Origin of the sequence: Tenacibaculum halocynthiae (assembly GCF_964512825.1) — a bacterium.
GTDB lineage: Bacteria > Bacteroidota > Bacteroidia > Flavobacteriales > Flavobacteriaceae > Polaribacter > Polaribacter halocynthiae.
Genome location: NZ_CAZELG010000021.1, coordinates 359,303 through 474,645 on the forward strand (window position 1 = coordinate 359,303; position 115,343 = coordinate 474,645).

At 28.8% G+C, this 115,343-nt stretch carries 116 protein-coding genes (2 of these 116 running past the window's edge); 50 read left to right on the forward strand and 66 right to left on the reverse strand.

From position 1 onward, the window contains the following. The 22 genes from ACKTTQ_RS08600 to lhpI form a co-directional block, all read right to left on the reverse strand. Positions 1-657: the 5' portion of a helix-turn-helix domain-containing protein gene (locus ACKTTQ_RS08600; RefSeq protein WP_408048961.1), read on the reverse strand. 174 nt of this gene lie to the left of the window's left edge; 657 of the gene's 831 nt are visible here — the first part of the coding sequence; the start codon lies at positions 655-657; its stop codon lies off the left edge, out of view. A 30-nt stretch (positions 658-687) separates the two neighbouring features. After that, positions 688-1,083: an ACT domain-containing protein gene (locus tag ACKTTQ_RS08605; RefSeq protein WP_093871661.1), complete on the reverse strand. Its 396-nt coding sequence runs from the start codon at positions 1,081-1,083 to the stop codon at positions 688-690. Between the two features lie 3 nt (positions 1,084-1,086). Next, positions 1,087-1,341 (reverse strand): DUF3781 domain-containing protein, encoded by a 255-nt coding sequence (locus tag ACKTTQ_RS08610; protein WP_093871662.1) that lies wholly within the window; start codon positions 1,339-1,341, stop codon positions 1,087-1,089. A 32-nt stretch (positions 1,342-1,373) separates the two neighbouring features. After that, positions 1,374-1,877, reverse strand: a complete 504-nt coding sequence (locus ACKTTQ_RS08615; protein ID WP_113787395.1) for a GNAT family N-acetyltransferase — start codon at positions 1,875-1,877, stop codon at positions 1,374-1,376. A gap of 109 nt (positions 1,878-1,986) precedes the next feature. Further along, positions 1,987-2,988 (reverse strand): NAD-dependent epimerase/dehydratase family protein, encoded by a 1,002-nt coding sequence (locus tag ACKTTQ_RS08620; RefSeq protein ID WP_408048962.1) that lies wholly within the window; start codon positions 2,986-2,988, stop codon positions 1,987-1,989. Positions 2,989-3,050: 62 nt separating this feature from the next. Next, complete coding sequence (locus ACKTTQ_RS08625) at positions 3,051-3,620, reverse strand: Crp/Fnr family transcriptional regulator (RefSeq protein WP_299134992.1); 570 nt, start codon at positions 3,618-3,620, stop codon at positions 3,051-3,053. 20 nt (positions 3,621-3,640) lie between these two features. Beyond that, a complete protein-coding gene (locus ACKTTQ_RS08630) occupies positions 3,641-4,039 on the reverse strand; it encodes an NUDIX hydrolase (protein WP_093871666.1) in 399 nt (132 codons plus the stop codon). Positions 4,040-4,181: 142 nt separating this feature from the next. Continuing rightward, positions 4,182-4,598: a hypothetical protein gene (locus tag ACKTTQ_RS08635; protein ID WP_093871667.1), complete on the reverse strand. Its 417-nt coding sequence runs from the start codon at positions 4,596-4,598 to the stop codon at positions 4,182-4,184. Continuing rightward, positions 4,591-4,983, reverse strand: a complete 393-nt coding sequence (locus ACKTTQ_RS08640; protein ID WP_408048963.1) for a hypothetical protein — start codon at positions 4,981-4,983, stop codon at positions 4,591-4,593. The genes ACKTTQ_RS08635 and ACKTTQ_RS08640 overlap by 8 nt, the downstream gene beginning before the upstream one ends. Before the next feature lie 4 nt (positions 4,984-4,987). Further along, positions 4,988-5,539, reverse strand: coding sequence for a TetR/AcrR family transcriptional regulator (locus ACKTTQ_RS08645; RefSeq protein ID WP_408048964.1), 552 nt, complete (start codon positions 5,537-5,539; stop codon positions 4,988-4,990). 240 nt (positions 5,540-5,779) lie between these two features. Then, positions 5,780-6,442: an acyloxyacyl hydrolase gene (locus tag ACKTTQ_RS08650; RefSeq protein ID WP_113787400.1), complete on the reverse strand. Its 663-nt coding sequence runs from the start codon at positions 6,440-6,442 to the stop codon at positions 5,780-5,782. A gap of 119 nt (positions 6,443-6,561) precedes the next feature. Beyond that, entirely contained in the window at positions 6,562-7,584 is a 1,023-nt protein-coding gene (locus ACKTTQ_RS08655) for a UDP-glucose--hexose-1-phosphate uridylyltransferase (protein WP_408048965.1), read from the reverse strand. Between the two features lie 9 nt (positions 7,585-7,593). Next, positions 7,594-8,037: a YybH family protein gene (locus ACKTTQ_RS08660; protein ID WP_408048966.1), complete on the reverse strand. Its 444-nt coding sequence runs from the start codon at positions 8,035-8,037 to the stop codon at positions 7,594-7,596. Positions 8,038-8,047: 10 nt separating this feature from the next. Then, complete coding sequence (gene galK / locus ACKTTQ_RS08665) at positions 8,048-9,193, reverse strand: galactokinase (protein WP_408048967.1); 1,146 nt, start codon at positions 9,191-9,193, stop codon at positions 8,048-8,050. A gap of 1 nt (position 9,194) precedes the next feature. Beyond that, the gene (locus ACKTTQ_RS08670) at positions 9,195-10,778 is read right to left on the reverse strand and encodes a solute:sodium symporter family transporter (protein ID WP_408048968.1); all 1,584 of its coding nucleotides are present in this window, start codon (positions 10,776-10,778) and stop codon (positions 9,195-9,197) included. Between the two features lie 2 nt (positions 10,779-10,780). After that, the gene (locus ACKTTQ_RS08675) at positions 10,781-13,933 is read right to left on the reverse strand and encodes a glycoside hydrolase family 2 TIM barrel-domain containing protein (RefSeq protein ID WP_408048969.1); all 3,153 of its coding nucleotides are present in this window, start codon (positions 13,931-13,933) and stop codon (positions 10,781-10,783) included. Next, entirely contained in the window at positions 13,930-16,968 is a 3,039-nt protein-coding gene (locus ACKTTQ_RS08680; RefSeq protein WP_408048970.1) for an aminotransferase class III-fold pyridoxal phosphate-dependent enzyme, read from the reverse strand. Before ACKTTQ_RS08680 ends, ACKTTQ_RS08675 begins: the two co-directional genes overlap by 4 nt. Position 16,969: 1 nt before the next feature. After that, positions 16,970-18,970, reverse strand: a complete 2,001-nt coding sequence (locus ACKTTQ_RS08685) for an MGH1-like glycoside hydrolase domain-containing protein (protein WP_408048971.1) — start codon at positions 18,968-18,970, stop codon at positions 16,970-16,972. Then, positions 18,963-19,832, reverse strand: a complete 870-nt coding sequence (locus tag ACKTTQ_RS08690) for an aldose 1-epimerase (RefSeq protein ID WP_408048972.1) — start codon at positions 19,830-19,832, stop codon at positions 18,963-18,965. The genes ACKTTQ_RS08685 and ACKTTQ_RS08690 overlap by 8 nt, the downstream gene beginning before the upstream one ends. Positions 19,833-19,841: 9 nt before the next feature. After that, positions 19,842-20,837: a GntR family transcriptional regulator gene (locus ACKTTQ_RS08695; RefSeq protein ID WP_093871679.1), complete on the reverse strand. Its 996-nt coding sequence runs from the start codon at positions 20,835-20,837 to the stop codon at positions 19,842-19,844. Between the two features lie 78 nt (positions 20,838-20,915). Next, on the reverse strand, positions 20,916-21,983 hold the full coding sequence (locus ACKTTQ_RS08700) for a proline racemase family protein (protein ID WP_408048973.1): 1,068 nt from the start codon (positions 21,981-21,983) through the stop codon (positions 20,916-20,918). Next, complete coding sequence (gene lhpI, locus ACKTTQ_RS08705) at positions 21,976-22,935, reverse strand: bifunctional Delta(1)-pyrroline-2-carboxylate/Delta(1)-piperideine-2-carboxylate reductase (protein WP_408048974.1); 960 nt, start codon at positions 22,933-22,935, stop codon at positions 21,976-21,978. Before lhpI ends, ACKTTQ_RS08700 begins: the two co-directional genes overlap by 8 nt. Before the next feature lie 137 nt (positions 22,936-23,072). Here lhpI and ACKTTQ_RS08710 point away from each other — a divergent pair, with 137 nt between their 5' ends. Continuing rightward, on the forward strand, positions 23,073-24,398 hold the full coding sequence (locus tag ACKTTQ_RS08710) for a S28 family serine protease (protein WP_113787410.1): 1,326 nt from the start codon (positions 23,073-23,075) through the stop codon (positions 24,396-24,398). Positions 24,399-24,410: 12 nt separating this feature from the next. Beyond that, entirely contained in the window at positions 24,411-25,619 is a 1,209-nt protein-coding gene (locus ACKTTQ_RS08715; protein WP_408048975.1) for a M24 family metallopeptidase, read from the forward strand. A 70-nt stretch (positions 25,620-25,689) separates the two neighbouring features. Here the strand turns inward: ACKTTQ_RS08715 and ACKTTQ_RS08720 are convergent, their stop codons facing one another. Together ACKTTQ_RS08720 and ACKTTQ_RS08725 are read right to left on the reverse strand one after the other, a co-directional pair. Continuing rightward, on the reverse strand, positions 25,690-27,336 hold the full coding sequence (locus ACKTTQ_RS08720) for a DUF6029 family protein (protein WP_408048976.1): 1,647 nt from the start codon (positions 27,334-27,336) through the stop codon (positions 25,690-25,692). Positions 27,337-27,340: 4 nt separating this feature from the next. Next, positions 27,341-27,823, reverse strand: coding sequence for a TlpA family protein disulfide reductase (locus ACKTTQ_RS08725; RefSeq protein ID WP_093872073.1), 483 nt, complete (start codon positions 27,821-27,823; stop codon positions 27,341-27,343). A gap of 238 nt (positions 27,824-28,061) precedes the next feature. On the opposite strand from ACKTTQ_RS08725, the gene ACKTTQ_RS08730 reads away from it, so the two are divergent. After that, the gene (locus ACKTTQ_RS08730) at positions 28,062-29,123 is read left to right on the forward strand and encodes an Omp28-related outer membrane protein (RefSeq protein WP_093871685.1); all 1,062 of its coding nucleotides are present in this window, start codon (positions 28,062-28,064) and stop codon (positions 29,121-29,123) included. 84 nt (positions 29,124-29,207) lie between these two features. Here the strand turns inward: ACKTTQ_RS08730 and ACKTTQ_RS08735 are convergent, their stop codons facing one another. Genes ACKTTQ_RS08735 through ACKTTQ_RS08745 form a run of 3 tightly spaced genes read right to left on the reverse strand, consistent with a single transcriptional unit; the run spans position 29,208 to position 30,341 of the window. Further along, positions 29,208-29,654, reverse strand: a complete 447-nt coding sequence (locus ACKTTQ_RS08735; protein WP_093871686.1) for a GNAT family N-acetyltransferase — start codon at positions 29,652-29,654, stop codon at positions 29,208-29,210. An 11-nt stretch (positions 29,655-29,665) separates the two neighbouring features. Continuing rightward, positions 29,666-30,067 carry a rhodanese-like domain-containing protein gene (locus ACKTTQ_RS08740; RefSeq protein ID WP_299135031.1) on the reverse strand — a complete coding sequence of 134 codons (402 nt, stop codon included), beginning with the start codon at positions 30,065-30,067 and terminating at the stop codon, positions 29,666-29,668. Continuing rightward, positions 30,042-30,341: an NIPSNAP family protein gene (locus ACKTTQ_RS08745; RefSeq protein ID WP_255405256.1), complete on the reverse strand. Its 300-nt coding sequence runs from the start codon at positions 30,339-30,341 to the stop codon at positions 30,042-30,044. Before ACKTTQ_RS08745 ends, ACKTTQ_RS08740 begins: the two co-directional genes overlap by 26 nt. Positions 30,342-30,498: 157 nt before the next feature. On the opposite strand from ACKTTQ_RS08745, the gene ACKTTQ_RS08750 reads away from it, so the two are divergent. Beyond that, the gene (locus ACKTTQ_RS08750; protein WP_408048977.1) at positions 30,499-31,389 is read left to right on the forward strand and encodes a LysR family transcriptional regulator; all 891 of its coding nucleotides are present in this window, start codon (positions 30,499-30,501) and stop codon (positions 31,387-31,389) included. 56 nt (positions 31,390-31,445) lie between these two features. On the opposite strand, the gene ACKTTQ_RS08755 is transcribed toward ACKTTQ_RS08750, so the two are convergent. The 10 genes from ACKTTQ_RS08755 to ACKTTQ_RS08800 all read right to left on the reverse strand — a co-directional run bounded on the left by ACKTTQ_RS08755 (position 31,446) and on the right by ACKTTQ_RS08800 (position 39,762). After that, complete coding sequence (locus tag ACKTTQ_RS08755) at positions 31,446-32,264, reverse strand: alpha/beta fold hydrolase (RefSeq protein WP_408048978.1); 819 nt, start codon at positions 32,262-32,264, stop codon at positions 31,446-31,448. A 39-nt stretch (positions 32,265-32,303) separates the two neighbouring features. Next, positions 32,304-32,942 (reverse strand): Crp/Fnr family transcriptional regulator, encoded by a 639-nt coding sequence (locus tag ACKTTQ_RS08760; RefSeq protein ID WP_408048979.1) that lies wholly within the window; start codon positions 32,940-32,942, stop codon positions 32,304-32,306. Positions 32,943-32,974: 32 nt separating this feature from the next. Next, the gene (locus ACKTTQ_RS08765; RefSeq protein WP_408048980.1) at positions 32,975-33,376 is read right to left on the reverse strand and encodes a DUF4345 domain-containing protein; all 402 of its coding nucleotides are present in this window, start codon (positions 33,374-33,376) and stop codon (positions 32,975-32,977) included. 36 nt (positions 33,377-33,412) lie between these two features. Further along, entirely contained in the window at positions 33,413-33,826 is a 414-nt protein-coding gene (locus tag ACKTTQ_RS08770) for a GNAT family N-acetyltransferase (RefSeq protein ID WP_176974429.1), read from the reverse strand. Positions 33,827-33,853: 27 nt separating this feature from the next. Beyond that, on the reverse strand, positions 33,854-34,441 hold the full coding sequence (locus tag ACKTTQ_RS08775) for a 2OG-Fe(II) oxygenase (protein ID WP_093871689.1): 588 nt from the start codon (positions 34,439-34,441) through the stop codon (positions 33,854-33,856). A 155-nt stretch (positions 34,442-34,596) separates the two neighbouring features. Continuing rightward, entirely contained in the window at positions 34,597-35,550 is a 954-nt protein-coding gene (locus ACKTTQ_RS08780; RefSeq protein ID WP_093871690.1) for an AAA family ATPase, read from the reverse strand. An 85-nt stretch (positions 35,551-35,635) separates the two neighbouring features. Further along, the gene (locus tag ACKTTQ_RS08785; RefSeq protein WP_408048981.1) at positions 35,636-37,012 is read right to left on the reverse strand and encodes a peptidylprolyl isomerase; all 1,377 of its coding nucleotides are present in this window, start codon (positions 37,010-37,012) and stop codon (positions 35,636-35,638) included. Beyond that, on the reverse strand, positions 36,975-37,781 hold the full coding sequence (locus ACKTTQ_RS08790) for a hypothetical protein (RefSeq protein WP_233487170.1): 807 nt from the start codon (positions 37,779-37,781) through the stop codon (positions 36,975-36,977). The genes ACKTTQ_RS08785 and ACKTTQ_RS08790 overlap by 38 nt, the downstream gene beginning before the upstream one ends. Before the next feature lie 60 nt (positions 37,782-37,841). Continuing rightward, entirely contained in the window at positions 37,842-39,452 is a 1,611-nt protein-coding gene (locus ACKTTQ_RS08795) for a peptidylprolyl isomerase (RefSeq protein WP_408048982.1), read from the reverse strand. A gap of 10 nt (positions 39,453-39,462) precedes the next feature. Further along, the gene (locus tag ACKTTQ_RS08800; RefSeq protein WP_233487171.1) at positions 39,463-39,762 is read right to left on the reverse strand and encodes a DUF493 family protein; all 300 of its coding nucleotides are present in this window, start codon (positions 39,760-39,762) and stop codon (positions 39,463-39,465) included. An 89-nt stretch (positions 39,763-39,851) separates the two neighbouring features. Here ACKTTQ_RS08800 and ACKTTQ_RS08805 point away from each other — a divergent pair, with 89 nt between their 5' ends. The 5 genes from ACKTTQ_RS08805 to ACKTTQ_RS08825 all read left to right on the forward strand — a co-directional run bounded on the left by ACKTTQ_RS08805 (position 39,852) and on the right by ACKTTQ_RS08825 (position 44,582). Next, on the forward strand, positions 39,852-40,394 hold the full coding sequence (locus ACKTTQ_RS08805; protein ID WP_093871693.1) for an AAA family ATPase: 543 nt from the start codon (positions 39,852-39,854) through the stop codon (positions 40,392-40,394). Next, positions 40,387-42,279, forward strand: coding sequence for a RecQ family ATP-dependent DNA helicase (locus tag ACKTTQ_RS08810; RefSeq protein WP_408048983.1), 1,893 nt, complete (start codon positions 40,387-40,389; stop codon positions 42,277-42,279). The genes ACKTTQ_RS08805 and ACKTTQ_RS08810 overlap by 8 nt, the downstream gene beginning before the upstream one ends. Further along, positions 42,279-43,223: a methionyl-tRNA formyltransferase gene (gene fmt, locus ACKTTQ_RS08815; protein ID WP_176974430.1), complete on the forward strand. Its 945-nt coding sequence runs from the start codon at positions 42,279-42,281 to the stop codon at positions 43,221-43,223. Before ACKTTQ_RS08810 ends, fmt begins: the two co-directional genes overlap by 1 nt. Before the next feature lie 187 nt (positions 43,224-43,410). Continuing rightward, positions 43,411-43,683: an HU family DNA-binding protein gene (locus ACKTTQ_RS08820; RefSeq protein ID WP_093871695.1), complete on the forward strand. Its 273-nt coding sequence runs from the start codon at positions 43,411-43,413 to the stop codon at positions 43,681-43,683. Between the two features lie 122 nt (positions 43,684-43,805). Further along, positions 43,806-44,582 (forward strand): pentapeptide repeat-containing protein, encoded by a 777-nt coding sequence (locus tag ACKTTQ_RS08825; RefSeq protein WP_408048984.1) that lies wholly within the window; start codon positions 43,806-43,808, stop codon positions 44,580-44,582. A gap of 58 nt (positions 44,583-44,640) precedes the next feature. On the opposite strand, the gene ACKTTQ_RS08830 is transcribed toward ACKTTQ_RS08825, so the two are convergent. Next, positions 44,641-45,816, reverse strand: a complete 1,176-nt coding sequence (locus ACKTTQ_RS08830) for a THUMP domain-containing class I SAM-dependent RNA methyltransferase (protein WP_408048985.1) — start codon at positions 45,814-45,816, stop codon at positions 44,641-44,643. Between the two features lie 113 nt (positions 45,817-45,929). Here ACKTTQ_RS08830 and ACKTTQ_RS08835 point away from each other — a divergent pair, with 113 nt between their 5' ends. The 9 genes from ACKTTQ_RS08835 to ACKTTQ_RS08875 all read left to right on the forward strand — a co-directional run bounded on the left by ACKTTQ_RS08835 (position 45,930) and on the right by ACKTTQ_RS08875 (position 52,788). Continuing rightward, on the forward strand, positions 45,930-46,658 hold the full coding sequence (locus tag ACKTTQ_RS08835; protein ID WP_408048986.1) for a class I SAM-dependent methyltransferase: 729 nt from the start codon (positions 45,930-45,932) through the stop codon (positions 46,656-46,658). Further along, the gene (locus ACKTTQ_RS08840) at positions 46,655-47,341 is read left to right on the forward strand and encodes a ZIP family metal transporter (RefSeq protein ID WP_408048987.1); all 687 of its coding nucleotides are present in this window, start codon (positions 46,655-46,657) and stop codon (positions 47,339-47,341) included. The genes ACKTTQ_RS08835 and ACKTTQ_RS08840 overlap by 4 nt, the downstream gene beginning before the upstream one ends. Before the next feature lie 103 nt (positions 47,342-47,444). Further along, positions 47,445-47,969 (forward strand): hypothetical protein, encoded by a 525-nt coding sequence (locus tag ACKTTQ_RS08845; protein ID WP_408048988.1) that lies wholly within the window; start codon positions 47,445-47,447, stop codon positions 47,967-47,969. 5 nt (positions 47,970-47,974) lie between these two features. Continuing rightward, positions 47,975-49,684, forward strand: a complete 1,710-nt coding sequence (locus tag ACKTTQ_RS08850) for a tetratricopeptide repeat-containing sensor histidine kinase (protein ID WP_408048989.1) — start codon at positions 47,975-47,977, stop codon at positions 49,682-49,684. Positions 49,685-49,745: 61 nt separating this feature from the next. After that, a complete protein-coding gene (locus ACKTTQ_RS08855; protein ID WP_408048990.1) occupies positions 49,746-50,339 on the forward strand; it encodes a hypothetical protein in 594 nt (197 codons plus the stop codon). 51 nt (positions 50,340-50,390) lie between these two features. Beyond that, positions 50,391-51,032 carry a response regulator gene (locus ACKTTQ_RS08860; RefSeq protein ID WP_408048991.1) on the forward strand — a complete coding sequence of 214 codons (642 nt, stop codon included), beginning with the start codon at positions 50,391-50,393 and terminating at the stop codon, positions 51,030-51,032. Between the two features lie 73 nt (positions 51,033-51,105). Next, complete coding sequence (locus ACKTTQ_RS08865) at positions 51,106-51,504, forward strand: hypothetical protein (RefSeq protein WP_299135061.1); 399 nt, start codon at positions 51,106-51,108, stop codon at positions 51,502-51,504. Between the two features lie 4 nt (positions 51,505-51,508). Next, a complete protein-coding gene (locus tag ACKTTQ_RS08870) occupies positions 51,509-51,883 on the forward strand; it encodes a hypothetical protein (RefSeq protein ID WP_093871704.1) in 375 nt (124 codons plus the stop codon). After that, a complete protein-coding gene (locus ACKTTQ_RS08875) occupies positions 51,880-52,788 on the forward strand; it encodes a hypothetical protein (RefSeq protein WP_408048992.1) in 909 nt (302 codons plus the stop codon). Before ACKTTQ_RS08870 ends, ACKTTQ_RS08875 begins: the two co-directional genes overlap by 4 nt. A gap of 29 nt (positions 52,789-52,817) precedes the next feature. Here the strand turns inward: ACKTTQ_RS08875 and ACKTTQ_RS08880 are convergent, their stop codons facing one another. The 3 genes from ACKTTQ_RS08880 to ACKTTQ_RS08890 are packed head-to-tail and all read right to left on the reverse strand — an operon-like array spanning position 52,818 to position 55,356. Continuing rightward, a complete protein-coding gene (locus tag ACKTTQ_RS08880; RefSeq protein WP_408048993.1) occupies positions 52,818-53,186 on the reverse strand; it encodes a cupin domain-containing protein in 369 nt (122 codons plus the stop codon). Positions 53,187-53,229: 43 nt separating this feature from the next. Further along, complete coding sequence (locus ACKTTQ_RS08885) at positions 53,230-53,790, reverse strand: hypothetical protein (RefSeq protein WP_093871707.1); 561 nt, start codon at positions 53,788-53,790, stop codon at positions 53,230-53,232. 48 nt (positions 53,791-53,838) lie between these two features. Beyond that, the gene (locus ACKTTQ_RS08890; RefSeq protein ID WP_408048994.1) at positions 53,839-55,356 is read right to left on the reverse strand and encodes a helicase HerA-like domain-containing protein; all 1,518 of its coding nucleotides are present in this window, start codon (positions 55,354-55,356) and stop codon (positions 53,839-53,841) included. An 86-nt stretch (positions 55,357-55,442) separates the two neighbouring features. Here ACKTTQ_RS08890 and ACKTTQ_RS08895 point away from each other — a divergent pair, with 86 nt between their 5' ends. The 5 genes from ACKTTQ_RS08895 to ACKTTQ_RS08915 all read left to right on the forward strand — a co-directional run bounded on the left by ACKTTQ_RS08895 (position 55,443) and on the right by ACKTTQ_RS08915 (position 61,065). Further along, the gene (locus ACKTTQ_RS08895; protein ID WP_093871709.1) at positions 55,443-56,075 is read left to right on the forward strand and encodes a 7-carboxy-7-deazaguanine synthase QueE; all 633 of its coding nucleotides are present in this window, start codon (positions 55,443-55,445) and stop codon (positions 56,073-56,075) included. A 185-nt stretch (positions 56,076-56,260) separates the two neighbouring features. Beyond that, positions 56,261-56,941: a carboxypeptidase-like regulatory domain-containing protein gene (locus ACKTTQ_RS08900; protein ID WP_408048995.1), complete on the forward strand. Its 681-nt coding sequence runs from the start codon at positions 56,261-56,263 to the stop codon at positions 56,939-56,941. Positions 56,942-56,953: 12 nt separating this feature from the next. After that, positions 56,954-57,958 (forward strand): transglutaminase domain-containing protein, encoded by a 1,005-nt coding sequence (locus ACKTTQ_RS08905; RefSeq protein WP_408048996.1) that lies wholly within the window; start codon positions 56,954-56,956, stop codon positions 57,956-57,958. A 49-nt stretch (positions 57,959-58,007) separates the two neighbouring features. After that, complete coding sequence (locus ACKTTQ_RS08910) at positions 58,008-59,807, forward strand: DUF885 domain-containing protein (protein WP_408048997.1); 1,800 nt, start codon at positions 58,008-58,010, stop codon at positions 59,805-59,807. Between the two features lie 85 nt (positions 59,808-59,892). After that, positions 59,893-61,065 carry a nuclear transport factor 2 family protein gene (locus tag ACKTTQ_RS08915; RefSeq protein WP_408048998.1) on the forward strand — a complete coding sequence of 391 codons (1,173 nt, stop codon included), beginning with the start codon at positions 59,893-59,895 and terminating at the stop codon, positions 61,063-61,065. On the opposite strand, the gene ACKTTQ_RS08920 is transcribed toward ACKTTQ_RS08915, so the two are convergent. Together ACKTTQ_RS08920 and ACKTTQ_RS08925 are read right to left on the reverse strand one after the other, a co-directional pair. Next, complete coding sequence (locus ACKTTQ_RS08920; RefSeq protein WP_093871713.1) at positions 61,066-61,479, reverse strand: hypothetical protein; 414 nt, start codon at positions 61,477-61,479, stop codon at positions 61,066-61,068. Continuing rightward, a complete protein-coding gene (locus ACKTTQ_RS08925; RefSeq protein ID WP_093871714.1) occupies positions 61,466-62,050 on the reverse strand; it encodes an RNA polymerase sigma factor in 585 nt (194 codons plus the stop codon). Before ACKTTQ_RS08925 ends, ACKTTQ_RS08920 begins: the two co-directional genes overlap by 14 nt. Positions 62,051-62,193: 143 nt before the next feature. On the opposite strand from ACKTTQ_RS08925, the gene ACKTTQ_RS08930 reads away from it, so the two are divergent. The 5 genes from ACKTTQ_RS08930 to ACKTTQ_RS08950 all read left to right on the forward strand — a co-directional run bounded on the left by ACKTTQ_RS08930 (position 62,194) and on the right by ACKTTQ_RS08950 (position 66,776). Beyond that, positions 62,194-62,577 carry a DUF6249 domain-containing protein gene (locus ACKTTQ_RS08930; RefSeq protein WP_113787432.1) on the forward strand — a complete coding sequence of 128 codons (384 nt, stop codon included), beginning with the start codon at positions 62,194-62,196 and terminating at the stop codon, positions 62,575-62,577. Between the two features lie 94 nt (positions 62,578-62,671). Continuing rightward, on the forward strand, positions 62,672-63,997 hold the full coding sequence (locus tag ACKTTQ_RS08935) for a hypothetical protein (protein WP_093871716.1): 1,326 nt from the start codon (positions 62,672-62,674) through the stop codon (positions 63,995-63,997). A gap of 3 nt (positions 63,998-64,000) precedes the next feature. Further along, the gene (locus ACKTTQ_RS08940; protein WP_408048999.1) at positions 64,001-65,335 is read left to right on the forward strand and encodes a M28 family peptidase; all 1,335 of its coding nucleotides are present in this window, start codon (positions 64,001-64,003) and stop codon (positions 65,333-65,335) included. Further along, a complete protein-coding gene (locus ACKTTQ_RS08945; protein ID WP_408049000.1) occupies positions 65,329-65,895 on the forward strand; it encodes a YdeI/OmpD-associated family protein in 567 nt (188 codons plus the stop codon). The genes ACKTTQ_RS08940 and ACKTTQ_RS08945 overlap by 7 nt, the downstream gene beginning before the upstream one ends. Next, positions 65,895-66,776 (forward strand): TIGR01777 family oxidoreductase, encoded by an 882-nt coding sequence (locus tag ACKTTQ_RS08950; RefSeq protein ID WP_408049001.1) that lies wholly within the window; start codon positions 65,895-65,897, stop codon positions 66,774-66,776. Before ACKTTQ_RS08945 ends, ACKTTQ_RS08950 begins: the two co-directional genes overlap by 1 nt. A 12-nt stretch (positions 66,777-66,788) precedes the next feature. Here ACKTTQ_RS08950 and ACKTTQ_RS08955 read toward each other — a convergent pair whose 3' ends face one another. From ACKTTQ_RS08955 to ACKTTQ_RS08990, 8 genes are all read right to left on the reverse strand, one after another. Next, on the reverse strand, positions 66,789-66,992 hold the full coding sequence (locus tag ACKTTQ_RS08955) for a YwbE family protein (RefSeq protein WP_093871720.1): 204 nt from the start codon (positions 66,990-66,992) through the stop codon (positions 66,789-66,791). 55 nt (positions 66,993-67,047) lie between these two features. Beyond that, positions 67,048-67,497, reverse strand: coding sequence for a YybH family protein (locus ACKTTQ_RS08960; RefSeq protein ID WP_093871721.1), 450 nt, complete (start codon positions 67,495-67,497; stop codon positions 67,048-67,050). A gap of 5 nt (positions 67,498-67,502) precedes the next feature. Next, positions 67,503-67,931, reverse strand: coding sequence for a nuclear transport factor 2 family protein (locus tag ACKTTQ_RS08965; protein ID WP_093871722.1), 429 nt, complete (start codon positions 67,929-67,931; stop codon positions 67,503-67,505). Positions 67,932-67,963: 32 nt separating this feature from the next. Beyond that, a complete protein-coding gene (locus ACKTTQ_RS08970; protein WP_408049002.1) occupies positions 67,964-68,710 on the reverse strand; it encodes a type 1 glutamine amidotransferase domain-containing protein in 747 nt (248 codons plus the stop codon). A 90-nt stretch (positions 68,711-68,800) separates the two neighbouring features. Beyond that, a complete protein-coding gene (locus tag ACKTTQ_RS08975) occupies positions 68,801-69,841 on the reverse strand; it encodes a helix-turn-helix domain-containing protein (protein ID WP_408049003.1) in 1,041 nt (346 codons plus the stop codon). A gap of 136 nt (positions 69,842-69,977) precedes the next feature. Continuing rightward, complete coding sequence (locus ACKTTQ_RS08980; protein ID WP_408049004.1) at positions 69,978-71,096, reverse strand: nuclear transport factor 2 family protein; 1,119 nt, start codon at positions 71,094-71,096, stop codon at positions 69,978-69,980. Positions 71,097-71,197: 101 nt separating this feature from the next. After that, complete coding sequence (locus ACKTTQ_RS08985; protein ID WP_408049005.1) at positions 71,198-72,238, reverse strand: helix-turn-helix domain-containing protein; 1,041 nt, start codon at positions 72,236-72,238, stop codon at positions 71,198-71,200. Between the two features lie 79 nt (positions 72,239-72,317). Continuing rightward, positions 72,318-74,477: a DUF5916 domain-containing protein gene (locus ACKTTQ_RS08990; RefSeq protein WP_113787438.1), complete on the reverse strand. Its 2,160-nt coding sequence runs from the start codon at positions 74,475-74,477 to the stop codon at positions 72,318-72,320. A gap of 503 nt (positions 74,478-74,980) precedes the next feature. Between ACKTTQ_RS08990 and ACKTTQ_RS08995 the strand changes: the two genes are divergently transcribed. Next, positions 74,981-75,757: a sensor histidine kinase gene (locus ACKTTQ_RS08995; RefSeq protein ID WP_299135087.1), complete on the forward strand. Its 777-nt coding sequence runs from the start codon at positions 74,981-74,983 to the stop codon at positions 75,755-75,757. Continuing rightward, the gene (locus tag ACKTTQ_RS09000; RefSeq protein ID WP_093871729.1) at positions 75,757-76,458 is read left to right on the forward strand and encodes a LytR/AlgR family response regulator transcription factor; all 702 of its coding nucleotides are present in this window, start codon (positions 75,757-75,759) and stop codon (positions 76,456-76,458) included. The genes ACKTTQ_RS08995 and ACKTTQ_RS09000 overlap by 1 nt, the downstream gene beginning before the upstream one ends. A 51-nt stretch (positions 76,459-76,509) precedes the next feature. On the opposite strand, the gene ACKTTQ_RS09005 is transcribed toward ACKTTQ_RS09000, so the two are convergent. Continuing rightward, entirely contained in the window at positions 76,510-77,244 is a 735-nt protein-coding gene (locus ACKTTQ_RS09005; protein WP_093871730.1) for a DUF6263 family protein, read from the reverse strand. 208 nt (positions 77,245-77,452) lie between these two features. Here ACKTTQ_RS09005 and ACKTTQ_RS09010 point away from each other — a divergent pair, with 208 nt between their 5' ends. Further along, a complete protein-coding gene (locus tag ACKTTQ_RS09010) occupies positions 77,453-79,453 on the forward strand; it encodes an alpha-ketoacid dehydrogenase subunit alpha/beta (RefSeq protein ID WP_299135088.1) in 2,001 nt (666 codons plus the stop codon). A gap of 76 nt (positions 79,454-79,529) precedes the next feature. Here ACKTTQ_RS09010 and ACKTTQ_RS09015 read toward each other — a convergent pair whose 3' ends face one another. From ACKTTQ_RS09015 to ACKTTQ_RS09030, 4 genes are all read right to left on the reverse strand, one after another. Next, positions 79,530-80,831 (reverse strand): dihydrolipoamide acetyltransferase family protein, encoded by a 1,302-nt coding sequence (locus ACKTTQ_RS09015; RefSeq protein ID WP_408049006.1) that lies wholly within the window; start codon positions 80,829-80,831, stop codon positions 79,530-79,532. Between the two features lie 295 nt (positions 80,832-81,126). Continuing rightward, positions 81,127-81,684 carry a hypothetical protein gene (locus ACKTTQ_RS09020; RefSeq protein ID WP_408049007.1) on the reverse strand — a complete coding sequence of 186 codons (558 nt, stop codon included), beginning with the start codon at positions 81,682-81,684 and terminating at the stop codon, positions 81,127-81,129. Positions 81,685-81,790: 106 nt separating this feature from the next. Continuing rightward, positions 81,791-82,492: a response regulator transcription factor gene (locus ACKTTQ_RS09025; protein WP_408049008.1), complete on the reverse strand. Its 702-nt coding sequence runs from the start codon at positions 82,490-82,492 to the stop codon at positions 81,791-81,793. Positions 82,493-82,494: 2 nt separating this feature from the next. Further along, a complete protein-coding gene (locus tag ACKTTQ_RS09030) occupies positions 82,495-83,883 on the reverse strand; it encodes a sensor histidine kinase (protein WP_408049009.1) in 1,389 nt (462 codons plus the stop codon). Between the two features lie 294 nt (positions 83,884-84,177). Between ACKTTQ_RS09030 and ACKTTQ_RS09035 the strand changes: the two genes are divergently transcribed. Continuing rightward, positions 84,178-86,577 carry a DUF5916 domain-containing protein gene (locus ACKTTQ_RS09035; RefSeq protein ID WP_408049010.1) on the forward strand — a complete coding sequence of 800 codons (2,400 nt, stop codon included), beginning with the start codon at positions 84,178-84,180 and terminating at the stop codon, positions 86,575-86,577. 38 nt (positions 86,578-86,615) lie between these two features. Here ACKTTQ_RS09035 and hemF read toward each other — a convergent pair whose 3' ends face one another. The 8 genes from hemF to hemA all read right to left on the reverse strand — a co-directional run bounded on the left by hemF (position 86,616) and on the right by hemA (position 95,399). Beyond that, positions 86,616-87,521, reverse strand: coding sequence for an oxygen-dependent coproporphyrinogen oxidase (gene hemF, locus ACKTTQ_RS09040; RefSeq protein ID WP_113787444.1), 906 nt, complete (start codon positions 87,519-87,521; stop codon positions 86,616-86,618). A 27-nt stretch (positions 87,522-87,548) separates the two neighbouring features. Continuing rightward, positions 87,549-88,295 carry an EI24 domain-containing protein gene (locus tag ACKTTQ_RS09045; protein ID WP_408049011.1) on the reverse strand — a complete coding sequence of 249 codons (747 nt, stop codon included), beginning with the start codon at positions 88,293-88,295 and terminating at the stop codon, positions 87,549-87,551. 83 nt (positions 88,296-88,378) lie between these two features. Beyond that, complete coding sequence (locus ACKTTQ_RS09050) at positions 88,379-88,996, reverse strand: TlpA family protein disulfide reductase (RefSeq protein WP_093871739.1); 618 nt, start codon at positions 88,994-88,996, stop codon at positions 88,379-88,381. A gap of 39 nt (positions 88,997-89,035) precedes the next feature. Continuing rightward, positions 89,036-90,061: a uroporphyrinogen decarboxylase gene (hemE, locus tag ACKTTQ_RS09055; RefSeq protein WP_093871740.1), complete on the reverse strand. Its 1,026-nt coding sequence runs from the start codon at positions 90,059-90,061 to the stop codon at positions 89,036-89,038. A gap of 91 nt (positions 90,062-90,152) precedes the next feature. Then, positions 90,153-91,442 (reverse strand): glutamate-1-semialdehyde 2,1-aminomutase, encoded by a 1,290-nt coding sequence (gene hemL / locus ACKTTQ_RS09060; protein WP_408049012.1) that lies wholly within the window; start codon positions 91,440-91,442, stop codon positions 90,153-90,155. A gap of 81 nt (positions 91,443-91,523) precedes the next feature. Next, positions 91,524-92,489, reverse strand: a complete 966-nt coding sequence (hemB, locus tag ACKTTQ_RS09065) for a porphobilinogen synthase (RefSeq protein WP_093871742.1) — start codon at positions 92,487-92,489, stop codon at positions 91,524-91,526. 74 nt (positions 92,490-92,563) lie between these two features. Continuing rightward, entirely contained in the window at positions 92,564-94,150 is a 1,587-nt protein-coding gene (gene hemC / locus ACKTTQ_RS09070; RefSeq protein ID WP_113787448.1) for a hydroxymethylbilane synthase, read from the reverse strand. After that, positions 94,134-95,399: a glutamyl-tRNA reductase gene (hemA, locus tag ACKTTQ_RS09075; RefSeq protein WP_093871744.1), complete on the reverse strand. Its 1,266-nt coding sequence runs from the start codon at positions 95,397-95,399 to the stop codon at positions 94,134-94,136. Before hemA ends, hemC begins: the two co-directional genes overlap by 17 nt. A 210-nt stretch (positions 95,400-95,609) precedes the next feature. On the opposite strand from hemA, the gene ACKTTQ_RS09080 reads away from it, so the two are divergent. From ACKTTQ_RS09080 to ACKTTQ_RS09100, 5 genes are read left to right on the forward strand one after another with little or no spacing between them, the layout of a single operon-like run. After that, positions 95,610-96,500 carry a helix-turn-helix domain-containing protein gene (locus ACKTTQ_RS09080; protein WP_113787449.1) on the forward strand — a complete coding sequence of 297 codons (891 nt, stop codon included), beginning with the start codon at positions 95,610-95,612 and terminating at the stop codon, positions 96,498-96,500. Positions 96,501-96,510: 10 nt separating this feature from the next. Continuing rightward, positions 96,511-97,359 (forward strand): alpha/beta hydrolase family protein, encoded by an 849-nt coding sequence (locus tag ACKTTQ_RS09085; RefSeq protein ID WP_408049013.1) that lies wholly within the window; start codon positions 96,511-96,513, stop codon positions 97,357-97,359. After that, positions 97,360-97,875 carry a TrmH family RNA methyltransferase gene (locus tag ACKTTQ_RS09090; protein ID WP_093871747.1) on the forward strand — a complete coding sequence of 172 codons (516 nt, stop codon included), beginning with the start codon at positions 97,360-97,362 and terminating at the stop codon, positions 97,873-97,875. Positions 97,876-97,881: 6 nt separating this feature from the next. Next, the gene (hemH, locus tag ACKTTQ_RS09095) at positions 97,882-98,904 is read left to right on the forward strand and encodes a ferrochelatase (protein ID WP_408049031.1); all 1,023 of its coding nucleotides are present in this window, start codon (positions 97,882-97,884) and stop codon (positions 98,902-98,904) included. 2 nt (positions 98,905-98,906) lie between these two features. Next, positions 98,907-99,503: a CopD family protein gene (locus ACKTTQ_RS09100; protein WP_408049014.1), complete on the forward strand. Its 597-nt coding sequence runs from the start codon at positions 98,907-98,909 to the stop codon at positions 99,501-99,503. A 3-nt stretch (positions 99,504-99,506) separates the two neighbouring features. Here the strand turns inward: ACKTTQ_RS09100 and ACKTTQ_RS09105 are convergent, their stop codons facing one another. Together ACKTTQ_RS09105 and ACKTTQ_RS09110 are read right to left on the reverse strand one after the other, a co-directional pair. Beyond that, entirely contained in the window at positions 99,507-100,172 is a 666-nt protein-coding gene (locus ACKTTQ_RS09105; RefSeq protein ID WP_408049015.1) for a class I SAM-dependent methyltransferase, read from the reverse strand. A 396-nt stretch (positions 100,173-100,568) separates the two neighbouring features. Continuing rightward, entirely contained in the window at positions 100,569-100,841 is a 273-nt protein-coding gene (locus ACKTTQ_RS09110) for a hypothetical protein (protein WP_408049016.1), read from the reverse strand. 70 nt (positions 100,842-100,911) lie between these two features. Between ACKTTQ_RS09110 and ACKTTQ_RS09115 the strand changes: the two genes are divergently transcribed. The 13 genes from ACKTTQ_RS09115 to ACKTTQ_RS09175 all read left to right on the forward strand — a co-directional run. After that, positions 100,912-101,130: a helix-turn-helix domain-containing protein gene (locus ACKTTQ_RS09115; protein WP_408049017.1), complete on the forward strand. Its 219-nt coding sequence runs from the start codon at positions 100,912-100,914 to the stop codon at positions 101,128-101,130. Between the two features lie 2 nt (positions 101,131-101,132). Continuing rightward, positions 101,133-103,928 carry a type I restriction endonuclease subunit R gene (locus tag ACKTTQ_RS09120; RefSeq protein ID WP_408049018.1) on the forward strand — a complete coding sequence of 932 codons (2,796 nt, stop codon included), beginning with the start codon at positions 101,133-101,135 and terminating at the stop codon, positions 103,926-103,928. 1 nt (position 103,929) lies between these two features. Continuing rightward, on the forward strand, positions 103,930-105,534 hold the full coding sequence (locus ACKTTQ_RS09125) for a type I restriction-modification system subunit M (RefSeq protein ID WP_408049019.1): 1,605 nt from the start codon (positions 103,930-103,932) through the stop codon (positions 105,532-105,534). A gap of 1 nt (position 105,535) precedes the next feature. Next, complete coding sequence (locus tag ACKTTQ_RS09130; RefSeq protein WP_408049020.1) at positions 105,536-106,801, forward strand: restriction endonuclease subunit S; 1,266 nt, start codon at positions 105,536-105,538, stop codon at positions 106,799-106,801. Further along, the gene (locus tag ACKTTQ_RS09135) at positions 106,801-108,615 is read left to right on the forward strand and encodes a restriction system-associated AAA family ATPase (RefSeq protein ID WP_408049021.1); all 1,815 of its coding nucleotides are present in this window, start codon (positions 106,801-106,803) and stop codon (positions 108,613-108,615) included. The genes ACKTTQ_RS09130 and ACKTTQ_RS09135 overlap by 1 nt, the downstream gene beginning before the upstream one ends. Further along, complete coding sequence (locus ACKTTQ_RS09140; RefSeq protein WP_408049022.1) at positions 108,612-109,463, forward strand: hypothetical protein; 852 nt, start codon at positions 108,612-108,614, stop codon at positions 109,461-109,463. The genes ACKTTQ_RS09135 and ACKTTQ_RS09140 overlap by 4 nt, the downstream gene beginning before the upstream one ends. A 228-nt stretch (positions 109,464-109,691) precedes the next feature. Further along, on the forward strand, positions 109,692-110,900 hold the full coding sequence (locus ACKTTQ_RS09145) for a DUF4297 family anti-phage-associated protein (RefSeq protein WP_408049023.1): 1,209 nt from the start codon (positions 109,692-109,694) through the stop codon (positions 110,898-110,900). Beyond that, positions 110,900-112,570: an ATP-binding protein gene (locus tag ACKTTQ_RS09150; RefSeq protein ID WP_408049024.1), complete on the forward strand. Its 1,671-nt coding sequence runs from the start codon at positions 110,900-110,902 to the stop codon at positions 112,568-112,570. Before ACKTTQ_RS09145 ends, ACKTTQ_RS09150 begins: the two co-directional genes overlap by 1 nt. Positions 112,571-112,790: 220 nt before the next feature. Then, complete coding sequence (locus tag ACKTTQ_RS09155; protein WP_408049025.1) at positions 112,791-113,540, forward strand: hypothetical protein; 750 nt, start codon at positions 112,791-112,793, stop codon at positions 113,538-113,540. A 181-nt stretch (positions 113,541-113,721) separates the two neighbouring features. After that, positions 113,722-114,105, forward strand: a complete 384-nt coding sequence (locus ACKTTQ_RS09160; RefSeq protein ID WP_299137176.1) for a hypothetical protein — start codon at positions 113,722-113,724, stop codon at positions 114,103-114,105. A gap of 176 nt (positions 114,106-114,281) precedes the next feature. After that, positions 114,282-114,470, forward strand: a complete 189-nt coding sequence (locus ACKTTQ_RS09165) for a hypothetical protein (protein ID WP_408049026.1) — start codon at positions 114,282-114,284, stop codon at positions 114,468-114,470. 11 nt (positions 114,471-114,481) lie between these two features. Further along, entirely contained in the window at positions 114,482-114,952 is a 471-nt protein-coding gene (locus tag ACKTTQ_RS09170) for a hypothetical protein (protein ID WP_408049027.1), read from the forward strand. A gap of 244 nt (positions 114,953-115,196) precedes the next feature. Then, positions 115,197-115,343 carry the 5' portion of a hypothetical protein gene (locus ACKTTQ_RS09175; RefSeq protein WP_408049028.1) on the forward strand. The gene runs 336 nt beyond the window's last position, so only the first 147 of its 483 coding nucleotides appear in the window; the start codon lies at positions 115,197-115,199; its stop codon lies beyond the right edge, outside the window.

Genomic DNA, 115,343 nt, shown 5'->3' on the forward strand with positions numbered 1-115,343 from the left:
AAAGTATTTTTCAAATTCTCTTTTAAAAGTTGAAACACTCATATTTGTTAAAAAAGAAAGCTCTTTAATAGTTAGTTTATTTAACTTATTCATTTCAACTGTTTGAATGAATTTTTCATGTTGACTATCAACTTCATTTACTAATGAATGTAAAAAACTCACTCCCTTGATTTCTACAAGGTAAAGAAGTACTTCTTCAAACTTCACCTCTAACATCTTTTTTTGCAGAGATATTGATAGTTTAGATATTTCTAATAGACTATCAACAAACCTATTTAAAAAAGAATCATAATCAAATGAATTTGTAGAGTACCTAGTAGTTTTCTTTGTTAAATTAAACTCAAATTTTCTAATAAATTTTAATACATCTTCATTAGAAAAAAACAACAATATACTTCTATAAGATTCAGAAACATTAGAAAGTTTTTCTGTCATCAAACAGTTTCCTGATTTCATTAATAGAAATTGCGAATTATTTATAGTACAAGAAGAATCATCAAAGAAAACTTCCTTTGTTCCCTCTTGAAGAAAGCTAAAAGTATTTTTATTCAATACTATTTGTTGTTTAGAGACCTCCTTGTTACTATTATAGTCATAAATACTGACAGACATAGAAGAATTCAAATTTAGCTCATCAGGTAAAATGATTGTATTCATTCTAGTTTATATAAAGGTTTGGAATCATTTTTACTTTTTCGATATTTTCTTTAAAACATCAATTGCTTTATCTGCATCATTTTTATCTACAAAAATATGATCGTGATAATACCCAGCTATTACATTACAACTAATGTTATTTTTTGCTAATTCTGTTGAAAAGATTGCTGTTAAACCAACTGCATCAAGCGATGAGTGAATTGTAAGAGTTATCCATGAAGCTATATAATCATACTTCAATTTTAACTCATCAGCTTTTTTCTTTTCTATAACAATAGTTGTTCCTTCTTTTTCTTTAAATTCACAAATAGTATCCTTTCTTTTAATAAAACTTTCATCTTTTATTGTTGAAAAAACATAATCTCCTTTATTTAATTCTGGAGTCATTCCTTGTATTAATTTAGATAAATCTTTCTCTCCTGACATTTCTTATTTTACTATTCTATTAACTGTAATTACACTAAATGTATTTGAATTCACTGTTATTCTAATATTTCCTTCACTATTTGTTACGTAATAATTTTTTCCTTTTTTTTCAAAAAACATTAAGTCTGTCTTTTTTAAAGTTTTAAGAATATAAGATTCAATTTCTTTTTTTGACAGCTTACTGTTTAACTTTTTATTTATTCTATTGTAAACAAGTTCAGTATAACAAATGTTCTTTATAATTTTCTCTTTAATCATTATAATATAGCACTAAAATTTACTTACCACAACTATTTCAAAAGATTAAGTACCATTAAATAATCTTCTGAACTCTCTTTAAGTATTTCAAATCCTAATTTAGCATACATTTTAAATGCATAATTTTTCTTTTGAACACTCAAAGATGCTTGCTTATACCCTTTATTTACCAAACAAGAAATCATTTCCTTCATTAATAATGTTCCTATTCCTTTCTTTCTATATTCCTTGAACAAGGAAATAGCAAATTCAGGGGTCTTATCATTAATATTGCCAAACCCTTTAATTTTATCAGCCAATATTCTAACCCAAACTGCTCCTATAATTTTACTATCAATAATAGCTACTAAACAAAAGTCATCTTCTTTTTCTTTAAAATTATCAATGTAAACACTAACTTCAGGAAGTTTAATTACCTCTCTTGGTATAAGATTAAGTTCATCAGGCTGATAAATAGACTCATATAGCATGTTTTCAAGAATTGCTATTTCCTCAGGTTTTATTTCTCTTATAACTAATTTACTTTTCCCTATCATTCACTATTTATTTATTAAAATCTAACGTTGTTTTCACTAAACATTATCAATAGAAATAATGACTATTTAGTAAATATAACAAACGTTAGTTTTTCTTGTTATTCTATACTTACTTTTCCCAATCATTTTTTAAATACTCTAGCGCATTTTCAAATACTATTTTTGGTGGCTTAGGGTTAAAGTCCAACTCTTTCCTTGACTTACTAATATCATAGTCTTGCTTTAACCCATAAAACATATCTAAATAATGTCTCTGTAGTAGAGGTTCTTTCTTAGTAATTTTACTGCTAAACTCCATTAGGCTTGCTATGATGTATAATAACCATTTTGGAAGTTTATGAGGAACTTTTAAGTTTAATTCTGGATATAAATTAGATGCTATTTTTACACTTTCTTGCAAAGTAGTATGTTTTTCATTTGACAGTATATATCGTTCACCATTTCTACCTTTTAACATTGCATTATAAAGTCCTTGTGCAACATCTTTTACATCTACCCAATTTAAAGTTATACCAGTATCAACCGGTACCTTTCCTTTTAAAACTTGTAATACAAGATTATTGGAATAACTTAATTTAAATGCCTCTGAACCAATCATTGCAGATGGCAAAACTAAAACTGTTCTTATACCATATTTTTCCCCTAATTCTAATGCTAGTTTGTCTGAGTCATTTTTAGAATTATAATACCAATTTCTACGATCTTTATTATACCCATTATTTACATTCGCGGGTAAAATAGTAAAGTCTAAAGAAGCTACCGAACTAACATAAACAATGTTTTGAACTCCGCTTTCTTTTGCTATATCAAATACATTTTGAGTTCCTTCTAGGTTAGTGTCATAAATTTCAACTTTCGGGTTTATAGCCCACATATTAAAATTTGCAGCTACAGCATATACATTTGTAACTCCTACAAACGCTTTTTTTAATGAACTTTTATCTGTAATATCAGCTTCTACAATTTCACAATCTAAACCTTTAAACGGTTCCTTTTTATGAATATCTCTAACTGTCGTTCTTACTTTTTTATTTTCTGAAAGTAACAGCCTTATTAAGTTATTTCCTAAATGTCCGTTTCCACCTGTTACTAATGAAATTTCATTACTCATTTTCTATACTTTTATATTTAGGTAAATTTCCCAAGCTTTTGAATAAGAAAAAATAACATTTGTTAGAAAGTGATTTGTTTTCGAATACGGCTTAAAGATTGTGGTTGTACTCCGAGAAAAGATGCAATATTATCAACAGACACTTGCAATGCTAATCTTGGATAGTTCTTAACAAATTTTATGTAGCGTTCTTTAGCTGTTAACATTTGAAAATCTTTAACTCGTTCAAGCTTGCATTTTAAATGTTCATTAGTAATATCTTTCACTAAAGGAATCCAAAAACTAGCTTCTTTTTCTAAAACGTCATAATGCACTTTAGATATTTTAACTAATTTACAACTTGTTATAGTTTCATAATAATCATTAGAAGGTGTTTGGGTTATAAAACTATCTAAAGATGTAAAAAAGTCAAACTCAGAAACCAAATGTTGTACAACTACTTTTCCATCAATATTTTGATATCCTTTTACAATTCCTTCACTTAAAAAATAAATATAATTCTCTACTTTACCTTCTTTTAAAAGAATGGTTTCTCCAGAAACTTCTTCATAAATGAAATACTTTTTAACTAAATCAATATCTTTTTTAGTCAAAGTTGTTTTTGATTGTAAAAATTCTAATAAGTTTTCCATTTTATATATCAATGAAATTTTTATTTCAATTCTCCATTTTTTTTAAGAAAAGAAAATATTTTTTTATCAACTTCAGAAATAATTTCAAAATCATTATAACTTAGCCATCTAATTTCTTCAATTTCGTTACTTGCTTTTAATGTACCTGAATATTTAGCTTTATAACATCTCATTACGACATTTACACCTTTTTTTGCTCCATCAGATTGAGCTGAAAAAGCACCTATATATTCTGCTGTATCAGGTAATACAATGACACTTAATTCTTCAAATACCTCCCTGCTTAAAGTTTCTAGATCACTTTCACCAATTTCTCTTTTTCCTCCAGGAATGTAATACTTAGTTTTTCCTTTTGATTTTGTGCTTAAGATTTTTCCTTCTTGAATTTCAATAAAAGCTATTTTGTCTATTTCTTTCATACATCATAAAGCTTATTTAAATTTATTGCAACAGTGCCACATATAAATACTACAGTTTTGTACGCGAATATTTTTCAAAAAAACTACACAGCCTATATATCAAGAACGAATTTAGTGTTATTCCTATACATTTTTGTTATGTCTAATTTTCTTTTTTTAGTTTCCATTTTTGGAGTCCTCCAAACAAGAATAGAAGCCCTATAATTAATGCTATAATAGATTGAATGGTTTCAAGCTGTGTTGTAGTTCCTTTAATAATGTTATATGATTGTTCTCCAATTCCTCGAAATAGATATATCAATGCAATAGTAAACACACCTAATTTTAAATATGGCAGCTTTCTAATTTTACCACTTGCAGAAAGTCCATAAGTCCCAAAAACAAAAAAGATGATGGCTACAAAGAATGTCAGTAAATATGGGTAAGAAAAATGAATTTGAGTAAGCTTAGCCATTTCTTTAGTTACGCCTGTTCTCTCAAACATTTGCTCTGCCCAAAATAGCCCTATCAAATGCCCAAAAGCAATTACTATATTTATGTATCCTCCAATTTTAAGCATTTTTTTTTATTTTTTTAAATCCAATAATTCCTAATACTCCTATTGGGAAAAGTAAGATCCATTGTGGTGCAAGCGTTGATAGTATTATACTCGAAAAAATAAATGCAAATGAAAAGGCTATATATAAAAAGCTAATGAAACGAATCAACTCAACATTGAACGCTTCTTTTTTATTGAAACCTCTTTTTAAAAAAATAATAGAAGAAGCAAATAAAATAATTGTAACCATATGCCAAACACCTAACATCTCAGTCTGCACTTGAGTTTCTATATTACTTTTTAGTAATGGATTTATGAGATCAACTTGACCACCAATTAAATGTAAAAATGTGGTAAACAGGTTTAATATTCCTGCAATAATCCAATATGTATTTTTTGTTTTCATTTTTTTAAAACTTTATAAATTGATTCAGTTCTATTTTTACTTTATATACATAATCATTACACTGTTTTTTGTAGCGAATCATTTCGTGATACCCTATTAGATATTTATAGAATAATATAGCTTTTACAGAGGCATCATTTATAGAAAATCCTATTTCAATAAGTATGTTTTTGACATAATCAATCCTTTGGTTATCTATTTCATCAACTAGTAATTGAATTTTCTTGTCTTTAAGTCCATATCTTTTTAGAAAGAAAATAAAATCTAAGTATGGTTCTTTCTTAAACACTATCTCTATTAATTTTTCAAATTTCTCTTTACCTGACTCTTCGCTTTCTATAGATGATATAATTTTATTAGTATCTGTAGTAATCCAGAATGAAATTATTTCATTTATAAAATCTTTTTTCGTTTTGAAATGCCAGTAAAAACTTGATTTGTTTACTTTTAATTTTAAAGCCATTTTTTCAACGACAATACCCGATACTCCCTGTTCTGAAAACAATTTGTACCCTAAAAATATCCAATCGTGCTTTTTTGCTATTATTTTAGGCATTTATTTAGACGTTTACGTTTAATTAAACAAATATAGGAATGTTTTTTAATAAACGCTATCGTTTATTAAAGCTTTAAAAATGTAATTTGTTTTGAGTAAAGTTTGATATTATTTAATATCCTAACCAATAAAACTATGGTTTTGTGATTAAAATCATTAAATTTTCAGTTCAAATAAAGGATGAATATATTAAGAATTTTGCTTCCTTTCTTATTTCAACTTATTCTTTAGATACAGTTTTTATTTTATTTCAAATGAAACCCCCGATTCAAAACCAATACTATTGTGTCCTTTATTAGGGAAATATAAATTTGCATTAGAATTGTGTCTAAGCGTTAAACGAAAATCAAATAATAGTTCTTTTTGTTTATATGAAAATCCAACCCCTAAAACATCAGAAAAAGCAAAACCTTTTTTTAACCTTTCTGTATCTACTGCTGAAATCATTGGACCAATACTTCCTAAAAAATAAGTACTAAAATTATTTAAAAGTCTATATCTTACAACAATCCCCACATTAATTGCATATTCTTTAAATAATTTTCTTTTTGTAAACCGTTCTCTTTTTTCAATATAATTCGGCCCAGGAGTTACGAAGTATTTATTTAATAGTTGATGTTCAGAAAAATACAAACTAGGTTCAACAAGTAATTCATAACTAAAATTTCTATTTTGCTTTAAGAGATAATTGATTTGAATTTTTAAAAATTGATTTTTATATAGATAATCAGGATCATTAAAAGGAAATATGTCTTGAAAAGATTTCCCATAATTTAAACCTATTAATATAGTAGCATCTTTTTTTTCTTCATCTTGAGATCTTACTTTTAAAATCAAAAAAACACTAAAAAAGAAAAAGAAATATAATTTCATAGTTAGTTTAATTGTTCTGTTAATTCTCATTTATAAACTTAATATGCTTATAAAAATCCACAACAGAACATGTGTTTCTTATTCGTATAATAAGGTTGCTAAAAATAAGAAAAAGATTTGTGTTTAAACATAAAAAATGAAAGCTACTATTAGTATAATACATTTTTTAATCTCTCAAAAGCCTCTTCAGCAGTAATATCACGTTGAGGCATTCCAAACATTTCATACCCAACCATAAATTTTTTAATTGAAGCACTTCTTAATAAAGGAGGATAAAAACTCATGTGCCATTGCCAATATTCATTAGTATCGGCACTAATTGGAGCTTGATGTATACCACTAGAATAAGGGAACGAACATTGAAATAGTTTATCATATCCTTTTGTTATTTTTAATAACACCTCTGCAAAATCTGTTTGCTCTAAATTTGTTAAATCAGCTATGGTAGATTGATGCTTTTTAGGTATAATCATAGTTTCAAATGGCCATACTGCCCAAAAAGGTACGAGTAACACAAAACTTTGATTTTCATATAAAATACGTTTATTTTCTTTTAACTCTTGGTTTAAATAATTTACCAATAATATTCTGTTGTTTTCTTTGAAATACTTAAACTGTTCTCTATTTTTTTTAACTACTTCGTTAGGTATTGTAGCTTGACCCCATATTTGACCATGAGGATGAGAATTACTACAGCCCATTACTTCACCTTTGTTTTCAAATATTTGAATATAATTTATTCCTTTCTTTTTACTTAAATTGACAAATTCTTCTTGCCATAATCTTATAACCCTAACAATTTCTTCAATCTCCATATTAGCCAAGGTCTTGGAATGATCAGGACTAAAACAAATTACTTTACAAATTCCTTGTTCTAACTCAGCTTTTAAAAGTCCCTTAGATATTAGTTTTTTAGGTGTTGAACTTTGTAAAGCTCCAAAATCATTAGTAAACACAAATACATCCTTATAGTCTGGATTTTTTTCACCATTAATCCTCGTATTTCCAGCGCATAAATAACAATTAGAATCATGTATTATCTTTTCTTTCTCAACAATAGTCTCTTCCTTTCCTTGCCATGGACGTTTTGCTCGGTGAGGTGAAACCAACACCCATTCACCAGTTAGAATATTATAACGTTTATGTGAATACTTTTCTAAATCTGACTCCATTTTTATCTTTTAACAAGATGTATCAGCTATTATTTTCCATTCACCATCTATCTTTTTAAAGATGATCATAAAAACTCCATTAGCATTACCTACTTTTCTAATTAAATAATACTCACCCATTACAAAATATGCTTCCTCTTTTATTTTTGAAATATCATTTATTTTGAATTTTAATGTTCCAGAATGATCTTTTGTTGGATATCCTTTCTTATAATTTTCTAATGTTTTTTTCCACCCATATGTCAGTCCATTACTTCCATAAAATTTTAAAGAATCATTTTTCCAATACCCATTCATAAAACCTTCTAAATCATGTTTAGACCATGATTTTTCTTGTTCTTTAATTATAGCTAAAATTTCATTTCTATCTGTTTCTTCAGACACATTTTCTGCTTGAGGTACATTACAAGCTACTAGACCTACAGCGAAAATAAAATAAAATATTTTTCTCATTTTTATCTCTTTATATTAATCTTGTTCCATTTTCTAAAGTTACTTCATAAACACTACAATTATGGTTAAATTGCTCTTGATATGCTCTTGTAATTTCTTCTACACATTGTTCTTTTTTATTTTTTTCAATTATATTAATTGTACAACCTCCAAATCCTCCTCCCATCATTCTAGCACCTATTATTGCCTTAAATTTTTTCGCTTCCTTTACTAAAAAATCTAACTCATCACAACTAACCTTGTATTGTTCAGACAACCCTTTATGGGATTCATATAATAAAGCACCTATACTTTCTACATCCTCATCTAAAAGCGCTTTAGTAAACTGAACAGTTCTTTCATTTTCTTCTAAAACATATAATCCTTTTTGATACTCTTCTTCAGTAATTTTACTTTTTAAAACATCTAAATCTTTTTTACAAACATCTCTTAGCGATTTAGTATTTAATAGTTTTGCTATTTTCTCGCATACAGAACGTCTTTCATTATAAGCGCTATTTACCAATGAATGCTTAACATTACTATTGATTAATAATAACTGAAATTCTTTTAAATTAATAGTATAAAAAACAGACTCCATACTTTTACAATCAAGGTGAAAAGCCATTCCTAGCTTTCCAAACATAGAAGCATATTGGTCCATAATACCACATTTCACTCCTACATAATTATGTTCTGCTTGTTGAGAAATTAATATTAATTCCTCTTTTGTAAATTTTAAATTAAAAACTTCATTTAATCCAAAAGCAACCCCATTTTCTAATGCTGCAGATGATGATAATCCAGCTCCAATTGGGATATCTCCAGAAAAAATTAAATTAAACTCAGGAATTATTATGTTTCTTTTTTTTAACTCTGCTATTACCCCTAATACATAATTCTCCCATTTACTATCTTTAAGTGGTTTTATATTTTCAATACTAAACTCATAAGTTTCTTCTCTATCTATAGCTGTAATACTACTTTTAGCTAACGAAGACTCTTGAATAGCAATGTAAATTCCTTTGTTTATAGCTGCTGGAAAAACAAATCCCTCGTTATAATCAGTATGTTCACCTATTAGATTAATTCTTCCCGGTGAAAAAACGAGTAATGGTTCTTTTTTAAACCCCTCTATAAATTTTTCTTTTATTTTCTTAATCAATTCCAAATTCATTTTAAGAAAAGTAGATATATGAATAAACAACTATTACACTAATAACTAAACCAGCTATAGTTACATATTTCCATGGAGTTATATTAACATGTTTTGTGTACACTAAATTAAAAGAGTTTTTCCTTGGCTGTAGCTTTCCTATAACCAACATGATTATTATATTAAGAACAAATAAAATGGCCATTACATGTAAAAAATGGGGATAATTCTCTTTCCCAAAAACATATGGTTTAAGTACAAACTGGCTAATAATATATAATAATGAACCAGAAATAATTCCAATTTTTGCAGCTTTAGCTGGTACATGCTTTGTAAAATATCCAACAACAACAATTGTTAAAATAGGAATTGAATAAATTCCATTAGCTTCTTGTAAATAACTAAATATACCACCTGCATACAGAAGTAAAGGGGCTACACACATTGCTATAATAGTTAATATAATCCCAAAACTTTTCCCAGCTTTTATAAGATCTATCTCAGAAGCATCAGTTTTAATGTGCGATTTATAAATATCAACACTATATAAAGTTATTGAAGAATTCAACGTCGAATTAAACGATGATAAAATAGCTCCGAATAATACGGCAGCAAAAAAACCCACTAATTCATTTGGCAATACTTTTTTTACCAACTCTGGATAAGCCTCATCTGGACTCTCAAGAGTATTTCCAAAAATGTAAAAGGCAATAATTCCAGGTAATACAACAATTAAAGGTCCTAAAATTTTTATAAAAGCAGCATATATTAATCCTTTTTGGCCTTCTTTTAAATTTTTTGCTCCTAGTGCTCTTTGAATTATGGCTTGATTTGTTCCCCAGTAAAATAGCTGCACTAACATCATTCCTGTGAAAATAGTTCCAAAAGGAATCGAAGATCTTTCATTTCCAATAACTTTGAATTTTTCAGGTGCCTTTTCAGTTAAAATAATAACTCCATCAATAATACTATCATTTCCTATTAAAAGCAATCCAAAATAAGGAATTAACAACCCTCCTATTAATAATCCAACTGCATTAATTGTATCAGATATTGCTACTGCTTTCAAACCACCTAAAACTGCATACATAGCACCTATTAATCCTATACCCCAAATTGTTATCCATAAAGCAACTGTTTTATTTACTCCTAATAATTGAGGTATATCAAACATACTGTTCAAGGCAAGAGCTCCTGTATATAAAACAATAGGTAATAATACAATAACATAGCCTGATAAAAACAGCCCAGATGCTATTGTTTTTGTCATTTTATCATATCGTGTTTCTAAAAATTGAGGCACGGTTGTTATACCTTCTTTTAAATATTTAGGTAATAATACAATTGCTGTAACTACCATGGCTATTGCTGCTAGTGTTTCCCAAGCCATTACTAATATCCCCTCTTTAAAAGCTGCTCCGTTTAATCCAACAATTTGCTCTGTCGATAAATTGGTTAATAAAAGTGATCCAGCAATTACCCAACCTGTTAAACTTCTTCCTCCTAAAAAATACCCATCAGATGTTATTTTTTTTGTTTGTTTACTTTTATAATAAGATATTACAGCAACTATCGCTGTGAAAGTTAGAAACGTAACAAATTGCATAACTATAATTTTTTAGGTTGTATTATAAATGAATATTTATAAGGTAATTTTGCTGGTATGGTATATTCTGGATGTACTAATCTTCCCCAAGAAGTGTCTCCTCCTACTCCCATTTGTAAAAAATCAATATTCCATTGAATTGTATTTCCTATTTGAATATCGGCTCCATGTTTTTTAGTTACTGGCACCAATCCAGAGGCTGAAACACTAGCTTCTTCGCTAGAAAAATCTATTTCTTTCATACGAAAGGGCCATATACTTGTATTTAATAGGTTCTGATTTAACCCAGTAACTTTCAAAGACAACTTTTTTGATACTACTTTTACCCAACGAACATCTGTTTTATTTCCTGTTTCTTGAGGTCTTGAATATCTATGAAATTGTTTTAAAATTTCACCTGAATATACACCAGTTTTTTGACCAGTTTTTCTATCCCAATAAGTTTCTTCTGGTCCTTTACCATACCATGAAATTACTTCGAAATCATTAGGTAATGTAACATACATCCCTATTTTTGGGATATTTGGTAATTCTTTTTTTAATGGATTAAATCTATATTGAATACTTAAACTACCGTTGTTATTTAAACTATAAAATACTTTTACTATTGCTATGTTATCAGGTAAATAATATTCTACTTCATAAAAGACTCCTTCATCAGTTACTATTGGTTTTTTCACTAATTTAGAAGTATAATCATAAGTAGCATTTTGCCAAATCTTAGCCCATTTATCCATTCCATTCCCAAGGTCATTATCGGTGGGTGGTCTCCAAAAGTTAGGACGAATCGCTTCTTTTGTTATTTCTTCTCCTTCAAAAACCCACGAATTTATTTCTCCAGAAATAGCATTAATTTTTAAAATTACTTTATCATTTTTAACTTCTAAAGTATTTTCTCCTGAATTAATCGTTAGCCTATTTCCTTTATTTTCATTTTCGTCTAAGAGATTTCTTTTTTGAAGCACAAATTCATCCCAAGCCACTTCATGATTAGCTGGAATTAAATTCATTTTATTTTTTTGACACAAACTAACTTGGAAAATATACTCTTTTAATGAATGAAACTTAGGTAAACTTCCAATATTTAAAACTACACTCTCTTGAGGTTTTATATCAATATTTTCTTCCTTCATTTTTAAAATTTCTTTTCCATTTTCTAATAATTTCCAAGAAATAATTTTATCAGATAAATCAGTAAAAGAATTCTTGTTTGTTACCTTTATTTTACCATTTCCTATATACTCAAAATGTACTGGCTCGTATACTTTTTTAACTTCTGAAAGATGTGGATGAGGATTTCTATAGGGGTCTACTAATCCATTATTTAAAAAATTACCATCTGTTGGTAAATCAGGATGATAATCGTGTCCATAAGCCAAATAAGGTTTTCCTTTTTCATCTTTATATTCTAGGCTTTGATCTACCCAATCCCATATATAACCTCCTTGCAAATTAGGATACTTTTCTATAATATTCCAATAGTCTTGTAAATTCCCTACTGAATTCCCCATTGCATGTGCATATTCAATCATTACAGATGGTTTCTTAGATTTTGATTCCCCGTGCTTAATTAAGTATTCAGGCTTAGGGTACATTGGACAATACACATCTGTATAATCTTCTTTCCCTGCTGGCTCATATTGTACTATTCTATTTTTATCATGGTCTTTTAACCATTTATAAGTGGCTTTGAAAATCTTTCCTTCTCCTGCTTCATTTCCTAATGACCATGAATAAATAGACACATGATTTCTATCTCTATAATACATTCGTTTTGTACGCATTAAATGTGCAGGTAACCAACTCATTTCATTACCTATTTGTGTTTTTTCACTTATTGCCAACGGATGACTTTCAATATTTGCTTCATCAATTACATATAATCCATAAGTATCACACAAATCTAACCAATATGGAGAATTAGGGTAATGAGAGCTACGTACTGCATTAATATTATTTTGTTTCATCAAAGTAATATCTTTTAACATTGATTCCTTAGAAATTACGTGACCTGTATATGGGTCGGTTTCGTGTCTATCTACCCCTTTAAAATAAATTGCTTTGCCATTAATTAATACCTGTGCATTTTTAATTTCAACTCTTTTAAATCCTATCTTTTTAGTTACGTATTGATTTTCTTCTTTCCTATTTTCATCTTCTAATAAAATTTTTAAAGTATAAAGATTTGGTTCTTCAGCAGACCATGATTTTACAGCTTTCAAATTATTATGGGCAACAACTTTAATTGTTGTATTTGCAGGGATACTTATTTCTTTTTTTTCTAAAATAACTACAGAATCATTATCAATTACTTGTGTAGTTATTTTTTTACTTTTTAAACTATTTGTTGAATTAGTTATTAAAATTGTTCCTTCAAATACTCCATTTTTATAAGAGTCATCCAAATTAGTTTTAATATTAAAATCTTCTATAAAAACCTTGGGCCTAGTATACAAATAAACATCTCTTTCAATTCCGCTCATTCTAAGCATATCTTGACTTTCTAAATAACTTGCGTCTGACCAACGAAACATTTGAAGAGCTATTATATTGGAACCTTTAGTTAGATAAGAAGAAATATTGAACTCAGCAGGTGTCTTACTTCCTTGTGAATATCCAACATAGTTTCCATTCACATATACGTACATTGCAGATTTAGCTCCAGAGAAGTGTAAAATAACATCCTCTAATAAAAAATCACTTCTTAGGTCTATTTTTTTTCTATAGGTTCCTACTGGATTATAATCTTCTGGAGCATTCGGCCACTTAGTAGTAAAAGGAAAACGTTCATCTAAATATATTGGATACCCATAGCCTTCCACTTCCCAATTTGCTGGAACAGGAATTGTTTTCCAATCAGTATCATCAAAATTGATGTTTTGAAATGTTTTTGGTCTTTTTTTAGGATCTTTTGTCCAATGAAACTTCCATTTCCCGTTCAGGTTTATAAATCTTTTAGATTCTTCTTTTTTTTGAAGGTTAGAAGTTTCATAACCAAAAAAAGAAGCTCTTGGTGCTAGCTTATTTTCTTCAAAAACTTTATGGTTATAATGATTTACTTGTTTAGAAACTTCAATTAATGATTTGGTTTTACAACTATTAATTAATAATAATACACTAATACTAAAAGTAACTATGTTCAGTTTCCTTTTCATTCTATATTACTTTTTTGCATTAAATCTTCTTTAAATATTTTCTTTAAATAGAATAATAGCTCATTCGCATTATCTTTAGAAAACACCATAGGAGGCTTTATTTTTAAAACATTATTGTCTACACCATCAGTACTCATTAAAATTTTATGATCCTTCATTCTGTTTGCTAAATACGAAGCTTCTTCTGCTAAGGGATTCATATTCTTAGTAACTAATTCTATTCCTAGAAATAAGCCTTGGCCACGAATATCACCTATAATAGGGTAATCTCTTGCAAGCTTCTTTAACTCGTCCTTTAAATAATTACCTACTTCTAGCGCATTTTTCTGTAGTCCATCATTTTTTACAGTTTCCAAAACTGCTTTACCAACTGCACATGATACAGGGTTTCCTCCAAACGTATTAAAATACTCCATTCCGTTTGCAAACCTATCAGCTACTTTTTGAGTACAAGCAACAGCAGCTAATGGATGTCCATTTCCTAAAGGTTTACCTATTGTTACAATATCTGGAACTACATTATGTAATTGAAATCCCCAAAATGTTTTTCCCATTCGTCCACAACCAGTTTGTACTTCATCAGATATACATAAGCCTCCTTCATTACGTACATATTCATATACCTTAGTTAGAAAACCTTCTGGTAATTCTACTTGTCCACCACAAGAAATAATAGGTTCAATTATAAAAGCCCCTACGTTTCTACCTTTCTCTTTTATTTTGACTATCTGTTTTAATACTTCTTTTGCATATTTATTATTAGCATCCTTATCTGAATATTTCCCTCTAAAAGTATCTGGTAATGGTATAATATGTGTATGTTCAGGTGCACCTGATCCTCCTTTACCATCAAATTTATACGAAGAAATATCTATGCACATATTTGCATTTCCATGATACCCAACTTCAGAAGCAATTATATCACGTTGCCCTGTATTTGCTTTTACCATTCTAATTGCCAACTCATTGGCTTCAGAACCTGAATTAACAAAATGCAAAACATTTAATTCTTCTGGTAATGTTTCTATTAATTCTTTTGCTAGTTGATTTATATTTTCATGTAAATACCTAGAGTTCGTATTTAGCAATGCCATTTGTTGTTGTCCAGCTTTTACAACCTGCTTATGTTCATGACCTACATGTGCTACATTATTTACTGTATCTATGTATTTATTTCCAAACTGATCAATTAAATATATTCCTTGACCACGTACCATTTTAACAGGCACTTTATATTGTAAACTAAGACTCTTACCTAAGTGTTGTTTTCTATACTTAATTATTTCTTGGTTGCTCTTCGTTTGTAGATTATTTAATACTTCAGACTTAAATAATAAATTTGGATCAGGGCAAATACTTTTCCATACTTCAACTTCTGAATGTAAAGCTACTCCCGGAAAATCATTTTCAAAGTGTAGCATTGATAATAATACTTGAAAATGTAAATGTGAAGCCCAACTTCCGTTTTCCTCTGAATTTCCTAAAAACCCTATACAGTCTCCTTTTTTAACTGGATTACCAACTTTAGCACCTTCTAAACTATCCATTGATAAATGACCATACAGGGTATAGAATTCAATATTATTTTCTTTATGTTTTACAATAATTAAACCTCCATATTCTTTAAACTTATTATTGTTTGTTACAGTAACAATTACACCGTTAATAGGAACATGTACTGGTGTTTTTGAAGGCAACCAAAAATCAATTCCTAAATGAATTGTTCTCTCTTCTCTTCCGCTATTTCCAATAACACTAAAATCTTCTGAAGTATATAATGACCTAGCTTCTAAATATCCTCCTGCTATTAACTTTTCTTGTTGGCTTTTTTGTAATTGATTAATTTTAAATTGAAACAGTTCTAAATCATTAAATTCTGAACTATGACCTAACCATAAACTTTCAACACTTAAATCTAATGGATAAATGATTTCCTTTTTTATTGTAGGAAATACATCGGTGAATGTTATTTCTTCTTCTTCTACCCACTTTTCAAATACTTCTTGATTAGGGTGTGCTTTATATCCACAAGCTTCTCTAAATGAATATTCTGAAAACTCTGCTGAAATGTTTCTCCATTTTTTTAAAACCTCCCAAGCTGGTTTTTCTGAGATTAGCAAGTACGTGTTGTCAGGTTCCTTTTCCTTATTAATAGCCGATTTAGTAACTGAAATTACTAATCGCATAGCAATAGCGTTGTATAAGTGTTTTAATTCTATTTCTTCTAAAGGAAATTCAAAATGATATCCTTTTATTATTGGTAAAGAAGCATCTAAAGGATTATTATGATGCATAATAGCATATGCACAGGTAATAGCTAAATCATTTATAACCTGAGTATAAATAGCATCACCATAGTCAATTGCAGCCTTTACTTTTGGAGCAATCAAACTTTCCGAAACAATTACATTATTATCATTTGCATCATTATGAACTACAGCTTTTCTAAGCATATCATACGACTCTTTACTGAATTCAAATCGTTCTTGAAAAAAAGATAAAATTTTCTTTTCTTCAGAAGAAAATAAATTGAGATACTCTTTTGTCCATAAAGACTGAGCAACGTCCCATTCAAAATAACGATAGGCTTCCGTATGATCAAACCCTTGTAAAGCTTTAGTTAATATACCACACTGTTTTCCTAAACTAAAGCGTAAATCATTTAACTGAGGATTTACACTACTCCATACTCTACCTGAAATCCATGTTAACAAGCGTACTTTTCTTATGTTTCCGTTTTCATCAATAATTTCAGAAACAACTCTTCCTTTTTTATCTGTTATAACTTTAGGTGCTTCAAAATCACTTCCTTTTTTTTCTATAAAGCGTAATAATGATTGCTGAAAATCTAAATAACCAGCGTCTTCATTTAAACGAGAGATCTTTAAAATATACCCTTCTTCATTTTTAATTTTTATCCTAAAATTAAAATCAACTTCCCCTGGTAACTCTGAAACTTCCCCTTTTATATTAAAGAGGTCAAATAAAATTTCTTCAGCTTCTTTTTTATTAATTTTTATTTCTGTGTAATTCATTTTAATCTTTTTGTAATAACATTATAATATGTGCAGCACTCCAACTAAAATTTTGAGCATTTAATCCTTTTCCAGTAATTGGATGATAGTTTTCTCTTATGGATTTACCTTTTTCTAAAACACCATTTGCTCCTACTAAAATTTGCTTTGTTGCCTTATTAGCTTCGTTTATAAAACCATAATTATGAAGCCCTTTTACTCCAAAATATGCTTGATCTAACCAATTCGGACCTCTCCAATATCCTTTTAAAGGATTAAATTTTTCATGGTCTGCACTCATAGTTTGAAATGGTACTTTTGTATAAAATTTTGCAGGATTCATCATTTTATTTTTTATCTTTTCTGCTTGTTTTTGCGATGCTACTTTAGCCCAAAGCGGAGTCCACCCTTCACTTCCTTCACCTTTTATAAACTTTTCACCATCAATACTAGTATCATAAAACCATCCTTCTTTTTCATCATAAAATTGTTGCTGTATCAATGCTTTTAACTGTTCAGCCTCTTTTAAAAAAATCACTCTATCATCTTCTTTTTTTTCTATTTTTGCTAGTAATGCTAAATATTTTTTTTCAGCATATAAATAAGCATTTAAATCAACACTTTCTTGATTTAAAGAATAAGCTCCTTCAGAATTTTTAAGAATTTTTGAGTTATCAAACCGAATTGCATTATCCATTCCACTTTCCCATTTCGCTGCTACTAATGAACCATCAGTTGAACCATACTCGCAAAGTCCATCTTTATCATGATCTCTTTTGTTGTACCACCATTCATGGTATTTTTTAAGCTTTGGATACATTTCTTTTACAAACGCTACATCCTTTTCTTTTTCGTATATTTTTACAACAGCCCAAGCAGCTAGTGGTGGTTTTGTATCTCTATAATTATGTTTTTCTATAAGTGTATCTCTATATACGCAGTCAGCTACAAAACCATCATCATTTTGAAAATCAAACATTAATTTTATTTGTTTTTTAGCTAATTCAGTATTGTAATATGACAATCCTACTGCATGCTTCCATGAATCCCAAGACCAAAATCCATTAAACCATTTATAGTGATAACTAGGAAACAATCCTTCATGCTTTATTTCGCCAGCAGGTATTCGCCAATTATTTTGTAATGTTAACTGCGCTTTTGCTAAAACTTGGGTATATTTACCTTCTTTAAAAGTTGTTTTCTTGTTAGATATTAAGCTTTTTAACTCCTTTAACTTCTCACTTTTCCTTTCTTTTAATATAGTATCGAAGTCTATTGCTTTAATTGATTTTAGTTCATTATTCCAATCATATTCAGGAAAAATAAATGTTTGAGATATGCTATACTCTTTTACTTCTTTTGGCTTTATACTCACCACGTTTTTTGCCTGATAATGTAAACTATCAACTAATTTTACAATAACCTTATCAGGAAATTTCAAATATCCTTTTGCTTTAGATTTTACTGAATTAATTTTTAAAATTTTATCTTCTAATTCAAAAGACAATCCATCTGCAAAAACTGGAGAATGTCCCCAAATAAGTTCTAGTTTAATATTTTTATTTGAGGTATTTTTTATCGAAGTTTTAATAAGTGCCGTATGACCATTTTTATACACCAGTTTTTGAGAAACTTCAAGGTTCTTATTTTTATAATCTTGTTCTAAATGACTAGCATAGCTTTTTGAGTTATTTTTTTGTAAAGCAATAGGAAAATCATTTTTTTCAATAATATTTAAATCTACAAATGAAGTAGTTAGCCAAACACCATTTTGTTGTGTCATTAAAAAAGGGCCAGAAAAACCTATTGACTCTCCTACGTTTTCATGAAAACTATATCCAAACCATGCCCCTTGATCAGAAAAAATTAATCCTTTTTTATCAAATTTTTCTTGTGGTGAAAAAGTGTAATCAAGAATATTTGAATACTCATTTAACTTTATTTTCTTTCCATTCTTACTGTTTTGTTTACAGCTAAACAACACAATAGATAAAACTAATATTATATTTATTTTTTTAACCATTCTGTAATTGAATTGTCCATTTAATGTTAAATGTTTCTTGTGAGCTGAGTTCTTTTAAACCTATTTTGTTATTAAAACTATTTGCGATACCTGTTACAGGTTCAATAGCAATATAATTTTCTATTTCTGAAGTATACACTTGTAAAAAATTATTGTTATTGGATGATTTAACATCTATACTATAGTTGGATGTTATCAAGGATGCCTTTCCATTTTTAAGTTCATAGCAATTATCCCTATTTTGATTACCTATCAAAAAATTTTGTTTACCATCTAAATCTTTCATAGCAATTGGTATCATTTTTTCATTGTGTACTATTATGCTTTTACTATCAAACTTCAATAAACTATCTTTTCTGTTTTCTGTATAAAAATAAGGATGCCATCCAATTGTAAAAGGAAAAGATTTATCGTCCTCATTTTTTACATAAACATCTAATGTTATTTTATCTTTATAAAGTGTATATATAAGTTCAACTGAATAATCATAAGGAAACCCTATTACTTTTTCTTTACTGATGTACAGGAGTTTTACACTTACATTATCAGCCGTTGTTCTCCTCTTGATTTCAGTAAACTTTTTATTATATAACAATCCATGTATGGCTTCTGAACCATGACTATTATCAAACGTATACTTTTCTTTTTTATAAATATATTCACCTTTAAAAACTCTATTCACAAAAGGAAATAAAACAGCTGAAGCATACGACTTAAGATAGGGTTCTTCCTTTGAAAAATCATTAATTATTTCTTTTCCATTAAGTAATAACTTCGTTAAAGCACCTCCATTACACAGTGAAATATCTGCTTTAGAATTACCAAATTCTAAGTGAATTAAATTTGTTTTGTTATTTTTCAACTCCAATATTTATAAAGATTTTCTAAGTATTAAATTATAAGGGTTTGCTATTTTTACTTTTTCATTATTAATTATCATTGATGCTAATCTTTCTCCCATACCTTCAAAATCTGTAGATATAGTTGTAATACCACCTTCTACAATCTCTTTTAATAATGTATCATTATATGAAATAACCCCAATATCTTTAGATATTTCAAATTGACTTTCTTTGCACTCTTTTATTATTCTAATTAAATTTCTATCATCAGGAATTATATATACATCTCCATTGCAAATTTTGTAATCATTTAAAGTTTTAATACACTTACCAGTAACATTATAATCATTACAGAATTTTTGAAAACCAAGTAGCAACCCATCTGGTTGTTTTTCTTTGTCAAAAAGAAAAATTAATTGCTTATACTTTTTAAGTAAATGTTTACACCCTACCAATCCTTTATAAATATCCTTTTCAAAATCTTGAAATATTGAAGGATATTCCGAAATCTCTTCTTTTGTTTGATCTAAAATATATACTTTATCTTTTGGTAACCTTTCCAAAACACTATTAAGATTATTTAACTTAGCAGGCATCACAACATAATAATTATACTTTCCTAGATTATCAAAAATTAGCTTTTGAAAAACATCATAATTAAAATGATGAAAGAAAATATCTACCTCAATGTTATTTCCTAATTTGTTTAAAAAGGAATTATATAAATCTTCTTTAAAAGCATTTAACTCATCGAAAAGTAAAAATATTTTTTGACGAATATTAATACTCTCACTATTTATATAATACCCCTTACCTGGTATTGATTGTACTATCCCTCTTGCTTTTAAATCACCGTAAGCCAACAATACTGTATCTCTTGAAACTGAAAGCTCTTTTTTAGTTTCTCCTATAGAAGGAAGTTTATCTCCTTTTTTATAAGTACCATTAAGTATAGCCTCTTCAATAGACTTTATAATTTGTTTATACTTTGGTAATCCTACTTTATCTTTTATACTAATCTTCACTCTACGAATATATTAAATAAAAAACCAACTGGTAGGTACTAGTTGGTGTTTTATAAAAAAAATACACTCACCAATATGTTACCTAAATACAAATCCTTTTTTCATAGGGTCTTGAGGGTCAATAATAAAATTTTGTTTTCCAGTTATATGTGCAGTTCCTTCTACTTGAGGTATTACAGCTTTAAAAGTTCCATAATCTTCTTCTGAAACTACCGATCCTTTAAATACTGAACCAGTTATACTTTCAATACTCATAGTATCACCAAAACCTATTTCTTTTCTTTTTTTATGTATAGCCATCCTCCCTGACACTCCTGAACCTGTAGGGCAACGATCTACTTCACCTTCTGCAAAAATACAAACGTTTTTACTATCAACTCCTGAAGATTGTTTCATATTATCTATAAAAATAGTTCCGTATAAAAAGCTTAAATCATTTTCAAACGGATGTAAAATTTCTTTATCAACTTCCATTACAGCATGCTTTATATCCATTCCTTTCGCTATTAATTCTCTGTATGATTTTGGAGTTAAATCAAAATCAAAATTATTTTTAGCCATATCAACATAAGCGTAAAATGCACCACCGTAAGCTAAATCATAAGTCACTGGTCCTATCCCATCTAAAATAACCTCTCTATCCAAACCAACTACAAAGCTTGGAACACAATGAAAGCGTACTCCAGTTACTTTTCCGTTTTTAACATTTGCATAAGATGTTATTCTTCCACAAGGAGCATCTATTTTTAAAATGTTATCTCCCTCCTTTATGGGTATCCAATTCATTTCTATTGCTAATGTTGAAATTGCAATAATTGCATGTCCACACATAGTAGAATATCCTTCATTATGTAAAAAAATCACACCAAAATCGCCATCATCATCATTTGGTGGTAACAAAATACAACCATACATATCGGCATGTCCTCTAGGTTCAAACATCAATGCTGTACGCAAATAATCATAATTATCTTTACAATAACGTCTATATTCTAATACATTGTCCCCTTTCAATTCAGGAAAACCATCTACAATTACCCGTAAAGGTTCACCTCCAGTATGCATATCAATAGTTTTAATTTGCATCCAATTTTCTGGTACACTAAATTCAGTATTTTTTAAAATATTTTGATATGTATTACTCATTGGTATATTTTTTATAATAATAATTAGCAGCTGTTAAATCTTCTAACGCATGACCTACAGATTTGAAAAAAGTAATTTCACTTGAAGATACTCTACCTTCTTTTTTATCTGTACATAATTCAAATAAATCAGCCTTCACCTCTTCTTCTTTTAGAATACCTCTCTGTAATGGAATTAATATATCTCCACTTTCTTTTAACCCTCCTTGATAAGTATCTACATAAATTGATGACTTTTTAACCGCCTCATCATCAGCTTCTCTTGTATCCTTTTTATAAGCACCTACCAAATCTACATGCTGACCTTCTTTTAAGTATTTTCCTAAAACCAAAGGCTTAGGAGATAATGTTGCACTAGATATGATATCAACTTCTGAAATTTTATCTTCTATATTTTTAACAGGAACACTTATGTAATTCTCTCCTTTTAATTGGTCACAAATTCTTATTGCTTTTTCATAATTACGCCCCCAAACATAAACTTTTTCAATAGCACGTACCGATGCGTGCGCTTTAATCAAATTCACAGATAATGCACCAGTACCTATCATCAATAAACTTTTAGAATCTTTTCTTGACAGAAATGATGACGCTAAAGCTGAAGCTGCTGCTGTTCTTTTAACCGTTAAACTCTTGGCTTCTAAAATAGCTTTTATGCTTCCTTTTATGGCATCTAAATAAATATAAGTTCCTTGTATTGATGGCATATTAAACTGTCCATTTTCTGGACTTACTGTTACTATTTTAACTCCTGCATTCTTACTGGGGTTCCAAGCAGGCATTAATAATAATGTTGAGTCAGATTTCAATTCAGGATTTGGAAAATCATGATGGTGCCTCATAGGCACTATTATCTCATTACAAGAAAACATTTTTTTTAACTCGTTTACTAACTCTAAAAACACTGTATTTTGCTCAATAAACGTGTCTGATATTTGTAGAATTTCATTCATGATACTAAAAGTATTAAATTCTTAAAAACTACATTCAATATTACCATAATAAAGAATAATATTATACAAACTATAGCTAAAATAGTATCACTAGCTATTTCTGAGAGCTAGTATCTTTATGTTATAAATTATTTTTTATGAAACATCTTAGAAATACAATTGTATTCGTTTTTTTAGCCTTTATTGGTTTAGCATGTAAATCTTCAAAAGAAGATATTAAAGTTCAAAATTTTAAAACTCAATTACAAACTTTATTTCCAAAAGCTGAAATTGATTCTATAGCAAGTAAAGATCATTTTAGTGAATCATATAGAGTTATTTTAGATCAAAACCTCAATCCTAAAAATCCTTCAGAAGGGACTTTTAAGCATTATATATATGTTTCACATAGTGCTTATGCTAATCCTACTGTTTTAATCACTGATGGTTATGCTTCATATAATAGAACTAGTGAAATAAGTAAAGTATTTAAAGGAAATCAAATTATTGTAGAGTATCGTATGTATGGTAAATCAAGACCAGAACCACTTCCTTGGAAACACTTAACAAACGATAATGCTATTGAAGATTACCATAATCTTGTTACCAAACTTAAAACTTTGTACAAAGGCAAATGGATTTCTTCAGGAATTAGTAAAGGAGGAGAAACTACGTTAATTTACAAATCAAAATATCCAAACGATATTGATGTTGCTGTTCCTTATGTTGCTCCTATGATTAATGGATTAGAAGACCAACGTACTACTAATTTAATTAACTCTGTTGGAAGCTCTGAATGTAGAGACAAGATTAAAAACCTACAAAGAAAAGTTTTAAAAAATAGAACAAAAGCACTTGATGCTTTTAAGGAAATTGCAGCTAAGAATAATTTACAATTTAACGAGGTTCCACATGAAGAAGCTTTAGAATATGCTGTTTTAGAGTTTCCTTTTTCATTCTGGCAATGGAGAGGCGGTAACTGTGAAGAAATTCCTTCAATTGATGCGCCTATTAAAGATTTAGTAAACTACATACATAAAGCTGTGGGTATTGGATTTTATTCAGATAAAGGTTATAAGAAATATCTTCCTTCATTTTATCAGCACATGAGAGAATTAGGATATTATGGGTTTGATTTTGCCCCTGTAAAAGATTTACTAAAAGTAGTTACAAGTACCTCTAACAAAAGATTTGCTCCTAAAGATGTAGATCTAACTTACAATTCAAAATATATTAAGGATGTTAGAAACTATGCTGAAAATAAAGGTAATAATATTTTATATATTTATGGAGCATACGACCCTTGGGGTGCATGTGCACCAACTCCAAAGCCAGAAGTTGATGCCCTTAAAATGGTTTTAGCTAACTCAGATCATAGCACTAGAATTAAACATTTTTCTAAAAAAGATCAAGATAAAATATATGCTAAACTTCAAAGTTGGTTAGGTGAAAAAACACAGATTTATAAATTATACAATAATTAAACAACAAACCAAATGATTGGAATTGGAGGTTCAACAATAGCTGAAGAATTAGCAAAAATAAAACCCAATATTAATGATATTCAACCAATACAAAAGGAAGAATTTCAACAACGTATACAAAAAGCTTCAAGCTTATTAAAGAAGATGAATGCCCAAGCCATGTATTTACATGCTGGTACTAACTTATTTTATTTCACTGGTACTAAATGGAACTCTAGTGAACGTATGGTAGGTGCTATTTTATTTTCAAATGGAGATATAGAATATATAGCTCCTAAATTTGAAGAGGGTACTATTCTAGACTTTATGCTTATTCAAGGAAAAGTACAATGCTGGGAGGAACATGAAAGCCCATATGAGCTATTTATAGCTCTATTGGAAAAAAGAAATATTAACGGTGGAACAGTTTTTATAGACGAAGCTACTCCTTTTTTTGTTTCTAATGGTATTTCTAAACTTACAACAAGTTACAATTTTGAAGATGCTAAAACTATTACTGCTTCTTGTAGAATGGTAAAATCTAAAGCCGAAATAGCTATTATTCAACGTGCAATGGATATAACTTTAGAAGTTCAAAAAGCAACTGCACGAATTTTACATATAGGAATCAGTACAAAAGAAGTTACAGAGTTTATCCACGAGGCACACAAGCGCTTCGGCATACCTTCTGGTTCTTATTTTTGTATAGTTCTTTTTGGAGTAGATTCTTCTTTTCCACATGGTGTAAAAACCCCGAAAGATTTAGAAGAAAATGAAATTGTTTTAGTGGATACTGGATGCCAATTACATGATTACATTTCAGACATTACTAGAACATATGTTTTTGGTACTCCTACTAACAAACAACGTGAAATATGGAATATTGAAAAAGAAACTCAACTAGCAGCTTTTAATGCCGCTCAAATTGGTAATTCTTGCGCTTCTATTGACAAAGCTTCCAGAGCTGTGTTAGAAAATAATAAATTAGGTCCAAATTACAAGTTACCTGGACTTCCACATAGAACGGGACATGGAATTGGTCTAGATATTCATGAATGGCCATATATTGTTAGTAACGATTCAACTATTTTAGAACCAGGAATGTGCTTTAGTAATGAACCTATGATTTGTGTTCCTAGAGAGTTTGGAATTCGACATGAAGATCATATTTACATGACAGAAAGTGGTCCTAAATGGTTTACAAAACCAATGCTTTCTATAGATAATCCGTTTGGAGAGTAATAACACTTATATAAAAAAGGCTACCCTCTATGTATGGGTAGCCTTTTTAATTTATATCACATTTATATGATTAGAAACTCATACTTATGTTTACAGTAACTCCCGTACTTTCAGGAACATTTCTACAAACACCTCCTACGCAAACTAAACCTCCACGCTGTCTTCCATAATTCAAAGCAAACCTATGTGATTTGTATGTATAACTTCCTCCTAAATTGTAATAATGGATTTTTTTAGACACATCTGTACTTCCATAATTATAAATATCACTAACATAAAAAGCTAAATTTGATGAAGTATTAAACTCTACAGTACCTCCAGTCCAATTCTTTCTATCATCTTTAGTCCATAAATGTTGAGCTTCAAAACGAATGGATTTTCCATTTCCTATTTTAAATGTTGACTCACCAACTAAAATATCAGCTCTTACCTCTCCTGCTTGCTCTTCTATAAAACGTTTATTATAATATTGGTTTACATAATAAAAAATACTACTCCATTTTTTTGACCATTTTTTACGAACTTCTAAACTTACCTCAGAAAAATATTTTTCTCCAAAACCTAAAAGAGAAGTATCATAATCAAAATTATTAAAATCTACATCTCCTTTTAACCCTGCCCAATAAGAAGCATTTACAGCTATTTTGGTTCCGTACTTCCCTCCTAAAAGAGTTTTTTTCTTTATTTTATAATACAAATCCATTTGCCCTCCTATTTCTCCTAACTTCACTAAAGTAGGGTCTATAAAAGAAATTTGAGGTTGCGCTTGATATACATATATATTCGTTAACAGATAATCATGTTGTTTAGTAAGCCCTGGAATGTAATTTATAATATTTTGATTAAAATTTTCCTTTACTGCATCTCTTTCTGAATAGAAGTTAGCATTTTCCATTCTTCTTAAAGTAACATCAATACCTAAACCTTTTTTAGCATATCCTAAGTTTAATAAAAAAGAGTTTCCTTTTTTAGCATTTCTTACATTTCCAAAAACATAAATAGCATCTTCTCCTTTCGTTACATATTCAGCGTTAGAATAGAAATTACCTGAAGAAAAATCTACTCTCCCAGAAAAGCTATTTGTTAATGAATTAAATTTAGGTGTCAAGATTTCATTCTTTTGGTTTCTTCCAAGATAACTAACTCCGAAAACCAAATTAGAATTTTCAAAACTCAATAATTGTGATAAATCTATATTAGAATCAAATCCAAAAACTGTTCCATCTGAATATTTAAAACCGGCTCTCTGTTGTCCAAAAACAGCTGTTACATCGATATAATCTGTTGGGAAATATTTTACACGAGCTCCCCTTAAAGCATTATTAATCCCTAATTGCCTATTCTCCCATGTTCTAAAAATCAATCCACTTCCAAATTGTTCATAAAAATGACCAACTGTAAGATTTATTTTTTCTGATTTGTAACCAGCATAATAAAGACCTAAATTAGTTTTTTCAAAACCTGGATAATAATTTAACAAAGCCATTGGTGAATAACTTTCTACCTGTAATCCTGCATAAAAATTTTTATATCCATATTCAACAGTTAAATAATTATTAGATCTAAATCTATTTGGAGCAACAAAATCCCCAGTTTTTGAATCATCCATATAATATTGTGAGTTAGATTCAAACCCTATTGATAAGTAATCGTTTTCTTGAGCATTTAATAAAAAGCTTAAAAAAACAAAGCAAAGTGTTAGTAGGTTGTTTTTCATGATCTTAATCTACATTCTTTTTAATTATTTCATAAAGTTCATCTTCAAACCCAGGTGAATACCCCGAATGCCTGTATATAATTTTATTATTCTTTACAACTAACAACTCAGGCACAGTATTGATATTTAAAGCTCTTTGTAATTCTTGATTTTTATCTAAAAGAATTTTATAATCCCAAGCTTTTCCATTCGCTAGAGCTTTTACTCTTTTTTGAGATCTAGAATCATCAGTTGAAATAGCTATTAATTCTACATTTGTTTCCTCTTGCCATTCGTCATATACATCATTAATTGCATCTAACTCATTTAAACAAGGTACACACCAGGTAGCCCAAAAACTAAGAATGGTTATTTTGTCTTTCGAAATTTCATCAGAAATATTAACAGAAATCCCTTTTAAATTATGAAGTCTCTTGTTTGGTACAGTTTTTTGTGAATAGCTCATTATAGTAGTTAATAACAAGCAGAATAAAATAATTTTTTTCATTTTTAAGTTTTTCATTTAACATTATGTTTACATCTATTATGTAACAAAAAGAAAGATGTTTTCCCTACAAATATTTTAATATTTAGACTAAAAAAGTGTGAAAGTATGTTAATTATTTCGGTTAAGTTTAAATTTTTAACTAAAAAAAAATAGAGTTATCAAAAAAAACGTAAAAAAAATGTAGGGTAAATTAGTTTTTTGTTGTTTTATAGTCAACAAATTAAGAACTATATAAATTATGAAAACAACAAAATTATTTTTAAGCTCTATTGTTTGCGCTTTAACTTTTACTCTTTTTATGGCATGTTCTGCTTCTTCTGATGCCGATCCTGGTAATGAAGAAACTGTAAAAAGTGTTGAAATAAAAAAAGACAAAGACGGTGATATTATTTTTACTGGTGAGGTTGTAAAATTTACTGTTATTGCTAACGGAGGTATAAATGTTACAACAAGTGCTACTATTTATGTAAATGGTGATAAAATTAGTGGTGACTCATTTAAACCAACAACTGCTAAAGCATATGAAGTAAAAGCTATTTACAAAAATGTAACAAGTAAAAACAAACTTAACTTAACTTGTGAGGCTAAAGGAGCTACTTTTCAAAAGAATGTTGTAGTTGAAGACTATACAGGTGCTTGGTGTGGTTGGTGTCCAAGAGTTTCACATGCATTGAAACTAGTAAGCGATAAAACAAGCAACATGATTCCTATTGCCGCACATATTGGTGATAACATGGAGAATAAATATTCAAAAGAATTAGCCAAAGCTTTTGATGTTAAAGGATACCCTACTGCTTATGTTGATAGAGCTAAATTATGGTCAAGTCCTGAACCACAAAACACTGCAGAAATTTTAAATTTAATAAAAGACAATGCTGTTTTAGGTATTAAAATGGAATCTACTTTAAATGGTACAGACATGAACCTTAAAGTTAGTGTTAAGTTTGGAAACACTTATGCAGGAAAACTAAAACTAACTGTTTTTGCTCTTGAAGACGGTATTGTATTAAGTCAGAAAAACTATACAAGTTATTATGGTGGAGCTTCAGATATTGCTGACTTTAAACACAACTATATTTTAAGACATTCTTTTACAAGCGTTCTAGGAGATGAAATTGACTCTAAAGAAACAGTAAAAGATAATGTTTACACGAAAGAATTTAAAGGAAGTGTACCAAGTACAATCAAAGATTCTAGTAAAATGAGTTTTGTTGCTATCGTTTCTAATGGAGACACTAAGGCTGCTATAAATTCAAGAAGTGCTAAAGTAAGTACTTCTAATAATTTTGAAGTAAAATAATTAGTAAGTATAAACTAATAATAAGAAGTGACTGTCTTGTAAAACAGTCACTTTTTTTATTCTACTAACATAAAGTTATATTCATTAAATGCCACTCCATAAAAACCTTTCTTTAGTTTTATATTTAGCACCTACTTTTTGGTAAAACTGAATTGCTTCTTTATTAAAACTAGGAGTTTGCCATTGTATACTTGTACAATTTTCAGATTTTGCATGCATCTTTATCTTGTTCATCATTTTAACTCCTACGCCTTTCCCTCTTATTTTTTCCATTAAAAACAAACAATCTAAATACATATAAAATTCAGCATCCCAAGTAGAGAATTGTTTCATAAATGTAGAGTATCCAACTATTTCATCTTTATCTTCTGCCACCAGACAGTTAACAGTTAAAGGCTTTTTAAAAAAACATTCTAAGAACAACTTTTCTTTACCTTTACTATTAAAATCTGATTTTTCATAAATAGCATGCAACTTACATAGTTCTAATAACTCTTTTACATCTTTTTTTTGAATAAACCGTATATTCATTTTTCAGATTTTTAACAAGCACATTCAAATTCCGAGCCCTTTGTAGGTTTAGTGCCATTTGTTGCATATCCATCAAATTTCCACCATTCAATTCCTCCTATGAGTTCCTTCACTTTAAAACCTAATTTAGTCATTTTTAATGCCCCTTTTGTTGATGCATTACAGCCAATTCCATCACAATAACAAACATAAGTTTTAGTTTTATCTAAGCTTTTAGTGCTTTCTTCTGTCATTTCTATATATGGAATGTTTATAGCTGTTGGAATATGTTCTTTATCAAACCCAAACTTTCTCCTTGCATCTAAAGCAATATAATCAGTACCTTTTTCAAAAGCTTCATATAAATCTGAAGGATCCATTTCATAATTTAATTTGTTTTCGTAAAATTCAATTTGTTTTTGTGCTTGTTTCATCTAATATTGGTTTTAAAAAATTTCGTTCATAACTAATAATACATTTAGTTTTATATGCAAATTCATATGCCTTTTTACAAGCTGTATCTGTTTCACTATCTATTCTATATTTTTCATACATTGAAAGTGATTTAAAACTAAATAAAGCTACTGCAATATTATTTGCACCTTCATGAGGTAAAAAATATCCGTGGTGTATCCCTTCAAACTTTTCTACTAAAGGAATCCACATTTTTGCATACTTTTCAAACTCTTTTACTTTAATATGGATCAATTGTATATTTTAAGTAACAGGTTATCATTTTCTTGATTTATATTGACAAATATATAATCACATTTGTTGTCTATTAAAAAATTAAAATGAGCATTATGCATCTATGATTGATTTTTTTTCAACTAAAGTATATTCATATTATTGTAACTTTGATTTTATGGAAATAAAGTATTTTAGGTTGATTAAAACTATAGCTGAAGAAGGAAGTATTGCTAATTCAAGTGAAAAGTTATTTTTAACGCAATCTGCCTTAAGTCATCAACTAAAAGATTTAGAAGAACAACTAGGGTTTAAGGTATTTCATCGTACTAGAAACAAATGGTCGTTAACTGAGGAAGGTATTGAACTTTACAACTTAGGGAATTCAATTTTAAAAAGTATCGATTCTAGTTTCAAAAATATTGAAAACATAAGAGCTGGTTCTACAGGTACAATTAAAGTAAGTACTGAGTGTTATTCATTTTATCAGACTTTACCTCGTTTTATTCAAAAAATGGGAATCTTATACCCTGATATTAATCTAGATTTAATTCTTGAGGCTACGCATCAACCAATTACAAAATTACTATCCAATGAAATTGACATAGCCATAGTTACTTCTAAACCTAAAAATAATTTACTAACTAGCATTGATATTTATGAAGATAAAATTTTTGCAATAATGCACAAAGAAAATGAACTAAGTAAGTTAGACTATCTTACTGTAAGTGATTTTTCAAATGTACATTTAATAATACATTCTTATCCTTTAGAAACTGTTTCAATTTATGAGAAATTATTAAAGCCAAACAAAATTATTCCTGCTAAAATTTCTGCCATACCACTTACAGAAGTCGCTTTAAAAATGGTTGAAGCAAATTTTGGAATAATGTGCCTTCCTAAATGGACTTTAAAATCGTTTAACATCTCCAATGATATTGTTTTTAAAAAAATAGAAAAAAAAGGATTAAAAAGGAATCATTTTTTAGTTATTAGGAAATCGGATAAAATTAAAAAATATATTCGCGATTTTATTTCAAATTTTACTGATGAATTTTCAATCGAATAATTCTTTCAAAATAAAAAAAAGTAATGGTTTTAAATAACTATTTCTTTTTGAGTATTCTATACTAAAACTTGTTGTTCAATAATTTTAATTACTTTTTTTGACCAAAGCATTTTAAAATGTCCTGTTCCCTCTATTTCAATAAATTTAGAACTTTTTATTAAAGAACTTACTGATTTAGTTTTTTCTATTGGAATTACTTTATCAAATTTATCATGGATCAACGTAACATTTTTCATTTCGATATCTTTAATAATAGTACTCGCATTAAGTGTTAGTGGATCGTATTTTGTTGTCGTTTTTCTTATTTTATTAATCAATAATTTAGTTGTTTTAGGTATTAAACCAAATTCAGCAACAGCAAGTTCAATAAACTCTATAAATTTTAAAGGTGTTGTTAAAATAATCATCTGCTTCACTTTATACTTTAACGAACTCATAGCTGTAAAAGTAAACACTGATCCCATTGAATGAGTTATCACTAAATCATAGTCTTCTTTTTGTAAAAACACCTTTACTAAATCAGACATTTCAAAAAAACTTGTTTTTTTCTTTGTACTGGCTCCATGACTAGGTCCATCAAAACTTACAACTTTATACCCTTTTTTTGTTAATTCAGGAATGATTGCTCCAAAATTAGAAGCTCTTCCTCCCCAACCATGAATGAGTAATGCTTTCTTATCTCCAGCTCCCCAGTTATACTCCTTGATATTAAATTTTTTAAATCGAATTATACTTTCGTTTGCTTTTTCTAATATCGATTTTTCAAATGTTCTTATTTTCCTGTTTTTAGGTTTTGATATAAAGTTAAATGCAATTCTTGCTGCTAGTTTTGGAGAAACTTTCTGTAACGTATTAAATACTTTTTTTAAGTTCATTTGTAATGATTATTAATAATCTTACAAAACTCCATTATTTTAGTGTTTTTTACATGACACATTTGTGTCAATATTACATTGAATTAACTTTTTCCTAATTCTAGTTAATGTTTGTCTTTTTATACCTAAAAAAGAAGAAAGGTGTGTAAGTGAAATACGGTTTAGAATATCTTTATTTCTCGAAATAAAGTTAGTATACCTTTGTTCAGCGTTCTCAAATAAAAAACTCTCTATTCTATTTTGTCTTGAGTTCAGATAATTTTCAGCTATCAACCTACCAAATTTTTCGAAACTCTTATATTTGGAATATGATTCTTGTATTAAATTAAATGGAACATTTACTAATAACGATGATTCTATAGTTTGGATATAGTACTTAGAAGGAGCTTGTTTGATAAAAGCGTTATAATCTGCGGCATAAAAATTCTCTTTTATAAAAGTAACTGTTATTTCTTCTCCTGTATTATTTATATAAAAAATTCTTAATAGTCCTTTAAAAACAAACCCTAAACTTTCTTGGATCTGTCCAGCTATTAAGTAATTTTTCTTGGCTTTTAACTTTGTTACAGTAACTTTAGTAGTATGGAAGTCAATTTCATCATAATTTAAATCAGGACAAACCTCTCTTAAAGCACTTGAATAAGCCTGAATTGGTTTAATTGCATTATTTATTTCCATTTCCCTTAAATTTTCTAGTTACTTTTCTATTTTTAATTTGATACTGTTTTATATTTTTTTAGCTGATAAACAGAAAACAAACCAATAATAAGCTCAGCTATAACTCCAAAAACATATCCATTTGTTGGAATACCATCCATAATAATGCTTAATATTCGCCCAGTAGCTAAAGTCAACATAAATAAAATATTTAGTTGTGTAGCACTTTTCCAGTATTTTTCTTTAATAATACCTACTAACCAAATACAAGAAATCCCGATATATAAACACATAATTGCTTTAAGTAAATTAGAAAGATCTATCGTACTTACTTCTATGTTTAAATTGGTAGATAATATTGACGGTGTTCCATAAATAATCGCAGTTGGTACTACAATCAATAAAGAAATAACAAGATGCAAATTTTTAAAAAATAGAATTCCTTTATAATTCATTTAAATAGTATGTTTTCTTTAATTAGTACATAGCTCTTAATCTATAATATTTTCCATAATCACATACTCTATTCCTCCTTTGTTAAATTTATTCGTTGTAGCTTTTAAATCAAATTTTTTATAAAATTTTTCTTTTTCAACTCGAGCATTACACCATATTCTTTTAGCTCCTTCTTTTTTAATAACATTTATAATGTTTTTTAATAAAACTGTACCATGACCTAACCCTTGATATTCAATTAATGTTGCAAATTTTCTAAATTGAACTTCATTATTCTTAGTAAACAGTGATATTATTGAGGTTATTTTACCATTTACAAATAAACCAAAATGCCTTGCATTCATATCTCCTTCTAATTTAACATAGGATATTGGCATATTAGGCCACATAACTTTATGCCGAATAGGTAAAACATCAGAGGAATTTATTTGTCTAACTTCTGTAGCCATAGTGTTTACTTATTTTTTTCTTTTGTGTTATCTAAATGGTGGTCCAGAAACCCAGCCAACAATAGATTGTCGTGTTCCTTTTGTTATTGGTGTAACTCTATGCATAATAAATGATGGAAATATTACAATAGTTCCTTTTTCTCTTGGAGCAGTAACTATTTCTTTATTAACCATAAATTCTAAATCACCTCCTTCATAATCATTCGGATCAGATAATTGAATGGTCATACTTAACTTTCTTGCAGAAATTTCACCAGCTCCAAAATCTAAATGCCAATCAAAAAAATCTCCTTCAGAATACCTAGTAAGTTGTAACTCTTGATGAAACCCTAATAAATCAAACCAATATCTTTCATTATTAGTATTGATAGCTAAAGAAGCTAATTTGCTATATATCCAATCATTTTCAGGAATATTATCAATAAACATAACCGAACTTTTTCGCAAGTCATCATTATATTTTTCATCTCCACTTATAGTAGCTTTGATAGTTGATTCATCACTCCAAAAACTAATTATCTTTTCAATTTCATGAGGTAAAAATAGACCTTGGTAATAAACAAATTCTGCAAAATTATGTTTAAGTGGCAATCCAAAAGGATAATTAATTGACATAGTACAAACTGATTAAACGTTATGATATTAATTTCAAATGAGTTTACAAGATAGTATTAATTTAAAAAATTAATACTTTTTTATAACAAGTAATTCATAATAATGAAACACCACTAACACTAAATCTATAAAACCGGTAAGTAGTTTTAAAATACCTAAAACAATGAAGTAATAATATCTTTAATGGTAATACTTTCTGCCTCTGCTTTATAGTTTTTTACCATTCTATGAGAAAGTATTGGAACAGCAACAGCCTGTACATCTTCTATATCTGGTGAATATTTTCCAGAAACAGCTGCAAAAGCTTTAGCAGCTAAAATTAAATTTTGTGATGCACGTGGCCCTGCTCCCCAATCAATATATTTTCTTACAAAATCAGTTGCTTTTTCAGATTTAGGTCTTGTTTTACCTACTAATCCAACAGCATACTCAATAACATTATCTGCTACAGGGATTTTACGAATTAACTTTTGAACTTCAATTATTTCATTCGCAGAAAAAATAGAATTTACAGTTTGATTAATTATAGATGTAGTGCTTTTTACAACTTCTACCTCTTCTTCAAAAGTTGGGTATTCTAAGTTAATAGAAAACATAAACCTGTCTAACTGTGCTTCAGGTAATGGATATGTACCTTCTTGCTCTATTGGATTTTGAGTTGCTAACACAAAAAAAGGTAAATCTAATTTATAATGCTGTCCAGCAACTGTTACTGAACGTTCTTGCATTGCTTCTAATAAAGCTGCTTGAGTTTTAGGAGGTGTTCTATTAATCTCATCTGCTAAGATTATATTTGAGAAAATTGGCCCTTTTATAAACTTAAATTGACGATTCTCATCTAAAATTTCGCTTCCTAAAATATCAGAAGGCATTAAATCTGGAGTAAACTGAATTCTTTTAAAGTTAAGCCCTAAAACATCTGAAATGGTATTTACTAATAAGGTTTTAGCTAATCCAGGAACACCAATTAATAGTGAATGTCCTCCACAAAAAACAGATAAAAGTGTAAAGTTAACAGCCTCTTGCTGTCCTATAATTACCTTTCCAATTTCTTGTTGTAATTGTGTGTATTTTTTAACTAAATTATTTACAGCAGTTACGTCAGACATTTTACTATTGTTTTTATATAAGTATCCGCTCAAAAGTAAGGTTTCATCTTTAAACTATTGAGCGGATATCTATGAATTATTTTTATTATTTATTTTCTTTCTTCCAATCTTTTTTAAATGTACATTTTTTATACTCGTTCCCTAGTTTAATATAGGTTTCTTGTATTTTTTCTTTTGACCATTTGGTAACAGTTTCTTCTTTTTTCTTAGCTAAAGCAAATTGTTGCATTCTAACATAATCTTCAACAATATCAGCTTTATGAGTATCTGTTCTATTCTTCATAAAGATAACTTTGTACATTTTCTCTCCACCTCTAGTTTCATCATAAAAAACATCAGATAAATCACCTTGTTTTAATTCACTAATTCTAGCAAATAAATCTGGTGGCATTCTTGTTAATTCAAATGTCGGCTCTTGTGTATATGGATTAACTAATAAACCTCCGCTATTTTTCGTATCATCATCTTCAGAATATTTTTTTACAGCCTCATCAAAAGTAATCTTACCTTCTTTTACTTCAGCTACTATTCTTTCAATCTCATCTTTTGTTTCCTTTAATTTTTCGTCAGAAATTTCTGGCTGCATTAAAATATGAGATACTTCTCTACCTTTACCTTTTATTTTATGTAATTGAATAATATGATATCCAAAAATAGTTTTAAAAGGCTCTGAAATCTGACCTTCATCTAAAGAAAAGGCTACTTCCTTAAACTCTTTTATAAATTGAGTTTCTTTAGTTATAACTCCCATGTTCCCCTGATTACGAGTTACACTAGGGTCATCAGAATTAATAATAGCTTTTAATTTAAAACTAGAACCAGCTTCAACTTCTTTTTTTATTTTGTTTAATTTCTCAACAACTCTATCGCTTTCTTCTTTTGTTGCTTCAGCATATAAAACCAGTTGAGCTAAACCTACTTCTGCAGGAATTTCAGGTAGTTCATTTTTTTCTTTCAAACCATTAAAATACACACGTACTTCTTCAGGAGTTACATCAATTTTTTCTGTTATTTTTTGTTGCTCCTTCTCTATTAGAGTATTCTCTCTCTGAACTTTAGCTAACTCTCTTTTTAAATCTTCAACATCATTAAAACCATAAGCTTCAACTACCTTTTTTTCACTTCCATATTCATTTGTAAAAAAAGCAATACTACGATTTACTCTACTATCTACTTCACTTTGTGCAACTGTTATACTATCAATAACAGCATGGTGAGCTAATAGTTTTTGCTGCATTAATTCTTCTAACATTTCACAATCAGTAATTGTAATTTTACCTTCACTACGAAGTTTTACTTCTTGTTTAAATTTATCTATATCAGAATCTAAAACAATATTTTTACCAACTACAACTGCTACACCATCAATCTTGTTTTGTTGTGCTTTTAAGGTTAGTACAGTTAAAAATAAAGTTAGTAAAAGGCTAGTATTCTTTAAAGTTTTTGTTTTGAATAGCATCATTTATCAGCGTTTTTTCAATCTCTCTTATTAATTCTAATTTTCGTTTATGTAAAATAATTTGTTTTATTCTAATATTTACATGACTCAAAGGAGCTGTTTCATTTTTTTTCAAAATATTTTTTACAGCGACCAAATATACTCCTAAACTATCTTCTTTTTGTATGAATTTTGATATTTTTAACAGTTTTTCTTTTAATTCACTACGAAATGGAGGTATTTTTCGTTTTAAATAATCAATAGTTACCCAAGAAGTATCTTGCAAACGATATGATTTAAAACTCAACAAGTACTTTTCTAAATCTTCTTTATCTTCTTCTTTTTCAGATTTAAAATTTTTAACAATTTTATCTTTATCTAAATGGTCATTTCCAAAAAACAAATAATCAAATTGTAATAGCTCATCATTCAATCTAAAATTATCTTTATTTTTTTCATAATAAGATCTCACTTCACTTTCAGAAACTATTGTATCTAACTGTTGTTTTATTAGTTTTTCTTTATACCCATTTATGTATAAACCAGCTTTGTAATCATTAACTAATTTCTCAATTTCAAGGCTACTTATTTCAGATATATTTTCTTCAGCCTTATTTAAAAAAAGTTGTTGTTTAGCCCATGAGTTTATTAACCCCTTTACAACAACAATACTATCTTGTTTTGATAAATTTTTTGGCAGTAGATTTTTAATATCTTTTTTATAAAGATGGGTGTTATATACTGAAGCTATTAATTTTCCTTCTTTTGTTCTTTGTTTTTTTAAAGTGATCAAATCACAAGAAATAAAAAAAAATGTGCTTAGTAATAGTAGTAGAAAATAATTTTTCACTTTTTATTGATTATATATTTGTTTTAATTTTTTAAGTTCTCTTTTTCTAATTCTTATAACATTATTCTTTCTTAGGTCTTTTATCCAATCATCTTCTAGTTTTTTTTGATAATCACTTATTACCTCTCCTTTAATATCTTCTAGTTTCTTTTGCTTATAGTTTCCTTTTGTTTTATTAAAAAAACGTTGCAAACCAATAGAATCATTAGCTGATTTTTTCCATATTTTTTGTTGCATTAACTCAAATAAAAGTAACCCCTCTTTATATTCAGTTAGTGTATGTTTATACTCTGGTTCTTTGTTTACTAAATCTTCTTTAAAGTAATTAAAAATCTCTTCATTTTTAAATCCCTCAAATAATAATCCAATATCCTCTTTTCTTCTATATCTAATATAATCAAAAAAAGCTTTTTGTTTAATTTTTTTATTATTTATAGAAAGTAAGTTATCATGTGTTAATTGCATTTTAGACAATTCTTTTATTGATTTATTTGTGAAAATTTCAAAATTTTTATCATAAATACTTATATCATATTCCTTTTTTAATTTGTCAAGAACTGCCTTCTGAGATACTCTTAACCTATCAGAACTTTTAACTTTTTTCTCAATAGTTACTTTCATATTATCAAAAGAGTTAATAGGGTAAGTTTTTAATAGTTTTACAATATGCCACCCAAACTTAGTTTTAAAAGGTTTACTAACTTCATTTATTTTTTTTAAAGCTAATACATTTACCTCAAAATCTTCAACCATTTTACCAGTTCCAAACTTTGGAAGTTTTCCTCCTAATTGTGCAGTTCCAACATCTTCTGAATATTTTTGAGCAATTTCTTCAAAAGATTCACCTTTTTTAATCTTCTTATACAATGAATCTATTTTTGCTTTTCCTACTATAGATCTATCTCTAGCTAAAATATGAGCTACTTCAAATTCACCTTTTGACTCTCTTTTTCCTGTTACTTTTAAAATATGATAACCGAATCTAGTTTTAAACGGATTTGATACTCCTTGCAAGTCTGTTTTATAAGCGTTATCTTCAAAAGGATATACCATTTTAAATGCTGAAAAGTACCCTAAATTACCTCCATTAAACTGCGCTGAAGGATCTTCTGACATTTCTCTTGCTACCTTAGCAAATGATTCTCCAGACACAACTCTATTTCTAATTTCTATAATTTTATTATACGCTTTTAATGTATCTGCACTTGTTGCTTTTTTAGGTAATCTAACTAATATATGACTTGCTTTTACTTCATTTTTAATTCGTGAGTAAGCCTCTTTTACCATTTTATTAATTGACTCTTGATCTTGTAAATAAGGAGCAATCAATTGTTTTTTATACCCTTCTAATTCTCTCTTATAAGCTCTTACAGTATCTAAACCTAATGAATACGCCTCATTTACTTTTAACTTATAATTTATATATAAATCAAGATATTTATCAATATTTTTAGAATCTTCATCAACAACAAGTCCCAAGTTTTTTTCATAAACCCTTTTAAACTCTGAAACTGATACAGGTTTTTTATTAACACTAAACAATTCTTTTTTACTTTGTGCAACAATTGTTAAACAACAAAATAAAATAGCTATACTTAAAACTTGTTTTTTCATAAATTGCTTTTTATAAAGAAATAATACCTTTTATTAATTCTGCTTTTTTATAATACGAAATTACTTCATCAGAACTTTTAACCGTTAAATGTATAGAAACACTAACATATTTACCTGTTCTTGAATTTTTTGTACTTATTACTGCTCCCCCACTATTAAATAAACTTTGTACTTCATCTACTTGTTTACCGTCTGTAGGAACGATAAATTTATATAAATATTTTGTAGGAAAACTACTTGTATCCTCTAATTGTGATTTTAATTTACTGTAAAACGCTTCTCTATCTGACATAATTATTTCATTTATCATATTTTTTATCAGAAAAAATATTTAAACTGATAAAGCACAAAATTACACTATTTATTAAATTTATAAATTGAAACTTTTATTTTTGCACGATGCAACAAAAAATAGTTCTAATTGGTGGACCTGGTACAGGGAAGTCATCTATCTTAAAAGAGTTTATTAAAAGAGGTTACGAATGTATGCCTGAAATTTCAAGAGAAGTTACCTTAACTGCTCAAAAAGAAGGGATTGACCAACTTTTTCTTGACCAACCTTTACTTTTTAGCCAGATGCTTCTTGAAGGAAGAGAGAAACAATATTTAGATGCTACTCAATCTGAAAAAGAAATTATATTTTTTGATAGAGGAGTTCCAGATGTTCATGCTTATATGAATTATTTAGGTACTGATTACCCTGATACTTATATTAAAAAAAGTAATCAGTGCACTTACGACAAAGTTTTTATGTTAGCTCCGTGGGAAGAAATTTACAAATCTGACAACGAACGATATGAAACTTTTGAACAAGCTGTAAAAATAGATCGTTACTTAAGAGAAACTTACGAAGAAGTTGGATATACTATAATTGATGTTCCTTTTGGCTCAGTAAAAGAACGTTGTGATTTTATTTTACACTCGTTGAAAAACGATGTCTAGCAAAGCTTTACATATACTTAATCAATATTGGGGGTATACTTCTTTTAGACATCCACAAGAAGAAATTATAAACGCAGTTTTAAATTATAAAGATACAATTGCTTTATTACCAACAGGGGGAGGAAAATCTATTTGCTTTCAAATTCCGGCACTAATAAACGAAGGTGTTTGCATTGTGATTTCTCCATTACTTGCTCTTATACAAGATCAAGTTGAAAGCTTAACAAAAAGAGGTATTAAAGCTACTACAATCCCTTCTGGTAGTTCTCAAGACGAAATAATTACATTGTTTGATAATATTCGTTTTGGAAATTACAAGTTTCTATATTTATCGCCCGAACGTTTACAATCTAGGTTTATTCAAGAAAAAATCAAACAATTAACAGTTAATTTAATTGCTATTGACGAGGCGCATTGTATTTCTGAATGGGGTCATGATTTCCGTCCTTCATATACTAACATTTCTATTTTAAGAGAGCTACACTCTAATATTAACATTATAGCTTTAACAGCATCTGCTACTAATAAAGTAATAGATGATATTAAATTTTACCTTGAATTAAAGTCTTGTAATCTTTTTAAAAAATCTTTTAACAGACAAAATTTAGCATATCAAATTTTTAACACAGAAGATAAGCTATATAAAATCACTCAAATATTCACTAAAATAAAAGCACCGGCTATTGTATATGTTTCTTCTAGAAATAGAACTAAAGAAATTAGTGCTTATTTAAATGCTAAGGGGTTTAAAAGTAGTTTTTATCACGGAGGACTTTCTGCTCTTGAGAAGCAAATCTCTTTTGATAATTGGATGTCAGAATCAACTCCCATAATGGTAGCTACAAATGCGTTTGGCATGGGAATAGATAAATCTAATGTACGTGTAGTTGTTCATTTAAATCTACCTTCATCATTAGAAAACTATATTCAAGAAGCAGGTAGAGGTGGACGAGATGGTAAAAAAGCCTTTTCAGTTATATTAACTAATAAAAGTGATGTTAATTCGTTAAAAGAACTTCAACAAAAGCAGTACCCAACTATAAACGAAATTAAAATTATTCATAAAAAACTATATCAACATTTTCAAATATCAAAAGGAGAGCATATCGAATCTTCATTTGACTTTGATTTTTTAGCTTTTTCTAATAAATATAACTTCATCCCCAACAAAGTTTCTAATACGCTACAACTATTAAATAATAATGGAGTTATAACACTCAACTCAAGCTTTAAGCAAAAATCCACCATTCAGTTTATTGCTTCTAGTAAACAAATTATTAATTATTCAAAACATAATTCAACTACTAAAACGTTTATTCAAGCTTTATTAAGAATTTATGGAGGTGTATTTGAACAACCTGTTAAAATAAATGAGTTTTACATTGCAAAAAAAGCTAGTATTACCTCTACAAAAGTTGTACAGCTTTTAGATGACTTAGTAGAAAAGGGATATTTAGAATATAAAAAGTCTACTAAAAACACTGAATTATTCTTTTTACTTCCAAGAGAAGATGATTATATTATTAATCGTATTTCAAAAAACATAAAAGCGTTTTACAAACAAAAAAAACAAAAGGTTAACGATATTACTTTTTTTGTTGAAAATAACACGGTTTGCAGAAGCATTCAGTTATTAAATTACTTTGATGAAGAAACTACTAAAAAATGTGGTATTTGTGACGTTTGTTTAAGGGATAAAAAAGGAATTAAAAATAATATAGAAATTCTTATACTTAACATAATAAAAGAACACAAAGAATTATCCTCTAAAGAAATCTGTACCTTAGTAAAAGTAAAAGAAGGAGACATTTTAATACATTTGCGAAAATTACTAGCCAATGAAATAATTGGTATTACAAACTACAATAAATATTTTATAAAATAATGAGAGATTTACGTATCGTTTTTATGGGAACTCCTGATTTTGCTGTAACTATACTAGAACACTTAGTTACTAACAATTATACTATTGCAGGAGTTATAACTGCAGTTGACAAACCAGCTGGTCGTGGTAGAAAATTAAATCAGTCTGCAGTAAAAAAATACGCGCTATCTCAAAACTTACCAGTTCTACAACCTAAAAACCTAAAAAGTGAAGAATTTCAAGCCGATCTAAAAGATTTAAATGCAAATTTACAAATTGTAGTAGCTTTTAGAATGTTACCAAAATCTGTTTGGGCAATGCCTAAGTATGGTACATTTAACTTACACGCATCACTATTACCAGAATATAGAGGTGCTGCTCCAATTAATTGGGCTATAATGAATGGTGAATCTAAAACTGGAGTTACCACTTTCTTTATTGATGATAAAATTGATACTGGTGAAATTATACTTCAAAATGAAACTTCTATAAGAGAAGATGAAACAGTAGGTGAATTGCATGATAAATTAATGCATTTAGGTGCTAATTTAGTTAAAGAAACTGTTGACTTAATTGCAAAAGGTGATGTTAAAACAACTAAACAACCTGAATTAGAGGAAAAGTCAGCATACAAACTATACCCTCATAACTGTAAAATAGATTGGTCTAAATCATTAAATGATATATATAACCACATAAGAGGACTAAACCCATACCCTGCTGCCTGGACAACAATTAATAATAATGAAGAAGAAATTACAGCTAAAATTTATTCCGTTTCCAAAGAATTTTTGTCGCATGATTATAATAATGGAAAAATAATCACAACAAAATCAACATTAAAAATTGCAGTTAAAGATGGTTTTTTAATAATAAATGAAATTAAGCTTTCAGGAAAAAAACTAATGGACTCAAGAAGTTTGCTAAATGGTTATCAATTTTCTAACGAAGCAATAGCCCTGTAGCCCTTTACTTATAAGGTAATTACAGTTTTCAACAAATAAACAAGTAGGGTTATTAACAATTACCCCCTTTTTATTAACAAAATACCTTTTTTTTTGCGTCAAATGTTGCACAATACCGCATTCCGTCTATATTTGTTGAGCTTATAAAGCAAAAAACATTAATTAATTTTTAAAATCCATTTAAATTATGAACAAATCAGATTTAATCGATGCTATGGCTGCTGACGCAGGAATTTCAAAAGCTGCTGCTAAAGCTGCATTAGATTCTTTAACTTCTAACGTAACTAAATCTTTGAAATCAGGAAATAAAGTTGCTTTAGTTGGATGGGGAACTTGGTCTGTATCTGAAAGAGCTGCTAGAACAGGAAGAAACCCTCAAACTGGTAAAGAAATTCAAATCGCTGCTAAAAACGTTGTTAAGTTTAAAGCAGGAGCTGGTTTAAGCGACTCAGTGAACTAAGATTTTTAAAAAAATCATATCTATATAACAGTATTTAGGCAACTAAATACTGTTTTTTTTTATAATGTGTCACGTTTTAAAAAAGACTCTGTCTTTAAAATATAAACATTAAAACAACACTTATGAAGAATATACTTACAATCATAGCCGTTTTATTTTCTACTACATTCATTTTTAGTCAAAAAACAGTCAATGCTTCAGATATAATGAGAGATATAAAAAATGGTAAGACCATTGAATACTCTAACACTATTATTAAAGGTGAATTAGATTTTACTTTTATGGATAAAGCTTTACCTAAATTACCTAAAAGACGTAAATGGTGGAATAATGGAGGCTCAAATACTATAGAAAAACAAATTAGTAATAAAATTGTTTTTAAAAACTGTACTTTCAAAGATGATGTACTAGCATACATTCCTCATGAAGATAGTGGTTATACATTCATCGCTAATTTTGAAAGTATTACTGTTTTTAAGAATTGTAATTTTGAGCAAAAGGCAATGTTTAAATACTCTGATTTTGAAAGAGATGCAGATTTCTCTGGCTCTAAATTTAATAGTGATACAACTTTTAAGTATGCTAAATTTGACAGAGGTATCTCATTCAAAAACACCTATTTTGATGAACCAGCTACCTTTAAATATTCTGATTTCAATGAATTTGTAAGTTTTGAAAACTCTGTTTTTAATGAAACCGCAACTTTTAAATATACAGAATTTAATGATGGGGTTTCTTTTAATAATGTGAAATTTAAAGAAGATTTAAACCTTAAATACACTAAAGTTACTGGAGAATTTGATATAACTAATATGGAAGTTTCCTATGATATAAACTCTAAATACACCGATATAAACGGAAAAAGTTTCAGTAAATACTTATTGAAAAGTAGACGATAAATTCTGTAACAATAACAAAAAAAAGCTGTTGTAAATTTACAACAGCTTTTTTTTGTTATTATTCCTCTTCATACGAGGTATTCTTTTTTGCTTTTTTACTTCCTTCGTATAATTCGTATTTTACAAAACGACAATCTAAATCTGCATTTTTAAGAGGCACTCGTTTTGACGTTCTTAAACCAACATGTTTTAATGCTTGTATATCTGAGGTTATTAACCAAGCAGTAGAATTACCATAATTATGCTTTAAAGTATCCCCTATCTTCCCATAAAACTCTTCTACATCAATATTTAATCGCTCTCCATAAGGTGGATTAAATAAAATGGTAGTTTTACCAAACACTTCTTTTTTAGAGTTAAAGAAATTTACATGGTGTACCCCTATAAATTCATCTAAATTAGCATTAATTATATTTTGTTCAGCTTTTCTTACGGCAGAAGGAGCCTTATCAAAGCCCATAATTTTAAAGTGTGAGCTTCTTATTTTCTTTAATAATGAATCTTGAATTACAAAATACAAATCTTCATCGTAGTCTTTCCAATTTTCAAAAGCAAAGTGCTTACGATTAATATTTGCAGGTATTTGATTAGCAATCATTGCTGCTTCAATCAAAATAGTTCCAGAACCACACATAGGATCAATAAAATTCTCTTCACCTTTATATCCAGATAACAATACTAAACCAGCTGCTAAAACTTCATTAATCGGGGCAATATTAGTAGCACTCCTATACCCTCTTTTATGCAAGGAATCTCCAGAAGAATCTAATGAAATTGTTAACCATTCTTTATGAATATGGATATGAATTTTTACATCTGGATATTTTAAGTCTACATTTGGGCGCTTTTTATACTTATGCATGAAATAATCAGCAATAGCATCTTTCGATTTTAAGCTAATATAATGTGAGTTAGTAGTAAAATTTCTAGAATTCACAACAGCTCCAATAGCAAAGGTTCCTTCTACATCTAAAAAGCGTTCCCATTTTATACGTTGTATAGCTTCATATAAATCTTCTTCATCAAAAATTTTACTCCTTTTTATAGGTTTTAAAATCCTAATAGCTGTTCTTAAAGCAATATTTGCTTTATACATAAACCCTTTATCTCCTCTAAAAGAAACATTTCTTATTCCTTCTTTTACTTCTTGAGCACCTAGTTTACGAAGTTCATCTACTAAAACACCTTCTAAACCTGCCATAGTTATGGCTGTCATTTTAAAATCTTTCTCCATGTATACCTGTAAAATTTCGTTACAAAAGTACTGCTAATTTATCTACTTATGAATTTTTATTCTTTCATCTTATAAAACGTAAGATTTCATTATTTTTGCTGACTCTTATTATTATGGATACAAAAAAAGATTGGTTTACTTCGTGGTTTGATACACCTTACTATCATATTTTATATAAGCATAGAAATGATACTGATGCGCAATTTTTTATGCGTAACATTACTTCTTTCTTAAAACTAAAGAAAAACAGCTCAATTGCTGATGTTCCTTGCGGTAAGGGAAGGCATTCTGTTTATCTAAATTCTTTAGGGTACAATGTTAGCGGTGGTGATTTAAGTGCTAATAGTATTCAACATGCTAAAGAATTTGAAAATGATTCTTTAGAGTTTGAAGTATGGGATATGCGTAAACCTATTGAGAATAAATACGACGCTATTTTTAACTTATTTACTAGTTTTGGATATTTTGAAGATGACAATGATGATATTTTAATTTTACAGAACTTCAAAAACGGGCTAAAAAAAGATGGTCTTTTAGTTGTAGATTTTTTAAATGTTGAAAAAGCAAAAGCTAATTTAATACCTGAAGAAGCAAAAACTATTGACGGAATTAAATTTAATATAAAAAAAGAGATTAAAAATGGTTTTATTTTAAAGCATATTTCATTTTTTGCAGACAATGAGGAACATACCTATACTGAACAAGTAAAACTTTTAACTTTAGAAAAAATGCACCATTATTTTGATAGGGCTGGATTAAAAGTTCAACATGTTTTTGGTAATTATGCTTTACAAAATTTTAACAAAGAAACTTCTGACAGATTAATACTGATTGCTGAATGAGTTATATTTTATTAATACTTTCTGTTTTACTAGGTTCTTTAATTGTTTTATTTATAAAACCTAGCAACACTTTTGTAAGATTATTACTTGCTTTTAGTGGTGCCTATTTACTATCTGTTACAGTTTTACATCTACTTCCTGAAGTATATACACAAAATACGAACATTAAATTAATTGGTATTCTTATTTTAGGAGGTATCTTAATACAATCTGTATTAGAATCATTTTCCAAAGGGGCTGAACATGGTCATGTTCACATACATTCTGATAAAGAAAAATTCCCTTGGTTATTATTTATCAGTTTGTGTATTCATGCCTTTTCAGAAGGACTCCCTATTCATGACCATGAAGGTCATCAACATAATCTTTTATGGGCTATTTTTATTCATAAAATACCAATTGCTGTTGTTTTAACTACTTTTTTAATAAAAACTAAATACACTAAAAAAACAATGGTTCTTTTTTTAGGTTTGTTTGCATTAATGAGTCCGTTAGGTATTTTTATTTCAGAAAGAATTACTTTTTTTACAAAATACCACTCAGAAATCACTGCTTTTACTATTGGTATTTTCTTACACATTTCTACTATTATCCTATTTGAGGGTTCAGAAAACCATAAATTTAACTTTCAAAAATTCACTGCTATTTTACTAGGAATAATACTTACTATTATTACTGTATAAGATTTTTACTTATATTTAGGTAGTTTAAAGTACTTACTTGTAGGTATATTATACTCTATATTTTTTTCGAACTTTGGAGTATAATAATTAAACCAATTTACTTATGAGACAAAATCCTAATTGGCCAACTTGTAAAAGCGGTAGACCTGGGCAAAATGGCTATTCATCTAAACATCAGAAAAACTTTGATCTTATTACAAAAGAAAGTTTTTTTCACCACAGTAAAAAAAATATAAATATAAAAATCCCTTGCCCTGATAATACTTTTGAATTGAGAAAAGTTTATGACTTTACTGATGATTTACAAAACAATATATTAAACAATCATAAAACTAATGTTAAAGTTTTAGCTTTTCATATAAGTGATGGCACCAATAACAACAGAAGAAATGAACCAATAACTTTTTTTCTTGATGGAGAGGTTAATTTTAACGAAGTAGTCACCCCTTCAACTTGTATGACTGGTAATTTTAACATAGACGAAAGTCAAGGTATTTTAATTATTGTTATTAATGATAATATTGAATGCTTATGTGATAAATTTATTTTTTCATGTAACAGAGAAGACAAAGAAGCCATAAGAAAACCCGAAGAAGCTGGAGGAGGTGTAATTGTTGCTGGACCATAAACAATATGTCAAAAACTCTATTAAAATATTTTATAAATACTGTTATAGCTTTTTTTGCTATATCAGTATTTTCTATTAATCAAATTAAAAAAGATTCTTCCTATATATACTTTACTGAAGGAATTAAATCTATTAAACTCAATAAAGCTGGCTTAGCATATAAATATATTTTAAAGTCAAAAGAACTATATTTAAAAAGAAAAAAAATTGACAGTGTTTTTATTTGTAATATAGAATTATATGACATTGTAAAATCTCAAAAAAAGCTAAATAAAGACCCGTTACAATACTTAAAAGAAAACCAGCAATATAAAATAACAGATACCGTATGGGTTATTGCTTTAAAAAACAGATTCGCTTCCTATTTTTTTAATCAAAACTCCCCTGTAACTTCAGCAAAATATTATAAAGAATCTTTAAAGTTATGTTTTAAGATTAATAGAAAAGATTATGCTCAGAATACTTATACTAATCTTGGTTTGTTATACTCTATTAAAAAGCCAGATTCTGCAAGTTATTTCTTAAATAAGGCTATAAAAATAAATCCCACCAGTAATCCTGATGAATTAATTAGTATATACATCAATCTAATCAATTTATATCAAAAACAAAAAAACTACCGTAAAGCTATAGAAATTCTTAAAAAAACTAAAAACTTAAAACTTTCTCAATATGAAGTAAAATATCAAAAAATAATTTATCAAAAATTAGCTGACTGTTACCAACAAATAGGCAATTATCAAAGAGCATATAAATATCAACAAAATTATATTTTATATAAAGATAGTTTAAATACTAGCCAACAAAATATAGCAATTGCTGACCTAGATAAAAAGTACAAAGTAGCAGAAAAAGAAAAGGAGAATTTACAGTTAAAGCAAGATAACTTAATCAATGAACAACAAATAAAACATGGTGAAAATTTATTTTATGGTACTTTAGCTTTTTTAATACTTGGCGGAATAATTGGTTTTCTTTCTTTAAAAAACTCTCGTAGAAAACGCTTATTAGCAGAACAACAAAACCAACTAGAACAACAAAAAAATCTTACCTTACTTAAAGAACATGAAATAAACACCATTAATGCTATGATTGATGGACAAGAAAAAGAACGAATACGAATTGCTGAAGATTTACATGATAATATAGGTAGTGTGCTGGCTACTTTAAAACTTCATTTTGAGAACCTACAATTAAATCGAGAAAAGGAACACTTCAATCAAGATAAATTGTACAAAAAAACTGAAAAACTAATTGATGAAGCATATTTAAAAATTAGAAGTATTGCTCATGCTAAAAATTCTGGAGTAATTGCCAATAAAGGATTATTAGTAGCTATTAAAATAATGGCGGAGAAAATTTCTGATGCAAACAAAATCAGTATTAATGTTATTGATTATGGCTTAAATAAACAACTTGAAAACAGTTTAGAAATAACCGTTTTTAGAATTATACAAGAATTGACTACTAACATTATAAAACACTCAAAAGCTACAGATGCAAGTATTAATATTTCTCAATTTGAAAATACTTTAAATATTATTGTGGAAGATAATGGGAAAGGCTTTGATTATAATAAAATAGCTATAAATAAGGGCATGGGAATTGGATCTATTCAAACTCGTATTAAACACCTTAACGGAACCTTGGAAATTGACTCTACAAAAAACAAAGGGACTTCTATTATTATTGACATCCCTATAAACAATACCTAATTGTAAGTATTTCTAAGGGGTTAAGTTTTATTATCTTTGGTTAACTCCCAAAAGTAAAAAAATGAATTTCTTTATTAATTTTTTCATATCAATAGATCAACTTGGTAACGTTCTTGCTGGAGGAAATCCTGACAATACTATTTCTTCTCGAATAGGATATTATACAGAAGAGTATTATCCTTCTAAAAAAGTTCCTTTGAAATGGACGTTATTCAAAAAAATTATCAATTTTACATTTTTTCCTATAGATGGACATCAGCATTGTAAAGAAGCCTACTTTAATGATGCAGGTGAAGAATTTGATAGAGACACAAACGATATTGCTGTTGCAATTTTAGCTATAATAATTATTATAAGCTGTTTTTTTATAATAATCTTACTCTATACCTTATATGCTTTTAGAATTGTCTCTCCAAAGAAAATTAACAGAACAAAAAACATAAAGCAACGACTACGAATAGCAGAAGCTAAACTAAAAGGTGTGTATTCAGAACTAAATCAATACCAAGTAACAGTTGATACTGAATTAGATGAAATAATTGATGAAACACAAAATACAATAGAAGAAATCGTTCAAAAAATTGATGGGATATTAAACCTAAAACAAAGACTCCAAAACTTTAAAATAAAGAAACAAAACACAAACAATAACTAGAAGTAGAAGTAGAAGTAGAAGTAGAAATAGGTAACTATAAAATAAAGAAATATGATTACTATAGCCATGGCAGAAGATCATCAAATGTTAATAGATGGTGTAAAATCTTTTTTTGAGTACGATGATGAAATTTCTATTATAGGCGCTGTAAATAATGGCGAAGATTTAGTAAAACTAGTTTCTTTAAAACAACCTAAATTAGTAATCACGGATATTAGAATGCCTCGTATGGATGGTATAGAAGCAACTAAAATTATAAAATCTAAATTTCCTCATATACGCGTATTAGCCATGACTATGTTTGATCAGCCAGAAGCTATAAAACAAATGTTAGATGCTGGTGCTACCGGTTACTTATTAAAAAATTCTGGTATTAAAATGCTTTTAAAAGCAATTGTAGCCGTTTCAAATGGTGAAACTTTTTTTGATCCTAATGTAGCTTTTAATTTTATGAACAATTACATCGATAAAAATGTAATTATAGGTAAAACAGAAAAAGTGATACTCTCTAACAGAGAAAAAGAAATTTTACAGCTAATTGCAACCGGAAAAACTTCAAAAGAAATAGCTGATGTTCTATTTATTGCTAAAACTACTGTAGACACACATAGGAAAAATATGATCCGTAAACTAAATTTATCTAATGGAAATGAATTAATAAAATACGCCATTGATAAAAAGTATCAATTTTAAATTACTTATTCATAGGTATATTACAACATCTAACTATAGCATAATTTTGAGTATCTAATCAAACTCATTTATTATGCTATTTATCAGCTTGAAATTATTACTTCCTAGCTTTCTTGGAGCTGTTGGACAAGAGGTTTTACATTGGTATAACCTTAGTAAGTCATTAGGAAATAATGTAAAATTATTTTCATCCAAATCCTACTGGATTATCACAACCATATCAATTATCTTTTTTGGTTTAACAGCCAGTTATTTATCCGAGTTTATTAATATTCCAAAAATTGAAGAAAACACTAAACTCTTTATAACTGGCCTGTTTTACCCACTAATAGCTAAACAATTATTAAAGATAGTAACCATAATGAAACCTAATAGAATTGACCAGAATGAACATAGAGAATCCGATGTTCTTATAAAATCATTAAAAAAGAAAGATAGCTTTAACCCAAAAGATTATATAACTAAATATTAAAAAAATGAAACAAAGAATTTTACTATCATTTGATTCACAAGAATTAAAAGAATTTAAAACCGTTATTAACAACAGTAACAATCAAACGTTACAAAACCTTGTAAAACTCGTTACAGAAAGACAGGATACAGATGAGTTCATTAAAAGAAAAGTTTTTGAAGCTCTTTCAGATTTAAGTAACTGTGATATTGATGAAATAAAAGTCGATCAAAATCTAAAGAATCACTTGGGACTTACTATATATCATAAAAAATCATTAAAAACCTACTTTCAACGAATTATAAATGAACTTAATGCCAATGCTATAATTTCGGTAAGAGAGTGTGAAATTTTAACGAATGTATCGACCTGCATTCAACTTATAAAATCTAAATTATGAAAACTATTAACATTATTAATGTAGTCTTTTTTTTGTTCTATAGTTCTATTATTTTAGGGCAACAAAAACAAAAAAAAAGCCAAAGTATTTTCAACCGTATCTCTTTAAGAAAGTCATTTCAAAGCACAAACTCAACAGCAGAACCTGCCACTATAACCTATACTAAATCAAAAGGTAAAAGTAGTTCATGGCTTTTAGATGCAGCTATTGGTGTTGATCTTACTCCTCGAGATTCAATAAAAGCAATTAGTTTAACCTCTTATTTTGAGTATCATAAAAATACACTTATTAACGAAGAGCAAAATAACTGGTTAACTGGATTAGCTCTTGAATGGTTAATTTTCGATATACAAAAGAAAAATTGGACTCCTATTCTAATTTCTTCTATAAAATATAACAAAGATAATTTTAATGATGTTTCGTCATTTCAAGGAAGTTATTATTTCACTACAATATTTAAAAGAAAGTCTAATCTTAAATACTTTTGGATTCCAAATAATATTGTAAACATAGGAAAATCCATTCAGTTTAACTACACTCCTTATTTCGGAATAGAAAATGAAAACAGGATCTCAACCAATCAAGATTCTAACAATGGAAGTATTTACAGAGCATATTTTAGAGTAACTCCATATTTAAGTATTTTTAAATCTTATAAAAAACTTAATAAACTATTTGACATCACTGCTGATTGGCAATATCGATATAACCTCTATGAAAATGTAAGTAGTTTAAATAGAAAAAATCACAAGTTCTTTTTTATAAGTGCTAACTATATCTTTTTTTCAAATAATGATGGAAATAAGACTGCTAAGATCGGTATAGATTATACAAACGGAGGAAACCCCACTATTGGTTTTAAAGAGCAATCATTTTATGCCGTTAGTCTTAAGGTACAGTTATAAAATATTAAGAGTAATATATATACAATATGTTACTCTTTTTCTCTATTAACCAAATTCATAGAAAATGCAGGTAAACAAATAGCTATGTACTCACATTCACTATCAAAAGGATTTGAATATTGAACACGAACATTTTTCTCAATCTTTATAGATTGACCAGCTTTAAGAACAACTATATCTCCATCAATATTAAATTGTTTTTTCCCTTTAATCACATAGGTATACTCTTCAAATTTTGGGGTTTGAAAAGGTTCACTCCAACCAGCTGGTGCCACCATATGTGCAATGCTTACTTCAGAGTTTTTATCAGTAGCATTCCCAAAGTGCTCTTCTATTAATTTACCATCTGTAGTTGGCACTACAAAAGGACTTGTTTGAATTGTATATTTTTTACTCATAAAAAAACAAAAGTCGAAACTAAGTTTCGACTTTTTTAAATTTTTAGTTAAACCAAATGGTTAATGATTTAATTTTAGCTAAATCAGGAATCTGTTCAATACTTACTTTTTGTGTACTAAATTCTTTCAATCCTAAATCCTCTTTATCTATTGCAACAGTAGCGTTTAGTTCATCTATAAATAAGGTTGCTGATGAAAAAGACGATTCAACTTTACTAATTTTATTATTAGCATTTATTTCTTGAAAAGTTGAGTTAATATTTAAACCTGTTTTTGTTTTAAACCTGTCATCAAAAATTTCAATACTTTTTATTGTTGATGTTGAATCTAGTTGTTCTTTAGGAATAATAGTAAGTAAATGCTTCCCTCCTTTTTCATAAACTAAGTATTTATCATCATCTTGAAAGAAATTATTCCCTTTAGCTCCTTCACTCAATATCTTTACTACAGAGTCTTTAGCAAAAAGATTATCAACTTCTTGTATCGTAGTTTTAACTGTAAGCTTTCCTACTTTTCCTTTAGCAATATCATATTTATTGTTGCTACATTGTATAAAAACAATAGAAATTAATGCTATAGCTAATGGTTTATATAGTTTTATCATGTAATTTATTTTAATTATAACGTTTTTTCCTTTTAAGAAATTATATTTCTACATTACTTTTTTTAATATTCCAAATACACTCCTAATAAACGTTGCACTTGTTAGTACTTTAATAATAGGATTCATACGTGTACTTCTACTTCTAGAAGATGACTTTCTTCTTGTTTTCTCTCTTTCCTTATAATCGTCTTCTTCTGTTTTTTCTTTATTTATTCTTTTAATTTTTTCATTTAATAACTCATAAGCACTTTCTCTATCTACAGTTTTATTGTATTTAGAAATTAATTTAGAGCTATCTATAACTTCATCAATTTCTTTTTCAGTTAATATATCCATTCTGCTCATTGGTGCTCGTAACATAGTTCTAGCCAATGGTGTAGGAATTCCTTTTTCATTTAATACAGATACTAAGGCCTCACCAATTCCTAATTGAGTTAACACTTCTTTCGTGTCATAATATTCAGAATCTGGGTAATTCTCTGCTGCTAATTTAATAGCTTTTCTATCTTTAGCTGTAAAAGCACGCAAAGCATGCTGTATTTTCATACCTAACTGCGCTAAAACATCTTCAGGAACATCTTTTGGATTTTGTGTTACAAAATATAATCCAATTCCTTTTGATCGAATTAACTTTATAATACTTTCAATTTGACTTAATAAAGCCTTTGAAGCTTCATCAAATACTAGATGAGCTTCATCTATAAAAATAACTAACTCAGGCTGACCACTATCTCCTTGCTCTGGAAATGTTTCATAAACCTCAGCCAACAACTGTAACATAAATGTTGAAAATAGTTTTGGCTTATCTTGAATATCTGTTAAACGCAATACAGAAATTACACCTTTTCCATTTTCATCAATACGAGTTAAATCATCAACTTCAAATGATTTTTCTCCGAAAAACAAATCTCCACCCTGCTGCTCTATTTCAATAACTTTACGTAAAATTGCTCCAGTACTTGCTGTTGAAATTCTACCATACTCTTCTTTAATCTCTTCTTTTCCTTCATTTGTTACATATTGAAGAATTTTTTTAAAGTCTTTTAAATCTAATAACGGTAACTGGTTGTCATCACAATATTTAAAAATAATGGCAACAATACCAGACTGAGTTTCTGTTAAGTCTAAAATTCTAGAAAGTAAAACGGGACCAAATTCAGAGATAGTAGCACGCAATTTAACTCCTTTTTGCTCTGAGATTGTTAAAATTTCAATTGGGAATTTTTGTGCATCAAATGGAATACCAATTTTTTCATGGCGTTCATCTATTTTTGGATGTCCAGGACTAGCTTGAGCCAATCCACTTAAATCTCCTTTTACATCCATCAATAATACAGGAATTCCTTTTTCTGACATATTTTCAGCCAAAACTTGCAATGTTTTGGTTTTTCCTGTACCTGTAGCACCAGCAATTAATCCATGGCGATTTAACATTTTCAAAGGAATGTTAACCAATGCATTCCTTACTGTTTCTTCTCCTAACATTCCAGCTCCCAAGGTGATAAAATCTCCTTTGCTCTTATAACCGTCATTTATATACTTATAAAATTCTTCTGTTTTACTCATATTTTTTTGAAGTTCATTCGTAAAAAACACGTAAAAATAACAAAAAACATTCATTAATTTTTAATGTTGCCTATCTTTGCACACTTATGTTGAAAAAAGAGATTCAAGAGTTGATAGATAAAGGTGAAATGCTTCCACTAATGGAAGAGTTTTACACCATTCAAGGAGAGGGGGCGCATACAGGTACTGCAGCTTATTTTATTCGTATTGGAGGTTGTGATGTTGGTTGTCATTGGTGTGACGTTAAAGAAAGTTGGGATGCTAATTTACATCCTCCTACCCATACAGATACTATAGTTGAAAATACTAGTAAGTATGCAAAAACAGTTGTTATTACTGGTGGTGAACCTTTAATGTGGAGTTTAGACTATATAACTAATCAGCTTCAAGAAAAAGGTATTAAAACACATATTGAAACTTCTGGTGCTTATGATTTTTCTGGAACTTGGGATTGGTTTTGCTTGTCTCCAAAGAAAAACAAACTACCTTTAAAACGTTCATATGAAGAAGCAAATGAATTAAAAATGATCATTCATAATAAAAATGATTTTCAATTTGCTGAAGAACAAGCAAAAAAAGTTGGAGAAAAATGTAATCTTTTTTTACAACCAGAGTGGAGTAAAAAAGAAAAAATGACTCCTTTAATTATCGATTATGTAATGAATAACCCTAAATGGCGTATTTCTTTACAAACTCATAAGTACTTGAACATACCGTAAATTATTTTTATAAATAAAACTAAAAAGCCTCTTTGATTTATTTTCAAAGAGGTTTTTTGGGTTAAAAAAGTTTACTCTTCAAAACTTACACTTCACTCATTAAGAAGTATCGTTTCCTAATTATTGGTTTTAAATATTTAGAATAAAATATAGGTTTGATCAAAAATCAATTAAAATTAAAAATTATGAAAAATCAATTTACATTAGGAATTAACAAGCCTTGCTCTGAAGACTTTAATCAATTTACACCTACTAATTCTGGAGGGTTTTGTGGTTCTTGTGAAAAAAACGTTATCGATTTTACTAAAATGAATTCCAAAGAAATCATTAGCTACTTTAAAAATAATGATTCTAAAAAAACTTGTGGAAGATTTAAAAAACATCAATTAAAAACATATTCTGAGACTACATATTTACATAAAAAACAAAGTTTAATTGGAGAGCTAGCTCTAACAATTATATCATTATTTATTCCAAATACGGCAAACGCTCAAAAATGTAAACAGCCAACAGAAATAGTAATTCAAAAAAACAAAAAACTAAAACTTAAATCACACAATAAGGAAGTTACTATAAAAGGGTTTGTTAAAGATGAGTCAGGCCCATTACCTGGTGTTAGTGTTCTTTTAAAAGGTACAACAATAGGCACAGAAACAGATTTTGATGGTAATTTTGAGTTTCCTAAACAACTAAAAAAAGGAGATATTTTAATTTTTAGTTTCGTAGGAATGAAAACAGAAGAAGTTATTATTACTGATAAAAACTTTACTTCAAAGAAAAAAATTGATGTTACTATTAAAAGTGAAGCATGTATATTAATGGGAGAAGTTGCTATAAAGAAAACTTATTCATCAAAAAGGAAATAAAACTAAATTGCTATGAAGAAAATTTTGCTCTTTATTTTTCTAAACTTAACTTATTTTGCAAACTCCCAAGTTTCTGATTTTAAAAACATCAACTTTAAAAAGGTTGAAAATATTGTTAAAACATACAAATACGAAAGATTAAATAATTTACCTCAACTATCTTTTAAACTTACTTCTAAATTAAATAGTGATGTAGAAAAGTTTAGAGCTATTTACCTTTGGGTTACATCAAACATTAAAGGTGACTATACCCTTTCTCGTAAAATAATAAGGAAAAGAAAACGACTCAAAAACGATAGTATCGCTCTTTACAATTGGAATAAATCCATAACATCAAAAGTTTTTAAAACACTACGAGAAAAACAAAAAACAATATGTACTGGGTATGCTTATTTAATTAAAGAACTTGCTTCACTTTCCAATATAGAATGTAAAATTATTAATGGCTATAATAGAACATCAACATCTAATGTTAATTCTTTTGAGCTTATAAATCATTCATGGAATGCAGTAAAATTAAATAACAAATGGTATTTATGTGACCCTTCTTTATCTAGTGGTTATACAAATGAATTTTATACATTTATATTTGATTATAATGATGGGTATTTTTTAACTGAGCCTTCTTTATTTTCTAAAAATCATTATCCTCAAAATAAAAAATGGCTCTTGAACTCCAATATTTCAAAACAGGACTTTATCACTTCTCCTCTTATTTATGATGACGCTTTTAAGTATAAAATAACTCCTATTACTCCTTCAAAAATGAATATTGAAATAAAGAAAGGAGAAGAGGTAACTTTTAAATTTAAAACATTAAAAAAAATTACTACAAAAAATATAACATTAGTATCATATATTGGAGTAAATGAGAAACATCATAAAATTTATAATCTTAGAAATGTAGATAACATTATTACTTTTAAGATTAAAGTCAATAAAAAAAGGAATTATGATCTTCACTTAAAAATTGATAATGACGTAGTCATGACATACACAATGAAGCTAGTTCGCTAAAATAAAATTTCTTTTTTGGTATATTTGTTGGCAATCAAAGAACATTATCATGAAAAATATATTTGTATCAGTAATTACTGCTACGCTACTTTTTTATTCTTGTAAACAAGAAAAAAAAGAAACCACAAATTTAGTTACTAAAACTCAAAAAGTAAATACTGATTTTGACAACTTGTTAAAGGAGTACAATGAACGAAAACTACGTTTGTTTCCTATAAGTGCTACACAAGCTGGAGATGCAAGATATAATGATAAGTTCCCTAATAGTTTATTAACGGAATATACTTACAAAACTGAATCTTTTTATGACTATTTTAAAAGTAAACTTGAATCTTATAAAAATAGTGATTTATCAGAAAGTCAACAAATGAGTAAAGCTGTACTTGCATGGGATTGTGATATTGCTCTTGCTCAAAATAGCTTTAAAAACGATTTATTGATGCCTATTAATCAAATGTGGACTATTAATCTTACCATCGGACAATTTGCAAGTGGAAGTAGTTCACAGCCATTTAAAACAGTGGTAGATTATAAAAATTGGTTACTTAGGTTAGATAGCTATAATAATTGGTTAAAATCTGCTAAAGATAGAATGCAAGAAGGAATTAAAGAAGGTTATGTTTTACCAAAATCTTTAATAGAAAAAGTAATTCCTCAATTTAAAGTATTAGCAAATACTACCCTAAAAGATCATTTATTTTATACTCCTATTAAAAACTTTCCTTCTAAATTCTCAAATGAAGAGAAAGAAGAGTTATCAAAAAAGTATACTAACGTCTTAAATGAAAAATTAATACCTTCTTTTAAAAGTTTATATAATTTCTTAAAAACAGATTATTTAAAAGCAGGAAGAAAGGATAGTGGTATTGATGGAGTTCCTCAAGGGAAGGAATATTATCAACATGCTATTAAAAAGTACACCACAACTACTATGACTGCTGATGAAATTCATAACCTTGGCTTAAATGAAGTCGGTCGTATTTTATCTGAAATGGAAAAAGTTAAAGAGCAAGTTGGTTTTAAAGGGAGTTTAAAAGACTTTTTTAACTATGTGCGTGAAAACAAAGAGTTAATGCCATATACTAGTCCTAAACAAATCATTGACAATTTTAATGCAATTCATGAAAAAATGAAGCCGCAATTAGAAAAGTTATTTGGAAACAAACCAAAAACTGGATTCATAGTTAAACAAACTGAAAAGTTTAGAGAAGCTTCTGCAAGCGCAGAATATAACCCTGGATCTTTAGATGGAACTAGACCTGGTGTTTTCTATACTCCTATTCCGAATGCAACAAAGTATAATGTATTTTCTGATGAAGCGCTATTTTTACATGAAGCTATTCCAGGGCATCATTATCAAATATCTTTAACACAAGAAAATAAAAACTTACCTGATTTTAGAAAAACTTTATGGTACAGTGCTTATGGTGAAGGTTGGGCACTATATACTGAAAACTTAGGTAAAGAATTAGGTTTATACACTGACCCTTACCAATATTTTGGAATGTTAGGAATGGAAATGCATCGTGCGATTCGTTTAGTTGTTGATACTGGGATGCACGCTAAAGGATGGAGTAGAGAAAAAGCGATTGAGTATTCATTAAATAATGAAGCAGAATCTGAAGCTAGTATTATTTCAGAAATTGAACGTTATATGGCAAATCCTGGGCAAGCTTTATCTTATAAAATTGGACAATTAAAAATTAGAGAGTTACGTGCTAAAGCCAAAAAAGTACTAGGTGATAAATTTGATATTCGTGAATTTCACAATCAAATTCTAGAAACTGGTTGTATTCCCCTAGCTTTACTTGAAAACAAAATAAATAAATGGATTACTTCTTTAAAGTAATTTTCTTATTCATAAATTTTAAAAATCCACTTTTGTTAACTCAAAGTGGATTTTTTAGTACTTTGGTAGTTTAATAAACTACATCATGAAAAATTTATTTGCTTTTTTATTTATATCCTCTATTTCATTTGCACAAACAAATACAGAAATTCATTTATTTGATATAAAGGAATTAAATGGAAATTGGATTGCTACAAATGCGAAAAACATTTCAAATAATGATGGTTATGATAGTCAACCTCACTTTTACAATAATAATACTATTTTATTTTCTTCTAATAGAAATGGAGAAATTGACATTGCTAAATACGATGTGATTTCTGGTAGTAAAACTTTTATCAGCAATACCCCAAACGGAGGTGAATATTCACCTCAACGAATTCCTTATTCAAAAAACATTTCAGCTGTTAGATTAGACAAAAATGGTAAGCAACGTTTTTATAAGTATGATATTAATACTGGAGAAAACTCAGAATTAATCAAAGATTTAGTAATCGCTTATCCAGTTTGGTTTGATAAAAACACGTTGATTTCATCTGTTATTGTAAATGATACCCTTGAACTTTTTATAAGTGATTTAAAAACTAAAACAAATCATTCTATCACAAAACAAGTTGGACGCTCACTTCATAAAATACCAAACTCTAATTTGGTTAGTTTTATGAAAAAAAACAAAGATAAATGGGAAGCTTGGTCATTAGATCCAAAAACAAAAGAAACAAAAAAAATCACAAATACTGGAACTACTGAAGATGTATGCTGGTTACCTGATGGTACACTATTAATACCTTACCAAAAAGCTATTTATAAATTCAATCCTAAAAAAGATAAAAGAGGTTCTTTGTTTTATAAATTCAAAGATGAAAATATTAATAACATTTCAAGAATTACAGTAAATAAAAATGGTACAAAACTAGCTATTGTTGCTGAAGTATCACCTAGAGCATTGGCACAAGAACAACTAGAAGGGTATAACAAAAGAGATATTGAAGCTTTTTTAAAACCCTATGCAAAAAACGTTAAGGTATACACATACCCTAATAAACTAAGCTATGAAGGAATAGATGAAATGCGAAAAAGGTATGCTCCAATGTTTGAAAAAACAAAAGACTTACATTGTAAAATAACAAGTAGAATTGTAAAAGGGAATGTAGTTATTGATGAAGAACTAGTTACTGCTAATGGAAATACTTTTAAAGCATTAGCAATTTATGAAATTAAAAATGGCAAGATTAGCATTGTTCGCTTTGTTAGATAACTACATATTTATTTTTCTGGTAAAATACCCTTTTAGAAAATAAATTTGAACAAAAATCATTAATGTAAATAAGAAACATGTATACAAAATTGTATTTGAAATTGTAATTCCTTCAAATAATTTAGGTAATTGAATTGCATCTGTAAAATTCAAATTTACTTTCGGCATTTTAACCCAACCTAATGATGTTCCCCTTGAAACATACAGTATAGAAGTTACCAAAACAGCACTTAAAAGAAACCACACTTTTTTAGATATTAAAGGCGTTGCTTTATAGATATCTGCCTTTTTAGTTTCTAAAATAGCATTCATTATATTTGCCGTAAAATCAGTTGAAGGAGATTCTTCCTTTATTTCTTTAATATATTTTTTCGCAAATATATCTAACTCTTCTATATGCTTATTTTCTCCCATAATGATTTATTAATTCTGGTTCAACTCTTTTTTCTACTATAGTTAATAACCTTTTTCTTGCTCTATGTAATTTAACCTTCACATTTGCTTCTGATAAGTCAGTAATATCTATAATCTCTTTCAAACTTAATTCTTCAAAATAAAACAACCAAATAACTGAACGTTCATCTTCAGGTAGCTCAATCAAACATTTATTAATAATTTCGGCACGTTCTTTTCTTTCTATTGAATCTAAAACTCCTTCTGTTGATTTTATTTTATTAATTGTTATTTCATCAATCGTTCCAGTTTGATACTTTTTACTATTTTTTTTAATACTGTCCAAACATGTTCTATATGCTATCTTATACAACCATGTTGAAAATTTGGCATCTCCTTTAAACTTGTCTATATTTTTATATGCCTTTATAAAAGTATCTTGAGAAATTTCTTCTGCCTCTTCTCTACTCTTCAGCATTTTTAATGCCAAAGTAAATACCATTATTTTATACTTTTCTACTAAAAAAGCAAAAGCATTTGCATCTCCTTTGAGAATTTGATTAATATAGATTTGGTCGTTTTTAATAGTCATTATATCTTTTGACTGTACCTTTCAAAAAAAGGTTACAGTTTTTTTGAAAAAATATTTTTTTTATTTTTTTGTAACCTTTTTTAAAACATCACAGTCATACCTTTCAAACACATTAAAAATAATCATTTAAATATAATAATAGTATGGAAGCAGCAATAGTATTTATGTTCTTATTCGCAGTAATTTTTGGAATTTTTTATTTATTCTATTCAACAAGAAATAAAGAACGTTTAGCATTAATAGAAAAAGGTGTAGATGCCAAAATTTTCATGCAAGGAGAAAGAAAACGTTCAACCTTAACTGGTAGAGTTATTATTTTAAATTTAGCCTTATTAGCTATGGGAATTGGTGTTGGTGTGCTATTAGGAGCCATTTTAAGTTCTACTTTTGGTTATAGTGGTTCATGGGCAAACCGTCCAAGTAATGCAATTGATTCAGAAGTATTCTTTATTTCTTCAATTTTCCTTTGTGCTGGAGCTGCATTATTTATTGGATTTAACTTAACTAAAAAAATAGAAAACGAATAAAATAATTTCATGTAGTAAAAACGCAACCACTTCCTTTTGAAGTGGTTTTTTTCTTTTAAAAAAGGCTGTATATTTATAACATAAATAACAAGCTATGAGTAGAGACTATAAGAGTTCTGTTTTTAAAGATTTACTAGATCGTTTACAACAAGATAGCTGGCAATTAGAGTTATTAATTTCTGGTTTTGCTATTTTTGGTTTGTTTACTGCTTTTCCTCATGTAAAAACTGCTTTAGAAATAGCAGAGAACGACAAGAACATTTATTCTTTTATTATTTTAATTGTTGCTTTAGTAGCTTGCTATATTCTTATATTTAACTTACTTGTTCATGTAATATTACGAGGTCTATGGATTGGAGCTTTAGGCTTACGGTATATTTCTGGAGATATTGATTTTGAAGAATTAAACTACCATAATCGTTTCACTAAATATTTAAAAAAGAAAATCATTTCTTTTGATAAATATGTCGCTTCATTAGAAAATTATTGTAGTGTATTATTTGCTGCTTCTTTTTTATTGATTTTTTATGTAATTTCAATTACAATAATTGTAGTAGCATTTATTATTATTGCAACCTATATAATTTCTAACGATAATTTACCTAAAGATCTTAGAACTTTTATTGGGGCTACCTTAATGATAATTCTAAGTATTGGATCAATTTTAATGTTTATTGATTTTATTACCCAAGGATATTTAAAAAAGAAAAAATGGTTATCTAAAATATATTTCCCTTTTTATTGGGTATTCAGTTTTCTAACTCTTTCTTTCCTATATAGGCCTTTAGTTTATAATTTTTTAGATAACAAATTCACTAAAAGACTTAGCATTTTTCTAATTCCAATATATATAGTAATATCTATATTTAATTCAGTAAAATATCAAAAATCAAATTATATAAACAGTACTAAATACAACTCCAATTTATATATTGATGATAGAGAATATGAAAATTTAAGAATTAAGGAAAATGATTTTGTAAGAGTTGCTAGTATTCAATCGAAAGTAATAACTGATCCATTCATTAAGTTTTTTAAAGTTTTTAATGATAATGTTGAAGATAGAATTTATGCTTTCAACCCTACTTTAAAACCTTTAGAAGATAATAGAGGTTTTAAAACTGGTATTCGTATTTATAATAACAAATCTATTTCAAGAAAAAAAAGAGATAGTTTGGCTATTAAATATATAGAAACAATTAATAAAATGTATATCATTAAAATAGATACTACAGAATATAAACCTGATTTTTTAATAAGTCGTAACAAACAAAATCAAGTTGGTTTTGAAACTTACTTACCTACTAAAGAACTTAATGAAGGTAAACATATTTTAAGACTGAAACGAAAGCTAATAAAAAAACAAGATACTTTAAAAATTTTAGAGTTAACTATACCCTTTTGGTATTTTAAACAATAAATCATGAAAAAAATAGTACTCATATTAATATTTCTATCAACAACTATTAACGCACAAACTGATTCTAAAATTTACGACATCATTAATAATGTTTCTGCAAATAGAATAAAAAAAGACATAAAAACTCTTACGGAATTTGGAACTAGAAATACTTTTAGTGATACTATTTCAAATACTCGCGGTATTGGAGCTGCTCGTCGTTGGATAAAAGCACAGTTTGAAACTATTTCAAAAAACTGTAATAATTGCTTAACCACTTTTTATCAAAAAGATTTCGTTACTAAAAAAGGGAACAGACGTGTACCGCATGATGCTTGGGTAGTAAATGTTGTAGCTATACAAAAAGGTACAAAGTATCCTAATAGGTATATTATTATGAGTGGAGATATCGATTCACGTGCAAGTAACACAATGGATTTCACTACTGATGCTCCAGGTGCTAATGATAATGCTTCAGGTATGGCTGGAACTATTGAAGTCGCGAGGGTATTATCTAACTATAAATTTGAAAGTAGTATTGTTTATGTAGGTTTATCGGGTGAAGAGCAAGGGCTATTTGGAGGTGCTGGATTAGCTAAATATGCTAAAGAGAAACAATGGGATATTGTAGGTGTTTTAAATAATGATATGATTGGTAATATTAAAGGTGTTGATGGTGTTATTGATAATCGAAGTTTTAGAATATTTTCAGAACCAGTACCTGCAAATGAAACAGAAAGACAACGTAGAGCTAGACGTTTTTATGGTGGCGAAGTAGATGGGATTTCAAGACAATTAGCAAGATATATTTATAAAACTACTAAAACATATATGCCAGAAATGAACCCTATGATGATTTATCGCCTAGATAGATTTGGTAGAGGAGGCCATCACAGACCTTTTAACGATTTAGGTTTTGCTGGAATTAGAATTATGGAGGCTCATGAAAACTATACGCAACAACATCAAGATATAAGAACTGAAAACGGAATTAAATATGGTGATACTTTTGAACATGTTAATTTTGAGTATGCTAAAAAACTAACAGCTGTAAATGCAATTACTATGGCTAGTTTGGCCTTGTCTCCTCCTAGTCCAAAAAATGTAGGTATTGGTGGTATTGTAGAAGCCTCAGTAAAATTACAATGGGATAAAGTAGAAGGTGCTAAAGGTTATAAAATTTATTGGAGAGACACTACTTCACCTACTTGGGATCATAGTAGGTACGTAGGTAATGTTAATCGGTTTTTATTAGAAGGGATTGTTATTGATAATTTTTTATTTGGAATTGTAGCAGTTGGTAAAAATGGACATGAAAGTATTGTTTCATTTCCTTCAAAGATTGTTAGAAAATGGTAGAAAAACCATTATTATATTTTAAAACTGACTCCGAATGGCGTAGTTGGTTATTTGAAAATCATACTAAATCTGCAGGTATATATCTCATTTTATATAAAATAGAAACTAAAATACCAAGTATGCGCTGGGAAGAAGCCGTAAAAGTTGCCCTATGTTTTGGTTGGATTGATTCTACCGTTAAAAGTTTAGGCAATGGTAAGAGACAGCAATACTTTTGCCCTAGGAAACCCAAAAGTGTTTGGAGTAAACTAAATAAATCTTACATAAAGGAACTGGTTAATAATAATCAAATGCACTCATCTGGGTTACAAAAAATCAAAATTGCAAAAAGTAACGGATCCTGGGAAGCACTAGATGATATTGATAATTTAATTATTCCTACTGATTTACAAATTGAGTTTGATAAAAATAATAAAGCCTTTAATAATTATCTAAACTTCGCTCCTTCTTATAAAAAAAACTATTTATATTGGTTACATCAAGCTAAAAGAGAAATAACACGTCAAAAAAGAATTACGGAGATAATACAATTTTGTGAAGCTAACAAAAAGCAACGATAATGACTAAAATATTGATAACTGGTGGTACTGGTTTAGTAGGTAAACATTTACAAGAAGTTTTAAAAAAGAATAATCATGAAGTTTCAATACTAACTAGAACTCCTAAAAAGAGTAATGAATTTCGTTGGAATATAAAAGAAGGGTATATTGATGAAAAAGCTTTTGAAAATATTACACATATTATTCATTTAGCCGGCGCAGGAATTGCTGATAAAAGATGGTCAAAAAAACGTAAAGAAGAATTAATTGATAGTAGAATTCAATCTGCTAATTTACTATTTGAATATAGTAAAAAGTTGAATATTCAATTAGAAGGATTTATTTCAGCTTCTGGTATCGGTTATTATGGAGCTATAACTTCTCAATCTATTTTTAAAGAAACTGATGCTCCTGAAAACGATTTCATTTCAAAAATTTGTATTCAATGGGAAAAAGCTGCCTTACAATTTAAAACTCTTGAAATACCTGTTACTATTTTACGTACCAGTATTGTCTTAACAAAAACTGGAGGCGCTTTAAATAAAATAAACACACCACTATTTTTAGCCAAATTAGGTAACGGAAAACAATATATGCCTTGGATTCATATTGAAGATTTATGTGCTCTATATGTAAAAGCAGTTAATAATAATACCTTTACTGGTATATTTAATGCGTCTGCTCCTGAGCATCATACTAATACTTCTTTTACAAAAACATTAGCAAAAGTAACTCGTAAACTATTATTACCTTTTAGTATTCCTTCTTTTATTTTGAACCTTATTTTGGGCGAACTTTCTGTCATTCTTTTAAAAGGAAGTAAAATTTCTACCGAAAAAACATCACAATTTTATTCGTTTAAATTTGAAAAATTGAACAATGCTTTAGATGATTTATTATAAAGAAGAAAGTTATTACTCTTCTTCTATAACATTTTTAACTCTTCCAACAATACCAGATTCTAACTGTACTTTTATTCCGTGTGGATGATTTGGTGATTTTGTTAATAATCTACTTACAATACCTTCCGTTAACTCTCCAGTTCTTTGATGATTTTTCTGTACTACTTCAACAATACTACCAATCTGAATATTTTTTCTATTTCTACCGTCTTTCATATGATTCTTTTACTTTACAAAAGTAAAAGAATCAGTGACAAACTATTAAATAAAGTTATAAACTATTCCAAATATCAAGATATATCTTCCAATTTCCCGCTACTTTTTTCCAAACGATTACATATTTTCCTTTCCAGCTAGTTTTCTTTCCATCTTTTTTAACTGTAGTTCCTTCATATATACCATAATCATATGCTGTATTTTTAACTATTCGTATTTCATGTTGCGTTATCTTATGTTGTATTGTTTTAATACCTTCTGGAAGTGTCCAATACTTTACTATTGCTTTTTTCCCTTCTAATATGTTACCCCTTTGAGGAAATATTTTTGCATCTGTAGTATAGCACTCTCCAATCATTTTGTAATTAGACGTATTTACATATTTAGAAAAGTTTTTAGTGTTTTCTAAAATTTGTTTAATCTGTTTTTCTTTTCCAATATATGTTTGGCTATTTGCTACGTTGATAGAAAGAAAAAGTAAGAATATATATATTAATAGTCGCATTGTATTTATTTATTTGATGTTTTTGGCTTTCTATTAAATATCTTATTTACTACTTTCCATTCCCCATCTATCTTTAATAAATTCATATAATCTATAAATGTAAATGATGGATATTCAATTTCTAATTTTGCATTTGCTGTATTTCCAGAAACATTTATATAGGAAATTTGTGTTTTTCTATTTTGCTTAGGCCCTTTTTTTATTACTCTTTTAAAAAAACTTAGTGCATTTACTTCTTTATATATTCCCTTTGAAACAAATTTCATAGTTGCATCTTCATGAAATGCTTTTTTTAAAGTTTCAAAATCGTTATTTGTTCCTCCTTCTAAATAATAAGAAACTGTCTTTTCTACAAGCTTGTAATCCGATTCTTGTGCAAAGCTATTCATTGAACAGATGGTACAAAGTACTATTATGATAATTCTTTTTTTCATATTTAAATTGTTTTAATTTTTATTAAAGTATATTATTTTTCTAATAATTCTATCACTTTTTGAGCTACCGATACTGTAGCCGAAGGATCTTGACCTGTAATTAATCTTCCATCAACTACATAATTATTATCCCATCCTTTTTTAGAAAATGTAAATCTCCCTCCATTTGCAACTATACTTTCTTCTATAGAAAAAGGAAATGTTTTATAATAAGAAGCTGTTTTATTTTCAAAAATATCAGGAAAACCGTTTACTTCTTTCCCTGCGTACAAAAACGTTCCATTAGATAATTTTAAATTTACAATTCCGGCAGTGCCATGACAAATTGCAGATACAATACCTTTCTTTTCATAAATAGTTCTTGAAAGGTTTTGAATTCCTTTATTTTCGGGTACTCCAAACATAGCTGAACCACCACCACTATAATAAACAGCCTTATAGTTGATTTCAACAACACCTTCTGGAACTAATGTGTTCTTAAGTAAATTCATGAAATCTGAATCATATAAATACTTTTTTTGAATAGAATCAGATGTCTTTATATAACCGATAGGAATCGCACCTCCTTTAGGGCTTACAAAATCTACTTTATAACCTTTCTTCTTAAAAACATTATATGCCAAAACAATTTCAGAGAAATGATTAGCAGCATTTAATTTTGTATTTCCATATGTATGTTGATTTGATACTATAAAAAGTATTTTCCCTTTTTCATTTGTTGATGTTTTACACCCTAGTAAAACCAGAATGATTAATAACGAAAAGATTGTTTTTTGCATACTACCTTAATTTATCGCAATATGCATTCTTTCCTATAAAAAAAGGTTTTCAATTATAAATCCGAACTACCACTATGCAAACAAGAACTTTTAATTTTTACTATTTTCTTTTTTATATTTAGCTGGTGTAGTTCCTGTTACCTTTTTAAAAGTCGTGAAAAAGGTAGATTTAGAGTTAAATCCGCAATCATATCCAATTGTTTCAATTGTATATATTTTCTCAGATACTAATAACTGTTTTGCTTCTTCTATTCTAAGTTCATTTATAAATAAAGAAAATGATTTTCCTAAATTATCATTTAGAAGTTGTGACAATTGATGAGTTGGGATTTTTAGTTTTTTAGCAATCTCTGATATTTTTAAATCAGGATTTTTAAACAATTTTTCTTCTTTAATAACTGCTAATTTTTTAATTATTGGTTTAACTTCTTCTTCATCAAACTTTTTATTTTCATATTTAATTTTTTCTTCAAAAAACAAAGTGCTTTTATTTCTATTAAATACCCATAATAATAGTAAAAGATAAAAAACAAATGAAAATGACAATGCCCCTACAATGTATGATGTAAAAGATCCTATATTATAGGATAACCATATTACTAATACGCCTATAAAAATACTTAATAACCATATTTCAATTTCTTTAAGTTTAATCGACTTATTAAATACATTTTTTATAATATACTTTAATTCTATTCCTGTTAAAAGAATATAAATTAACCATTGTATATAAATAATTTTAACAATAAATCGTGACCATAATTTTCTATGCTCTAAATAAGGATACAGTACTCCTAAAACTATTAAAACAATAGTAAATGGAATAATATGCAACCTCCATTTTTTAGTTTTGCTTTCTTTTATTAAGGAAGTTATATACAAATACAAAGCAGGACCAATTAAAACACATGCTGAGAGCCCTATTTGTATAAAAACACTTGACAGATTTGGATTAAAATATAAAAAAACCGATTTGATAATTCGTATACTTAAAACAAATAATAATAATGATAAAAAGTAATTTGAAAACTTCTTGTGTTTTGTTGAATACGCAAAATAAACACTTAATAGAAATCCATTAAATGCTCCTAAAGCACTAAAAAAGAATAATAATTGACGTTCAAAATCCATTAATGCTAAAGTAAAAAACGTTTGGTATTTACCATAGTATTCCTACAATTAAAATTGAACTAGTATATTAATACACTCTATTTTATTTAAACTATAGCATAAATAAAATAGAGCGTTGATTAAAGTAATACCAAGACTATTTCATAGTTGCATTTATTATTTCAATTGTTTTTAATGAAACTCCCTTTGACGATAAATAATTTTGCCCAGTTATTAACCTTCCATCTACTTCAACATGAGCTTTCCCTGGTTTAGAAAATTGAAATTTCCCACCTCTTTTCTCAATCGTTTGTTTAATTAAAAAAGGAAAAGTTTTAAAATAATCTTTAGTTTTATTTTCATAATCGTCTGGATATCCGCTAACATTTTTACCATCTACTAAATATTTCCCATCTTTAGTTTTTAAATTAATAATACCTGCTGTACCATGGCATACTGAAGAAACAATTCCTTTATGCTTCTCATAAATTTCCATTACAATACTTTGTATCTCTTTATTTTCTGGAACACCAAACATAGCACCACCTCCTCCGATGTATTGAACCGCTTTATATTTTGAAGCATTAATTTCTGAAGGTGATTTTGTGTTTTTTAAAGCATTCATAAAATTAGAATCGTATAAATATTTTTTACTCTCACTATCTGAAGTATTAATATATGCTAAAGGGACTGCTCCTCCTTTTGGACTTAAAAAATCAACAGTGTATCCAGCTTTTTTAAAAACATCATAGGCATTTACAATTTCTGAAAAGCTATTACCCGTTTTTAATTTTGTATCTCCATAAAAATGAGCGTTTGAAACAACAAATAAAACAGCCTTTTCTTCTGGATCATCAACCTTTGTTGCTGTTTTACTAATAATTTTCCAATTACCATTAGTTTTCTTTAGCAAGAATAAATCAATATAAACCCATTTCCTTCCTGGCCCGGCTATTTCAACTTTAGCTGTTGCTATATCTTTCACTACCTCTACATATAATATTTTACCATCACGTCCATTAAATTTTCCTTTTATTGAGTTTTTAAAAAAACCAGTGTATTCCTTAGGAGTATAAACCTTAAAACCATCTCTTCCTGTAAGGTATAAAGTTGCATTTTCAGCAAAAGCACTTTCTAATAACTTTAATTTATTATAAGAACTTCCTTCAATATAGTTTTGTAATGTTTTCTTTACAAGTAAATTTTCTGTTTCTGTTTGCGCTTGTAGTATTTGAAATACTAAAAATAATACTACTAACAAGGTGTATTTTTTCATGACTCTAATTTTAGATTTTCAACAAACCTAAATAGAGAACCCTAAAAATTGGTTATAAGTTATAATTCAAGTGTCCAGAATTATAATTTTGGAATAAAAAATTACGAAAATTCCTTTTTATATTCTGATGGTGTTTTACCGGTAACCCTTTTAAACGTTGCGTAAAAAGTAGATTTAGAACTAAATCCAGCTTCAAAGCCTATGGCTTCTAAAGTTATTTTAGTTTCTTCTTTCAATAACTTTTTGGCTTCCTTAATTCGGTATTCATTTATGAATAATGCAAAGCTTTTTCCTAAATTATCATTCAACAATTGTGATAATTTATGTGAAGTAATATTCAATTCTTTTGCTATATCTTTTAATTTAATATTACTATTCTTATAAAATTGTTTTTTCTTTATTACCTCATGTAACTCTATAATCAGGCTTTCAGCTTCATTATTATCAATTTTCTTTGATACATATTTCTTAGGAATATCTTTGAAAATAGTTTCTCTATTTTTTTTTGACATAAAAAAGAAAAGTAATCCATAAAAAACTAACGAGAAAACTAATGTTCCCAAAAAATACATCCAAAAATAACCAATTAAATAAGCTAAATAAATTAATACATTCCCTAGAAAAACAGCAACCAACCATAATTCAGAAGTGGAATATTTTAAACTTTTACTGAATATTTTTTTATAGATATTTTTTAAAACAAACCCAGAAAACAATATATATATTCCCCAAATCGTGTAAATAACTGTTACAAAATCTCTCCAAAACTCTATGTTTGTCCTATAAGGTTTAAGCAACCCAATAATAACGACAATAAAAAAGAGACTAAAAACATGTACTTTCCATACAGTAGGTATTTTCTTTTTGTTTTCTACAGAGGATTTTAAATAATAAAATAACGAAACTCCAATTAAAAAACATGCTGAAAGACCTATTTGCATTATTAATAAATCTTTAGTTTCACTAAAAAGAGAGTATACTGATTTTCCTATCCTAATAGATAACATTAAAACTAGAAATCCAAATAATGTATTTTGTGTTCGCTTTGGTTTCCCCAAAAACAAAAAATATACACTTACAAGAAATCCATTAAAAACTCCTAGTGAGCATAAAAAAAACAAGATTGAATTATCAAAAGTCATTTAATGTTATTTATTATGCTTTCAAAAATAACAAAAACACTTGATGCTCTCAAGTGTTTTATTAACCTAAAATTTTTAATTAAAAATCAAATCTATAATTCATTTTAAAAGCTACTCCCCAATTGGTTCTAGTAATAGTTTTATTAAAATTATCGGTTACTACCAAATACACATACGATAATGGTTTATACTCCCATTGTAACCTGCTGCTCACATTAAAATTATCTCGCTGTGTGTTATACTGAACATACGTTGTCCAATTTAACCGATTATTAAAAAATACTTCACCTGTAAATCGAGTTAAATGAAAGGTTTCTTTTCCTAATAAATCTAAATCTATTTTATTAACATCGTAGTTGAATTGTAAATTTGCAAAAGGTAGTAGTTGATAGTTTAAATAGGCACCTGCAGCTACTCTACTTCCTGTATAGTAATTTCCTTTTTGTACATTAAAACGATATCTAAATCTTTGATTATTTGCTGAATTATACCCTATCTTTAGAATACCGTAATTATATGTACCTGGTATTAATGCATTTCCATTACCTAATGGATCAAAACCGTATTTTAAATCAACATAATCATGTTTAAAAACATAATATAAAGCTGATAAGTTTTTAAAAAATAGAGCCCCATTTAAAAAGTGTGATGACTGACTTACAGTTCCACTTTCATTAAAATAAGTATTGTTATTATAATTTAAATAACGAATGGAATTTAACGCTTTAGAGTTTTCATAAAATTTTTCAAACCTAACACTTCCTGTTGTCTGGGTATATCCTTCTCTAATTACTATATTATTTACCGCATCAAAATTATATAACCTTGGAGTAAATCCAACATCAGTAATATAATTTTTACCTACATTTTTCATTGCTGCACTCCAACTAAAACCTCTTTTATTAAACCATATCCCAGCATTATAAAAGTTATTATCTCCAGAAACATCATCATTAAAACTCTTCCCAAAATTTGCTATTCCAGTCCATTTATTATTATCTGATTTATAATTCACATTAACTCCTGCAACTCGATTATAATCGTCTATAAATTCAAAACCTGCTGTTTCTTGTCTATTAATAAAAAAACCTGTAGCTGTAAAATTTTTAGACAATTGTTGTTCAGCTACAATAGCCCCATAGTTTTGAGATTGAACACTATTTTCTTTTTCAGTTTGAACATTTAAAACTCCAATTCTTGTTTTAGATGAAACATTACCAGATAATTTTAATCCAAATTGAATTGGACTTTTTGAGCCTATACGCCTTGAATAAAAAGGATTAACCCCACTTACCCCCAAATTTGAAAACAAATCAGCATTCTCAAGGAAAAAGTTACGTCTTTCAGGGAAATTCACTGCAAAACGAGTAAAATTTGTTACCTGCTGATCTACATCGATTTGGGAAAAATCAGGATTTATAGTAGCATCAAATTTTAGTGATGAAGTTATATTATACTGTACATCTAAACTTGGCTTATATGTAGTATTACTAGTATTATTTTTAACATCATTTTGATTATTGATTGTTAAAGAAGGTGTAACAGTAAAGCGTGATGGAGATATTTTCGGCAAGTGTTCAATGGTAAATTTTTCAGTAAATCGTAAATCAAATAAACGATAATTCCTTTTCACATTTTTTAAAATAGTCCATGAATTAATTTTAATATCTCTCACATAAAATTGAATTCCAAAAACAGTATTATTTTTATTAAAATTTAAAGACTTCAAGGGGATTGCTATCTCATATTGCTTTTGTTTTCCATTCATAAAAGCTTTTGCTTTCCATACAGTACTCCAACTTGTACTAAAATCATACCCTTCATTTACACGTTCAACAATTCCATCAATTTGTGTACTGTAGCTATTTACTGAAAAATAATATGCGTTTTGTTGTTGATTTTGTGTATCTAAAACCATAGCAAATCCATCACTCAAACCTATAGGAGTATCGCGTTTTAATGAACTTACTTGTGTTTTTGGTGTACTATCATTATAAATTAAACTCACAAATAAATATTCTCCATTATGAAACATTTTTACTGATGTTTGATTCTTTGCTAAACCAACATCAGTAGGCGCATAATTATAAAATCCTGTATATGCAGTCAATTTATTCCAAGTTTTCTCATTTAATTTACCATCAATTTTAATTTTAGTATCTATAAATTTAATAATTGGCTGTTGAGAAAAACTATTTACTATGAAGCTTAATAGTAATAAAGTTAGAAAATTTTTCATTTTTATATTTTAAGTTTCATCAAAAGTATTATTGTTACTAACATCTCATAAAATAAGTAGACAAACTCAGCTTTAACGCAACTAGAAAGTGCTTTTAGTTTCAAATTTTATTTTATCCTCATAAACTACCTATACAACATCTTCAAACCCTATTTCGGCAATTTTAATGGTGAAATAGAAGCTATAATTGTATTTTAGCTAACTGTATGATTATTTTTAAAAACAAATATCTTTTTTCTAGTACCGTATTTTTTAAACATATATTGTTTTGGTTATGTGTGCTCTTTTATTTTATGTTCTCCTCAAACATTACCAACTTTGGCGGAGGATATATCCAATTATTTCATTCTACATTAAAAATTTTAATTCCTCAAATAATTACTGCTTATACTTGTTTGTTTGTTTTAGTTCCTAGGTTTTTGAACACAAAAAAAACAACACTTTTTATAATTTGGGTGGTACTTTTATTAATATTTATGTATGGGTTTTATCTGTTTTTACATATGTTTTTGTATGAACCTAAATACATACAGTTTTATAATGAAATTGCTAAAAAATATGCTGAAGAAACATACTTTGAACGGCTTTTAAGTTTTTCAGCTTTTTTAAGTAAGTCTATAAAATTCTTAACTCCTGCTACATTATTATTAATGGCTAGTTTTTATAAGAATCAACAAAAACTATTAATTTTAAATGAACAAAAAAAGACTGCTGAATTAACAGCCTTAAAACATCAATTAAACCCGCATTTTTTATTCAACACATTAAATAATCTATATACTTTAGCTTTAAAAAAATCAGATCAAACCCCTGAAGTTATTGAACGATTATCTGATATTTTAGACTATATGTTATATCGTTGTAATGATACTTTTGTCTCGCTTCAAAAAGAAATTGAACTTATTGAAAATTACCTGTCTTTAGAAAAAGTTAGGTATGGAAAACGAGTACAAATTTCTTTTGAAAGAAATATTCAGCAAGATGTTAAAATTGCTCCATTGTTATTACTTACTTTTATTGAAAACTCCTTTAAACATGGCGTAAGTCAAGAGCTAAATGAAGCTTTCATTACAATTAATATCAGTCTTAAAAACAATCAAATTATTTTTAACATTAAAAATTCTAAACCAACTGTTAGTTTAGAAAAAAACACTGAACATTGTATTGGATTAAAAAATATAAAAAAGCAATTAGAATTGATTTATCCTGATAATTTCGATTTAGATATAGAAAATACTACAAAATTTTATACCGTAACATTAAAACTACTAGCTAAATAATGATTTATAAATGTTTAATTATTGATGATGAAGAATTAGCTAGAGAATTAATAGAAACTCACATATCTCAGTTAACAGATTTTGAATTAGTTACTTCTTGTGCAAGTGCTATTGAAGCAAGTAGTATTTTACAACAAGAAACTATCGATTTGCTTTTTTTAGATATAGAAATGCCAGTTTTAAAAGGAACTGATTTTTTTAAAAACCTAATACAAAAGCCTAAAGTAATTTTCACTACTGCATATCGAGATTATGCTCTAGATGGTTTTGAATTAAACGCCGTTGATTATTTATTAAAACCTATTACTTTTTCTCGTTTTTTTAAAGCTATTGAAAAGTTTAAATCAATACATTCTACTGGTAAACAAACATCTATAAATATTTCACCATCAACAACTAATGACTATATTTTTGTTACTAAAAACAGAAAAAAAATAAAAATTATTTTTACTGATATATTATACATAGAAAGTTTAAAAGATTATGTGAAAATTCATTTAGAAAATGAGTTTCATACTGTAAAATTTAGTATTTCAGCTTTTGAAAAAGAACTAGACAATAGATTTGTTCGTATTCATCGTTCTTATATTGTAAATCGTAATAAAATTACTGCTTATACAAAAAACGATGTTGAAATTAATGCTATTGAAATTCCTATTAGTGATAATTATAAAGAAAACATACTCGATATTTTAAAATAAAAAACTCAGGATATTCTCCTGAGTTTTTTTAATATTTTATAATTTGCCCTACTAGTTCTTAGTCATTGTTAAAACCATAGTAGTTTTAAGATCTTGCCCTTGTACTTTCATTGTCATATCAATTTTAGACTCTGTAGGTACTCCAGATTTTTTATCAACAGTCATTGTTCCTATAATATCTCCTAATGCCATTCCTTTAACTTTACCCGTTACATCTAATAATACAGTTTTACTTGTAATAGATTTCACTTTATAAACAAAGTTAAAATCCATTCCCTTACTATTTTTAGACATATTCCAAGTATCACCAACAGCAACTGCATTTTCAGGATATACAACATTACTTGATTGATTTGCTAAATCACTTGTTCCTGGAATATTAGGCTCTACTTTTGATTCTAATACTTTTCCTAAGTTATTACCTTTCATAGTTATAACTGCCTGCAACATAGGATCCATTTGAGACTTCATCATTTTACCAGTATCATCTAAGTCTTCTGCTTTTTTTGAAGAATCATAAGACATTGGCATACCTTGCTGTATCATATTCATTACCACTTTGGTAATTTTCATTTCACTAGTATATTCAGAATTAGAAACACTTTTTATGTCTTGCTTCATTTCAATATTCATGTTCATTGACATTACTGTTCCCATATTTTGAGACATTTTCATGTCCATAACATAGCTATCTCCTTTTTCATAATTTAAACGCAGTAATACTTTCTCTTGCGCTAATGTTATTGTGCTTACAAACAATAATAAAGCGATAATTTTTTTAGTCATTTTAATAGTTTTTTGTGGTGTACGAATATACGTAAATAATATTTTTTTCAAACGAGTATCAAATCGTAAATCACTATTTTTTAATCATTATTTTTAACAGTGTCATAAAAAAAACTGTTTAAATTTAAAAAATTCTCAAATAAGCCTTTGATTCTATCTTTTTTTTAGTCACTTTTGACTATTCCTTAATCTATTTTAAATTTTTAAAATGAATACTAATACTAAAACCACAATGCTTTATAATAAAGGTGCACTTCAAAACGAAACATTGATTGACCTTTACAAAAGAATGTTATTACCTAGAATGATAGAAGAGAAAATGTTAATTCTTTTACGTCAAGGGAAAATATCAAAATGGTTTAGTGGTATTGGGCAAGAAGCCATTTCTGTTGGGGTAACTTATTCTTTAAATAAAGATGAATATATTTTACCAATGCATAGAAATTTAGGCGTTTTCACCACTCGGGATATACCTTTAAATAGATTATTTTCTCAATGGCAAGGTAAAGCAAATGGTTTTACAAAAGGAAGAGATCGAAGTTTTCATTTTGGTACTCAAGAATATAATATTATTGGAATGATTTCTCATTTAGGGCCTCAATTAGGAGTTGCTGATGGAATAGCTTTAGCCAATAAACTGAAAAATAACAATCATGCTTGTGCCGTTTTTTGTGGTGATGGAGGTACAAGTGAAGGTGATTTTCATGAAGCTTTAAACGTTGCTTCTGTATGGAGTTTACCCGTTTTATTTTGTATTGAAAATAATGGTTATGGGCTTTCTACTCCTACTTCAGAACAATATAATTGTGAACATATAGCTGATAAAGGTATTGGTTATGGTATGGAATCACATATTATAGATGGTAATAATATTTTAGATGTTTATACTAAAGTTTCTGAATTAGCAGAAAGTATTAGAAATAATCCGAGACCAATTTTATTGGAATTCAAAACTTTTAGAATGCGAGGTCATGAAGAAGCTAGTGGTACCAAATATGTTCCTACAGAATTAATGGACGCATGGGCTGTTAAAGACCCTTTAGATAACTATAGAGAATATTTAATTACTAATGGTATTTTAACTAATACTATAGATGAAGAATTTAGAAATGAAATAAAAAACAACATCAATGAAAATCTTAAGGCTACTTTTGAAGAAGATGTTATTTCATCAACAATAGAAAAAGAATTAAATGATGTTTACCAAAAAACTGAATACAAGCATGTTTCTGAAAACTCAGAAACTGAAAACATACGTTTAATAGATGCCATTTCAAAAGGATTAAAACAAGCTATGGAACAAAACGATTCCATTGTTGTTATGGGGCAAGATGTTGCTGAATATGGTGGTGTTTTTAAGATTACAGAAGGTTTTATTGAGCTTTTTGGTAAAGAACGAGTTCGAAATACTCCTATTTGTGAATCTGCTATAGTCTCTGCTGCATATGGATTAGCTATTAATGGAATGAAAGCTGTAATGGAAATGCAATTTGCAGATTTTGTTTCTACTGGATTTAATCCAATAGTAAACTTATTAGCTAAATCTCACTATCGCTGGAATCAAAAAGCCGATGTTGTTATACGAATGCCTTGTGGAGCTGGTGTAGGTGCAGGTCCTTTTCATTCACAATCAAATGAAGCTTGGTTTACAAAAACACCTGGTTTAAAAGTTGTTTACCCAGCTTTTCCTTATGATGCAAAAGGTTTATTAACAACCGCTATTAACGATCCAAATCCTGTATTATTTTTTGAACACAAAGGTTTATATAGAACTATTTACCAAGACGTTCCTACTGATTATTACACACTTCCTATTGGCAAAGCTTCTTTATTAAAAGAAGGTAAAGATGTTACTATTATTGCTTTTGGACTTGCAGTACATTGGGCTTTAGAAACATTAAAAAAGGATCAAAATATTTCAGCAGATTTAATTGATTTAAGGTCTTTACAACCATTAGATACTGATACAATTTTTACTTCTGTTAAGAAAACTGGTAAAGTAATTATTCTTCAAGAAGATTCTTTATTTGGAAGTTTATCTGGAGAAATTTCTTCTCTAATTACAGAAAATTGTTTCAAATATTTAGATGCTCCGGTTAAACGTGTTGCTAGTTTAGACACTCCTATTCCTTTTGCTGGAAACCTAGAAAAAGAATACTTGCCAAAACATCGATTTGAAAATGAGCTTTCAGAATTATTAGCTTATTAGAATTCTTTTAAAAAATAATAATAAAAAAAGCTTAGTAATAATTACTAAGCTTTTTTTATTATTCCTGAATGAAGTATTATAAATCTTGATTCACATCCCAAGACTCTAATATTTCTTTTAATGTTTTTATAAACATACCTCCTAAAGCTCCGTTAACTACTCTATGATCATAAGAATGTGATACAATCATTTTTTGACGAATACCAATGAAGTCTCCTTCAGGTGTTTCAACTACTGAAGGCATTTTTCTAATTGCTCCAAGTGCTAAAATAGCTACTTGAGGTTGATTAATAATTGGTGTTCCCATAATTGAACCAAAACCACCAACATTAGTTACAGTATAAGTTCCTCCTTGAATTTCATCTGGCTTTAACTTATTCGCTCTTGCTCTATTTGCTAAATCATTAACTTGTTTAGTCATTCCAACTAAATTTAATTGATCTGCATTTTTAATTACTGGTACAATTAAATTTCCATCAGGTAAAGCAGCAGCCATTCCTAAATTAACATTCCCTCTTTTTATAATTTTATCACCATCAACAGCGATATTAATCATAGGATGTTTTTTTATAGTTTGAGCTACAGCTTGCATAAATATTGGAGTAAAGGTTAACTTTTCACCTTCTCTTTTTAAATAAGCATCTTTAACCTTATTTCTCCATTTTACAATATTAGTAACATCAATTTCAATAAAAGATTGAACATGAGCAGAAGTTTGAACTGAATCAACCATATGTTTAGCAATTAGCTTACCCATACGACTCATTTCAATAATTTGATCTTCTCCACTCATTGTTACTGGAGTAGAAGGAGTTTTCACTTCTTTAACTGCTACTGGTGCAGCTTCTTTGTTTTCAACTTTTTTAGGCTGATTTACTCTATTTTCTAAATAAGACAGTATATCATTCTTTGTAACTCTCCCATCTTTTCCAGAACCGTTAATAGTATCAAGCTCATCGATAAGAATTCCTTCCTTTTGTGCTATATTTTTAACTAAAGGTGAGTAAAAACGGTCACTTGAAGTTGTATCTAAAGAAGTTGTAACAACTTCTTTTGCTACTTCTATACTCTTTTCAACTTCAACAACAGCTGCTTTTACATCTTCTTTAACTTCAGAATCAGATTCTCCACCATCACCTTCTGTTTCTATAATTGCAATTGTTTCTCCAACTTGAACAACTGTATCTTTGTCAAATAAAATTTCAATTAATTTACCTTCAACTTCACTTGGTACTTCACTGTCTACTTTATCGGTAGCTACTTCAACAACGGTATCATCTATTTCAATCGTTTCTCCTACTTCTTTTACCCAAGAGGTAATAGTTGCTTCGGCAACACTTTCGCCCATTTTAGGCAACTTCAATTCGTATTTAGCCATTGTTTGTCTATTTTGTGGATTGCGAAAGTACTAAAAATCGATGGTTTTTCATCATAAAAAATGCTAAAAAACAATTCTTAAGGATTAATTCATATTACATTATTACCAACAAAACAAACAAATTCAAACACATTCTATCTTCAAACACTTAAAAAAACTACTAATTTTACCATATTCTCAAAATAAAAACAACTATCGTTTTAATCCTTTATTCGTTTAATTTATGACGAATTTTATTTACAATAACATAAAAAACATCTTCATTCTGTTTATGATAAAACAACTTTTTATGCTATTATTGATTATTATTACGTTGAATCATACGTAATCTCTCTTCTGCTCTTTCTAATTCTCTTTTAGCTCGTCTTACATTTTCTCTTGCGTATTCCATACCATTAAATCCATTTCTTGATCTTGAATGCTTAGTTATTAACTTTTGTAAATCATTTCCTAAAGCTTTTATTTTCTTATACGAATATTGAGAAACCTCATTTTTGTATAAAAATATTTTCATTGTCTTTTTTCTAAGCGTACATTCAAAAACTAAAGAACCATTACTTTCTTTTGACCAAACATAATTACTTCCCTGTACTTTTAATTTATATCCTTTTAATTTTTCTTTTAAAAGATTTTGAATTTCATTTCTTTTAGATTTTTGAAATTTGGCTGTGAAATCGTAAGAATCATCAGAATTAGAAATACTTGTAGAATTACTAATTGTTGTTGTAACATCTGTATGTCTGTTTCCTGAATAACTACTATTTGATGGTATAGGTGGCGTAGGAGGTGTTTGTGCAATTGTTGTAAATACGCTAGTAAACATGAACAAAAAAACTAAATGTGTAATCTTCATAATATGTTATTTTATAATTAATTAGATTACAAATGTAGATAGTGTTTTTAATCAAAAAGAATAAATAGTAACCATTAACCTATGATTAACCTTAAACACAGAAGCATTAACTTATCTTGAATTCTAACCCAATTCCTCTTGAGCTTTCAATAGTAATGTTTGGATCCTCTTTAAAATATTTACGTAGTCTACTTATAAAAACGTCCATACTTCTACCAGAGAAAAAATCATCGTTTTTCCAAACAGCATTTAAAATTGCTTCTCTTTTTAAAAGTTGATTTTTGTGCTTAAATAAAAACAATATTAATTCAGTTTCTTTTTCTGTTAATTTTTGTATAGAATCATTAAAAGTCAATTCTAATCTTTGTGTATCAAAAGTATAAAAACCTATAAGCATTTTAGACTCGATATCTTTTTTTACTACTTTAGTATTTGTTCTTTTTAAGATATTATGTAATCGTAATACTAACTCATCTGCTTCAAAAGGTTTTACGATATAATCATCTGCCCCTAATTTTAATCCTTTTAGCTTATCTTCTTTCAACTTTCTTGCTGTTAAAAAAACAAAAGGTAACTCTGGAAACAACTTGGTAATATTTTCGGCTAAAGTAAAGCCATCCATTTTAGGCATCATTACATCTAATACACATATATTATAGATATTAGATTTGATATTGTTTAATGCCTCTTCTCCATCTTTAAACCAAGTAACATTATATCCAGTAATTTCTAAATACTGTTTTAAAATATTTCCAAAATCGATATCATCTTCAACCAATAATACATGGTGCTTATTCTCTTCTTTCATTTTTAAACTGGAATTTTAATTGTAAATGTAGTTCCTTTACCCTTTTCACTTTCAACAAGAATAGTTCCTTTATGAGCTTTAATAATTTGATTACTATAATAAAGCCCTAACCCTAAACCTTTAACATCATGTATTTCATTAGTATCAACTCGATAAAATTTATCAAACAACAATTCTTGATTTTTCTTTGATATTCCAATTCCATTATCAACTATTGAAATACATAAATTCTTATTATTTTCTATCCTGCAACTTACATTAATTTTTGTTCCACCATATTTAACAGCATTTTCTAAAATATTAAATAAGGCAGTAGTTACAAAAAACTTATCAAGAGCAATTTTGTTTTTTAAACTACAATCTCTTTCAAAGCTAATTTTTTTACTTTCAACAGATAATAAAAAATCATTCAACACTGTATTTAAATACTGATCTATAACTATTGTTTGCTTACTTAAGCTTATTTCATGATAACCTAAACTATTATTTAACACTTGATCTATTAATTTCTGTAAACGAGTATTTTGCCTCTCAATTGTATTTATTACTGAGTCGATGACTACTGGCTTATTTTTCACTTCTTCTTTTTTCAGCATTTTTGTTGCTAACGATAATGTTGCTAGCGGTGTTTTTAATTCATGGGTTATATTATTAATGAAATCTGTTTTTATATCTGCATTTTTCTTCTGAGTGATTAATGATTTAATTGAATAATATAACAATGCTATAACCACTAAAAATATTAACAACGATAAAATCAATATTAATTTCATTTTACCCAAAACTATCACTTGCCACTTATCAATATTTATATAGTCTCTACTTTCAAAATGAAGTTCATAATTAACACTTAGCTCTTTTTTATTTATTTCTCTAGAAAAAGAACGCTCAGTATGCCAATAAGAATTACTTACTTGTAACTCTTTCACGTTTTCGAATTCTGAACCTAACAACTTAAAATCTGGGTTGTTTTTTCCTTTAAAAATTGTATCTTTTTTTCTTTCTGTAACTAAAGTGATATTTTTTAAAACTTTATGAAACTTTAGATTATATCCTAATTTTTTTTTCTTTAGTTCTTCATTATATGCTTCTATATACAAAGGGTTTATTGAATCTGTTATTCTTCTTAACTCATTAACAACTTCTTTTTTTGTTAAGTTATTTAGGCTGTATTCATCCAATTTATCCATCAAGAATGTCTTCCATTTTATATTTAATGAATCTAAACCTGGAGTATAATCATCAATTTTAGAGATAGCTTCTTTAGCTTTATTTATAAAATTCTCTTTCTTTAAATCATAGGTGTTCTTTATAAGTGTACCTTGAATTACTGATAAAGCAAGTAAACTTATAATTGAAACTATAATTAATCTGGTTATTTTATTTTTCATTTATTACTCTATACATCTGGAATTTTTCACTAATCTTTTACTCGATTACAATGTGTATCCCTTTTTAATCTACATCAAAAATATCAATAAACAAGTAACTGCATAAATAAAACTTCTTTATTAACCGTTCATTAACCTTGAAACTATTACTAGATAAGGGTTTATGTAAAAAGAGAGTAAATATTAACAAAACTTCTATATATCAATAAAACATTAACCTTCTCTTTAACCCTGTATTAACCAGCTTACTTATAGATCCTTCACATCTTTGCTTCATAATTAAAAGCTACAATTATGAATTTTAAAATGCTCACGTTTGTTTTTCTATTATACTCTTTAGGAATATATGCTCAAAAATCAATTACTACAAATACCATTTCACAACATATAAAAATAGATGGCTTATTAAACGAGGATACTTGGAAAACTCATCTAAAAAAAGTTCAATTAAAACAACTAAGTCCTAATAACGGAAATTTACATTCAAATGCTTCAAAAATTGCCATTACAAATGATGATTCTTTTTTTTATATCGCTGCAGAATTATCATCTCCATCGATTACCAATATATTAACTTCTAGAGATGATGTTGGTACCTCTGATTACTTTGGGTTTATGATAGATTTATTTGGTGCCAACAGAGAAGCTTGGGCATTTTTAGTAACTCCAGCAAATGTACAAACAGATATTAAACTAACTCCTAATGGAAATTACGGAGAATGGAATGCAGTATGGGAAAGTGCTGTAAAAATATATGATGATAAATGGACTATAGAACTTAAAATTCCTTTTAATAGTTTACGTTTCCCTAAAAAAGACTTTTCAAACATTACAATTAATTTTGAACGTTTTGATGCAGTTAACAATGAAAATTCTTTTTGGAATTACATTAATCCAAACATTAATGGCCTTTTAAATCAGTTTGGTGACCTTAAAGGTTTAAAAAACGTAAGTCCTCCTATAAATTTATCATTTAACCCTTTTGTTTCAATGATTAATGAGAAAACCCCTAACAAACTAAATACCTACACTTTTACTGGAGGACTTGATTTAAAATATGTACATAATAATGCATATACTATTGATGTTTCTTTAATTCCTGATTTTAGTCAAGCCTTGTCCGATAATCAGGTTTTTAACCTTTCACCTTTCGAAATTAGATTTAATGAAAACAGACAGTTTTTTGTTGAAGGAGCTGAAATTTTTGATAAAGGAGGCTATTTATATACACGAAGAATTGGAGGAACTCCAGTCAATAAAAATAATTTTAATATTGAAAAAAATGAAGAAATAATAAACAATCCTATATCTTCAAATATCATAAACTTATTAAAATTTACTGGGAAAACTGAAAAAGGGTTATCTATTGGTATATTAAATGGTATTACAAGTAAAAGTGAGGCAACTGTTAAGAATACAGTAACCAATGAAACTATGAATATTGAAACCAATCCGTTAACTAACTATAATTCAATTGTAATTGATAAAACTTTAAAAAACAATTCGTTTTTAACTTTTATAAACAATTCAGTAATTAGAAATGGAAATACTTATGATTCAAATTTAAGTGCGTTACTATACAGATGGTATAATAAAAAAAGGACGTATTCTATGTACTTTAAAAAAGCCCTTTCTCAAAAATATTATGCTAATTTAGAGAATCAATTTGGTCATGAATATTATGCTTCATTATCAAAAATAAGTGGAAAATGGACAGGAAATGTTTCTTTTTATTTGTTAGATGATACTTTTGATAATAATGACTTTGGATATCTTCCTAGAAACAACCAATTAACATTAAAATCAAATATAACTTACACTAATAATAATCCTAAAAAAACATTTTCTCAATATCGAATTAATTTACAACATTCTCGTAAATATTATTATACTTTATTAGAAAATGAACAAACATATTATAAATTAAATACGAGTGCTACTTTTAAAAAAAATAATCATAAAGCCTATGCTGTATTTACCTATGTTGAAAAAGGAAAAAATTTTTACGAACCACGTGTTAAAGATAGATATTTCAACAAACCTGCTTTTACTGAAACGGTGTTAGAATATCAAACTAATAGAAATAAAAATTTATATTTTGCTGCTTATTTTGTTGCTGTGAATTATTTGAATTCTGATATATACACCAATGAAATTGTAACAGGATATGGGGTAAGATGCCGTTTAGGACAACACTTATTTTTTAAATTAGAACAAGATTTAACAAAGAACCCAAGTAGTGCTGGATACATAACTCAACAAGGAAGTGATATTATTTTTGGTAAGCGTAGTATTAAAGAACTTACAAACTCATTACATGTAAATTATGCTATAAACGCTAAACTAAACATATCAACAAGGCTACGTCATTATTGGATTCAGGTAGATTATGATAAACAATTTACATTATTAAACGATGGAAATTTAACTACCAATAATTACACTATTAATCCAAATAACTATGATGAAAACTACAATAACTTTACTATTGATTTTATCGCTAAATGGCAATTTGCTCCTGCTAGTGAAATTAGTTTAGGGTACAAATTAGGTTCAAATTTTTATAATAATGATGTAAAGTCTTCTTATTTCAGTAATTTAAAATCAACCTTAAAAGAAGACAGTAGTAATACTATGTCATTAAAAATGACTTACTTTTTAGATTTCAATAAAATAAAAGAAAAACTTTTTTAACTAAAAAAACTCATTAACTATAGTTAATGAGCTTTTTTTTATTGTATCCATTGTTTAGGAGTCGCTAAAACTGACAAAAGTTTAGCTTCTTCTGAATTTTCTTCAGGATGATGATTATATTTCCATTGAACTACTGGTGGTAAACTCATTAAAATACTTTCAATACGACCATTAGTTTTTAAACCAAACAATGTTCCTCTATCATGTACTAAATTAAACTCTACATAACGTCCTCTCCTTACCTCTTGCCAATCTTTATGTTCCTTTTGATATTCTATAGCCTTTCTTTTCTCAACAATTGGCACATATGAATTCAAAAAACTATTTCCAACTTCAGTTACAAACTTATATCTGTCTTGAATAGAAAACTCTTCATTTTCCTTTAAATAATCAAAAAATAATCCTCCAATACCTCTTGCTTCATTTCTATGAGCATTCCAAAAATAATTATCACAAGTTTCTTTAAACTTAGGATAAAAAGATTCATCATGCTTATCACAAGCCTCTTTACATACTGAATGAAAATGAACAGCATCTTCATCGAATAAATAATAAGGAGTTAAATCTTGTCCACCTCCAAACCATTGAGTTACTATTTCTCCTTTCGAATCATACATCTCAAAATAACGCCAATTAGCATGAACAGTAGGTACAAATGGGTTTATTGGATGTAGTACTAAACTTAAACCACATGCAAAAAAATTTCCTTCTTCTACTCCAAACTGTTTTCTTAAAACTTCCGGTAATTCACCATGTACGGCAGATATGTTTACACCTCCTTTTTCAAAAACGTTTCCGTTTTCAATTACACGAGTTCTACCTCCACCGCCTTCTGCTCTTTTCCATAAATCTTCTTGAAACTTAGCTTTTCCATCTACTTCCTCTAATTTAGAAGTTATAGTATCTTGTAACCTTTCTATATATGCGTAAAAAGTATCTTTCATTTTTGTAATCTTAAAAGGCAAAAATAACTATTCTGTTAATTCCTTTACTCTAATTTCTTTAATAGTTTCAGTGGTTGCTGCTGTAACTGATAATGGTAACACCAATATAACACCTACTATTGGGATTAATAAAAAAAGTATAAATACAATTCCATTGCCTATTGCTAGTCCTTTATGTTTTTTTACAAACTCAATACTCTCTTTGTATTTGAAATGACGTTCAAGTGTGTAATCCATATTTCCAAACCCAGCATAATAAGCCTGCATTAAAAACAGAATAACTGTAGAAAATACACCTATTATTGGTATTAAGCTTAATAATAAAATTGGTATTGTTAATAATAACTCCTTAGTTAAATTTCTTACATTAATTCTTACCCCCCTTACAAGTTGTTCTTGAAATGATGTTTTTCTATGCGAATGATTTTTTCCTTTATAATACTCTTCAATTTTTTCAGAAACTGGACTCATAAATGGTGCTGAAAGTGCCATAACAACATGTTTATACAAAACAAGGCCGACTACTAAAATTAATAACCCGCTAAAAAAAGTACTAATAACTTCAAATGCTCCCTTTCCAAATTCCCATTGCCAAATATTTGAAATATAATGGCCTATATTATCTGATAAAGAATAGGCTAGGAAGCCAATTAAACTAGCAGTTAAAACACTAATAGTTATAGGAATAGTAAAAAACCTCCATAGCTTTAGTTTTGATATTAATTGAAAAGCTCCAAAGTATGCTCTTACTCCTCTAAATATATTTTGAATCATAACCACAATTTATTTTGATATAAAAATACAAACCTCTTTCTAAATATAGAAAGAGGTTTGTATTTTTTGTAAAGAATTTACTATTACTGTAAAACAGGCTTAAGAAATTCTTCTAATTGCTTTTCATTTATTTTGTTTACTTCATCCCATCCCATTTTTTTAGACGGCGATGCAGCTCCCCTTTTAAAGTTAATTATTTGCTTATCTTTTGATATTAAATATGCAGTAGGATAATCTAACTTATGGATAAATCCATTAATTGTTACTGTAGATTTATCTGAATTCTCTTCTGAAGAAGCTACTAACTGTATTCTTTTATCTAATTTTTTAGCCATTCTTTCAGCTCCTTTTTTCTGATCCCAGAAAAGCATAACGAACTCCATTTGTCCATTATATTTCTCAACCATTTTATTAAGAGCAGGTATTTCTCCCCAACAAGGAGCACACCAGGTTGCAGCAACTATTAATAAAATTGGTTTATCAACTTTATCAGTGCTTATAACTTTTCCATCAATTGTAGTAAAATCGTAATTAGATACATATTTACCTTTTACACAATTTTCAACAATGTCATTTAGCATAGCTGCATCTTTACTAGGGCTAACTATACAATCATTAACTGCATCTTTATAAAACTCTTTTGCTTGGGAAAAGCTAATTTGAACAGTTAAGGTTAATAATACAAGTAATAATTTCTTCATGATTAATTATTTAAGGGGCTGTAATATATTAAATAATATTTAAATTTTATATTCTTTTACCGCGTCAATAAATGCTTTTGCATTTTCTAACGGAATATTAGGTAAAATTCCATGCCCCAAGTTAACAATATATTTGTCTTTACCAAACTCATTTATCATTTGGTTTACCATTTTTTTTATTTCAGCCGGTGGAGACAGTAATCTAGAGGGGTCAAAATTACCTTGCAATGTAATATTTCCACCTGTTAAATAACGAGCATTTCTTGCAGAACATGTCCAATCTACTCCTAGGGCTGACGCGTTTGACTTGGCCATTTTATCTAACGCAAACCAACATCCTTTACCGAAAGCAATCACTGGAGCATCATCTTTTAATGCTTCTATTATTTGATTAATGTACTGCCATGAAAATTCTTGATAATCAGTTGGAGATAACATTCCTCCCCATGAATCAAAAACCTGTACAGCATTTACACCTGCCTTTACCTTTGCTTTTAAATAAGCTATTGTGGTCTCTGTTATCTTAGTAAGCAATTCATGTGCCAAAATTGGTTGCGTAAAACAAAACTCTTTTGCTTTATCGAAGTTTTTAGAGCCCTGACCTTGTACCATATAACATAAAATTGTCCATGGAGAGCCCGCAAACCCTATCAAAGGTATTTCGTCGTTTAATTTTTCTTTAGTTGCCTTAATAGCCTCCATAACATACCCTAATTCTTCATTTACATCAGGCACAATTACCTGATCTAAACTTTTTCGGTCTCTAATTGGGTTTGGTAAATATGGTCCAAAATCTGGTTTCATTTGAACCTCTACATTCATTGCTTGAGGCACAACTAAAATATCTGAAAATAAGATAGCGGCATCCATTCCGTATCTTCTAATTGGCTGTACTGTTATTTCTGAAGCTAGCTCAGGAGTTCTACAACGCGTAAAGAAATCATACTTTTTTCTAATCTCAATAAACTCTGGTAAATATCTCCCCGCTTGACGCATCATCCATACCGGTGGACGATCAACTGTTTCACCTTTTAAGGCTCTTAAAAATAAATCGTTTTTTATCATTTTATATCTCTACGTCATTACGAATATAATAAAGTATTTTTATTTTTATAAATATACTTTTGTTTGCTTTATTGGTAACAACTATTTTTTATTACATTTTTGACACTGCTTCCATTGATTTATCAATGGCTTGAGTTATTTTTTGAATATCTTTTTCTGAAATTGCTGAAGATAAAAACCAAGCTTCAAATTGAGAAGGTGGTAAAAACACCCCATTTTTTATCATTTCCCAAAAGAATACTGCAAACTTTTTAGTATCTGAAGTTTGTGCTTCTTCAAAATTTGTTACTTTTTTAGAAGAAAAGAATGGATTTATCATAGATCCAAATCTATTTACGGTAATTTCAACACCATATTTCTTTGCTGATTCTAATAAGAAAACTTCAATAATCTGTGCTATTTCATTAAACTTCTCGTATGGGTTTTGCTTTTTTAACTCTGTTAAAGTTGAAATTCCTGCAGCCATAGCAATTGGGTTTCCACTCAAAGTTCCTGCTTGATACATTCCTCCTAGTGGTGCCACCATTTCCATGATTTCATTTCGAGCGCCATATGCTCCTACTGGGAAACCTCCTCCTATTACTTTTCCTAAACAAGTAATATCAGCTTCTACATCAAATAACTCTTGTGCCCCTCCGAATTTAGAACGGAAACCAGTCATAACCTCATCTACAATTAATAAAGCTCCTTTACTTTCTAAATATTCTTTTAATTCTTTTAAAAAGTTATTTTGAGGAGTTACTACTCCCATATTACCAGCAACAGGTTCTAAAATAACTCCTGCAATATCATCATGAGCTTCAAAATGTGCTTTCACACTTTCGATATCATTATAATTAGCTATTAAAGTATTTTTAACTGCTCCTTCTGGTACGCCTTTACTTCCTGGTAAACTTAATGTAGCTAAACCAGAACCAGCTGCTACTAATAAAGCATCTTGATGCCCATGATAACAACCTGAAAATTTGATTACTTTGTCTTTACCTGTAAAAGCTCTTGCTAAACGTATTCCACTTAATACCGCTTCGGTTCCTGAATTTACAAAACGAACTTTATCCATTCCTGGAAAAGCATCACAAACAATTTTAGCTAATTTAATTTCGTTACTTGTTGAAGCTCCAAACGAGTATCCGTTTTTTAATGCCTTTGTTATTGATTTTTGTACTTTTTTATGACGATGTCCTAAAATCATAGGTCCGTACGATAATACTAAATCAACATATGTATTGCCATCAACATCTATTATTTTACTTCCTTTTGCTTTTTTTATGAATAAAGGGTTTCCTCCTACTGAAGAAAATGCACGAACAGGAGAATTTACAGCTCCTACTAAATTTTCTAATCCTTTATTATATAGTTTTTGTGATTTTTTAAATTTCATCTTTAATATTTTTAGTCGCTACTTAATGAATTAAGTAATCTTTACATAAAGATTACTTTGTCATTCTTCCTTGTAATGACATTATTTTTTCAGTAATAATTTTGCAGCTTCCTTAGCAAAATAAGTAATAATAATATCAGCACCTGCTCTTTTCATTGACAGTAAACTTTCCATCATTACTCGTTCACCATCAATCCAGCCTTTTTCAGCAGCTGCTTTTACCATGGCATACTCACCACTTACATTATAACAAGCAATTGGTCTGTCAAAATTATTTTTTAAATCTCTAATTATATCTAAATACGATAATGCTGGTTTCACCATTAAAATATCAGCTCCTTCTTGATCATCAAAAGTAGCTTCTCGCATTCCTTCATCTCTGTTTGAAGGATCCATTTGGTAAGTTCTTCTGTCTCCAAATGAAGGTGATGAATCTACAGCTTCTCTAAACGGACCATAAAATGCTGAAGAATATTTTACCGAATATCCCATTATTGGTAAATTTGGAAAACCTGTATTATCTAGAGATTCACGCATCATTGCAATAGTACCATCCATCATTCCTGATGGTGCTACCATATCTGCACCTGCCCTTGCATGAGAAACAGTTTGCTTTGCTAGATTTACTAATGTTGCATCATTATCTACATCATTATTATGAATCACACCACAATGACCATGTGATGTATACTCACAAAAACACACATCTGTAATTACATATAAACTTGGATAGTTTTTTTTGATAAACCGGATTGCTTGTTGCATAATTCCGTTATCATTCCATGTTTCTGTTCCTACATCATCTTTCTTTGAAGGTATTCCAAATAATAATACTGCTGGAATATTCAAAGTAACTACTTCTTCTAATTCTTTTGAAATAGTATCTAGTGAATACCTTTTAATTCCTGGCATTGATGGAATTTCAGATTCTATACCAGTTCCTTCTTCAATAAATAAAGGATAAATAAAATCATCAACAGACAATTTAGTTTCTCTAACTAATCTTCGAATCCCCTCTGATTTCCTAAGTCTTCTAGTTCTAAACATTATAAATCTAGTTATAAAAACACAAAAAAGATAAAAGAAGCATGTACTCTTTTATCTTTTTAATGTTTGTTTTATTATTTTTTTGCGAAGTGTAAATTTACAAGTTCCAAAACACTTTCTACTGTTGGTAATTTAGCAACTTGTACTTCTTCAAAATATTTTTGTGCTTCCTTAGCTGTAGTTTCGCCTATACAAAATGCCACTTTATTTGGTTCATTTTTTTCCATATAGCTCTCTACGGTTGATGGACTATAGAACAATACTCCATTTACTTTACTATCTACCTTAACCGAACTATATGTTGTTTTATAAGCTTCTACTTCGTTTACTTTTATATCATTTGCATTTAGAATAGCTGTTAAGGTATCTAAACGTAAATTACTACAGAAATAAGTAACCTCCTCTATTTTTAAAAAACCTGCTAAATATTCAGCTAATTTTTTAGCATTTTTTTCAACATGTGTAACTTTACCTATTCGTTGTTCAATTAGTTTTTTAGTTCTTCTTCCAACACAGTAAATATTTTTAAACTGTAGTTCTTCTTTTGTAAAATTGTGTAAAATTGCTTCTACTCCATTTTTACTTGTTATAACTACATTTTCAATTTCTTTTTTAATTACTTTAGGAGCAATACGGTTAAATCTAATTTTTATAAAATCACTATCCTCAGTACTAACTGTAGTTGGTAATAGTTTTTTTTGTATTTCAGATAGTTTTTTAGTTGAATAAATTGAAAACTCCTTTTCAATTCCTTCATCTTCTAGCATTATTAACTTCCCTCCTTTTTCAATAATATGAGTAGCACAATCTTTTGCTAAAAACTTATGTCTTCCTAATGGAACTTTTTTGCTTATTTCTATTTTCTTACTACCATCTCTACTTAATAAAACTCCTTTGAAATTTATTTCTTTTTCTACTTCATTTATATAAGCTAAAGCACCAATAGGCGCAGTACAACCACCTTCTAAACGGTTTAAAAACTCACGTTCAATTGTTGTACAAGTTTCAGTATCTCTATCATTAATTTGTTCACACGCATCTTTTGAAAAAGTATCTTCATCTAAAACAGTAACCATAATAGCTCCTTGAGCTGGTGCGGGTACCATCCATGATAAAGAAATAGCTCCTTGCGGTCTTTTCCCTAAACGTTCAAGCCCAGCAGCAGCAAAAACTGCTCCATTCCATTCATTAGCATCTACCTTTTCTAAACGAGTATTTACGTTTCCTCTTAAATCAACAACATTATGAGTAGGATAACGATTTAACCATTGTGCTTTTCTTCGTAAACTTCCAGTAGCAATGGTACCTTCTTTTTGCCCCATAAATTCTTCAGTATCTTTTAATACTAAAACATCATTATGGTTTGCTCGTTTTAAAACAGCTACTTGCACTATTCCTTCTGGTAAAACAGTAGGTACATCTTTCATTGAATGTACAGCTATATCTATATCTCCATTCAACATAGCTATATCAAGGTTTTTTGTAAAAATACCTGTAATACCTAATTCATATAAAGGTTTATCAAGAATGATATCTCCTGTTGATTTTATAGGTACTATTTGGGTTTGGTATCCTAATTCCTCTAACTCTTTTCTTACTTTGTTAGCTTGCCATAAGGCTAGTTCACTTTCTCGTGTACCTATTCTAATTATCTTCTGCATCTACTTGTTGTAAAGTTGTTCCAAAAACCCTTGACATTACTTCTATACTTTGGTTAATTGAAGTTTTTTCGTCTTTTAAGTGTTTTACGAATTGTGTAGTTATTTTTTGTATAAATCTTGATGTTATTACTTCAGCTTGAGTTTCATCAAAATCTTGAATTTTTTTCTTGTGAAAATTAATTTCATCTTTTTGAATAGTTAACAATGATTGTTTTAATGCATTAATAGCTGGTGTAAACCTTCTATGATTTAACCATTCGTTAAACTCTTCTTTATAAATTTCTATGATATTCTCCGCTACAGGTACTTCTTGCTGACGAACAGCCAATGTTTCATCTGTTATTTTAGAAAGTTCATCAACATTAACTAAAGTAACATTACTTAAACTTGCAACTTCATCAGATACATTAGCTGGCATTGATAAATCTAGAATCAATAACTTTTTATCAGAAACGTGGTTCTTTGTTATAGTAGGTATATCTGCCCCGGTAGAAACTACTAAAACATCTGTATTACTAACCTCTTCTGTTAAATTTTCATATTTTGCTTGCCTAATTAAAGGATGCTCTTTAACAAAGTCTTCTGTTTTTTGAGCTGTTCTATTAATTAAACTAACTGTTTTGTTTCGGGTATACTCTGCTAAGTTTTTACAGGTATGCTTACCCATTTTACCTAAACCAAATACTAAAATATTTTTAGTATTATAATCTGGTAAATTTTTTATTAAATATTGAACAGCAGCATAAGATACTGATGTCGTACCTGAACTTAACTTAGTTTCATTTTTAACTCGCTTGCTTGCTTGCATTACACAATTTAACAAACGTTCTAAATAAGCATTTGTAGTTCCAGCTTCTTTAGCTTGTTTAAAAGCTTGACGTAATTGGCCAACTATTTCATAGTCACCCAAAATTTGACTATCCAAACCCGTTCCCATTCTAAACAAATGCTGAATTGCATCTTGGTTCTTGTTTACATAAGAAACTTTAGCAAAATCTTCAACTGATCCGTTTGAGTGCTTACATAACATACTTATTAATTGAAAAGGATGTTCTGCAAATCCTGTTATTTCAGTTCTGTTACATGTAGAAAGCACAAAAAGTTCACCTAAGCCTCTTTCTTTTGCGTCTTGCAAAAGAGCTAGTTGATTTTCTTTTGACAGTGAAAACTTTCCTCGTGTATTAGCGTCTGCTTTTACATAGCTAACGCCGATATTATAAAATTTAGTAGGTCTATTATCTGTATCCATTAAAATCTTCTTCCAAAAAACATTCAAAAATATAAAGTTTAACTCGTTAAAAGTATCGCTAAAAGAACTTTTAATGTCGTTTCAAGATTTTTAAGTATTTATTCACTAAAACTTCCCAAAAATGCTTAATTTTGCAGTAATTCCTACTATTCAGAGTGTTGTAATATAGAACCATTCTAAATAGATTTAATTTAAATAAACTTCTTGCATATGTCAAAAAACGTCGCAGAAAGTACTTTTAGAGAAATTACTCTTGAAAACGGTTTTTTTGTTTTAAAATTTCAAAATAACTCAGACAAAACTGAGCTTTACAAAAGAGATATAGACAATTCTTATATACAGTTACATTATTGTGTAAAAGGTAATTGCAAGTTTCATTTTAACAATAACAACTACACTTTTAATGTACTTGATAAGCATTCTATATTCTTATACAACCCACAACAAAAATTACCTATAAATTTAGAAATATTACCAAAAACTTCTTTAGTTTCAGTTTTAATATCTATTGAAAAATTTCATTCATTTTTTTCAAAAGAAGCTGGGTACATTCCTTTTTTAAGCGATGATAATAAGAATAAAAAATACTATGATAACACACAAATTAATAATAATGTACTATTAGTTTTACAGCAAATTTTCGCTGCTAAAAATCACAGTTCAATGAGAGATCTTTACATAAAAGGTAAAACTTATGAACTACTAAGTTTACATTTTGATAGTGGCAAAAATACCGACGATGAATATTGTCCTTTTTTGGTTGATGATCGTGAAGTACTGAAAATTAGAAAAGCTAAAGACATTATAATTTCTCGAATGAGTGAACCACCTAGTTTACAAGAACTATCAAATGAGGTTGGTTTAAATTTAAAAAAACTAAAAGAAGGTTTTAAACAAATATATGGAGATACCGTTTATAGTTTTTTATTCGATTATAAAATGGAGCATGCCCGTAAACTTTTAGAGAGCAACCAATACAATGTTAATGAAGTTGGATTACAAGTTGGTTACAGTACATCTAGCCATTTTATAGCTGCTTTTAAAAAGAAGTTTGGTACCACACCCAAACAATATGTAATGAACCTAAATCAACTAAACTAATTTTTTAATATTGAATACTTCTAAGCAGTTTAATTTAAATACACCTCTTGGACATCAGATTACTATTACTGAGTTTCCTACTATTAATAGTAACAACATTGTTATTATTTTATCTGCTACTGGAGTATTACAAACATATTACTATAAGTTTTCTAAATTTTTACAAACAAACAACCATACAGTTTACACCTTTGATTATAGTGGTATTGGTCAATCAAAAACCAAACCTCTTACTCAATTTAACACAACCGTTTCTAATTGGGCGACTAACGATATCGAAACCGTTTTTCAACATATTAAAAAACAACATCCTACAAAAAACATTAAATGCATAGGCCATAGTTTAGGAGGTCAATTATTAGGCTTAGTTCCTTCTAATAAAATTTTGGATACCGTTATATTAGTCGCATCACAAACAAATCATTATTCTTTTTGGAATAATTTTAATAAAGCAAGAGTCTTTTTTAACTGGTTTGTGATTTTTCCTTTTTTTACTACTTTTTTCAAGTATTTCCCCAGTAAATCTTTCATTAAAATGGAGAATTTACCAAGAAATGTAGCTCGTGAGTTTAGTAAATGGTCTCAACAGAAAAATTATTATTTTGATTTAAAAGTAAGTAATGAACTTTTTCATCACCAAATTTCATCTAAATTAATTGGCTACAGTTGTACAAATGATAAGTTTGCACCAAAGCAAGCTGTAGATTGGATGATGTTAAAATACAAAAATGCAAAACTTACACGTAAACACCTAGTTCCAAGTGATTATGATGTACAAAAAATAGGTCATTTTGGTTTTTTTAGATCACATTTTAAAAACTCTATTTGGCAAGAATTCTTAACAGATCTACAAACATAAATGAAACAACTAACTCATTACGACATAACTAATACGGAAAAGAATTTTCCAATTACCATTGTATGTGACGCTATACGCACTCCTGAAAATATTGGTATGTGTTTTAGAATCGCTGAAAGTTTTGGTGTTTCTAAAATTTATTTACATGAAAGTTCTCCTACTTCAGAAAACAGAATTGTAAAAAAAACTGCCAGAAATACAATTGAACAAATTGATTATGAATCATACACTAATTTTTCTTCTTTAATTAGTGATTTAAAAAACCAAGGGAATACTATTATTGGTATTGAAATTACCGATGAAAGTATAAATATTAGCGATTATGATTTTAAATCTCATCAAAAAATTGTGTTACTTTTGGGTAGTGAAAGACATGGCATTAAAGATATTGACATTGCCGATGCAACAGTAGCCATACCGATGTATGGAAGAAATTCTTCTATGAATGTAATACATAGCTTGTCTATTACTTTATATGAAGTAACGAATCAATTAACAAAAACTACAAACTCATAAACTCAAATAATGAAAGGAGTATTATTAGTAAATTTAGGATCACCAGAAAGTACAGACCCAAAGGATGTAAAAAAATATTTAGGTGAATTTTTAATGGATGAACGTGTTATTGATGTTCCGTATTGGTTTCGTTCATTCTTAGTAAAAGGAATTATATTAAATACTAGACCAAAAAAATCAGCTGCAGCATATCAAAAAATATGGTGGAAAGAAGGATCTCCTTTAATTGTTTTATCTGAAAGATTACAACAAAAAGTTCAAGAAAAAACAACAATTCCTGTTGGTTTAGCAATGCGATATGGTAGCATGTCTATAAAAAAAGGCTTACAAGAATTATATGATAAAGGTGTTAGAGATGTACAACTAATTCCTCTATACCCACAATTTGCAATGGCAACTACCGAAACTATTGTTGTATTAGCCGAAGAATTACGTGCTGAATTTTTTCCTGACATGAAAATCACTGATGTTCCTGCTTTTTATCAAAAACCAGAATACATTAAAGCACTTTCTAATAGCATCAAAGAATATTTAGCTGATAAAGATTATGATCATTTATTATTTTCTTACCATGGTGTACCTGAACGTCATATTAGAAAATCTGACATAACAAAATCTCATTGTAAAATTGATGGTAGCTGTTGTAATAAACCCTCTCCTGCTCATGAATTTTGCTATAGACACCAATGTTTCCAAACTACAAAAAATGTAATTTCAGAACTAGGATTAGATGAAAATACGGTTTCTACATCTTTTCAATCTCGCTTAGGTGTTGATCCTTGGTTACAACCATATACTGACAGAACTATAGTTAAGAAAGCTGAAAAAGATGGTATCAAAAAATTAGCTATTGTTACTCCTGCATTTGTTTCTGATTGCTTAGAGACTCTAGAAGAAATAGCTATGGAGGGTAAACATGAGTTTTTAGAAGCCGGAGGAGAAGATTTTTATACAGTTCCTTGTATTAACGATAACGATGAATGGGTAGATGTACTTAGTGGCTGGATTAATGATTTTAATAATAATTAATTATGGACTTCTATTACATAAAAGCATTACATATTATCTTTGTAGTAACTTGGTTTTCAGGACTTTTTTATATTGTTCGTTTATTCATTTACCACACTGAGGCAGAAAAAAAAGAAGAACCTGCAAAAGAAATACTTCAAACCCAATACCAATTAATGGAAAAACGTTTATGGTACATCATAACATGGCCTTCGGCTATATTGGCCAGTTTTTTTGCTTTTTGGATGCTATACAAAAACCCTAGTTACCTTGAAATGCCTTGGATGCATGTAAAACTTTCGTTTGTATTGGCTTTATATGCTTACCACTGGGGCTGCCAAAGAATATACAAACAATTACAAAAAAATGTAATTAAGCACTCTTCTTTAAAACTTAGAATTTGGAATGAAGTAGCAACTATTATTCTATTTGCTGTTGTTTTTTTAGTTGTATTACAAAATGCTATCAACTGGATTTGGGGAGTTATTGGTATTGTTTTAGTATCAGTTTTATTAATGTTAGCTGTTCGTTTATATAAAAAAATTAGAGCTAAAAAAAGCTGGGATAAACACGAGAAAAAACTTATTAAAGAAGATACAGACTTGAATAATGAATCTTAAAAACTAACTTATAACATATAAATTTGTAACTATTTCCCCTTTACAATTATCTAAGGTAATAGATAGCATCTCTTTTTTTTCTTTTATTTTAAAGTTGAAAGGGAATGCTAGTAAATCAACCCCGCTTTTCTTTTTTAAACGAATACCTTGACCTGAAATAATATCTTTATTAGGTTCAAAATCTCCTTTCGGTAAGTGTTCTGTTAAAATAACATATTTATACTTAGTTAATTGTTTAACTACTTTCTGTATTTCACTATTTGATATATGCTGTAATACTTGTCTAACTATAGCACAATCTGCATCTGGTAATTCTTCTACAGCAATATCTTTACAGTGAAACTCTAAATTCTCCTGTTTGAATTTTTCTTTATTGTATTTTATAAGATTACCTACTATATCTATAGCAATATACTTTTTAGAGTATTGCACCAATTCTTTACCAACATTAAAATCTCCACACCCTAAATCACATACTATTAAAGGCTTTTCAAAAGATGCTAAAAAAAACGCAACCGTTTTTATATAAGGTTGTACTATTTCATCTTTATGAGAACCTTCTCCGGAATAAAAATCAGAATCATTACTACCCCATAAATTCATTTCATACACCTGTTCCATTGCTTCTTTTGTAGGCCATGGCATTTTTATTTTTTTACCTTTCTGCATAAAATCAACTTTGAAAACATTAAATTATCACTTTTCTTAATGGTTACTAAAATACTATTTTTACATCTTGCAAAAAGCAATTATATTTGTTAGGTTAGCTATTGTAAAAAATTGTTAGAATACTCAATTGCTATATCAAAATTTTTTAGACTATTTATTTATCAAAAATAAGGGTCTATAGAATATCCAGGCAATCTAAGTACTTCTTTATATATTTACCTAAAGTTCCTTTTATCCGGAACTATAATCCAATAAACGAGAACTTTATTCTCTATATAACGAGTTGTATGCCATTGCAGAAAAGCCAACCGCACATTAAGCACATTTGGTTTTTGCCATCACACAACCCGACCCTAAAAAACCAAAAGAGCTTAATCTTCCCACCGCTCCCAATAGTTACGATTTTGACTTTCTTCTTGTCGGATACATGACTTGTTGCTCTTTGAATTGACCGATTTCTTCTCTGAGCGTCTGATTGATATTTTGGATTAGGTCATTTTGGACTTTCATTATTCTTAATAAATCATGCATTGCATTTAGATTATCTAATTGTTTATATACAATTTGTTCTAAATCGGCTTTGGTATATCTTTTGCTCATAGCATTATACTTTATAAATAATTCTTTAGACTTTCTAAACAAATCTAATGATAATCTATCATAATTCAAAACAAAACTTTAGATATTCTATATTTTTATTTAATAAGTATATATTTATCTCAACAAATTCAAAAGAATCATGACATCTTTAGGACTATATCTTACTAAGAAATCTGTGAATAGAGCAATGGTTTCCAGACGGACTGGAATCAGTCAAGCTCGACTATCACAACTGACCTCAAATGAATCGACAAAGTTGCGTGCAGATGAATTGTATTTGATTGCATTAGCTATTGACATTGATCCAGGAGAAATGTTTAAGGAAGTTCATAGTGATTTGAAACTGGAGAATGATTAGCAATGAATGAGGCAAAAACAAGAAAGGAACTAATAGACAAACAGCTTCAAGAAGCTGGATGGAATATTAATGACCAAACTCAAGTTGGCATTGAATACGATATCAATGTTGGTTTACCTGATGGCGTTAGCGAACCTCAAGCACCTTATCAAGGACATCAATATTCAGATTATGTTTTGTATGGTAAAGACGGAAAAGTACTTGCTGTTGTAGAAGCAAAGAAAACATCTGCGAATGCGGAATTGGGAAGAGAACAAGCAAAACAGTATTGTCAAAATATTCAAAGCGAATCAGGCGGTGAATTACCATTTTGTTTTTATACCAACGGGCACGAAATATTCTATTGGGATTTAGGGAACTACCCTCCTAAAAAAGTGATTGGATTTCCAACAAGGGATGACCTTGAACGATACTCCTATATCAGAAGAAACAGAAAACCATTAGCTCAAGAATTAATAAATACGGAAATAGCTGGGCGAGATTATCAAATTCATGCTATTCGTTCTGTAATGGAAGGAATAGAAAAAAAGAGACAGAAGTTTCTTTTGGTAATGGCTACAGGTACTGGAAAAACCAGAACTACAATTGCCATGGTTGATGCTCTAATGAGAGCTGGGTGGGCTGAACGAGTTCTTTTCTTAGTTGATAGAATCGCACTAAGAAACCAAGCTTTAGAAGCATTTAAAGAGTTTCTTCCGAACGAACCTAGATGGCCTAAGATTGGAGAAAAAGAAATAGCAAAGGATAGAAGGATTTACACTTCTACTTATCCAACAATGCTTAACATTATCAGAGATGAAGAATATTCTTTATCTCCTCACTTTTTTGATTTGATTGTTATTGACGAAAGTCACCGTTCTATCTACAATACCTATCAAGAAGTATTAGATTATTTTAATACAACAACACTTGGTTTAACTGCCACTCCTACGGATGTTATTGACCATAACACGTTCAAGTTATTTGAATGTGAAGACGGCTTACCTTCTTTTGCATATTCGTATGAAGAAGCGGTAAATAACACCCCTCCTTACCTCTGCGATTTTCAGGTAATGAAAATTCAGACCAAATTTCAAGAGGAAGGAATCAGTAAGCGTACTATAAGCCTAGAAGATCAAAAGGACTTAATACTTGAAGGAAAGGAAGTTGCTGAAATAAACTTTGAAGGTACTGACCTTGAAAAATCAGTAATTAACAAAGGAACTAATGTCACCATAGTAAAGGAGTTTATGGAAGAATCCATAAAAGACCCTAATGGTGTTCTTCCTGGTAAAACCATTTTCTTTTGCTCTACAAAAGCACATGCAAGGAGAATTGAAAAGATTTTTGATTCTCTTTACCCTGAGTATGCAGGTGAATTAGCAAAAGTGATTGTTTCTGACGATCCTCGAGTATATGGTAAAGGTGGATTATTACATCAATTTACTCATAATGATATGCCTCGAATTGCTGTCAGTGTGGACATGCTTGACACAGGTATTGATGTTCGAGAATTGGTTAATCTGGTTTTCGCGAAACCCGTTTATTCATATACCAAATTCTGGCAAATGATAGGTCGTGGTACTCGACTTCTTGAACCAACCAAGATGAAACCTTGGTGTTCAGAAAAAGACGCTTTCCTTATCTTAGATTGCTGGGATAATTTTGAATACTTTAAACTGAATCCAAAAGGAAAAGAGACAAAAGGGCAAATCCCATTACCTGTTCGATTTGTTGGGTTTAGAATCGACAAGATTGAAACCGCCCTTGAAAAAGAAGAGTCCGAAATTGCTCAAAAAGAAATTGAAAAATTAAGAATTCAAATATCAGAGTTACCAAAAAAGTCTGTAGTGATTCAAGACTCAAAACCTGAATTGGCTAAAGTTGAAGATGATGGCTTTTGGAATCATTTAACTATAGACAAAATTGAGTTCTTACGTCATACTATTAAACCGCTCTTTAGAACCGTTTCTCAATCTGATTTCAAAGCAATGCGTTTTAACAAAGACGTTTTGGAAATCTCTCTGGCGCATTTATCAGAAGAGGCAGATAAATTTGATACACTTAAGGAGTGTATCATTACCGTGGTTAGTGAATTACCAATGACTATTAACATAGTCGCAAAGCATCAAGAGTACATCAAAAAGGTATTAACCAACAATTTTTGGGCTACAATTGAAGATGAAGGGTTTGATGTTTTAGCAGAGACCTTGGCTCCACTTGTAAAATACAGAGAACAAAAAGGACCTATTGATGGACCTTCAAAGTTGAACTTACAAGATGTTATTCAAACCAAAGAAATGGTTGAGTTTGGTCCACAGAATGAAGCGGTAAGTATTTCTAAATACCGTGAAATGGTAGAAGCCAAAATTTCGGAGTTGATTGAAAAGAATCCAATACTTCAAAAAATTAAATCTGGTGAACAGGTTACTGAAGGAGAAGCGGAACAACTTGCTGAGGAACTTCATGAAGAAGATCCACACATTACAGAACAATTACTTCGTAAAGTTTACAATCATCAAAAAGCCAAGTTTATTCAATTCATTAAGCACATTCTAGGTATAGAAATTTTGGAAAGCTTTGATGAAGAGGTAAGCAGATTGGTACAAGACTTTATAAAAGAACACAGCAATTTATCTACACGACAAATTGAGTTCTTGAATTTATTAAAAGATTACATCATAGAAAGAGGAGAAATTGAGAAACGAGATTTAATCTCGTCACCATTCACAATTATTCACCCTAAAGGGATACGTGGAGTTTTCTCTCCTTCTGAGATTAAAGAAATATTAGCATTAACGGAAAAATTCGCAGCATAACATGAGCTTATTAAGTAGCAATTCAAATATAAAATCAAAAATAGACGACCTCTGGAACAAATTCTGGAGTGGTGGTATCTCTAATCCACTTACGGCCATAGAACAAATCACATATCTGCTTTTTATTAAAAAGCTAGATGAAAACGATTTAGAGTCTTTGGCTAATGCTGAATTTACAGGTGATGATTTTACATCTATGTTTTCAGGCACCTTTTATCTAAGTAAAGAAGATGAAGAGAAACAGCAAAATGGTATCGACAAGCAAAAATTAAGATGGAGTGAATTCAAACGAATGCCATCAGATGAAATGCTAAACCACATTCAACGTTTTGTTTTTCCATTTTTGAAACAGCTGGATAAAGAGGACTCTCCTTTTACAAAACACATGGTGAATGCAGTATTTATTATTCCTAAGCCATCTCTTCTACTTGAAGCCATAAAAAGCATAGACGAAATCTATGACGAAATGGAAAAGGATGCCAGCGAAAAAGGTCAAGATTTTCAAGATATACAAGGTGATGTATATGAAATGTTGCTGAGTGAAATTGCTGCTGCTGGTAAGAATGGACAATTCAGAACGCCAAGACACATTATTAAGTTGTTAGTAGAATTGGTAAATCCAAAATTGGGTCAAAAAGTTGCAGATCCAGCTTGTGGTACAGGTGGCTTCCTTTTAGGAGCTTACCAATATATGGTAACTCAACTTGATAAAGATAAGGCCAACAAAGAGCCAGATGAAGATGGGTTTATTAGAAGTAGCAGAAGTGCTCTTTTAACAGAAGATGTAAAAGAGATTTTAGGTGATAGCTTACAAGGCTACGACATTGATCAAACCATGGTACGTTTAGGCTTGATGAACTTAATGATGCATGGTATTGAAAGCCCTAAAGTAGATTATAAAGACACCTTAAGTAAAGGCTATCATGAAACCTCTGAATACGATATTGTTTTAGCTAATCCTCCTTTTACAGGTAATATTGATAAAGGGGATATCAATGAAGAATTAAAGCTTAAAACCACAAAAACAGAATTGCTTTTTATTGAACGGATCTACAACATGCTTAAAATGGGTGGAACAGCAGGTATTATAATACCTCAAGGTGTTCTATTTGGTGCTAGTAAAGCATTTCAAGCTACTCGCAAGCTAATGATTGAAAACTCTGAATTAAAAGCTGTTATTAGTATGCCGAGTGGTGTGTTCAAACCATATGCTGGTGTTAGTACTGCTTTACTCATTTTTACTAAAGGTGGGGAAACTGAAAATGTTTGGTTTTATGACATGGAATCAGATGGATATAGTTTAGATGATAAACGAACAAAAAATGAAAAAGGACACGGTGACCTACAGGATATTGTTAAACAATATCACAATCCATATAAATCAGAAATAAATAATAGAAAAGGGAAATGTTTTTATGTTCCAAAATCAGAAATTGAAGAAGAGAATTATGATTTGAGTCATGCCAAATACAAAGAAGAGATATATGAAGAAATTACATATGAAAAACCTCAAATAATTTTAAATAAATTAATCGGAGAAGATGGCTCAGGTGGCGTTGAGAAAGAGATATTAGATGGTTTACATGAACTAAAAAAGTTGATTTAGAATGAAACTTGAAATTGTAAAGCTTCCAGATGTATTGTTTTTCCAAGAGGGACCAGGTGTACGAAAACATCAGTTTACCAATGCTGGAGTGAAATTACTCAATGGAGGAAATATAAATGATAATAAGCTTTCATTGTCAACTACTTCTAAATTCGTTTCTGAAGAAGAAGCTTACGGCAAGTATTCTCACTTCCTTGTAGATGAAGGAGATTTAGTTATCGCAAGCTCAGGTGTAATTGTAGAAAAATTCAATGGAAAGATAGCATTTGTAAAGAAAGAGCATTTACCTCTTTGTATGAATACAAGTACTATCCGATTTAAGTCAATTTCTGAAAAAATTGACATTAATTACTTCTACTTTTTTTTAAAAAACAACCAGTTCAAAAATCAAATTAGAAGATTGATCACTGGAAGTGCCCAACTAAATTTTGGACCTACTCATTTAAAAAAAATCAAAATCCCACTTCCTTCTCCCGAAAATCAAAAACGGATTGCCAAAGTTCTTTCATGTTGCGAAAAGTTGATTCAAAAAAGAAAAGAAAGTATTGAACTTTTAGATGAGTTTTTGAAATCCACTTTTTTAGAAATGTTTGGGCCTGAGCATGAAAATTATTCAAAATGGCCTATTAATAAGGTTGAAACATACGCAAAAGAAAGAAAAGGAAGTATGAGAACAGGTCCTTTTGGAAGTAATTTACTCCATAGTGAATTTACCGATAAGGGAGACGTTTGTGTTTTAGGAATAGATAATGTTGTAAACAACACATTCAAATGGGGAAAACCAAGATATATAACACTCGAAAAATTTGATGTTTTAAAAAGGTATCAAGTTTTTCCAGATGATGTACTTATCAGTATTATGGCAACCAATGGTAGATCAGCTGTTGTTCCTCATGAAATTCCGCTATCAATAAATTCAAAGCATTTAGCAGCAATTACTTTGGATCAATCTGCTATTATGCCTTATTACTTGAAGTACTCATTTGAGTTTCACCCACTAATACTTCAGCAATTGTCTAAAAATATGAAGGGAGCAATAATGAGTGGATTGAATTTGACAATAATCAAAAATTTGAAACTACCAAAACCTCCAATTCAAAAACAAAAAGAATTCAATTTAATTGTTCAAAAACACCAAATTTTAAAGAAAAATTTTAAAAGTAGTCTACTTGAAATTCAAAACCTATATGGTAGTATTAATCAAAAAGCTTTTAAAGGTGAATTGGATTTGAGCAAGGTTGAAATCAATTTAAACGAATTAAATTAATGAAACTAAAACGTTTAAAATTAAACCAAGAATATAGAAGCCTAGAGCAAGGCTTTGAAATAACTTTCGAACCAGATTTGAACTCTGAAAAACTAGACCCTATTTGTTTTGTTGGTCCTAATGGTAGTGGTAAATCAAACGTTTTAGAAGCATTGGCTGATATTTTCTATTATTTAGAAAGTTACCTATTAAACTATACAGAAGATGACGAGAATACATATGTAAATACAATTAGTGCTTTTGTAATTGAATATTACCTTCCTCTAACAATGGGGAATCGTTTTATTCGTTTCGATCAAGACTGGAAATGGGACGATAAGTATTTCAGGATCAAAATAATAAAAGAGGAAAATGACAGACCTCAATTCTTAGTAGTATTTGATAAAGAAAATCAAATAGTTGAGTTTTCCGTAGATATTGATTTAGATAACGAGTATAGAAGGGAAGAAACCAAAATACAACTTAAGGAGCTACTTCCAAGGAAAATTTGGGGCTATTCTTCTGGCCACAATGAAATCCTTAGCTTACCATTTTATAAAATGGACTTGTATTACTTCAGAAGCTTAGCTGAAAACATTTCTAGCAGTAGTTATGACATCATAGAGGATAATAGATTTCATTATATCGATTACGAAACTACATCTTCAATTCTACTATCAAATTTCATTGTTTATAACGGAAATGAAGAAAAGCTTGATGTTTTCAAAAATCTATTTGAAATAGAACAACTCACTTATGTAAAGTTTACTATTAACAAGTATTACTGGGTGCGAAATAAAGTTAAAATCCCTAATGACATTAAGAGAATCATCAGGTCATTATCTGAGGAGAGCAAATTACAGCATTGTATTGAGGGTGATATTGATGATGAATCTCTTAAAGTAACTTTTAGTATTGATTTAACTGAATCGAGGAATATTACGGCTTTTAAAAGCCTATTCGTAGAAAATGATGCTAACAGCTTATACAAGTTTTTTGAAAAACTGAATATAATCAACATAAATGCAGTTGAAAAAAAGCGTAGCTCAGAAGCCTTATTTGGTAGCGATAATTTTTACTCCTTAAATAATATCGGAACACCTCCTTCGGATAAAAAACCTTTCGTTATTGAAGAATTAAAGGTCAAAAAGGTAAATATTGAAGAGCCTATAGAATATCGATATGTCTCTGATGGAGAACACCAAGCATTATTAAATATTGGACTCTTTAACATGCTAGATGAAGATGGCGTATTGTATTTATTAGATGAGCCAGATACTCACTTAAATCCAAAATGGAAATATGATTTTATCAATACAATATCAAATCTATCCAACAAGTATAAAAATCAAATATTAATCACAACCCATGACCCCATTTTTATATCTGGTTTAAAAAAAGAAAATGTTATTCTATTTAATAACAAAGCAAATACTGTTGAAGAACAAAGTCGTTGGAGTTTTCCCGAAAAGGATTTAATTGGGCAGGGTGTAGATAATTTACTTACTAGTCCAATTTTTGGTCTCAATTCGGCAATTGACTTTCCTACTCATGAAAAGATGGTAGAAAGAAGAATTCTTCTATCAAAACAACTTAGAGGTATTGAATTTGAAGAAGGAGAACAGGAAAAACTTGAAGTTCTTACTACAGAAATAGCAGAAATAGATGGGTTAAATCCGATAGACGATCCAATTTATCGTGATTTCATTGAAGAACTAAGTAAAGAAGACACCTCTGTATATTATGAAAAATATGCTGATGCAGCATCCGAGGAGAAAAGAAAGCAAACTGCGAGTCTCATCATAGAAAAGTTAAAAGAGCAAGGGAAATTATGAGACGCATAGATTTATACAACTTCTTCCCTACTCAGGCTTGGTTAAATGATGCTGCCGCAAGAACTGCTCATATCAACGGCTCTACACCAGTGGATAGAAGCACATACCTTAATACATCCGAAAACAAGATTTGGAATGAAGATGGTTTTGTCAATTCTTTAAAAGATTTAGGACACCGCAAATGTTGGTATGCAGAAGTAAAATCAGAAGTTAATTTATACATAGACCATTTTAGGCCCAAATTAAAAGTCACAAGGGTTACAGGTAGTTATAATTATCCTGAAGGCGGAACTCGTCCAAATGCAACTGGCTATTACTGGAAAGCATATGACTATAATAACTTCAGAGTAGCGAATGACAAGTCAAATAAACGCAAAGGAGGTTATTTTCCTTTGCAAAGTGGGACTAACTCGTGTGATATTCATACAGGTAATGAGGCCATAGAAGATAATAGCATAATGCTTTTAGATCCCTGTGTTGAAAATGATGTTAGTCTTTTGTTATACAGTTACAATAATCCCAAACCAGTATTTGATGAAGTAGACAATGCTCACAATTATCACCGAGCAGCTATATCAATAATGGCTTATGATTTAGAACACTCACTATTAGACAGATTAAGAAGACGCCTTTTACAGAAGTGCCATAACTATATTATTGAGGCTGAAAAATATTATCAAGCTTCTGAATTTTCAAAGTTTGATAGACCAGTTTCATTTTTGGTAGAAATGCTAAATCCAGAAAGTGAATTTACAATGATGATTCATCATAGGCTAAAAGGCTCTGCTGAAGAATGGATTGAGCCTTTTGTAATTGATGTGGCAAGAGAATTAAATTACATAGAATGACCAGCCGACAGCAACCATACACATTGCCAAGTCGCTCAAAAGCCCACCGCACGAGCCAAAACTTGTCAAAGAGTATGTTTGACCCAACGCTGAAAAACGAAATGAATAAAATAAAAACGGCATACAACAATGTGTATAGTGCATAGCACCCTTCGGGATGCTACGACACCATACACGGAACGTTATGGGCAAGGTGAAAAACGTAACCGACAAACTACACAGTAAAAAATGAGGAACAGAAGTGCAACAGATACTATTAAGGGATACTTCTATCAATTTGATTATTCGATTGCTGAAATATTAAATCTATCCAAAGACTCTGATGAAATTGTTGTTGAAGGAATTGAAGATATTGATATTAATTCATCAACTTATGAAACAGCTATACAATGTAAATATTATGCGAAAACCGAATATAACCATTCCGTAATCTCCAAACCTATTAGGTTAATGCTTGACCATTTTAAAAGTGTAAAAAATGGAACTGTATCCCAAATTAAGTACAAATTATACGGACACTATAAATCGGGACAAAGTAAACTTTCACTTCCAATTAGTGTGAAATTTTTAAAAGAAAACCTCTTAACCTATACAAGTTCAAAAGTAAAACACGAACACCATACAAAATTAAGGCTTTCAGATACCGATTTACAAGAGTTTATCGATTTATTGACAATTGATATAAACGCAAAAGAATATCAATTACAGCTTACGGATATTATCTCTTCTTTATCAACTACTTTTTCCTGTGATACCTTTGATGCTGAATATTATTTTTACAATAATGCTCTAAATGAAATCCGAAAAATTGCAATTGAAGATAACATTAGTCAGCGTACTATTTCAAAAAAGGCCTTTTTAGATAAAATCAACAACAAAAGTGTCTTATTCAATAAATGGTTTTCGGAATTAAAAGGTCTTCAAAATTACCATAAAGAACTAAAAGAACAACATTTTAGAACTTTAAACAAATCTCCTTTTGAACGATTTTTTATTATAGAATTACCGATTAAACACAACCTTAGTGAAATTAAAGAACTAGTACAGATTATATCTAAACGCTATTCAAATTTAAGTAAAAGAGAACCTAAAACTTTTTGTCCTTATATCTGTTTTCCAAACATTAAAGATTCCGATTTAATTCTACTTAAAGATGAACTATTTAAAGAGGAATTTAATTTTAATGATGGTAAACCATATGCAGGCTCTAAATTCCATACAAAAGCGATTAAAATAGAAGCTTCTTTTAACAATCAGGTTAAAATAAAAATAATTAAAGATATTACAGAGTTTAACGAATTATTACCCGAAATATCTAAAACAAAACAAGTATTTCATTTTTACTTTACAAATCCATTTATCTCTATTAGTGATTCAGGAATTAAAAATGTAAACATTCAAATATCCGACCTAAATCATATTAAAGAAATAATCTAATGGCAGAAGAAAAAGTAAGTGCAGAAGTAATTTCTGTATATCCAAACAGAGTAAAAATTGCAGTTGATGACGATTTCATACAATCAGCATCCGAAACATTAAAAATAGGTTCTTATATCCGAATATCTGATGATGATGATATTGCCTTAATAGCAATGATTGATAATTTCTTAATTGAGGTTCCTGAAGAAGGAACAGCCAAACGTAGATATATTATAGAGGCTAACCCTTTAGGTGTTGTGAAAGATGATAAATTTCAAAGAGGTGGAGACACAATTGCTATACCTCCAAAAAAAGTAGAACCAGCAAAAGAAAGTGAAATTTTAAGCATCTATTCTCATTCAACAAAAGAAAAAGAAAAATTTACATTTTCTTCTTTGTCTTCTAATAAAAAAATCAGAATTCCAGTAAATGGCAATAAATTTTTCAATAAACATATTGCTGTAATTGGTTCAACAGGTTCAGGAAAATCACATACCGTTACTAAAATAATTCAACAAGCAATTGAACAAAAAAACGGAGATTTTTCATTAAACAATTCACATATAATAATATTTGACATTCACTCTGAATATAAATCAGCTTTTCCAAATGCTAATATCCTTGGAATAGATGATTTAGTCCTACCTTATTGGTTGTTAACAAGTGAAGAATTAGAAGAACTTTTTATTGACACAGAAGCTAACGACCATAATCAACGTAATGTATTTAAAGAAGCTGTCATTTCTAACAGAAAAGACAAATTTGAAGGAGCAGATGCAGATAAACATAAAATACATTATGATTCTCCTTTACTATTTGACATAAATGAAGTTCTGACTTTTGCTAAATCAAAAAATGAAGAAATAATTGATACAGGTGAAGTTTATGCGTCAGGAGCAAAAAAAGGACAACCAAAAACAACAAAAGGAAGTTTAAATGGAATATTAACAAACTTTATTAGCAGACTTGAGAACAAATTAAATGATAAAAGATTTGATTTTCTTGTAGGTGAAAAAAGTAAAAAAATATCTTTTGAAGATACGATAAAACAACTAACAGGGCAGAATTCAGATGTAAAACATAATGTTACAATTTTAGATTTAAGTGGTGTGCCATTTGAAGTTTTAAGTATTACGGTTTCTCTAATATCCAGGATAATATTTGAATATGGATATTATTACAAGAAGATTAGAACCAGAAAAAATCCAAATGAAAAAATAAATAATGACACCCCTTTTCTACTTGTTTATGAAGAAGCTCATAAATATGTTCCAAAAAGTGATTTAATAAAATACCGAGCTTCTAAAAACTCAATTGAGCGTATTGCCAAAGAGGGTAGAAAATATGGAGTTACTTTATTATTGGCAAGTCAAAGACCTTCAGAATTATCCGAGACAATATTTTCTCAATGTAATAATTTTGTCGCAATGAGGTTAACAAATCCAATAGATCAAAATTACGTTAAACGACTTTTACCCGATACATTAGGTAATTTAACAGACAAACTTCCTTCTCTTCAAGCAGGTGAAGGCCTATTAATTGGAGAAGCAGTAATTCTACCTTCAATAATAAAAGTTGACGAATGTACCTTACCTCCTTCTTCTAATGATATACCTTATTGGGAGTTATGGAAAGAGGAATGGAAAGAAGCGGATATAACCGAAATTAAAACTGAATGGAACGCATAAAACCCAGCCCATAACAATGTATAAAAAACATAGGGCTTTTTTACTAACTCCAAAGTTCTGTGTTTATTTACAAAGTCCGCTAAATATAAAATTTGGCATTTATAGTAAAAAAGATAAAAGCAAAATATTTATATTTAGCTAAGTAATAAACCGAAACGAAAGTGCTTATCAACTGCCCTACGTTTCTTATACTTAACGTTAGACACAAGCGAAAATCAGAATGAAAAACATATCAAAAATCCGAAATAATATTCAAGATAGAAATTCTGAAGCTTGGTTAAAACTTTGTGAATACGTTGAATATATTGCAAAAAAAGGAAAAAAAGAATTTAATCCTAGAGAATACTTAGGAGATGAATTATTTGCAAAAATTTATACATTACCTGAATCAATAGGAAAATTAAAAAAAGTTAAAAAGGTTTGGCTTTATGGAAGTAACCTAAAAAGAATTCCGCCAGAAATCGGAGAAATGGAATCGCTTGAGTATTTTGATCCTTACACTTCATATGATTTGAAATGGTTTCCTTACGAAATAACGAAATGTAAGAATTTAAAAGATAGTCGAGTTAGTACAAGAGCTTTTTACGGAAACTTCAAAAACAGAAAAGCTTTTCCAAAACTTGACCATAATCCTGTAAGATATTTAGGAAAAAAAGTTAAATGTAGTATTTGCGAAAAACAAATGTCATATAACGAAACTAATCAACTTTGGACAACTCAAAGAATAGGAACAGATACTCTGCCTTTACTTGCTAATTTATGCTCAATAGAATGTGAGAGAAAAATTCCAAATTCACCTAAAGGTTTTGTTAATTTACCACATAATGGTGGAGCAGATTTGAAACAACCTTCATATGAAGAATGGGAGAAAGCAAATATGGTAAGAATAATGCCGAAAGAATTAAGTGAAAATAATAAAAAAGGAAAACCTAAACTTTTGAAATTGATTAGAAAGATTTGGGAAAAATAACAAAGCCAGTGCCTAACACCGTATAAAATTAATTGCTAGTTTTTGCTCACTTGGGAAATCCCTTCGGAATTTCGCCGTTCGTGATTAATCTAGTAAATTAGTTGCTTGAAACACGCAACTAATCTTATACAAAGCCGTTGGCAATAATTAAGCTCACTCAAAATTGAATGAACATTAAATAATGAAAACGAAGCTTTTTTTCTTGATTTTTATTTCAATAATATGTATTAGTTGTGACCCTGAAAATGGCTTCTATTTGAAAGGAAAGGTATTTGATAAGAACGATAAAAGTACAATTACGAATGTGAAGGTTGAATTCATTTGCTATACTGACAATAGAGAATGGAATTTTGAAAAAAATATAGCGGAAACTGATAAAAGCGGGATATTCTATGATACAATAATATCTTTAAGACGTTTTGATAGTGTAAAAATTAGAATTAATGAAAGAGGCTATTTGACAAAAGAAATAATGACGAAAAGAAATAAATGGAAAATTAATCAAGGGTTTATGAAAACAGGATTTGATATTGATTTTGGGAATATTGAACTGATTAAAAAATAACTATTGCCAACAATGTATAACCGCAATTACGGCGGATTCGACTACGTCCGAATCCACTCGAAATTGCTAACGTCTGTGCTAAACCGAAAATTAACGCATATTAACCCGTAACTGACGGTTATACAAGACCGTTGTGGTGCATTTTGAAAAAACCGCTGAAATAAAAAAGAAACCGAATGAAAACAATTGACCTAACTTTAACTGGAAGCAATGAACCGATAACAGTCATTGTCCAAAATATAAAAACAGTAAAAGACCAAAAATATAATTATGGAGATAATTACACTATTATAGAATTTATTGGTGGAGACCCAATTAATGTGGTTGAAAACATAGAGATTGTTAAGAAACTCATTAATTCCTAAAGTTCTGATTTGTGAAAAAAATAAAATTTAACAAAACCGAAAAAAGAATAATCATTGTACTTATGATTATCAACTCATTCGCTCTTTTTGTAAATTATTTTGGTTTATCGCCTGAATTTGAAGTCAACGGAGGAAAAAAGGATACTTATACCGACAATATGACCTACAGAGTTGGTGAAAATTCATTTTTTTTATTTTCCGATTCAGCCAAAAAATCAATGGTAAAAGACGCTAATGACATTGGAGTTAGACTTTATAAAACCCGATATAAAAAGCATTTTTGGCCTTTCACGAAATTTAATGACGAAACAACAAAAGTAGTTAAAGACTATGATGGTAATTGGAATTATAATAAGAAAGGGCACACATTTTATTATAACGGAAAAAGGTTTCGTGGAATTTTTGCAGACTTTGACCATACCGAATTTTTTGTCTATACTTTACTAATTTTCGGAATAGTATTGATTAGAAAAATATGGTAAAAAAAACGACACCACAACAATGTATAACCGCAATTACGGCGGATTCGACTACGTCCGAATCCACGCGGAATTGCTAACGTCAGTGCTAAACCGAAAATTAACGCATATTAACCCGTAACTGACGGTTATACAAAACCGTTGTATGCAATTAAAACCAAACTTTATGAATAAAAATTTATTGATTATCCTACTGACAATTTTCACTTTTAATTCTTGTCAATCACAAACGAAAGACAAAGCCGAAATGGAAAAAACGGAATCTGAAGAGTTTTCTTCCGAAAGTGGGAATTTTATAATTGATTTCCCAATAAAACCGACTTTAAGGGTTATTGACAATCAAATAGGAACTGATAAATACAAAATCTATAATTATCAAGCTGTTGCTGGGCAA

Excerpts from the sequence above, each read along its gene's own strand:
- ACKTTQ_RS08735 (WP_093871686.1), bottom strand. The coding sequence starts at position 29,654 with ATGAATATACGGTTTATTCAAAAAAAAGATGTAAAAGAGTTATTAGAA.
- ACKTTQ_RS08670 (WP_408048968.1), bottom strand. The coding sequence starts at position 10,778 with ATGCAATTTGTTACGTTTCTAACTTTCACAGCGATAGTTGCTGTAATA.
- ACKTTQ_RS08810 (WP_408048983.1), top strand. The coding sequence starts at position 40,387 with ATGTCTAGCAAAGCTTTACATATACTTAATCAATATTGGGGGTATACT.
- ACKTTQ_RS09045 (WP_408049011.1), bottom strand. The coding sequence starts at position 88,295 with ATGATTCAAAATATATTTAGAGGAGTAAGAGCATACTTTGGAGCTTTT.
- ACKTTQ_RS09135 (WP_408049021.1), top strand. The coding sequence starts at position 106,801 with ATGAAACTAAAACGTTTAAAATTAAACCAAGAATATAGAAGCCTAGAG.
- ACKTTQ_RS08640 (WP_408048963.1), bottom strand. The coding sequence starts at position 4,983 with ATGAAAACAAAAAATACATATTGGATTATTGCAGGAATATTAAACCTG.
- ACKTTQ_RS08885 (WP_093871707.1), bottom strand. The coding sequence starts at position 53,790 with ATGATAAAACTATATAAACCATTAGCTATAGCATTAATTTCTATTGTT.
- ACKTTQ_RS08675 (WP_408048969.1), bottom strand. The coding sequence starts at position 13,933 with ATGAAAAGGAAACTGAACATAGTTACTTTTAGTATTAGTGTATTATTA.
- ACKTTQ_RS08995 (WP_299135087.1), top strand. The coding sequence starts at position 74,981 with ATGTTTTTGTATGAACCTAAATACATACAGTTTTATAATGAAATTGCT.
- ACKTTQ_RS08685 (WP_408048971.1), bottom strand. The coding sequence starts at position 18,970 with ATGGTTAAAAAAATAAATATAATATTAGTTTTATCTATTGTGTTGTTT.
- ACKTTQ_RS08990 (WP_113787438.1), bottom strand. The coding sequence starts at position 74,477 with ATGAAAAATTTTCTAACTTTATTACTATTAAGCTTCATAGTAAATAGT.
- ACKTTQ_RS08730 (WP_093871685.1), top strand. The coding sequence starts at position 28,062 with ATGAAAACAACAAAATTATTTTTAAGCTCTATTGTTTGCGCTTTAACT.
- ACKTTQ_RS09000 (WP_093871729.1), top strand. The coding sequence starts at position 75,757 with ATGATTTATAAATGTTTAATTATTGATGATGAAGAATTAGCTAGAGAA.
- ACKTTQ_RS08925 (WP_093871714.1), bottom strand. The coding sequence starts at position 62,050 with ATGACTATTAAAAACGACCAAATCTATATTAATCAAATTCTCAAAGGA.
- ACKTTQ_RS08680 (WP_408048970.1), bottom strand. The coding sequence starts at position 16,968 with ATGAATTACACAGAAATAAAAATTAATAAAAAAGAAGCTGAAGAAATT.
- ACKTTQ_RS08935 (WP_093871716.1), top strand. The coding sequence starts at position 62,672 with ATGAGTAGAGACTATAAGAGTTCTGTTTTTAAAGATTTACTAGATCGT.
- ACKTTQ_RS09145 (WP_408049023.1), top strand. The coding sequence starts at position 109,692 with ATGAGGAACAGAAGTGCAACAGATACTATTAAGGGATACTTCTATCAA.
- ACKTTQ_RS08950 (WP_408049001.1), top strand. The coding sequence starts at position 65,895 with ATGACTAAAATATTGATAACTGGTGGTACTGGTTTAGTAGGTAAACAT.
- ACKTTQ_RS08980 (WP_408049004.1), bottom strand. The coding sequence starts at position 71,096 with ATGAAAAAATACACCTTGTTAGTAGTATTATTTTTAGTATTTCAAATA.
- ACKTTQ_RS08740 (WP_299135031.1), bottom strand. The coding sequence starts at position 30,067 with ATGAAACAAGCACAAAAACAAATTGAATTTTACGAAAACAAATTAAAT.
- ACKTTQ_RS09165 (WP_408049026.1), top strand. The coding sequence starts at position 114,282 with ATGAAAACAATTGACCTAACTTTAACTGGAAGCAATGAACCGATAACA.
- ACKTTQ_RS08930 (WP_113787432.1), top strand. The coding sequence starts at position 62,194 with ATGGAAGCAGCAATAGTATTTATGTTCTTATTCGCAGTAATTTTTGGA.
- ACKTTQ_RS08820 (WP_093871695.1), top strand. The coding sequence starts at position 43,411 with ATGAACAAATCAGATTTAATCGATGCTATGGCTGCTGACGCAGGAATT.
- ACKTTQ_RS08880 (WP_408048993.1), bottom strand. The coding sequence starts at position 53,186 with ATGAGTAAAAAATATACAATTCAAACAAGTCCTTTTGTAGTGCCAACT.
- ACKTTQ_RS08840 (WP_408048987.1), top strand. The coding sequence starts at position 46,655 with ATGAGTTATATTTTATTAATACTTTCTGTTTTACTAGGTTCTTTAATT.
- ACKTTQ_RS08800 (WP_233487171.1), bottom strand. The coding sequence starts at position 39,762 with ATGATAAATGAAATAATTATGTCAGATAGAGAAGCGTTTTACAGTAAA.
- ACKTTQ_RS08660 (WP_408048966.1), bottom strand. The coding sequence starts at position 8,037 with ATGAGAAAAATATTTTATTTTATTTTCGCTGTAGGTCTAGTAGCTTGT.
- ACKTTQ_RS08795 (WP_408048982.1), bottom strand. The coding sequence starts at position 39,452 with ATGAAAAAACAAGTTTTAAGTATAGCTATTTTATTTTGTTGTTTAACA.
- ACKTTQ_RS09050 (WP_093871739.1), bottom strand. The coding sequence starts at position 88,996 with ATGAAGAAATTATTACTTGTATTATTAACCTTAACTGTTCAAATTAGC.
- ACKTTQ_RS09105 (WP_408049015.1), bottom strand. The coding sequence starts at position 100,172 with ATGCAGAAAGGTAAAAAAATAAAAATGCCATGGCCTACAAAAGAAGCA.
- ACKTTQ_RS09030 (WP_408049009.1), bottom strand. The coding sequence starts at position 83,883 with ATGAAAAATAAAATAACCAGATTAATTATAGTTTCAATTATAAGTTTA.
- ACKTTQ_RS08845 (WP_408048988.1), top strand. The coding sequence starts at position 47,445 with ATGAGACAAAATCCTAATTGGCCAACTTGTAAAAGCGGTAGACCTGGG.
- ACKTTQ_RS09025 (WP_408049008.1), bottom strand. The coding sequence starts at position 82,492 with ATGAAAGAAGAGAATAAGCACCATGTATTATTGGTTGAAGATGATATC.
- ACKTTQ_RS08890 (WP_408048994.1), bottom strand. The coding sequence starts at position 55,356 with ATGAGTAAAACAGAAGAATTTTATAAGTATATAAATGACGGTTATAAG.
- ACKTTQ_RS08975 (WP_408049003.1), bottom strand. The coding sequence starts at position 69,841 with ATGGATTTTGAACGTCAATTATTATTCTTTTTTAGTGCTTTAGGAGCA.
- fmt (WP_176974430.1), top strand. The coding sequence starts at position 42,279 with ATGAGAGATTTACGTATCGTTTTTATGGGAACTCCTGATTTTGCTGTA.
- ACKTTQ_RS08835 (WP_408048986.1), top strand. The coding sequence starts at position 45,930 with ATGGATACAAAAAAAGATTGGTTTACTTCGTGGTTTGATACACCTTAC.
- ACKTTQ_RS08940 (WP_408048999.1), top strand. The coding sequence starts at position 64,001 with ATGAAAAAAATAGTACTCATATTAATATTTCTATCAACAACTATTAAC.
- ACKTTQ_RS08905 (WP_408048996.1), top strand. The coding sequence starts at position 56,954 with ATGAAGAAAATTTTGCTCTTTATTTTTCTAAACTTAACTTATTTTGCA.
- ACKTTQ_RS09100 (WP_408049014.1), top strand. The coding sequence starts at position 98,907 with ATGGACTTCTATTACATAAAAGCATTACATATTATCTTTGTAGTAACT.
- ACKTTQ_RS09160 (WP_299137176.1), top strand. The coding sequence starts at position 113,722 with ATGAAAACGAAGCTTTTTTTCTTGATTTTTATTTCAATAATATGTATT.
- ACKTTQ_RS08825 (WP_408048984.1), top strand. The coding sequence starts at position 43,806 with ATGAAGAATATACTTACAATCATAGCCGTTTTATTTTCTACTACATTC.
- ACKTTQ_RS08965 (WP_093871722.1), bottom strand. The coding sequence starts at position 67,931 with ATGAAAAAAAGAATTATCATAATAGTACTTTGTACCATCTGTTCAATG.
- ACKTTQ_RS09115 (WP_408049017.1), top strand. The coding sequence starts at position 100,912 with ATGACATCTTTAGGACTATATCTTACTAAGAAATCTGTGAATAGAGCA.
- ACKTTQ_RS09090 (WP_093871747.1), top strand. The coding sequence starts at position 97,360 with ATGAAACAACTAACTCATTACGACATAACTAATACGGAAAAGAATTTT.
- ACKTTQ_RS08865 (WP_299135061.1), top strand. The coding sequence starts at position 51,106 with ATGCTATTTATCAGCTTGAAATTATTACTTCCTAGCTTTCTTGGAGCT.
- ACKTTQ_RS08765 (WP_408048980.1), bottom strand. The coding sequence starts at position 33,376 with ATGAATTATAAAGGAATTCTATTTTTTAAAAATTTGCATCTTGTTATT.
- ACKTTQ_RS09015 (WP_408049006.1), bottom strand. The coding sequence starts at position 80,831 with ATGGCTAAATACGAATTGAAGTTGCCTAAAATGGGCGAAAGTGTTGCC.
- ACKTTQ_RS08650 (WP_113787400.1), bottom strand. The coding sequence starts at position 6,442 with ATGAGAATTAACAGAACAATTAAACTAACTATGAAATTATATTTCTTT.
- ACKTTQ_RS08920 (WP_093871713.1), bottom strand. The coding sequence starts at position 61,479 with ATGGGAGAAAATAAGCATATAGAAGAGTTAGATATATTTGCGAAAAAA.
- ACKTTQ_RS08750 (WP_408048977.1), top strand. The coding sequence starts at position 30,499 with ATGGAAATAAAGTATTTTAGGTTGATTAAAACTATAGCTGAAGAAGGA.
- ACKTTQ_RS08655 (WP_408048965.1), bottom strand. The coding sequence starts at position 7,584 with ATGGAGTCAGATTTAGAAAAGTATTCACATAAACGTTATAATATTCTA.
- ACKTTQ_RS08720 (WP_408048976.1), bottom strand. The coding sequence starts at position 27,336 with ATGAAAAACAACCTACTAACACTTTGCTTTGTTTTTTTAAGCTTTTTA.
- ACKTTQ_RS08875 (WP_408048992.1), top strand. The coding sequence starts at position 51,880 with ATGAAAACTATTAACATTATTAATGTAGTCTTTTTTTTGTTCTATAGT.
- hemL (WP_408049012.1), bottom strand. The coding sequence starts at position 91,442 with ATGAAATTTAAAAAATCACAAAAACTATATAATAAAGGATTAGAAAAT.
- ACKTTQ_RS09140 (WP_408049022.1), top strand. The coding sequence starts at position 108,612 with ATGAGACGCATAGATTTATACAACTTCTTCCCTACTCAGGCTTGGTTA.
- ACKTTQ_RS08805 (WP_093871693.1), top strand. The coding sequence starts at position 39,852 with ATGCAACAAAAAATAGTTCTAATTGGTGGACCTGGTACAGGGAAGTCA.
- ACKTTQ_RS08985 (WP_408049005.1), bottom strand. The coding sequence starts at position 72,238 with ATGACTTTTGATAATTCAATCTTGTTTTTTTTATGCTCACTAGGAGTT.
- ACKTTQ_RS08945 (WP_408049000.1), top strand. The coding sequence starts at position 65,329 with ATGGTAGAAAAACCATTATTATATTTTAAAACTGACTCCGAATGGCGT.
- ACKTTQ_RS09155 (WP_408049025.1), top strand. The coding sequence starts at position 112,791 with ATGAAAAACATATCAAAAATCCGAAATAATATTCAAGATAGAAATTCT.
- hemF (WP_113787444.1), bottom strand. The coding sequence starts at position 87,521 with ATGAAAGATACTTTTTACGCATATATAGAAAGGTTACAAGATACTATA.
- ACKTTQ_RS08785 (WP_408048981.1), bottom strand. The coding sequence starts at position 37,012 with ATGATGCTATTCAAAACAAAAACTTTAAAGAATACTAGCCTTTTACTA.
- ACKTTQ_RS08855 (WP_408048990.1), top strand. The coding sequence starts at position 49,746 with ATGAATTTCTTTATTAATTTTTTCATATCAATAGATCAACTTGGTAAC.
- ACKTTQ_RS08830 (WP_408048985.1), bottom strand. The coding sequence starts at position 45,816 with ATGGAGAAAGATTTTAAAATGACAGCCATAACTATGGCAGGTTTAGAA.
- ACKTTQ_RS09125 (WP_408049019.1), top strand. The coding sequence starts at position 103,930 with ATGAGCTTATTAAGTAGCAATTCAAATATAAAATCAAAAATAGACGAC.
- ACKTTQ_RS08630 (WP_093871666.1), bottom strand. The coding sequence starts at position 4,039 with ATGAAAGAAATAGACAAAATAGCTTTTATTGAAATTCAAGAAGGAAAA.
- ACKTTQ_RS08605 (WP_093871661.1), bottom strand. The coding sequence starts at position 1,083 with ATGTCAGGAGAGAAAGATTTATCTAAATTAATACAAGGAATGACTCCA.
- ACKTTQ_RS08850 (WP_408048989.1), top strand. The coding sequence starts at position 47,975 with ATGTCAAAAACTCTATTAAAATATTTTATAAATACTGTTATAGCTTTT.
- ACKTTQ_RS08955 (WP_093871720.1), bottom strand. The coding sequence starts at position 66,992 with ATGAAAGACGGTAGAAATAGAAAAAATATTCAGATTGGTAGTATTGTT.
- hemC (WP_113787448.1), bottom strand. The coding sequence starts at position 94,150 with ATGCAGAAGATAATTAGAATAGGTACACGAGAAAGTGAACTAGCCTTA.
- ACKTTQ_RS08620 (WP_408048962.1), bottom strand. The coding sequence starts at position 2,988 with ATGAGTAATGAAATTTCATTAGTAACAGGTGGAAACGGACATTTAGGA.
- ACKTTQ_RS08700 (WP_408048973.1), bottom strand. The coding sequence starts at position 21,983 with ATGAGTAATACATATCAAAATATTTTAAAAAATACTGAATTTAGTGTA.
- ACKTTQ_RS08725 (WP_093872073.1), bottom strand. The coding sequence starts at position 27,823 with ATGAAAAAAATTATTTTATTCTGCTTGTTATTAACTACTATAATGAGC.
- ACKTTQ_RS08635 (WP_093871667.1), bottom strand. The coding sequence starts at position 4,598 with ATGCTTAAAATTGGAGGATACATAAATATAGTAATTGCTTTTGGGCAT.
- lhpI (WP_408048974.1), bottom strand. The coding sequence starts at position 22,935 with ATGAATGAAATTCTACAAATATCAGACACGTTTATTGAGCAAAATACA.
- ACKTTQ_RS08960 (WP_093871721.1), bottom strand. The coding sequence starts at position 67,497 with ATGCGACTATTAATATATATATTCTTACTTTTTCTTTCTATCAACGTA.
- ACKTTQ_RS08870 (WP_093871704.1), top strand. The coding sequence starts at position 51,509 with ATGAAACAAAGAATTTTACTATCATTTGATTCACAAGAATTAAAAGAA.
- ACKTTQ_RS09130 (WP_408049020.1), top strand. The coding sequence starts at position 105,536 with ATGAAACTTGAAATTGTAAAGCTTCCAGATGTATTGTTTTTCCAAGAG.
- ACKTTQ_RS09120 (WP_408049018.1), top strand. The coding sequence starts at position 101,133 with ATGAATGAGGCAAAAACAAGAAAGGAACTAATAGACAAACAGCTTCAA.
- ACKTTQ_RS08915 (WP_408048998.1), top strand. The coding sequence starts at position 59,893 with ATGAAAAATTTATTTGCTTTTTTATTTATATCCTCTATTTCATTTGCA.
- ACKTTQ_RS08910 (WP_408048997.1), top strand. The coding sequence starts at position 58,008 with ATGAAAAATATATTTGTATCAGTAATTACTGCTACGCTACTTTTTTAT.
- ACKTTQ_RS09005 (WP_093871730.1), bottom strand. The coding sequence starts at position 77,244 with ATGACTAAAAAAATTATCGCTTTATTATTGTTTGTAAGCACAATAACA.
- ACKTTQ_RS08760 (WP_408048979.1), bottom strand. The coding sequence starts at position 32,942 with ATGGAAATAAATAATGCAATTAAACCAATTCAGGCTTATTCAAGTGCT.
- ACKTTQ_RS08645 (WP_408048964.1), bottom strand. The coding sequence starts at position 5,539 with ATGCCTAAAATAATAGCAAAAAAGCACGATTGGATATTTTTAGGGTAC.
- ACKTTQ_RS08770 (WP_176974429.1), bottom strand. The coding sequence starts at position 33,826 with ATGGCTACAGAAGTTAGACAAATAAATTCCTCTGATGTTTTACCTATT.
- ACKTTQ_RS08615 (WP_113787395.1), bottom strand. The coding sequence starts at position 1,877 with ATGATAGGGAAAAGTAAATTAGTTATAAGAGAAATAAAACCTGAGGAA.
- hemE (WP_093871740.1), bottom strand. The coding sequence starts at position 90,061 with ATGATAAAAAACGATTTATTTTTAAGAGCCTTAAAAGGTGAAACAGTT.
- ACKTTQ_RS09020 (WP_408049007.1), bottom strand. The coding sequence starts at position 81,684 with ATGAAGATTACACATTTAGTTTTTTTGTTCATGTTTACTAGCGTATTT.
- ACKTTQ_RS08860 (WP_408048991.1), top strand. The coding sequence starts at position 50,391 with ATGATTACTATAGCCATGGCAGAAGATCATCAAATGTTAATAGATGGT.
- ACKTTQ_RS08625 (WP_299134992.1), bottom strand. The coding sequence starts at position 3,620 with ATGGAAAACTTATTAGAATTTTTACAATCAAAAACAACTTTGACTAAA.
- hemB (WP_093871742.1), bottom strand. The coding sequence starts at position 92,489 with ATGTTTAGAACTAGAAGACTTAGGAAATCAGAGGGGATTCGAAGATTA.
- ACKTTQ_RS09080 (WP_113787449.1), top strand. The coding sequence starts at position 95,610 with ATGTCAAAAAACGTCGCAGAAAGTACTTTTAGAGAAATTACTCTTGAA.
- ACKTTQ_RS08610 (WP_093871662.1), bottom strand. The coding sequence starts at position 1,341 with ATGATTAAAGAGAAAATTATAAAGAACATTTGTTATACTGAACTTGTT.
- ACKTTQ_RS09150 (WP_408049024.1), top strand. The coding sequence starts at position 110,900 with ATGGCAGAAGAAAAAGTAAGTGCAGAAGTAATTTCTGTATATCCAAAC.
- ACKTTQ_RS08715 (WP_408048975.1), top strand. The coding sequence starts at position 24,411 with ATGATTGGAATTGGAGGTTCAACAATAGCTGAAGAATTAGCAAAAATA.
- ACKTTQ_RS08970 (WP_408049002.1), bottom strand. The coding sequence starts at position 68,710 with ATGCAAAAAACAATCTTTTCGTTATTAATCATTCTGGTTTTACTAGGG.
- ACKTTQ_RS08780 (WP_093871690.1), bottom strand. The coding sequence starts at position 35,550 with ATGTCTGACGTAACTGCTGTAAATAATTTAGTTAAAAAATACACACAA.
- ACKTTQ_RS09035 (WP_408049010.1), top strand. The coding sequence starts at position 84,178 with ATGAATTTTAAAATGCTCACGTTTGTTTTTCTATTATACTCTTTAGGA.
- hemA (WP_093871744.1), bottom strand. The coding sequence starts at position 95,399 with ATGGATACAGATAATAGACCTACTAAATTTTATAATATCGGCGTTAGC.
- ACKTTQ_RS08755 (WP_408048978.1), bottom strand. The coding sequence starts at position 32,264 with ATGAACTTAAAAAAAGTATTTAATACGTTACAGAAAGTTTCTCCAAAA.
- galK (WP_408048967.1), bottom strand. The coding sequence starts at position 9,193 with ATGAATTTGGAATTGATTAAGAAAATAAAAGAAAAATTTATAGAGGGG.
- ACKTTQ_RS09010 (WP_299135088.1), top strand. The coding sequence starts at position 77,453 with ATGAATACTAATACTAAAACCACAATGCTTTATAATAAAGGTGCACTT.
- ACKTTQ_RS08710 (WP_113787410.1), top strand. The coding sequence starts at position 23,073 with ATGAAACATCTTAGAAATACAATTGTATTCGTTTTTTTAGCCTTTATT.
- ACKTTQ_RS08895 (WP_093871709.1), top strand. The coding sequence starts at position 55,443 with ATGTTGAAAAAAGAGATTCAAGAGTTGATAGATAAAGGTGAAATGCTT.
- ACKTTQ_RS08775 (WP_093871689.1), bottom strand. The coding sequence starts at position 34,441 with ATGTCAATTAATTATCCTTTTGGATTGCCACTTAAACATAATTTTGCA.
- ACKTTQ_RS08900 (WP_408048995.1), top strand. The coding sequence starts at position 56,261 with ATGAAAAATCAATTTACATTAGGAATTAACAAGCCTTGCTCTGAAGAC.